Source organism: Streptomyces sp. NPDC057963 (genome assembly GCF_042887155.1).
In the GTDB taxonomy this organism is placed as follows: domain Bacteria; phylum Actinomycetota; class Actinomycetes; order Streptomycetales; family Streptomycetaceae; genus Streptomyces.
This window is the reverse complement of sequence record NZ_JBHVPX010000010.1, coordinates 173,782-287,125: the sequence shown is the minus strand read 5'-3', so window position 1 is coordinate 287,125 and position 113,344 is coordinate 173,782. Positions and strand designations below refer to the sequence as shown.

The window sequence follows — 113,344 nt, the reverse complement described above, 5'->3', positions numbered from 1 at the left end:
CCGGCTTCAGTTCCATCCGCAAGCGGGCCCTCGCCAAGGCGAAGCCGCCGTCGCAGGGCGGCAACGAGGTCACGTATCTCAACGCCTTCCTCGACGCCCGGGTCTGGGCGATGCAGCAGGAGGAGGCCCACTCCGACACCAGCCGCGTGGACACCGCCCAGCGGGTCTTCCTGAAGAAGGGCAATCTGAACCTGGATCCGCCGCTCGACTGGAAGGTGTACGGCGACAGCTACCACATCGGCTGACGCACCTCCGGCCCACGGCTGCGGCGCGTACGGCTCCCGCGAGGGGCGTCGTACGCGCCGCAGCGCCGTTTCCGGGCGAAGCCGGGACGCGTCTGCGTCAGTGTGCTGCCGCCGTGGACGCGGCCGCCGGGCTCTCCTGCTTCGCCCCCTGCCGCGACTCCTGCTCCGCCGGATCCGCACCCCGTTTCCCGCCGAGGTGGTTGAAGGCCAGGTTGAGCACGATCGCCACGACGCACCCGGTCGAGATCCCGGAGTCGAGCACGACAAGCGCGTCCTTCGGGAACGCGTGGTAGAAGTCCGGTGCGGCGATCGGGATCAGGCCGATGCCCACGGCCGCCGCCACGATCAGCGCGTTCTCCCCCTTCTCCAGCGCGGCGGTCGCCAGTGTCTGGATGCCGCTCGCGGCGACCGATCCGAAGAGCACGATGCCTGCGCCGCCGAGGACGGGCAGCGGGACGAGCGCGATGACGGACGCGGCGACGGGGACCAGCCCGAGCACGATCAGGATGCCGCCGCCGGCGGCGACCACGAAGCGGCTGCGGACCTTGGTCATCGCGACCAGTCCGATGTTCTGGGCGAAGGCGCTGCACATGAAGCCGTTGAAGAGCGGGCTGATGGCGCTGCCCAGGGTGTCGGCGCGCAGGCCGCCCTCGATGGTCCGCTCGTCCGCCGGACGGTCGACGATCCTGCCGAGAGCCAGCATGTCGGCGGTGGACTCGGTCATGCAGACCAGCATCACGATGCACATGGAGACGATCGCGGCGGCCTCGAACTGCGGTGGGCCGAAGTGGAAGGGCGCCGGGAAGCCGATCAGGCCGGCGTCCTTGATGGCACCGAAGTCGGTGATGCCGACCGGGATCGCGATCAGTGTGCCGAGGACCAGTCCGAGCAGGATGGCGATCTGCTGGAGGAAGCCGCGCAGCAGTTTGCGCAGTGCCAGGACGATCACCAGCGTGGCCGCAGCCATGGTGATGTCGGTCGTCGAGCCGTAGTCGCCGGCCGTGGCGTCGCCGCCCTGGGACCAGTTGAAGGCGACCGGCAGCAGCGACAGCCCGATCAATGTGATCACGGTGCCGGTGACGACCGGCGGGAAGAAGCGGACCAGCTTGCAGAAGTACGGAGCGAGCAGGAAGCCGAGCAGGCCGGCCACGGTGATCGCGCCGAGGATGACAGCGATGCCGTCGTGTCCGCGGTCCTTTCCGATCGCCACCATCGGGGTGACCCCGGCGAACGAGACACCGTTGACGAACGGCAGCCGGGCACCGATGCGCCAGAAGCCGAGGGTCTGGAGCAGGGTCGCGAGGCCCGCGGTGAAGAGGCTCGCCCCCATCAGGAAGGCGGTCTCCTTGGGGGTGAGGCCCACGGCCGGGCCCACGATCATCGGCGGGGCCACCACACCCGCGTACATCGCGGCCACGTGCTGGAGGCCGCTGGTGAACATCTTCAGCGGAGGGAGCGTTTCGTCGACCGGGTGTTTCCGGTCTGCCGATGCCGACTCGGCGACGGGGTGGGGGTCGGTGTCGGATGCTGCGTCTGCGTCGTTGCGAAACCTGGGCGTAGCTGCCACGGCGGTTCCTCCGGTCGGGTACACGTCTGCGGCGACGTGGGTGTCAGGGAGGTGGTGCAAGTGGGGCGTGGGTGCAGGTGGAGCAGATCGTGCAGCTGGTGCGGGCAGCTTGGATCACCGGGGCGGGGACGCGTACGTGCGTGTACGCGCCCCGCCCCGGTTGCCGTGGACCCCGTTCGGTTCCACGGCGGCCGGCCGAGGGCCGTCCCCCTCGGCCGGCCGGTATCGGGGGTGTCCCGGAGCGTCAGGCTCCGGCGGCGATCCGCACGAGGCGGCGGGCCTCGTCGCGGGTGGCGCGGGCGATGGCGTCCTCGTCCGCGGTGATGAGGTGGTTGTCCTCGACGACCGGCTTGCCGTTGACGAGGGAGAGGGTGACGGGGGCCGCGGCGCCGAAGACGAGTGCGGTCACCGGGTCGGCGATGGAGGCGTGGGCGAGGGTGTCCAGCTTCCAGAGCACCAGGTCGGCGAGCTTGCCCGGCTCCAGGGAGCCGATCTGGCCGGCCCGGCCGAGTACCTGCGCGCCGCCGTAGGTGCCCAGACGCAGGGCCTGACGGGCGTTCAGGGCCTTTTCGCGGTGGGCGCCGAGGCGGTTGATGAGGAGGGCGTTACGGAGTTCGGTGTGGAGTTCGCCGGACTCGTTGGAGGCGGTGCCGTCGACGCCGAGGCCGACCGGGACGCCGGCGGCGAGCATGTCGGGCACCCGGGCGATGCCCGCGGCGAGCCGGGCGTTGGACGAAGGGCAGTGCGCGACGCCCGTTCCGGTACGGGCGAAGGCCGCGATATCGGAGTCGTTCATATGGACGCAGTGCGCCATCCACACGTCGTCGCCGAGCCAGCCGGTCGACTCGAAGTAGTCGGTCGGGCCCATCCCGAACAGTTCGTGGCAGAACTTCTCCTCCTCCACGGTCTCCGAGCCGTGGGTGTGCATGCGCACCCCCTTGCGCCGGGCCAACTCAGCGCCCTGTCGCAGGAGTTCGGTGGAGATGGAGAACGGGGAGCAGGGCGCGGCGGCGACCTGGGTCATCGCGTCGAAGGAGGCGTCGTGGTGTGCGTCGATGGTCGCCTCGGTGCCGGCGAGTGCGCCGTCGAGGGTCTCCACGGCGAAGTCCGGCGGCAGCCCGCCGTCCTTCGCGCTGCGGTCCATGGAACCGCGGGCGAGGGTGAACCGTACGCCCATGTCGCGGGCGGCCCCGATGATGGCGCCGGACAGGTCGCCGGATCCTTGCGGGTAGACGTAGTGGTGGTCCATGGCGGTGGTGACGCCGCCGCGGGCCATCATGGCGAGGGAGCCCTGCGCGGCGGCACGGACCATCGGCTCGTCGATGCGCGCCCAGGTCGGGTACAGCGCGACCAGCCAGTCGAACAGGTTGTGGTCCGTGGCGAGGCCCCGGGTGATCCACTGGTAGAAGTGGTGGTGCGTGTTGATCAGACCGGGGGTGACCAGATGCCCGGTGCCGTCGATGCGGCGTACGACGTCCTCCAGGCCCCCGGGCGCCCGGCCGGCGCCGACGGATTCGATGCGACGGCCCGCGACGACGACATGACCCGAGGCGTACTCGGTGTCGTCGGCGTCGACGGTCGCGATCGAGCAGTTCTCGATGACGATGCGTTCCACGTGCTGCTCAGGGGCTGCCGATGCTGCCATGGCGCGTCCTTTTCTTTCCGGCGATGCGGGCACGGCAGGACCCTAGGAGGATTTGAGTGCCGCAGCCGGGCGGCTGCGGGTGCCGAGATGGTGGAAGAACAGGTTGAGCAGGACGGCGACGAGCGCTCCGGCGCTGATGCCGGAGCCCAGCACGGTCTGTGCCCAGGACGGGAATCCCGCGTAGAAGCCGGGCGCGGCGAGTGGGACGATGCCCGCGCCGAGCGCGACGGCGACCAGGACGATGTTGGAGCTGTCGTCGAGTCCGGCCTCGGAGAGCGTACGGATGCCGCTCACCGCGATCGAGCCGAACAGCACGATGCCGGCGCCGCCGAGGACGGGCATCGGCACCAGGGAGACGACCGCGCCGAGTGCCGGGAAGGCGCCCAGGACCAGCAGCGCACCGCCCGCTGCCGCAACGACGTAGCGGCTGCGTACCTTCGTCAGTGACACCACGCCGACGTTCTGGGCGAAGGCGCTCGTCGGGAAGCCGCCGAAGACCGGGCCGAGCAGGGTCGCGATGCCGTCGGTGCGCAGTCCGCGGGTGAGGGTCCGGCCGTCGGTGCGCCGGTCGCAGATCTCGCCGAGTGCCAGCATTCCGGCGGCGGACTCCGTCATCAGGACGAGCATGACGATGCAGAGCGAGAGGATCGCGGCGGGCCTGAACTCGGGTGCGCCGAAGGCGAAGGGGTTGGGCAGGGCGGCGACCGGTGCGGACTTCAGCGCGGAGGGGTCCGCGAGTCCGAACGGGATCGCGGCCAAGGTTCCGGTCAACAACCCCATCAGCAGGGCGACTTGCTTGAGGAAGCCGCGACCGAACCGCTGGATCAGCAGAATGACGACGAGCGTGAAGGCGGCCAGCGCAAGGTACTTCGCCGCTCCGAAGTCGGCGGCTCCCTTGTCGCCGCCCTGCGCCCAGGAGACCGGGACGGGCATCAGGGTGACGCCGATGAGGGTGATGACGACGCCGGTGACGAGCGGCGGGAAGAAGCGGAGCAGCCGGCCGAAGAACGGTCCGACGGCCAGGCAGAAGACTCCGGCGACGAGCACCGCCCCGTAGATCGCGGGGAGTTGGTGACCCGGTGCGGTGGTCTCGGCGATGGCGAGCATCGGGGCGATTCCGGCGGAGGACGCGGCGTTGACGAACGGCAGCCGGTTTCCGGCGAAGCCGCCGACGCCGAGGGTCTGCAGGAGGGTGGCGCATCCGGCGATCAGGAGGCTTGCCGCGATCAGCCGGGTCATGCCCGCCTGGTCGAGGCCGACGGCCTGGCCGATGACGAGCGGAGGGGTGACGACGCCCGCGTACATGGCGGCGATGTGCTGGAGCGCGGCGGGGACGAGCCGCGAGGGGCGGAGCTTTTCGTCCACCGGGTGGACCGAGGTCTCCGGTGGGGTGGGACACGGGCCTTCTGCTTCTGCTTCTGCCGGCCCGAGTGCAGGCTGTGCCATGGAAGTTCCCTCCGGTCCGGCCGGTCCCCGCCCGGCTGTGCGCGGGCGGGAACCGGCTCAGCGCCGCGTCAGAGGTTGGTCATGTCGACCGGGATCTGCGGCTCGGCACCGTCCCGTATCACGGTGGCCTCGATCAGGCCGTACGGGCGGTCCGCCGCGAAGTAGACCTCGTGGTCGTTCTTGAGCCCGAACGGCTCCAGGTCCACCAGGAAGTGATGTTTGTTCGGCAGCGAGAAGCGGATCTCGTCGATCTCGCTGCGGCTGTTGATGATGCGCGAACCCATCTGGTACAGGGTCTGCTGAAGGGAGAGGGAGTACGTCTCGGCGAAGGCCTGGAGCAGGTGCTTGCGCGCCTGCCCGTAGGACTTCTCCCAGTTCGGCATCCGCGCGTCGTCGCTGGTCCAGTTGTACCGCCACTTGGCGGAGACCTCGGTCGCGAGGATGCGGTCGTACGCCTCCTTGAGCGTCGTGTACTCGTCCTTGACGTAGCCCCAGAACTCGGAGTTGGTGGAGTTCATCACGACGAGGTCCTTGAGCCCCGAGATGATCTGCCACTTCTCGCCGTCGAAGGTGATCTGGGTGGTGCGCGTCTCCTGGCCCCTGCGCACGAAGGAGTGCTTGACCTCGTCGGCGCCGATGAACTGCGAGTTGGCGTCCGAGGTGGCGATGCGCTCCCAGGCGTACTCCTCGATCCGGATCCGGGCCGTCCTGATCGGCTCCTGCGACGTCACGAAGTGGCGGGCGAGGTGGATGCCGAACTGTTCGGCCGACTCGATGCCGTGTTGCTTGGCGAACGCGTACACCGTGTTCTTCGTCGTGTCGGTCGGCAGCACATGGGCGTTGGAGCCGGAGTAGTGGACGTCTTCCATGTCGCCGGAGAGGGCGACCGAGACGTTCAGATCCTTGATGTGGTGGGTGTCGCCGTCCCGCGTGATCCTGACGACGCGGTTCTCTGCTTTGCCGTACTGGTTCTGGCCGAGGATCACAGGGCGGGCCTGGTGGGAATGGACGGTCATTGTCTGCTAGCTCCCTCGGTAAACGGAGTAGCCGAACGGGTTGAGCAGCAGCGGTACGTGGTAGTGCTCGCCCGGGGTGACGGCGAACGCGACCGCCACCTCCGGGAAGAACGCACCGCTGTCCCTTGCGCGGGGGGCGTCCTGCTGCACCTCGGCTTGCTTCTGGCTGCTGAAGTAGGACTCGGTGTCGAATACGAGCCGTACGTGGGTGGTGCCTTCCGGCAGGGCCGGCAGATCTTTGCAGCGCCCGTCCGCGTCCGTCGCGGATCCGCCGAGCGCCACGTACTGCGCATCGCCGTCGCCGCGGGCGGCCAGCGCGACGGTGACGGATGCGGCGGGGCGACCGGTACTGGTGTCCAGGATGTGGGTGGACACCGATGCGGTGGTGTCGGTGCTCAAGGCCGTCACGCTCCTTGTTCTCAGATGTCCTCTACGAGGCGGGTGAGCCGGATGCGATTGATCTTGCCCAGTTCGGTGCGCACGATCCCGCGCTCCTGCTCGGGCGGGTTCCCGATCCGGGACTTCACCGCGTCGCGCATCTGTTCACCGGTGGCCCCGGTGGCGCAGATCAGGAAGACGTGCCCGAACCGCTCCTGGTAGGCCAGGTTCAGTTCGAGCATCTCGGCCTTGAGTTCCTCGGAGGCGTCGGCCATCCCCCGCTGTTCGCGGGAGGAGGCCGGGTCTTCGGGCTTCGGACGGCCGATCGGCGGGTGACCGGCCATCGCGTCGGCCAGGTCCTCCGGGGTCAGCGCGGCCGTGGCGGCGTCACCGGTGGAGAGAAGGGCCTCCGCGGTGGCGTACGGGCGTCGGGAGAGGATCGCTCTTCCCCATGCCGCACTGGCACACACCTCGTGCAACGCTGTGGTGGCCTCGTCGTCCGCCAGGGTGTTGAACCGGGCCAGGCCCGGCGTGGAGCTCGAAGTCACGGGAGCCTCCGTGGCTGTTTTCGCTGGGCGTCGCTGCGCTTCGCGTCGGTCGGGCTGCGGATAGCTAACGCCCTCGACAACACCACGTCAACACTTTGTTGAAATTACGCGCACGCAAAAGGCCGTCGCCCCATGCCTGGGACGACGGCCCTGCGCGGCCCTCGACGGCCTTCGCCCACCTGCGGCCTCAACTACTCGCCCTTGGCGGCGATTTCCCTGTTGAGGTAGTTGTAGACGGTGAAGCGGCTGACCCCCAGCGCGCCCGCCACCGTCTCCACACCGTGCCGTACGGAGAAGGCACCGCGTGCCTCCAGGGCCCGTACGACCGACTGCTTGGTCCTGCGGTCCAGCTCGGCGAGCGGCATGCCGTGCCGGCGCTCCATAGCGGCCAGGATGTGGTCGAGCGACTCCGAGAGCTGGGGCAGCCGGACAGCTATGACGTCCTCACCCTCCCAGGCCAGCACGACGTCGTCGGGCTGAGCGCGCTCGGGTCCGAGCAGCTCGGCGCCCATGGCGTCGACGAGCGGCTTGACCGCGGCAACGAGGGGGTGGTCCGCCGGTTCGGTCACTTCGGGCCCTCCCCGATCACGTTGACCTGGAGCGACACCCGGGTGGCACCCGATGTCAGGACGCGGCGCAGCAGGGAGTCCACCGCGGTGAGCACCTCGTCCGCGCCGCCCTCCGCGGTGTTGCCGAAGGGGCCGACGTCCACGGCGTCCAGCTCGGCGTTCTGGATGACCTCGCGGGCGACGACCGCGTGGGCGGGCGCCTCGTCGAGATCGAAGGGCTCGGTGGTGAACTCCACTCTCAAGCGCACTGTGCCTCCCTGGTGCGTTCGCCGCGTCCTTGTGGACCCGCGGCCCGGGGCCCGACCCTAACGGACGGGCGCCGGGGGCGTCCGGTGACGGCCGCCCCCGTCCGCGCGGAGGGTCCCGTTCACTCGCGGGACGGTCCCGGCGCCTGGTACGGGAGCACGCAGACGGCCACCGGGGCGGGGAAGGCGTCGCCGGTGCGGGTCAGGCCGCCGCTCCTCGCGTCGACCCGGAAGGCCGTCACCGTGCTCGACTTCTGGTTGGCGGCGAAGAGCAGCCGCCCGTCCGGCGAGAAGGCGATCTGGCGGGGGAAGTCGCCGCCGGCCGGCACGGTGCCGAGCAGCCGCAGCGTTGCCCCGTCGTCCTCGACCGCGTACCGCGTCAGGCTGTTGTGCCCCCGGTTGGCGAGGTAGGCGAAGCGGCCGTCGCCGGTGACCAGGAACTGCGCGGGGTAGCTGGTGCCGGCGCCGGTCCCGGTGGGCTGCGGGGCGCCCGGGGAGAGGATGCCGGTGGCCGGGTCGTAGCCGCAGACGACGGCGGTGTTGTCGACCTCGCAGGCCAGGTAGGCGAAGCGGCCGCCCGGGTGGAAGGTGAGGTGGCGCGGTCCGGCACCGGGGCGCAGGGCCGCGCAGGAGACCTGGGCGAGCGTGCCGTGCTCCTCGTCGAGCCGGTAGGTGTACACGGAGTCGTTGCCGAGGTCCACGGCGAGGATGTGGTCGCCGTCCGGGGTGGTGATGATCTGGTGGGCGTGCGGCCCGTCCTGGCCGGGGCCGGGCGGCGGCGCGGTGTGGGCGACCAGGTCCGTGCGCTCCCCCAGCGAGCCGTCGTCCCGGACGGGGTGCACCGCGACACTGCCTGCGGTGTAGTTCGCGGTGAGCAGCCACCTTCCCGTGGGGTGGACGGAGAGATGGGTGGGTCCCGCCCCGCCCGTGCTGCGGGTTCCGAGCACCCGGTGACTGCCGTCGGGCGAGAGCGCGACGGCCGTCACCCCGCCGCGCTCCTGCTCGTCGACCGCGTACACGGTGGTGCCCGAGGGATGCATGGCCAGGTACGAGGGGTTCTCGACGCCGGTGATCACGGGGCCGCCGGAGACCGCCCCGGTGGCGGCGTCGTACCCCGCCGTGCCGATGCCCGTGCCGCCGCCTTCGGCCGAGGTGTACGTGCCGAGCAGCAACGGCCCGGTGCCGCGCGGGCGCGAACCGACCGCGGGCCCGGAGTCCGGCGCGGCCCCCGGTTGCCGGGCCGGGCGCGGCGGTGCGGGGGCCACGGACAGGGCGGCGCCGGCGAGGAGGGCTCCGAGGACGGTGCGCCGGCTGGTGGCGTGGTTCATGCGAGGCACCTCGTGTGGGGTCGAGTGCGGGCGTCGGGCGTGGGCATCGGGCGTGGGCGCCGAGTACGGCGGCCGAGCCGGCCGCGCCGGCTGCACCAGCCACCCTGTCCCGCCCCGCACCCCCTCGGCAACCGTGCAATTCCGGCTCCACCTCGCGCAACCCGCGCGAAGGCACCCGGCCCGGATTCCGGGCACCCCCTTGACAGCCCTCCCCCCTCCGGGCAATCTTCCGTTACGCAGAAATCAACTTCCGCAATACGGAAGGAGCCCCGAGATCCTCATGGGCTACCCGGACCAGCGCTTCGATGTGAACCTGTCGATCCTCTTCACGGAACTCCCGCTCCTGGAGCGTCCCGCGGCCGCCGCCGCGGCCGGCTTCACGGCGGTCGAGCTGTGGTGGCCCTGGGTCGAGACCCCCACTCCGCCGCAGGCCGAGCTCGACGCCCTCAAGAAGGCGCTCGACGACGCGGGTACGCGGTTGGTGGGACTGAACTTCTACGCCGGGAAGCTGCCCGGTCCCGACCGCGGCGCGCTCTCCGTGCCCGGCGAGGAGTCGGACCGCTTCCGCGCCAATGTCGAAGTGGCGGCCGGATTCGCCGCCTCGGTCGGCTGCAAGGCCCTCAACGCGCTCTACGGCAACCGCGTCGACGGCGTGGACCCTGCCGCGCAGGACGAACTCGCCCTGCAGAACCTGACCGCCGCCGCCCGCGCGGCCCACCGGATCGGAGCGGTCCTCCTGATCGAGACGCTCAACGAGCCGGAATCACCGCTCTACCCCCTGGTGAGCGCTCCGGCCGGGATCGACGTCGTGGACAGGGTCAATGCGGCGACCGGGCTCGGGAACGCGAAGTTCCTGCTGGACCTGTACCACCTGTCGATGAACGGCGAGGACCTCGGCCGGACCATCGCGGCGTACGCCGGGAAGACCGGTCACGTCCAGATCGCCGACAACCCCGGACGCGGCGCACCCGGCACCGGCTCGCTCCCGCTGGAGCGTCTCCTCGACGAGCTGACCGAGGCCGGCTACGACGGCTGGGTCGGCCTGGAGTACAAGCCGGGCGACCGGCCGAGCGCCGAGGCCTTCGAGTGGCTCCCGGCCACCGCGCGGGCCGCCCCCTGAGGGCGGGCGGCTCCCCCTCGTACACACGCTTACCGGAAGGCACCCTCATGAGCAACAACCTCCCCAAGGTCGCGTGGATCGGCCTCGGCATCATGGGCTCCCCCATGTCCGAGAACCTGATCAAGGCCGGGTACGACGTCACCGGTCACACCCTGGAGCAGGACAAGATCGACCGGCTGGTCGCGGCCGGTGGCACGGGCGCGCGCTCGATCGCCGAGGCGGTCCGGGACGCCGATGTCGTCATCACGATGGTGCCCGCCTCCCCGCAGGTCGAGGCCGTCGCGTACGGGCCCGACGGCATCCTGGCGAACGCGAGGCGCGGCGCGCTGCTGATCGACATGTCGTCGATCACTCCGCAGACCTCGGTGGACCTCGCGAGGAACGCGAAGGAGAAGGGCATCCGGGTGCTGGACGCCCCGGTGTCCGGCGGCGAGGCCGGTGCGACCGAGGCCGTGCTGTCGATCATGGTCGGCGGTGAGCAGACCGACTTCGACACCGCGCAGCCGATCCTCCGGGCGCTCGGCAGGACCATCGTGCGGTGCGGTCCGCACGGCTCCGGCCAGACGGTGAAGGCCGCCAACCAGCTGATCGTCGCGGTCAACATCCAGGCGTGCGCCGAGGCGGTCGTCTTCCTGGAGAAGTCCGGTGTCGACCTCGCCGCCGCGCTGGATGTCCTCAACGGCGGGCTGGCCGGTTCGACGGTCCTGACGCGCAAGAAGGAGAACTTCCTGAAGCGGGACTTCGCGCCGGGCTTCCGGATCGACCTGCACCACAAGGACATGGGCATCGTCACGGACGCCGCCCGCCGCGTCGGTGCCGCGCTGCCCGTCGGCGCCGTGGTCGCCCAGCTCGTCGCCTCGCTCCGCGCCCAGGGCGACGGCGGACTCGACCACTCGGCACTGCTGCGCTCGGTCGAGCGCCTGTCGGGCCGGCCGGTCCAGGTCTGACCGTCCGGGCCCCGCCGGGCCCGGCACCCGGAGACTTCCGGATGGCGTCGACGCCGACACCTGTCCTGTCGCGCCCAGGCGTCGACGCCGTCCGGAACACCTGATTCCTGATTTCAACAAACTGTTGACGCCGGGTTCGGGGCGTATCTACGCTCCTGGAGCCCCAGGCCGTCGCAGTTCAGCAGCTCAGCAGCTCTCGTACGGAAGGTCGCCCCGACACCATGACGCAGCGTGTGCTTACGACCGAGTCAGGCGCCCCGGTCGCCGACAACCAGAACTCCGCCACCGCCGGCGTCGGTGGCCCGATCCTCCTCCAGGACCAGCACCTGCTGGAGAAGCTGGCCCGCTTCAACCGGGAACGCATACCGGAGCGCGTGGTCCATGCCCGGGGCTCCGGCGCGTACGGCTACTTCGAAGTGACCGATGACATCACGGCGTTCACCCGCGCGGACTTCCTCTCCGAGGTCGGCAGGCGCACCGAGACGTTCATCCGCTTCTCGACCGTCGCCGATTCGCTGGGCGGCGCGGACGCGGTACGCGACCCGCGCGGCTTCGCCCTCAAGTTCTATACGGACGAGGGCAATTACGACCTGGTCGGCAACAACACCCCGGTGTTCTTCATCAAGGACCCGGTCAAGTTCCCCGACTTCATCCACTCGCAGAAGCGCGATCCGTTCACGGGCCGTCAGGAACCCGACAACGTATGGGACTTCTGGGCCCACGCGTCCGAGGCGACGCACCAGGTCACCTGGCTGATGGGGGACCGCGGCATCCCCGCCTCGTACCGCCACATGAACGGCTACGGCTCGCACACGTACCAGTGGACGAACGCCGAGGGCGAAGCCTTCTTCGTCAAGTACCACTTCAAGACGAACCAGGGGGTGCGCTGCCTCTCCAGTGAGCAGGCCGCCGAACTGGCGGGCAAGGACGGCAGTTCGCACCAGACGGACCTGCTCCAGGCCATCGAGCGCGGGGTGAACCCGTCCTGGACGCTGTACGTGCAGGTCATGCCGGCCGCGGAGGCCGCGGGCTACCGCTTCGACCCGTTCGACCTGACCAAGGTGTGGCCGCACGCGGCCCACCCGCTGCGGCGGGTGGGCCGGCTGGTCCTCGACCGCAACCCGGACAACGTCTTCGCCGAGGTCGAGCAGGCGGCGTTCTCCCCGAACAACTTCGTACCCGGCATCGGCCCGTCCCCGGACAAGATGCTCCAGGGCCGCCTGTTCGCCTACGCGGACGCGCACCGCTACCGGTTGGGCGTCAACCACACCCAGCTCCCGGTGAACGCGCCGCGCACCGCGGTCGTCGACAACTACGGCCGCGACGGGCTGCACGCCACCCGCAACGGCGCGCGTCACGACAAGAACTACGAGCCCAACTCGTACGCGGGCCCGGCCCAGACCGGCGCGGCGCTCTCCGCCCCGCTCGCGGTCCACGGCTGGACCGGCACCCACGCGGCGCCCGCCCATGCCAAGGACGACGACTTCTCCCAGGCGGGCGAGCTGTACCGGCTGATGTCCGAGGACGAGAAGGGACGCCTGGTCGCCAACATCGCCGGGGGTCTCTCCCGGGTGAGCCGCGACGACGTCGTCGAGAAGAACCTCGCCCACTTCCACGCGGCCGACGCCGACTACGGCAGGCGCGTGGAGGAGGCCGTCCGCGCCCTGCGCGAGGACTGAGCCTCCCACCGAGCCCTGCTCGCGCCGCACACCCGGATGAGGGGTGTCGTGCGGCGGGGGCAGGACGAGGTCGCGGCGGCCGTGCGATGCCAGTGCGGTGGTGGGGGCAGGTGTCCGCTCCCCTCCTGACCTGAAGGAGAGGAGGGCCGCCCGCCCGGTCGCCGCCGCCGCGACCCCTGTTGTGTTCTCCCGTGCCAGGGCGCGGAGTACGGATACGGTCCCGTGCTCCGCGCCCTTCTCCGTTTTCCCGGCTCCGCCCCGGGTTCCGGCCGGGGCGGAGGACGGCGCACCGGCCCGGCGAGGACGCGGCCCCCGCCCCGGCTGTCGGGGGCGGGGGCCGCGGACGGGCCGACGGGTCGTCAGGACACCGCGAGCGGGCGGATCGCGGTCGGCGCGTGGGACGGGTCCGTCGCGACGTCCTCGAACTCGTCGACGGACGCGATGTCCGTGCCGCTCATCGCGATGTTCGTCACGCGCTCCAGAATCGCTTCGACGACCACCGGCACCCGCAACTCCGCGGCCAGCTTCTTGGCCTCCTCGAAGGCCGGCAGCAGCCGGTCCGGCTCGGTGACCCGGATCGCCCGGCAGCCCAGGCCCTCGACGACCTTGACGTGGTCGACCCCGTAGCCGCCGACCTCCGGCGAGTTGAGGTTCTCGAACTCCAGGTTGACCTGGAAGTCGATGCCGAAGGTGCGCTGCGCCTGACGGATCAGGCCCAGGTAGGAGTTGTTCACCAGGACGTGGACGTACGGGATGCGGTGCTGCGCGCCGACCGCCAGCTCCTCCAGCATGAACTGGAAGTCGTAGTCGCCGGAGAGCGCCACGACGGAACCGTCCGGGTCGGCCGTGGCGACGCCCAGCGCGGCCGGGATGGTCCAGCCGAGCGGGCCCGCCTGGCCGCAGTTGATCCAGTGGCGCGGCCGGTGGACGTGCAGCAGCTGCGCACCGGCGATCTGGGAGAGGCCGATCGTGGTGACGTACCGGGTCTCGGGTCCGAAGGCCCGGTTCATCTCCTCGTACACCCGCTGCGGCTTCAGCGGCACGTTGTCGAAGTGCGTACGGCGCTGCAGCGCGGCCCGGCGCTCCTGGGTGGACGCGGCCCACTCCGAGCGGTCCTTGAGCTTCCCCGCGGTCTTCAGCTCGCGTGCCACCTCGACGAACAGTTCCAGCGCGGCCCCGGCGTCGGAGACGATCCCGAGGTCGGGGGCGAAGATCCTGCCGAGCTGGGTGGGCTCGATGTCCACGTGGACGAAGGTGCGGCCCCGGGTGTAGACGTCCAGCTTGCCGGTGTGGCGGTTGGCCCAGCGGTTGCCGATGCCGAGGACGAAGTCGGACTCCAGGAAGTTCGCGTTGCCGTAGCGGTGCGAGGTCTGGAGGCCGACCATGCCCGCGTTCAGCGCGTGGTCGTCGGCGAGGGCGCCCCAGCCCATCAGGGTCGGGACGACCGGAACCCCCGTCACCTCGGCGAATTCCACCAGGAGTGCGGACGCGTCGGCGTTGATGACGCCGCCGCCCGCGACGATCAGGGGGCGCTCGGAGGCGTTCAGCATCTCCAGGGCGCGCTCGATCTGCTTGCGGGTCGCGGCGGGCTTGTGCACCGGCAGCGGCTCGTACAGACCGGGGTCGAACTCGATCTCGGTGAGCTGGACATCGACGGGCAGGTCGATGAGGACCGGGCCGGGCCGGCCGGTGCGCATCAGCTGGAAGGCCTGCTGGAAGACGCCCGGGACCTGGGCGGCTTCGAGAACGGTCGTGGCGGCCTTGGTGACGGGCGCCGCGATCGAGGCGATGTCGACCGCCTGGAAGTCCTCCTTGTGGAGCACGGCGGTCGGGGCCTGTCCGGTGATGCAGAGGATCGGGACCGAGTCGGCGATCGCGGAGTACAGGCCGGTGATCATGTCGGTGCCGGCCGGTCCCGAGGTGCCGATGCAGACACCGATGTTGCCCGGCCGGGCGCGGGTGTAGCCCTCCGCCATGTGGGAGGCGCCCTCGACATGGCGGGCGAGCGTGTGATGAACCCCGCCGGCGGCCTTGAGGGCCGCGTAGAAGGGGTTGATCGCCGCGCCCGGCACACCGAACGCGTTGCTGACTCCTTCGCGCTTGAGGATCTCAACTGCCGCTCGGGCAGCGGTCATTCGAGGCATTGAGTGCTCCTGCTCGGGCCTGGTGGAGTCGGGCTCTGTCGCGCCACCTGAGAGCACCAATTCCGTATAGCGGAAAATTGATTCTGTTATACGGAAATCAATCTAAAGTGCGGCCGGACGGCCGTCAAGGGAGTCCGCGCACGGCGGACCGACCCGCGCGCCGGTCCGCGAAGTACGCCGAATCGCTCCCCAGCACCTCGCTCCTGGTGGACGATGGGGTGCGGAGCGCAGCGGGCCCGGACGGGTCGGCGCCGGCGCGTCGTGGTGCGCCGGGGCGGCCCGTCGCCGGGGCGCACGCCCGGAGCCGGAGGGAGATCATGGTGGAGTCGGTGCCGGTACGCTGTCCGGCCTGCCGCCGCGCCCACACGTACAGCGCGCCGGTCTACCCCTGCCCGTGCGGTGCGCCGACCGCCCCGCCCGTGCTGCGCGGCGCCCCGGTCGTACCGATCACGCACCGCACCTGGAACGACGACTGGGTGGGGGTGCGCTGCCGCTCCTGCGGGCGCCTCGACCAGTGGCCGCAGCCGGAGTTGTACTGCCCGTGCGGGGCGGTGCTGCGGATACCGGTCCGTCCGCCGGCAGCCTCCCACGACACCGACGCCACCGCCTCCCCCGCCGACGGGGGCCGGTCCGCCCGGCCGTCCCACATCCCGCTGCCGCGCACGGCGCCGCCGCCCCGGCCCGCGTTCCGGCCGCGGCCGATCCGTACGGCACCCGACGCGGTCGCCTGCGCCGCCCTGTATCTGAACTGGCTGGGCTACCACGATGTCGTACAGCCGGCGGAGCGCTCCCCCGAGCGGATCGACCTGCGCGCCACCGGACTGATCGCCCGCGTCGACGCCACCACCCGCCCGACCGCCCTGCGTGACGTCGAGTGCCTCTGGCTGCACGCGCTCAGCGCGTCCGTCACGAGCGTGTTCTTCTCACTCGCGGGCTACGCCGAGGATGCCGAAGCCCGCGCGGACGGGCTCGGCCTCCCGCTCTTCCTGATGGACGTCACGGGAACGCCGCTGCCGGCCAACAGTCCTGCGAACGAGCTGATCAGCGCCGGGGCCTGAGATCTTCCGGGGCGCCATACTGACCGTATGCGTATCCGTACCGCCCGCCGCTCCGATCTGCCGCTGCTCCAGGACATCGAGCGCGCCGCCGGCGAACCGTTCCGCGCGCTCGGCATGACCGCCATCGCGGACGACGACCCTCCGCCCCTCGATCTGCTGGACGGCTACCGCCTGGCCGGCCGCGCCTGGGTGGCCGCGGACGCCGACGACCGCCCGGTCGGCTATCTGATCGCCGACCCGGTCGACGGCGCGGCCCACATCGAGCAGGTCTCCGTCCATCCGTCCGCCGCACGGCGCGGACTGGGCAGCACCCTCATCGACCATCTCGCCGCATGGGCGGCCGACCGGCGGCTGAGCGCGCTCACGCTGACGACCTTCTCCCACGTCCCGTGGAACGCCCCGTACTACACCCGCCTCGGCTTCCGTACGCTCACGGAATCCGAACTCACCGAGGGGCTGCGGAAGATCAGGGCGGAGGAGGCGGAACACGGCCTGGACCGCTGGCCGAGAGTCTGCATGCGCCGCGAGATCCCGCGCACCGAGCCCGGCCCGCACCTCAGCGGAACCGGCCGGCAACAGTGAGTGCAATCGGTCACGTTCGAGCCAGGGGCCACAAATGTTCGGGCCGCTGTCAGTGGCGGGCCTTAAGGTAGGGGACATGGCTTTAACTCCACGGCACACCCCACCCACCGACCCGTCGCGCACGGCCCGACCGACGCCCCCGTCCGCCGCCGAGGCGAACGAGGCGATACGGGCGCTGGTCGACGCGCGAGCCGGCCAGGACTGGTCCTCCGTGGAGTCCGCCGCCTACGAGGTGCTGCTGATCGAATGGGCGGCCGCGACCCGGGGCGTTGCCGGGGACATCATCGAGGCCGCCTGACGACGCCCGGGGCGGTCCGCTCCTGGCGGCCGTAGCCCTCCCGCAGTTCGATCTTCCGGACCTTCCCGCTGACCGTCATCGGGAAGGTCGCCAGGATCTGCAGCCGCCGCGGGATCTTGTAGTGCGCCAGCTGTTCGCGGCAGTAGCCCGTCACCTCGTCCAGGGTCGGCGGGTCCGCCGGATCCCTCGGGATGACGCAGGCCAGGATCTCCTCCCCGTACTTGTCGTCCGGTACGCCCACCACCTGCACATCCGCGATCTTCGGGTGGCCGTAGAGGAACTCCTCGATCTCCCGCGGGTACACGTTCTCGCCACCACGGATGATCATGTCCTTGATCCGGCCGACGATCTCGACGTAGCCGTCCTCCCGCATCACGGCGAGGTCCCCGGTGTGCATCCAGCGGCCGGCGTCTATCACCTCCGCGGTGCGCTCGGCCTGCTCCCAGTAACCGAGCATCACGCTGTAGCCCCGGGTGCAGAGTTCGCCCGCCGCGCCGCGCTCCAGGGTCACCCCGGTCACCGGGTCGACGACCTTGACCTCGATGTGCGGCATGACGCGGCCGACCGTGCCGGTGCGGCGCTCCAGGTCGTCGTCGCGGCGGGTCTGGGTGGAGACCGGCGAGGTCTCCGTCATGCCGTAGCAGATGGACACCTCGTCCATGTGCATCTCGGCGACGACCCGCTTCATCACCTCGACCGGGCAGGGCGATCCGGCCATGATGCCGGTGCGCAGCGAGGAGAGGTCGTACGAGGCGAAGTCGGGGAGACCCAGCTCCGCGATGAACATGGTGGGGACGCCGTAGAGCGAGGTGCACCGCTCCTGTTGAACGGCGGCCAGCACGGCGGCGGGCTCGAAGGAGGGCGCCGGGATCACGATGCAGGCGCCGTGCGAGGTGGCGCCGAGGTTGCCCATGACCATGCCGAAGCAGTGGTAGAAGGGGACGGGCAGGCAGATCCGGTCCTGTTCCGTGTAGGCGACCAGCTCCCCCACGAAGTAGCCGTTGTTGAGGATGTTGTGGTGGGAGAGGGTGGCTCCCTTGGGGAAGCCGGTGGTACCGGAGGTGTACTGGATGTTGATCGGGTCGTCGCAGGACAACTCTGCTATGCGGGACGCGAGTTGATCCTCCGTCACCGACCCGGACCCGGCCAGCAGGGCGTCCCAGGACGGGTCGCCGATGTAGTGCACGGCACGCAGGGCCGGACAGGCGCCGCGGACCTGGTCGACCAGTGCGCGGTAGTCGCTGGTGCGGTGCGAGAGCGAGGAGACCAGGAGCGAGATCCCGGCCTGCTTCAGCACGTACTCCAGCTCGTGCGCGCGGTAGGCCGGGTTGATGTTGACCATGACGGCGCCGATGCGGGCGGTGGCGTACTGCACGAGGACCCACTCGGGGCAGTTGATCGCCCAGATCCCGACCCGGTCCCCCTTGGCCACCCCCGACGTCATCAGCGCACGGGCCAACTCGTCGACTGCGGCACCGAATTCGGTGTATGTCCAGCGTCGCCCCGAGGGGACGTCGACGAGCGCCTCGCGTTCCCCGAACGCCTCGACCGCGCGGTCGAGATTGCCCGCGACGGTGTCGCCGAGCAGCGCCGTGGTGCCGGTGCCGTGCGCGTAGGACAGTTCACTCATCGCAGGTCCCCCTCGTCGTACTCGGTGCCGGTGCCCCGGGCCGTGCGCTCACGCAGCTCGATGCGGCGGATCTTGCCGGAGACGGTCTTGGGCAGCTCGGCGAACTCCAGTCGGCGGACCCGCTTGTACGGGGCGAGGACCGCCCTGGAGTGCGCGAACAGCACCTTCGCCGTGTCCGGTCCCGGCTCCCAGCCCTCCGCGAGCACGATGTACGCCTTCGGCACCGCGAGCCGTACCGGGTCGGGGGCGGGGACGACGGCGGCCTCGGCGACCGCCTCGTGCTCCAGCAGCGCGCTCTCCAGCTCGAACGGCGAGATCTTGTAGTCGGACGCCTTGAAGACGTCGTCGGCGCGGCCCACGTAGGTGATGTAGCCGTCCTCGTCGCGGGAACCGATGTCACCGGTGCGGTAGTAACCGCCGGCCATGGCCTCCGCGGTCCGGTCCGGGTCGCCGTGGTAGCCGGTCATCAGGCCCACCGGACGGTCCGAGAGATCGAGGGAGATCTCCCCCTCGGCGGCGCCGGGCTCGCCGGTGACCGGGTCGAGGAGCTCGACCGTGAAGCCGGGGCTGGGCCGTCCCATCGAACCGGCCTTCAGCAGCTGCCCCGGGGTGTTGGCGACCTGGACGGCGGTCTCCGTCTGGCCGAAGCCGTCCCGGATGGTGACGCCCCAGGTGCGCCGCACCGTCTCGATGACCTCCGGATTCAGCGGCTCACCGGCCGCGACGACCTCCCGCGGCGGGGTCTTCAACTGGGAGAGGTCGGCCTGGATCAGCATCCGCCAGACGGTGGGCGGGGCGCAGAAGCTGGTCACGCCCGAGCGGTCCATCTCGGCCATCAGCCGGCCCGCGTCGAAGCGGGTGTAGTTGAAGATGAAGACGGTCGCCTCGGCGCTCCAGGGCGCGAAGAGGTTCGACCAGGCGTGCTTGGCCCAGCCCGGCGAGGAGATGTTGAGGTGGACGTCCCCGGGCTTGAGGCCGATCCAGTACATCGTCGACAAGTGGCCCACGGGGTAGGAGACATGGGTGTGCTCGACCAGTTTGGGGCTGGCGGTCGTGCCGGAGGTGAAGTAGAGCATCAGCGGTTCGTCGGCGTCGGTCTCCCGCTCCGCCTCGAAGGTCTCCGGCCGGTCGTCGGCGCCGGTGTACGACAGCCAGCCGGGCACGTCCGCGCCGACGGCGATCCGGGTGTAGTCGCCGGGCACCTCGTCGAACTTGGCGGTGTCGGTGTCCCGCACCAGGACGTGCCGGACCCGGCCGCGCTCCACCCGGTCGCGCAGATCGACCGGGCCGAGGAGCGGGGTGGCGGGGATGACGACGGCGCGCATCTTCATCGCGGCGAGGGCCGTCTCCCACAGCTCGACCTGGTTGCCGAGCATGACGAGGATCCGGTCCCCGGCCCGTACCCCCTGGGCGCGCAGCCAGTTCGCGGCCTGGTTGGAGCGGGCGGACATCCGGGCGAAGGAGACCTCGGTGCGGCCGCCGTCCTCCTCCACGATGTGCAGGGCGGTGCGGTCGTTGTTCTCGGCGATGGCGTCGAACCAGTCGAGCGCCCAGTTGAAATGGTCGGTCCGGGGCCAGCGGAAGCCCTGGTAGGCCGCGTGGTAGTCCTCGCGGTGCTGGAGCAGAAAGTCCCTGGCGGCCCGGAATGTCTCCGTCGCGCTGGTTGCCGACATGTGCCCTCCTCATTGCGGACCGGACCGGTCGCTTAACATCATGTAAACAGTGACCCAGGTCTCACCACCCCCGAACGGGGGTGCGGCGAGCGAGGCTGCCGTGCCTCCGGAGCCGGGCAGGGACCGGGCAGAGAGGCGACAGCGTGCCGGAATCCGTCGATGCGGTCGAGATGCAGGCGGCGCTGCTGCGGCTGCGCCGGATCAGTGGTCTGCCCGTGGCCTTCGGCGGGCTGCTCTCGGATGCCCGCCACGCCCGGATAGCCGAGCTGAACGGGGCGCGGTCGGCCGCCCTGCGCGGGCTCGTCATCTCGGCGGGCAGCGGGCTCGGCGGCAAGTCGATCGCCCTGTCCCGTCCCTGTGCGGTGACCGACTACCGCTCCTCGCGCCACATCAGCCACGAGTACGACGTGGCGGTCGCGGCGGAGGGCCTGCGCGCGGTGGTCGCGGTGCCCGTCGTTGTACGGCGCAAGGTGCGCGGCCTGCTGTACGGGGCGCTGCGTGAGCCGGTCGCGCTCGGCGATCGCACGTTCGACGCGGCGGTCGCCGCCGCCCGCGATGTGGAGCAGGCCCTGGTCGTGCGGGACGAGGTGCAGCAGCTCCTGGCCGTGACCCGGGAACAGGTCACGGATCCGGCGGCCCCGCCGGAGGCGTGGGAGGACGTCCGCGAGGCGCATCGCGAGCTGCGCGCCCTGGTGCCGAAGGTCGCCGATCCGGCGCTGCGCGACGAGTTGCTCTCGGTGTGCGGGCGGCTCGCCTCGGCGGCCGGGGCCCGGGTGCCGAAGCCCTGCGGTGTGCATCTGGCGCCGCGCGAGGTGGACGTGCTGGCCTGTGTGGCGGCGGGGACCACGAACGCGGTGGCGGCGGAGCGGCTGGGGCTGAGGCCGGAGACGGTGAAGGGCTATCTGCGTTCGGCGATGCGCAAGCTGGGCGCGCACACACGGCTGGAGGCCGTGGTGGCGGCCCGGCGCGCGGGGCTGCTGCCGTAGCGTGTGGGCGGGTGCTCATCGTTCGAAGTCGACGAACGTCGCGAACCGGATGTCGTATCCGTGCGCGTCGGTGGCAGCCGTCGTCAGGGTGGCGAGCATCCGTACCGCCTCTTCCGTGACGGCGTCGCGATCGGCCCGGCTCAGCCTGCCGAGCGGCTGCACGGTGAGGGTCGTCGCTCCGGGACCGGCCCCGGGCCCCGCGCCCGCCCCGGCGCCGCCGCCCAGCCGCCAGATCGCCGCGAGGAATCCGTCGACCAGCACCGTCCCGTACGACTGGTTGCCGTTCCCGTTGCGCCCCCGGTACCGCGGCGGAATGACACGCGTACGGTCCGCGTGGCCGAGCAGCACGTTGTCGAACTCGGGCAGGAAGCGCGGCGGGGCAGGGGTGTCCTCGTCGGGGCGCGGGGCGTCCGGCAGGTCGAAGAGCTCGATGCCGTTCTCGTCCCGGAAGGTCATGAGCCGCGGCCGCAGCCGTTCGAAGACCTCGCGCAGCCTGGTCAGCCCGGCCCACGTCTGCATGTCCCGCACGGAGGCGGGCCCGAAGGCACCGAGATAGCGCAGCACGGCGGCATCGGGTGCGGGGACCGGCTCCGACGGGCTGCCGAGCCAGTGCTCGGCGGTGGTCAGCGCGACCCGGCCGCTCCTCCCCCACACCCCGCGCGGGGTGACCTGGACCAGCGGCAGCAGACAGCGGGCGGCCACGCCCAGTGCCTGCGGATCGGCCTCGGGCCACTCGGCCAGCAGCGCCTCGCGGATCTCCTTGGGCGTACGGGGCCGCTCCTCGACGAGCTCCCTGGCGAGCGCCCCGAGCCGGTCCGGGTCCACCCCGGCGAGCCCCTTGCGGAAGGTCCTGAGCTCGCGGTCGCGCGCCGCCTGGACGAGCGGGCGCAGGGTGAGCGCGTCCGCCGCGGTGTGCAGGTGGATGGTGGAGCGAAGGGTGACGATCCGGACCACCTCGCGGGACTCCATCAGCTCCGCGAGCTCGGCGGGGGCGAAGCCGTCGAGGCGGGCGCAGAGCTGGTAGTACGGCGGCTTGGTGTTCTGCGCCTGGAGACCGACCAGATGCTCGACGGCGTCCTTCGCGGACATCGAGGTCCGGCGCAGCAGCAGCTGCCGCTCCAGCGTGGCGCGGCCCAGCGCGCGCGGTGAGAGCACGACGGGTGCGGCGGGGTTCGTCTTCGCGGCGGTGCTCCGCTTCGGGGCCATGGACGGCACGGTACGCGGGCTTGCGGACACCTTCTGTCCTCATGGGCGGCCGCGGTCCACTCCCGCCTCCCGCCTTCCCGCCATGCCGCCTTCCCGCCTCCCGCCTCCCGCCTTCCCGCCATGCCGCCTTCCCGCCTCCCGCCTCCCGCCTCCCGCCATGCCGCCGTACCGCAGGACCCCGGATCGCGGGCCCGCCGCCCGCATCATGGTTCGGTGATCAGCGTCCTGTTCGCCGTCCTGACCGCGCTCAGCAACGGCGCGGCCTCCGTGCTCCAGCGCCGCGCCGCCCGCACCGTCCCCGACGCCGAGGCGATGCGTCTGTCGCTGATCGGGCATCTGCTGCGCCAGCGCATGTGGCTGGGCGGGATCGGCCTGGTGATCGTCGCGGCGGTGTGCCAGGCCGTGGCGCTGGCCACCGGACCGATCGCCGTGGTCCAGCCGATCTTTGTGATCGAACTGCCCGCCACACTGCTGATGGCCGGGTTCGTGATGCGGGTACGGCTGCCCCGCCGGCTCTGGTTCGCGGTGGCGGCCATGACCCTGGGACTGGCCCTGGGCATGGCCTCCGCGGCACCGGACGGCGGCAGCGCATCCGTGCGGGGGGCTGCCTGGGTGCCGACACTGATCCTGACCGGCGTCTTCGAGGCCGTGCTGATCGGCGGGGCCCTGAGCACGCGGGGCAATCTCCGGGGCGCGCTGCTCGGCCTCGCCGCCGCATGCGGGTACGCACTCACGGCCGCGCTCATGAAAGACGCCATGGCACGGCTCGAAGACGGCGGCGGAGCGGTGGAGCTCCTGACGTCCTGGCAGTTGTACGCCACGGCCGCGGCCGGAGTGGGGGCGCTGTTCCTCCTCCAGAACGCCCTCCAGGCGGGCACGCTGGTCGCCGTCCAGCCGCCGCTCACCCTCGGTGACGCACTGATCAGCGTGCTGTACGGGGTGACCCTGTTCGGCGAGCACCTGCGCACCGGGTGGTGGGTGCTGCCCGAGCTGGTCGCCCTCACCCTGATCGCGGTGGGCTGCGTCGAGCTGGCCCGCTCCCCGCTGGCGTCCGGAACCGCGCCCCCGCCGGCGCGCGGGCCCAGGTGAAGCGATTCCGGCGATTCCCCGGATGGGGTCGCGCCGCCCGGTCGCGCGGGCTATTCTCCGGTCGAGCCATGTGTGGCAACGGGCAAGGGGCCCGATTCTTTCTTGGGGGTTGGTGTGGTTTCTGGTCGCGTGGTGCGGTTCGACGGCGCACGGGGATACGGTTTCATCTCGCCCGATCACGGCGGTGAGGACGTCTTTCTCCATGTGAACGACATGTTGATCCCGGAGTCCTACGTACACACGGGTACGGCGGTGGAGTTCGAGATCGAGGACGGTGACCGGGGGCTGAAGGCGTCGTCCGTCCGGCTCGCCGAGGGTCCCGACGGGAAGCCGCTGACTCCTCCGAGGCCCGTCGCGGTCCATGCTCCGGGGTCCGCGGACGACGACACCCTGTGCGATGTGCTCAGTGCGTCCGAGTACACCAAGGAGGTGACCGACCTCCTGCTGGAGTCGGCGCCGACACTGACGGGTGCTCAGATCCTGCAGATCCGGAGCGGGTTGCTGCAGTTCGCCAAGAACCACGGCTGGACCGAGGGCTGACGGCCCCGGTCCCGACGGAGCGGTGAACCGCCAGGGGCCCGTCCGCCGGTGATCCGGCGGACGGGCCCCTGGTGGTTCAGGCACTCGGTTCCCGCACCACCAGGGGGGTGCCGAGCACCTGGTGTCCGCCGCTGGCCAGCATGCGCACCTCTCCGCGTTCGCTGATCTCCGCCCGCACGATTCCGGTCTCGTCCTCGTAGATCGGGTACCCGCCCGCACCCGACTGCGCCGTGCGCCGCACGGTCACCGTGTCGTCCTCCACGGCGAACGCCTGAAACACCAGCTCATAGCTCTCCGGGTAGTCCATGGCGATTCTCCCGATACCGATGGCGGCAGGACATGGTCCACCTGCCACTTCCATCGTGCCTCGGACGGGCCCCCGGCGCCCGGCCTGCGGCCCACGGCTGCGGTCTCACGCCCCGGCCACTTATCCTGAACCCATACGGGCGGTTCGACGGCACCGGGGCGCATACCGCACACATACCGCATGTACGCCCCCTTTTTTCCCCGAGTCGCGTGCGCGGCATGCACGACCGGGATCCCTGAAACCGGGAAGGGACAGACCATGAAGGATGCCGACATGGGAGACGATGTCTACCAGCCCCAGCAGCCGGAGGCCTCCGACCCCGTCGAGCAGCTCGACATCGAGGACACCCTGGACAACCGGGGGCTGACCGACCTCCTCGACGAGGGCTACTCCCCGCCCGAGCGACCGTGGGCGGTGGAGGACCAGGGCACCACGGCCGCCGAACAGCACAGCGGCGAGCCGCTGGAGAGCCGTCTGGCACGGGAGCTGCCCGAGGTCGCCGACGTCGCCGGTGACGACGTGGGAGATCTGTCCGACGGTGACGGCGAACCCTGGGACACGGAGGTCGGTTCGGTGCGCGCCGGACGTCTCACCCGGCAGCTGGACATCGATGAGCCGGACACTCTGGCGGCCGAGGACGTCGGGATCGACGGGGCGGCGGCGTCGGCCGAGGAAGCGGCCATGCATGTCGTCCCGGACAGCCAGGTGTGAGGGTACGGGGCTTCTTCCGCGCCGCGCCGCCTCTTCTCCGCAGCGCCCTACGCCGCCCGTTCCACGCCGCGCCCTCCCCGTCGCCGCCCGACGGCTCTCGTGCCCGCTCCACGGCGCCGCGGTGCGACACCGCACCGGCCGCGCCCGAACCATGACCTCGGAGGTAATCGACGCCTTCCGCGTCATCGGACATCGTGTTCCTCACCAGCACACGGGAGCCCGGCCCCAGGGGCCGGGACGCAAGGAGAGGACAGCACGATGACCGCATACGAGGACGCCGTCCAGCGCTACTTCGTCGCCTGGAACGCGGCCACCCCCGAGGACCTGGAGAAGGCCGTGGCGGCCGCCTTCACCGAGACCGCCACCTACACCGACCCGGTGGCGGACGTGCGCGGCCACGACGAGCTCACGGCCACGATCAACGGGGCCCACCAGCAGTTCCCCGGCTTCGAGTTCCGGCTGACCGGCACCCCGGACGGGCACCACGACATCGTGCGCTTCAGCTGGGAGCTGGTCTCCGCCACCGACGGCTCGGCCCCCGTCGCCGGGTCGGACGTGCTCAAGCTCGACGACGACGGACGCATCGCCTCGGTCAGCGGCTTCCTCGACCGGGTGCCCGGGGCCTGATCCCTGATCCCTGTTCCGGGTTCCCCGCGTCCTCGATCCCGCCCTCGGCCGGATGCCTCCGGGCAGTTCCGCGTCGAGGGCGGGGTCGTCGGGCGCGGCGGCGCAACGTGCGCGTCGGCGCCCGGAGACCGGGGCCGGGGCCCGGACCGCCCCGCGTCGGGCGGGCCCGCCCTCAGGCCGGCTCGTCTAGGAACTTGCCGCCCTCCAGCAGGGTCTTGAGCGTCGAGAGGATCGCGATCCAGCCGCCGCTGACGCCCTCCAGCATCTTGCTGTCCGGGCTGTCGAAACCGTCGTGGGTGATCGTCAGCCTGATGCCCATCTCGGGCTCCTCGGCCGGCTCGATGTCGAAGGCGACCTTCGACCGCTCCCGGACGGCTTCCTCCCATTCCTGGTCCGAGGCGAAGTCGAACATCTGGCGGTGCATGGGCTGGAGGGTGTGCCAGGTGTACGACAGCCGCTTGCCCGGCTCCGCCTCCAGGACCCGCTGACCGACCTCCTCGAACTCGCCGTCCGGGTCCATCTTCCAACGGACCGGCGCGCCGGCCTCCCATGTCGAGTCCGGGCCGTAGCCGCCCATGTAGATCTTGATGGACTCCGGGTCGGTCAGCGCCTGATAGAGCTTCTCGGCGGTGGTCTGGATGTAGATGACGTAGACGAACTCGGGCTTGTCCATGGCCGTTCCTTCCAGGTTCTGCTCACGGTGGGACAGCGCGTCCGGGCGGTGGCGCTCGTACCGGCCGATCCAGCGTTCGGCGGCCTCCTGGACGGGCACCGGGTTGAGGTGGTGCAGCTCCGCCCGGCCGCTGCGCACGACGGTGACCAGCAGCGCCGATTCCAGCACCGCCAGATGCCTGCTCGCCGCCCGCCGGCTCATGCCCAGGCCCTCGCCCGGCTACCGCAGCGTCCGGCCGCCCCGGGCGTCGAGCCGGTCGAGGAGTTCCCGGCGGCTCGGATCGGCGAGCGCCTTGAATATCGCGTCCATCGCCGCCATCGCGTCGCCGTCGCCCGCCCTCGCCTCTGGCCCCTTTCACCGTAGGCAACCTCTTGGTTGCCTGTCGAGCGAGGCGCGCTCAGTACCTCCGGGCCGCCGGAGCGATTTCTGGAATTAACTTCTGATGTCTTGTCACGGCTGGTTCTACGCGCATAGCTTTTGCCCTCACCACACTTCGGGAGCAGCCCACCGTGCACATATCCAGACCCCGTTCCGTCCTGCTGGCCGGCGCCGTCGCCGTGACGCTCTCGGCCACCGCGCTGCCCGCCGCCCTCGCGGCTCCGTCCTCGACCGCCGTGATCTCCGAGGTGTACGGCGGCGGGGGCAACTCGGGTGCGACCCTCACCCGTGACTTCATCGAGCTGGCCAACGCCGGTTCCGCCGCGTACGACCTGTCCGGCTTCAGCGTGCAGTACCTGCCGGCCGCCCCGTCCGCCGGATCGCTGTGGCAGGTCTCCCCGCTGACCGGATCCGTCGCTCCGGGCGGCCGCTACCTCGTCGCCGAGGCCGCGGGCACCGGTGGCACCGTCGCTCTGCCGACGCCGGACGCCACCGGCACGGTCGCGATGGCGGCCGGCGGCGGAACCGTGGCGCTGGTCTCCGGCACGACCCCGCTGACCTGCAAGACGGCGGCCGACTGCGCGGCCGACACGCGGATCGTCGACCTCGTCGGCTACGGTTCCGCGGTCGTACGGGAGGGCAGCGGCCCGGCGGCCGGTGCCTCGAACACCTCCTCGGTGGCGCGTGGCACGTCCCTCGCCGACACCGACGACAACGCCGCCGACTTCACCGCGGGTTCCCCGGCGCCGGTCAACGCGGCCGGTGAGACTTCCGGCGGGTCCGGTCCGGTGGACCCCGGCGGCCCGACCGAGCCCGGCACCGTGCGGATCCACGACATCCAGGGCACCACCCGTGTGTCGCCGCTGGAGGGCCGGGAGGTGACCGGCGTCCCCGGCATCGTCACCGGTGTACGGACCGCCGGTTCGCGCGGCTTCTGGATCCAGGACCCCGCGCCGGACGCGGACGCCCGTACCGCCGAGGGCGTCTTCGTCTTCACCGGATCCGCCGCGCCGGCTGTCGCCGTGGGCGACTCGGTGCTGGTCAGCGGCAAGGTGGACGAGTACTACCCGTCGTCGGCCACCCAGTCGATCACCGAGATCACCGCCCCGAAGACGACGGTCCTGTCCTCGGGCAACGCGCTGCCCGCCCCGGTCGTGCTCGACGCCGCCTCGGTGCCGGACGCCTACGTCCCCTCGGCGGGCGGCGGCTCGATCGACTCGCTGCCCCTCGACCCGTCGGCGTACGCCCTCGACCTCTACGAGTCGCTCGAAGGCACCCGGGTGCGGATCTCCGACACCCGGGTGACGGGTGCGACGACCGCCTACGACGAGGTCTGGGTGACCGTCAAGCCGAACGAGAACCGCACCCGGCGGGGCGGCACGCTCTACACCTCGTACAGCGACCAGAACACCGGCCGCATCAAGGTGATGTCCCTGGATCCGGCCCGGCCGGTCCCCGTCGCCGATGTCGGGGACGTGCTCTCCGGCACCACCACCGGTGTCATGGACTACGCGTCGTTCGGCGGCTACAACCTCCAGGCCACCGAGCTCGGCACGCTCACCGACAACCACCTCCGGCGCGAGGTCACCCGCAGGCAGAAGGGCAACGAGCTCGCCGTCGCCACGTACAACGTGGAGAACCTGGACGCGCTGGACGAGCAGGCCAAGTTCGACACCCTCGCCGCAGGCATCGCGGCCAACCTCTCCTCCCCGGACATCGTGTCGCTGGAGGAGATCCAGGACGACAACGGTGCGGTCAACGACGGCACGGTCGGATCCGAGGCGACGCTGAAGCGGTTCACCGACGCGATCGTCGCCGCGGGCGGTCCGCGGTACGCCTGGCGGTACGTCGCCCCCGAGAACGGCAAGGACGGCGGCGAGCCCGGCGGCAACATCCGCAATGTCTTCCTCTTCAATCCCAAGAGGGTCGACTTCGTGGACCGTCCGGGCGGCACCGCGACCACGGCCGTGACCGCGGTGAAGACGAGGAAGGGAGTGACCCTCTCGGCGTCGCCCGGCCGGATCGCCCCGGCCGACGAGGCGTGGGCCGACAGCCGCAAGCCGCTCGTCGGCGAATTCCGCTTCCACGGAAAGCCGGTCTTCGTCATCGGCAACCACTTCACCTCCAAGGGAGGCGACCAGCCCCTGCACGGCCGGTACCAGGAGCCGGCGCGCAGCTCCGAGGCCAAGCGGGTGAAGCAGGCGGCGCAGGTGAACACCTTCGTCAAGTCGCTGCTGGCCGCGGACGACTCGGCGCGGGTCATCACGCTCGGCGACCTCAACGACTTCGCCTTCTCACCGACGATGGACGCGCTGACCAGGGGCAAGGTGCTCAAGCCGCTGATCACCACGCTGCCTGCGAGCGAGCAGTACAGCTACGTGTACGAGGGCAACTCGCAGACGCTGGACCACATCCTGACCAGTCCCGGCATCCGCCGCTTCGACTACGACGTGGTGCACATCAACGCGGAGTTCGCCGATCAGGCGAGCGATCACGACCCGCAGATCGTGCGGGTGGACGTCACCGCGCGGGGCCACGGCAGGCACTGACCTGCGGGCCCGCACGAAAGCGCGCGATGCGGGTGGGGCCGGCCGGGCCCACCCGCATCGCGCTCCGGTCCACGGTCCGAGCCGCCCCTCACGCCCTCGGCACCGGACGCGCGCCGGCCGACTGGTGCGGGAGGGCGGCCAGTCCCGGTGCCGGCTCCAGCGGGCGGTCGGTGAAGAAGCGGGCGACGAGGTCCGCGACGTCGTCCGGGCGTTCCAGGACCACCCAGTGGTCGGACTCCCCGATCGTGAGGAACCTGCTGCCCTCGATCGTGGCGGCGAACGCGCGCTGCCGTTCCGGCGAGGTGACCGTGTCGTGCTCGCCCGCGAATACGAGGGCGGGCACACCGGTCAGTCCACCGGAGAAGTCCGGCCGGTGCCCCAGCGCCCGGTGCAGCGACTGCGCGGCGTGCGGGGAATGAGTGAGGGCGTACAGGAACGAACGCTGGACGTAGCGTCGGGCCAACTCCCGTCGGTGGACGGTGCGTTCCGGGTCCAGACACATCAGTGCCGCGGCGGCCAGGGTGGCGAGCCCCGCCATGTCACCGGTCGCCAGCCGGTCGACGGCGCGGCCCCACTGGGTGCGCTGGCCGTCGCTGATGTGGGCCGGCACACCGCCGAGAACCAGCCGGGCGATGCGGCCGGGGTACTGCCGTGCGCAGCCGAAGGCGATCGATGTGCCGTAGGAGAACCCGAAGAGGTTGACCTTCGGCACGTTCAGGTCGTCGATGATTCCGGCTACGGCGGCGAGCAGGATGTCGTCCCCCGCGCCGGACGGGAGCGGGTCGGCGCCGCCCATGCCGGGCAGGTCGGCGGTGACGACCGAGGCGAGCGGCCCCAGGTGGTCGTCCATCTGCGGCCAGCCGTACATGCCCTGGAGCGCACCGCCGAGGACGACGACCGGCTCGGTGCGCGGCAGGGGCTGCCGGAGGAGCCGGTAGCCGTAGCGCAGCCCGTGCACCGACAGGGTCCGGATGATCTCCTCGGCCATGGTGGTCCTCGCTTCCGGGTCAGGCCCTGGTGAGAACGAGTGCGGCGTTGTGCCCGCCGAAACCGAGCGACGTCTTGACGGCCACGTCGAACGTTCCCGCGCGGGCCTCCTTGCGCACCACGTCGAGAGGGATCTCGGGGTCGGGAGCGTCGAGATTCACGGTGGGCGGCACCAGTCGGTGCTGGAGCGCCAGTGCGGTCAGTGCGGTTTCGATGCCGCCCGCGGCGCCGAGGGTGTGTCCGGTCATCGCCTTCGTCGAGGTGACCAGGGGGTGCTCGCCGAGGACCCGGCGCAGCATCGTCGCCTCGATGAGGTCGTTGGAAACGGTCGAGGTGCCATGGGCGTTGACATGGCCGATGTCCCGGGCGCCGACCCCGGCGTCCGCGAGCGCCGTACGCAGGGCCCGCTCGATACCCAGGCCCTCGGGGTCCGGGGCGACGGCGGAGTAGGCGTCGCTGGAGGCCCCGTACCCGGCGACGTAGGCGCGGATGGCGGCGCCGCGGGCGCGGGCGTGTTCCGGCCGCTCCAGTACGAGGAGTCCGGCGCCCTCGCCGACGACGAAGCCGTCGCGATGGGTGTCGAACGGACGGCAGGCCGCCTCGGGGTCGTCGCGCCGGGTGGAGACGGCCTTCAGCTGGCAGGCGCTGGCGATCAGCGGCCGGGAGCAGACCGATTCGGCGCCGCCCGCGATGACGAGGTCGCAGGCGCCGGTGCGGAGCATCTGGTGGGCGGTGCCGATGGCGACGGTTCCGGACGAGCAGGCGGTGGAGACGGCCTGGCTCGGACCGCGGGCGCCGAGGTCCGTGGCGACGCTGCTGGCCGCTCCGTTGACGACGGTCAGCGGGGCGAGTTTCGGGGAGACGCGGCGTGCGCCGCGCTCGGCGAGGACGGCGTGCTGTTCGTCGTAGAAGGGCAGTCCGCCGTGTGCGGAGCCGATGACGACGGCGACCCGTCCGCCGTCCCAGACCGCGGGGTCGAGTCCGGCGTCGGCGACGGCCTCACGGGCCGCGATCACGGCGAGCTGCGAGAAGCGGTCCATCAGCCGCGCGGTGGCCACCCCGAGCAGGGCCCTCGTGTCGAGGCCGGTGATGGTGTACATGAAGTCGCAGGGCAGGTCGTGGAGTTCGGGCCGACGCAGGACGGAGGGCGCGGTGACGGCCTCGGAGACCGTGCGCCAGGTGGCTTCGGCCCCCGTACCGGCCGCGGTGACCAGACCGATTCCGGTGACGGCGGCGGCGAACGGCGGGAGGCACTGCGGGCGGGCCGTCACGCCGCGGCCTTGCCGTGCACGGCGGCCACGAGTTGCGCGACGGTGTCCCGCGAGGTCAGCTGCACATCGTCCAGATCGACGCCCATCCGGTCCTCGATGAGGAGCCGGAGTTCCTCCAATGCCAGGGAGTCCAGCCGGAGTTGACGGAGCGATGCCTCGGGCCGGATGGCATGGGGGTCGGTTCCGAAGTTCGCCACCAGCAAGGTGTTGATCTCTTCTGCCGTGCTCATGCGGCACTCCTGCGCTCTCGTACGCGGTGACGCCTGCCGCGTGAGGTGTGAGTGCCATTCGGGGGACGCCGGCTGGTCCGGAGGAACCCTTTATACGCCTTCGTGAAGGGGACTCCGGTCCGCGTTCCCCCATGCGGAGGGGGGCCGTCCAGGTGTGCGAATCCGCTGTCCGCGCGGATCGGGGCGGCGGCGGGATCGGATCGCGCGGGCCGCTCCCACCCGGCCCGCCCAACAGGCCTCCCGGCGCCGGGGCTTCGCCCGTAGACTCCGCGATCATGACGACAGATATGCCGATAGATGCGCCCAGGTCCGACGGACCCGCTCTCTTCTCCACGATGTCCACCATGCGCGCCATGCGGCGCCTCAAGCCGGATCCCGTCCCGCACGAGACGCTGGAGCGGCTCGTACAGGCCGCGGTCTGGGGCCCCAGCGGGGGCAACATGCAGTGCTACGAGTACGTGGTGGTGACCGACCGCGAGGTGATGGCGCAGCTCGCGCCGCTGTGGAAGCGGTGTGTGGACGCCTATCTGGCGACGACCGGGAAGTACCCGCCGAAGGGCATGGACGACGCGGCGTACGGCCGCATGGTCGCCGCGATCGAGTACCAGCGCGACCACTTCGCCGATACGCCGGCGTTGATCGTGCCCTGCTACCGGTTCCCCGAGCCGCGGCTGGACGAGGAGGGGCTGCTGGCCTCCTCGCAGGCGCTCGGCCCGGCCGGGACCGAGCGCATGATGAACACCCAGACACGCTTCCAGGCGCTCGCCGAGGGTTCCTGCGTCTACCCGGGCGTGCAGAACCTGCTCCTCGCCGCCCGCGCGCTGGGGCTCGCGGCGAACATCACCATCTGGCACCTGATGCTGGAGCAGGAGTGGAAGGCCGCTCTCGGCATCCCCGAGGACATGCACACCTTCGCCGCCATTCCGGTCGGCCGGCCGCAGGGCAACTTCGGCCCGGTCCGGCGCCGCCCGGTGGCGGACGTCATCCACCGCGACCGCTGGTAGGACGGCACCCCGGTTCGGCTCCGGCCGTCCAGCGGGGCCGGGTCGGCGGGTACCGGCGGGCCGGTTCGCCGGCGCGCGGACAGGCCCGGGAGGACAGCACGTCGTCGACGAGGGCCGCGGCTGCGGCCCATCGGGCCGGGGCGGCACCCGGAAGGCCCCTCCCCGGCCTGCCCGCTCTCCCCCGGCAGCGTGATCCCGTACCCGCCGAACCGGCGGCCGGGCACGGCCCGGCCTGCGCTTCAACCGCATCGGAGTGACAGGGAGTTCGACACGCGGACCAATGATTGTCATGGCCTGAACACATCGATACGCTGTGCGGGCTTCGGCCCCTCGGCCCACCCCACTCGGGCCCGGGGGGCCGTTCTTCTCCCCCACAGAGCAGGAGCAGGTATGCCCAGACGAGCCGCCGCCCGCGCAAGGGCCCGCGCATCCGTCCTGGCGGCCCTCACCGCCACCGTCCTGGCCGCGACCGGCACTCCGGCCTTCGCCGCCCCGCCCGCCGACCGCCCCATGAACCGGGCATTCACACGTGCGGCCGCGGAATTCGACGTACCGCGCGATCTGCTCGCCGCCGTCGGATACGGCGAGACCCATCTCGACGGCCACTCCGGGCGCCCCAGCCAGGCGAACGGGTACGGCGTGATGCACCTGGTGAGCAACCCCGCGAACCGGACGCTGGAGCGGGCGGCCGCCCTCACCGGCGAAACCCTCGCCGACCTCCGCGCCGACACCGACGCCAACATCCTGGGCGGCGCGGCGGTGCTGCGCGGCTACGCGGACAAGCTCGGCCTCGACGACCGGGAGCGCGACGACATCAATGCCTGGTACCCGGCCGTCGCCCGGTACAGCGGCTCGACGGGGCGCACCGCCGCCCTCTACGCCGACACCGTGTACACCTTCCTGGCGCAGGGGCTCGACGCCGTCGTCACCGGCGGCGAGCGGATCTCGGTGACCGGCCGCCCGGTCTCGCCGCAGAAGGGTCCGCTCGCCACCGCCGCCACCGTACGCACCGAGAGCGCCGACTACCCGTCGGCCCTGTGGGTTCCGGCCCATGCGAACAACTTCGCCGCTGGCCGGTCGGCCAAGATCGACAAGGTGATCGTCCACGTCACCCAGGGCTCGTACGCGGGCTCGATCAGCTGGTTCCAGAACCCGACCGCGGAGGTGAGCGCCCACTATGTGGTGCGTTCCTCCGACGGCGAGATCACCCAGATGGTGCGCGACGGCGACACCGCGTACCACGCCCGCAGCCAGAACTCCTCGACGCTCGGCATCGAGCACGAGGGATTCATCGACGACCCGTCCTGGTTCACGGACACGATGTACCGCTCATCGGCGGCCCTGACCGGCTACCTGTGCGACCGGTACGGAATTCCGAAGGACCGGGCGCACATCATCGGCCACAGCGAGGCGCCCGGCAACGATCACACGGACCCGGGCCCGTACTGGGACTGGGCGCGCTACATGCAGTTGGTGGGCGGGGACACCGGCGGCGACAGCGGTGACGGGCTGAGCTTCACCGCGTACGCGATCCAGCGAAGCGGCTCGACGGGCGCCCAGGTCAGGGCGGTTCAGCAACTGCTGGGTGAGCAGGGGCATCCGGTGGGCGCGGTGGACGGCAGCTTCGGCGCGGCCACGCAGAGCGCGGTGACGGCGTACCAGTCGGTCCATGGGCTGGACGCGGACGGTGTCGTGGGAGCCAGGACCTGGACGGCGCTGCTGTCGGCCGGCCCTACGGCGTCCCTTGCGCAGGGCGACTCGGGCGACGGCGTGAAGCGGCTCCAGCGCTCGCTGACCGCGGCGCTCGGCTCGACGGTCGGCATCGACGGGAGCTTCGGCCCGGAGACGACGACGGCGGTGCGCTCCTACCAGACGGGCCGGGGCCTGACGGCCGACGGCATCGCGGGGCCGGCCACCTGGGCGGCCTTGCAGGCGGGGCGCTGACGAGCCCCGGAAGCGGGACGTTCCACCCGCCGACCGGGCCCCCGGTGGTGCACCGGGGGCCCGGTCGGTCATCGGATGTCAGGCCCGCTTGGACCGGCGGCGGGCCGCCACGACAAGACCGGTGCCTGCGGCGAGCACCACAACGGTGCCGATGACCAGCGGGACCGTGCCGCTGCTGCCCGTCGAGGCCAGGTCGCCACCACCGGTGCCGGGCGCCGTGCTGTCCGACGGGGGCGGGGCCGCCGTGGCGGGCCGGGAGGAGTCACCGGACGGCGCACCGCCCTCCGAGGGCGGTGTCGCGGAGGCGGACGGCGTGCTGTCCACCGGCGGTGCGGTCTCGGGGGTGCCGCTGGGCGTCGGCGTGGCGGACGGGGTCTTCCCGGTCTCCGGGAGGCAGCCGCTGAAGGGGAAGTGGTGCGTCTCCGCTCCGCCCGAGCCGTGCAGCGAGGCGACCCACACCGAGCCGTTGACCGGCGCGGCGGTGCCCAGCTCCAGGTGCGCCCGGGGTGCCAGCACGCTGCCGGGCCAGGCCGCCCGGCTGCTCTTGGTGAGGGTGCGGGCCTCGGGGAAGTTCCACAGCAGCCGGGCACGGACCTTGCCCTCGGAGGCGCTCTGAAGCTTGTCGTCCAGCACGTAGTCCTGGCCGCCGGACAGGAAGAAGCCGGTGGTGCCGGCCTTGGCCATGTCGTAGGTGTCGCCGCTGACGTTGACGATCGCGGTCGCGCCGGCCGGGACCTTGAGGTAGATGTCCTTGGCCTGCTCCAGCTGATCGGCCGTCACCCCGAAGACGTTGCGGGTGGCGTTGCCGCCCTCCAGGGTGAGCTTGGCGCCGTCCAGCCTCACGTCCGCGCCGCCGGTCACCGGTTCCGCGGCCAGCGCGGAGGAGTAGGCCCGGAGCTTGGCGAACTCCGCGTCGAAGTCGATCAGCCGGGCATCCTGCCGGAAGGTGCCGGAGTGCAGTTCGACGGCGCGGTCGCGGACCTTGCCTCCGACGACCGCGTCGCCCTTCATCACCGCGGTGACCGACCCGTCGTTGACCAGGTCGCCGCGGACGACGAGCGCCGCACGGCCGGGCAGCGCGTCGACCTCCGCCGCGGACAGTTCGTTGGCGGCGCTGAATCCGCCGCGGAAGTCGGCGTTTCCGCCGACGGCCACAGCGCCCTCCGCGTCGGGCGAGTGGACGTCGTCACCGAGGACGAACTCGCCGTACTTGCCGGCGATCCCGAAGGCGTCGGTGGCGCAGCCGCCCGCATCGGCGGGCGCGGCCTGTGCGGCCGGGGAGGCCGTGAGGCCGAGGACGAGAGCTCCGCCGAGCATGGCAGCTGCGGCGGTTGCGGTTATGCGCATGGGACTTGGTTCTCCCGCAGGGGTGGTTGTAGAGATTTCGTGGCGACCATGCCCATAATTTTCACAGAATGCGACATTGGTCAAGACCAATGCCTGAAGCGCTGACAAAGCGCTGACAAAGCGCCAGGAAACGGAGCTTTGTCCGGAATTGATGCCCGGGTGATCCGGTGCCGTCGACACCGATACCGACACAGGAGCCCCGGTTCTCGCGTGGGCCGGCCCGGGTACACCGCACCACAACGCACAAGGGCCGGAAGAGGCGCTGCCACCCGATCGATCGGGCGCTGCCTTCTTCCGGCCCGTGCCACCCGTGCCATCTCCCGCGCGGGAGCGTGCGCCCGGCCGGGCGGCCCGCGCGAGAGGCGCCGGCCGGTCTCACGGTGGGCGCTCCCGCGGAGTCGGCGAGCCTACAACGGCGCCTGCGAGGCGGTCACGACTCGGCGTTCGCGGGGCTCGCGGGGCTCTTGGTGCTCACGGGGCTCGCGGGGGTCTTCACGGGGTTTTCGCAGAATCCAGCTCACGGATGATGCGCGTCAGGTCGGCCGGGGCGGCCGCGAGGCGGACCGGCTCGCCCGCGTCGTCGAGTTCGGCGATGTGCCAGCTGCTGGGAACGGTGTCGCCGTCGCTGCCCCGGACGCGCCGCAGGTCCTTCACCGTGAGCCGCTCCACCGGTATCCGTCTCGCCGCGAACCGTCCCGGGCCGGGGTGGGGTGTCACCGCGGGCGGGCCGTCCCCGAGGACGACGTGGGTACCGAAGCCGTGCGGGTTGTAGTCGGTGTGCTCCAGGAACCGGGCGGCCAGGAACACCTCTTCCTTCCCACCGGAACCTTCGGTCCCTCCGGCCTCCCTGGCTTCTCGGGCCTCCCTGGCCTCGCCGGCCTCTCCGGCCGCTCCCGGCGTAGAGACGCGCGTGGCACGCCAGGCCCAGGCGGAGAGGCCCAGCGTGACCAGCGAGCCCGCGGCCGCCCACGTGATCGCCGTGGCAGAGGCGAGCGGGGCCGTGGGATGGAGATAGCAGAGCGGCAGCAGCCACAGAGCGGTACCGACGAGCACACCCACGAACGGAAGGGCCGACGGGAGGACCTCGTCGTCGGGCAGCCGGCGTCCGCGCAGGCGCACCAGCACCCGGGCACCGGGGTACCCCGCCGCAAGGGCGAGCACGGCCGCGACGACGGCCGGCTCCCCTCCCGCGGGAATGTGCTCGCGCCACACGTAGTGCTCTCCGGAGACCACCCGCACCGCATCGCGCCAGACGGTCAGTTCGACCCTGTCGCCGGGCCGGAACCCCTGGGCGTCCTCCCGCGAGACCGCGAGGCGATCCAGCGGCCGCCCGTGGGCGAAGTACAGCCAGCTGCTCCGCTTGGGCTGGTTGGCCTCGGTCCGCGCGATCACGGCCGGCACGGTGGTCAGGCAGTCGCCGCGCTCCGTGGCGGCCACCTCGGCGGTGCACGGCGTGGCCGACTTCCACGCCCGGAAATGCGAGGCGGTGTTCGGCACGGACCACGCGACCGCGCCCGCGCACGCGAGCAACAACGCGCACAGGCACAGCGACCCGGCCCAGCCGCGCCCGGCGGTGCGGTACGAGACGACCGAAAGGTGGTCCGACTCCGGGGCCCCGTAACGGCGGTGCAGGGTACGGAGCGCGTCCAGCTTCGCGTCGAAGTCCGGGTCGTCGGAGGACCCGCTCCGCGGAAGGGGCAGGATCCGCTTGCGTCCGTCGCGCAGCAGCAGGCTGACGTGACGGGTTTCCGGGGCCCGGGGGGTGTTCGCATATTTCAGACGGATCCGCAGGTCGACGACGTCCTGCCACGGCACGCTCCAGCGGTGCAGCAGCGTCCGGGAGTGCAGGCCGTACGCGTCGGCGCTCACCCGGGTGGTGACCCCGTGGAGCGCCGCGATGCCCGCCGACGCGAGCAGCAGGCCGACGCCCAGCCACAGGTCCGGGCCCCGGTACACCGTGTGCACCATGGCGACAATCGCCCCGGCCGCCCCGATCCCGACGAAGAACCACAAGGGGTTCCTGTGGAGGGGACGGCAGTTCACTTCCCGGACTTCGGTCATGCGCGGAATCCTGCCACCGGCCCCGCCACACCCGCTTGTGCAGTATGTGGCAACTTCCCGGCCCGCAACATTGCCGACCCGGTACGCGATACCGCTCCGCTTCCCCGAGTCGTGCGGTACCGGGGCCGGGGCTGCGGACAGAGAGCGGGCCGGCCGGCCCTCTCCCTCTCTCCACTGGTCGGTCAGGTGAGCTTGAAGAAGAGCGTGTCCTGGGTGTACCAGTCGATGTTCTTCGTGGCGTACTCCCACTCGCGGTGCTCGAAGTCGAGCATGCCGATGAGTTCCTGGACGTCGTACCGGAGGTCCGGGTCCATCCTGTTCAGGACGGCGCGGTAGGCGTCGGCGGCGGGCTTGGTCCTGGCCAGCGGCAGGTGGCCGATGGCCGGGTAGCCGTCCATCGAGTGCGGGATGTGAGGGAAGCCGTCGGGCGGCCCGCCGAAGAGGTAGCCGTGGGGCAGGAGGCCGGCGGGCACGTCGAGGCGGCGCATCTCGTCGTCCACCAGGCCGAAGAACGTCGAGGGCCTGGAGTAGGTACCCAACTGGGAGGGGTCGGAGGCGTTGTGGTCGATGATGTGTTGCAGAGCGGAGTGGTAGGCGTTGCCCGCGCACTCCGCGTCCGCGTCGGCGCGCCCGGCGATCAGGTGGTCCAGGGCGTCGGGGACGGACAGGCCCCAGTCGACACCCTGGTGGTCGAGATCGTCCTGATGGGCCTGGGCGTCCTTGCGCATGCCGTCGAGGCGGCGCAGCTGGTCCGCCGTCAGATTGCCGTTGCTGCCGAGGTAGGTCAGGACGTCGGCCCGGTCCGCTGTGGAGTACGCGATGTTGTGACTCATGATCACCATGGTGCCGACCGGCACTGACACCGGTCGCCGCCGCCCTCCCGAGGTGCTCACCACGCAACGGGACCCGCCCCGGCGCCAACCACGCGCGCCAACGCGGGCGGTGGGTCCGGGACAACGGACCGCGGATGTGTTCGGCCGGCTTCGTCGTCCCCCGGGCAGCGGAGGCATCCGGAGCGCGGTGACGCGATCACCCTGCACGAGGCCCGGCCGGCCGGCGGCACGGCCGGACGGCGCCGTGCCGGGCGGACGCGGCGCGCACCGCCGTGCTGCGCGCCGGGGCGTCCCGGGCCGGCAGGACCCGGATCACGCGCCGTAGCGCCTTCGGGGCACGCGTCACGTTTGTGTAACCTGCCGGAAACCCTTGACGTTCCTCCTGACTCGTTCTTAACCTCACTGCGTAGTTCGTACTTCCAGCAGTTCACGTGCTGCGGCGCTTTCCGCAGTGTTTTGACAGGCACAGACATAGACCACCTGTCGGTGGTTTCGTCATGCCTGTTTTTTGTGCTCCCCGTGCCGCCGATGGGTCTTCCTCGAAGGCGGATTCATGGCACAACGTCCGAGCGTCAAAGGCGTCGCCGACGTCGTTGCGCTCATCGATGGGCTGGGAAAGATCACCGGCCGGGCGCAAGTCATCTGGTTTCTCGTGTTCGGCGGGCTCTTTCTCGACGCCTATTCGAATGCGGCGCTGAGCGCCGGTCTGGGGCCGATGACGTCCCAGATGGAGCTGACCAGCACCCAGGTCTCGATCCTCACGGCCACCGCTCCGGCCCTGGCGATCATCTTCAACCCGGTCGGCGGCTGGCTCGCCACCCGGATCGGCCGCGTCCCCCCGCTGCTCATCGCCAAGGTCTTCGCGATCGCGGGCGCCCTGCTCGCCGCCTTCGCCGGTGACTTCACCGTCGTCTGGTTCGGCCGGGTCCTGGTGGGCGTGGCGTACGGCATCGACTTCGCGGTCGCCATGGCGCTGCTCGCCGAGTACACCCCCGCGAAGCTGGGTGGCCGGCTGAACCTGTGGCAGGCGGTCTGGTACGTCGCCACCACCAGCAACCTCGCGCTCGCCCTGGTCTTCTTCAATCTGGACGTCGGCGCGGACATCTGGCGCTGGTCGGTCGGCTCGGCCGCGGTCGTCGCCGCCGCGCTGCTGCTGGGCCAGTGGCTGATGCTCCGGGAGAGTCCCACCTGGCTGGCGAGCAAGGGCCGGCTGGACGAGGCGGTCGTCAACCTGGACCGGATCTACCGGATCAAGGCCGTCGCCGGCAAGCCCGACGAGGCGACCCGCGCCGCCACCGCCGCTCCCGCCATCGGCTTCCGCCAGGCCGGGCTGCTCTTCAAGGGCGAGTACCTGCCGCGCACGGTTCTCTCCTCGGTGATCTCGCTCGGGCAGTCGATGCAGTACTTCGCGGTCGGCTGGTACCTCCCGCTGATCAGCCTGACGATCTTCGGCGAGAGCTTCGAGAAGGCCACCATCGGCTCGATGGTCTTCAACGCCTTCGGTATCGCGGGCGGGCTCCTGTCCGCGTACTTCGGCCGCCGGCTCGGACTGCGGCTCAGCTCCGCCGCCGGTTTCGCCGGGGTCTTCGTCGCGCTGCTCGCGATGGGACTGACCTTCGAGAAGGTGCCCACGGCCGTGGCGTTCCTGCTGCCGGTGCTGTTCATCCTCTGCCACTCCGCGGGCCCCGGCGCCAACGGGAAGTCCATCGCCGCGCTCTCGTACAGCAGTGATGTCCGCGCGCTCGGCACCGGTGTCACCGGGATGGTGGGCAGCTTCGGCAGTGTCGTCGGGCTGTACGTCTTCCCGCAGATCAAGGACTCGCTGGGACTCGCCGACACCTTCCTGGTGCTCTCCGTCGTGCCCCTGCTCGGCCTGGTCACCTGCCTGGCGATCAAGTGGGACCCGACGAAGGCCGCGTCGCCCGACGAGGTCGCCGGACAGGACCGTGCCTCCGTCGGCGCCGGGGCCGGCCCGGCGGAATCCGCGGAGTCCGTGACCGCGCGCTGACCCGCCGCCGGACCTGTCGCGTCACACGATGGTCCCCTCCCCCGTACCGCCTCCGTATCCCCTCCGCACAGCTCGCGATGGTCTCGAAGAAAGGGCTGCAATGACGCAGACGTTCCCCGGCGCCGCCCCACGGCGCGGTGTGCTGTCCATCGACGAGGGCACCACGGGCACCAGGGCCGGAGTCGTCCTCGACTCTGGCGCCGCCCATGAGGTGTTCTACCGGTCGATCAAGGTCAGCCATCCGGACGACCTCTCGGTCGAGCAGGACCCGATGGAGATCTGGAGCGCCACCGTCGAGGTGGCGCGCCGGGCCGTCGGCCGGGCCCGCGAGGACGGCATCGGGATCACCGCGGTCGCGCTCTCCACCCAGCGGGCCACCGCGATGCTGTGGGACCGGGTCACCGGAGAGCCGCTGCTGCCCGCGGTGGTGTGGCAGGACCGGCGTCACGCGCAGGAGCTCACCGCGTACGAGGCGGAGTGGGACGCCGCCCTGCTCGCCCGGCAGGGCCGGCCGGTCGGCGCCCGCGCCCCGTTCCTCTGGGCCGCCCGCCAGATCGCCGCGCACCCGGACGTGGCCGCCGCGCACCGCGAGGGCCGGCTGCTCTTCGGTACCGTCGACACCTGGCTGATCTGGCGCCTCACCGGCGGCGCCGTGCACGCCACCACCCCGACCAACGCCGCGTCCACCGGTGGCTATCTGCTGGAGCGGCACGCCTGGGACGAGGAGTGGATCGGCCACCTCGGCTTCCCCCTCGACCTGCTTCCGGAGCTCCGCTCCGACGACGCCGGATTCGGCACGACCGACCCGGCCGCCCTCGGGATCGCCGTCCCGCTGGCCGCCTCCATGGGCGACCAGCACGCCGCACTCGTCGCGCTCGGCGGCCTCGCCGCCGGGCAGGGCATGTGCGTGTACGGGACCGGCGCCTTCGTCGACGCGGCGACCGGCACCACGCCCGCCCTGCCCCGGCGGGACATCTCCGGGGTGCTCGCCCAGCCCGGCCGGCGGCAGGGCGACATCAGCCACTACAGCCTGGAGGCGTACACCTCCACGGCGGGTTCGGCACTGCGCTGGCTCTGTGACGACCTGGGGCTGTTCGCATCGCCGAAGGAGCTCGGTGAGGAGGCGGGCCGGGTCCCCACCCGGCCGGGCCGCACCCCGCGTTTCGTCCCGGCGCTCGCCGGGGTCCGTACGCCGGTCTGGCACCCGGAGGCCACCGCATCCCTCACCGGGCTCACCCTCGCCACCACCCGCGCCGATCTCGCACGCGCCGTGCTGGACGGCATCGCGCACTCGGTGTGCGACCTGATCGACGGGGTCGCCGACACGATGGGCACACCGTTCACCCGGCTCCGGGTCGGCGGCGGGGTCTCCGGCAGCGACCCGCTCATGCGGATCCAGGCCGACCTGACCGGCCTGCCGCTGGAACGGGTCTCCGACTCCGCGACCGCCAGCCTGCGCGGCACCGCCTATCTGGCCGGCGTCGCCCAGGGCCTGTGGCCCTCGCTCGAAGAGGTCGTCGAGGCACAGCCGCACGGCCGGATCTTCGAGCCGTCGATCACGGCGGCCGAGCGTGCCGAGCAGCGGTCCGCCTGGCGCGACGTGCTGATCGCCCATCTCGGCGATCCCGCGCTGCTCCCCCTGAAGAACCCCGAACCCCGAACCCCCCACTGACGGCCCCGCCCGTCGCACCGGCGGCGCGCACCCGACCACGGCCGCCGCACCGAAACACCAGGAGTTGATGTTGTGATCACCATGCCCGCCCGGAAACCGCGGCGCAGCGCCGCGGCGACCCGCCGAACGCCCCTGCTGCTCGACCGGGCAGCCCTCAAGCGCCGGCTGGCCGACGACACGTACGACGTACTCGTCATCGGCGGCGGCATCACCGGGGCGTACGCCGTGCTCGACGCGGCCTCGCGCGGGCTGCGCGCGGCGCTGGTCGAGAAGGACGACTTCGCCTCCGGCACGTCGTCGAAGTCCTCGAAGATGGTCCACGGCGGTCTGCGCTACATCGAGCAGGGCAACGTCAACCTGGTCCGGCACTCGCTCCTGGAACGGCACCGCTTCCGCAAGAACGCCCCGCACCTGGTGCACCGGCTGCCGTTCCTCTTCCCGATCCTGGAGAAGGAGGGCATCTTCGACGCCCGCCTCGCCAAGGGCTTCGAGGGTCTGCTGTGGACGTACGACCTGGTCGGCGGGTGGCGGATCGGCAAGCTCCATCAGCGGCTCACCGTTCCGGAGGTCCTCGCGCAGGCGCCGACGCTGCGCGCGGAGAACCTCAAGGGCGGGCTGATGTACTTCGACGCCCGTACCGATGACGCCCGGCTCGTCCTCACCATCGTCCGCACCGCCGCCGCGCTCGGCGCGACGGTCCTCAACGGGGCGAAGGCCGAGGGCCTGCTGATGCAGACGGGCAAGGTGTCCGGCGCCCGGGTCTCGGCGGACGGCGACACCGTCGACATCCGTGCGCGAGCCGTCGTCAACGCCACCGGGGTGTGGACCGACGAGCTCGACGCAAAGGCGGACGACGGTCACAAGCCGCAGGTCAGGCCCGCCAAGGGCGTCCACATCGTGGTGCCGTGGGACAAGGTGCGGATCAACTGCACGGTCACCGTGCCGATCCCCGGCCGGGCCCGCCGCGCGACCTGCACCCGCTGGGGCAACAGCGTCGTGCTGGGCACCACGGACGAGGACTACCAGGGCTCGCCCGACGATGTGCACTGCACCCGTGAGGAGATGGACTTCCTGCTGGAGGGCGCCAACACCGCCTTCGAGGGGAAGCTCACCCCGGACGACGTGGTCGGCTCCATCGGCGGCCTGCGCCCACTGGTCGGCGGCAAGGAGGGCGCGACGCTCGACATGCGGCGCGACCATCACATCACCGTCGGCCGCACCGGCATGGTGACGGTGACCGGCGGCAAGCTCACCACCAGCCGGCACATGGGCGAACTCGTCATCGACAAGGTGATGGCGGTCCTCGGCCGCAAGGGGAAGAGCCGCACCACCGACCTCCCGCTGCTCGGCGGCGCCGGTTACGACGCCGAGGCCGTCGCGGCGTCCGGCGGCATCGCCGCGCACCTCGGCGAGCGCTTCGGCACCGAGGCCCGCTTCGTCGGCGACCTGATCCAGGACGACCCGGCGCTGGCCGAGCCGATCGTCGCGGGACTCCCGTACACCGGGGCGGAGGTCGTGTACGCGGCCCGCGCCGAGCTGGCCCGCTCGGTCGACGACGTCCTCTCCCGGCGGCTGCGCGCCCGGCTGTTCGCCCGGGACGCGTCCGTGGACGCCGCCGAGGCCGTCGGCGCGATCCTCGGCCGGGAACTGAACCTCACGGAGGCCGAGGTGGAGCGTTCGGTCTCCGAATACCTCGCAGCCGTCCGTCACGAAAAGTCCGTACTCCTCGAAGGGGCAGCAGCATGATCAGCCGTCAGACCATCACCCACCCGTTCAACCGGGGCAACTACACGATCGGCGCCCCCAGCTTCGCCAAGTGGGCCCGGAACACCCCGATCGGCGACGGCGAGGCCGCCCTCCAGGTGGACCCGGTCGAGGTCCCCGACACCGTGATCGAGGCACTGCGCGGGGCCGCGCACGCGGTGCACACCTCCCGCGACGAGGTCGTCACCCGGACCCGCGACTGGTGGGCCGGCTCGATGATCGGCGAGACCGAGGGCCGTCCCGCGACGCCGAACGCCGTGATCGTCGAGGCGGCCGACGCCGACCAGGTCGCGGCCGTGCTGCGGATCTGCCACGAGGCAGGCATCCCGGTCACCCCGTCCGCCGGCCGCTCCAACGTCACCGGCGCGGCGCTCCCCGTCTTCGGCGGCGTCGTCCTCGACGTCTGCGGGCTCAACGAGATCACCGGCTTCGACGCCGAGTCGAACATCGTGGACGTCCAGGCCGGCATGTTCGGCGACCTCTTCGAGAAGCAGCTCCAGGAGGAGTACGGCGTCACCACCGGCCACTGGCCGTCCGCCTTCGCCGTCTCCACGGTCGGCGGCTGGATCGCCTGCCGCGGCGCAGGTCAGCTCTCCACCCGTTACGGCAAGATCGAGGACATGGTCGTCGGCGTCGACGTCGTGCACGCGGACGGTACGCGTGCCACGTACGGCGACTACGCCCGCGCCGCGGTCGGCCCGGACCTGCGCCAGCTGTTCGTCGGCTCCGAAGGCACCCTCGGCGTCATCGTCTCGGCGCGTCTGCGGGTCCACCCGCTGCCGGAGTACGCCAACGCCGTGGCATACGGCTTCAAGACCTTCGCCGAGGGCCTCGACGCCTGCCGCAGGATCATGCAGCGCGGTGCGACCCCGGCCGTCCTGCGTCTCTACGACACCCTGGAGTCGGGCACCCACTTCGGCCCCCCGGAGACCAACCTCCTGCTGATCGCGGACGAGGGCGACCCGGCCATCGTCGACGCCTCGATCAAGGTGGCGGCCGAGGTCTGCGAGGCGTACGGCCCCGAGCTGGACAGCAAGGCGGTGTTCGAGCGCTGGCTGGACGAGCGGATGCTGGTCGGCAAGTCCGCCGACGGCTTCAAGCCCGGCCCCGGCTTCGTCGCCGACACCCTGGAGATGGCCGCGTCCTGGACCGATCTCCCGGTGATCTACGACGAGGTGGTCGCCGCGATCCAGTCGGTGCCCGGCACCCTGGCCGCCTCGGCCCACCAGTCCCACGCATACACCGACGGCGCCTGCGTCTACTTCTCGCTGCGCGGCGACGTGGCTCCCGAGTCGCGGCGCGACTGGTACCGCTCGGTGTGGGACGCGGCCAACGCCGTACTCATCAAGCACGCCGCGGCGCTCAGCCACCACCACGGCTGCGGTCTGCTGCGCGGTCCCTACCTGGAGGAATCCCTCGGGGCGGGCTTCGCCACCTTCGTCGCGGTGAAGAAGGCCCTGGACCCGGCCGGCATTCTCAACCCTGGCAAACTGGGCCTTCCCAGCCGATTCGGAACGTCTCCGCTGAACTGACCTCAGCAGCCGCGAACCCTCCTTCCCCAGGCAGGCCCTTGCCATGACCCCTTCTCCGTCCCGGTCCGGTGCCGCACTCGACCCCCGGCTCGCCTCGGCCTTCGCCGAGGTGCCGGTCGTCGCGTCGGTCGTCGGCACCCAGCCGCTGCGCCAGTTCCTGACCGCACCGGCCAAGGTGTGCATCGTCGCGTCGCTCGCGGTGGGGCAGCTGCCCCAGGTCGTGCCGGCGCTGGGCCGGGCGGGGAAGACCGTGTTCGTGAACGTGGACAGCAGCCCCGGTCTGGCTCAGGACCGGGGCGCGCTGGAGTTCATCAAGAACATGGGCGCGCACGGCGTGGTCAGCACCCGGCTCTCCCTCATAGAGAAGGGCCGTCCGCTCGGCCTGCTGACGATGATGAAGGTGTTCGTCACCGACCGGTCCAATCTGCGCCGCTCCACGGACGCGATCTCGCGCGGAGCGCCGGACCTGGTCGAGATCATGCCCGCCCCGATCATCGCCCGGATGACCGCGCAGGCGCAGCGCGCCATGTCCCCGTCGGTCGCCGCGGGCTTCGTGGAAACCGCCGCGGACGTGGCGCTCGCGCTGGCCCTCGGGTCGGCCGCCGCCGCCACGTCCGACCCCCGCCTCTGGCACCTGCGCCGGGACCAGCTGCCGCCGGTCCCGCCCACCGCCCTGAAGAGGCCCGCCACACCCCAGGAGTAAAAGCCCCATGACCTACGTAGTCGTCGCCCGTTACCGCACCAGGGCCGGCGAGGAGAACACCGTCCTGCCCCTGCTCGACACGATGGCCGCCGCCTCCCGCAAGGAGCCGGGCAACCTCGCCTACCGGGTCCACCAGGGCACCGAGGACCCCCGGGCGATCGTGCTGTACGAGGAGTACTCCTCCGAGGCCGACTTCACCGCGCACTGCGCCACCCCGCACTTCCAGGAGATCGTGCTCGGCAAGGTCGTCCCGCTGCTGGAGAGCCGCGACGTGCTGCGCTGCGCCCCGCGTCCGGAGGTGCGGGCATGAAGACCCGTGCGGTGGTGCTGCGCGGGGTATCGACGGCCCGCCCCTACTCCGCGACCCGGCCGGTGGAGGTGGAGGAGCTGGAGCTGGGCGCCCCGCGCGAGGGCGAGGTGCTGGTCCGCATCGCGGCTGCCTCGCTCTGCCACTCGGACCTCTCGGTGGTCAACGGCGACCGGGTCCGCCCGCTGCCGATGGCACTGGGCCACGAGGCAGTGGGCGTCGTCCAGGAGACCGGACCGGGCGTCCGCCGGGTCTCCGCCGGCGACCATGTGGCCCTGGTCTTCGTACCCAGCTGCGGTTTCTGCGGCGACTGCGCGGCGGGCCGCCCGGCCCTGTGCGCACAGGCAGCGGCGGCGAACGGCTCGGGCGCGCTGCTGCACGGCCCGTCGCTGCTGACCGACGCCTCCGGTGAACCGGTCCACCACCAGCTGGGCGTCTCCGCGTTCTCCGAACACGCGGTGCTGGCCCAGGAGTCGGTGGTGCCGATCCCCGAGGACATCCCGTTCACGGTGGCCTCGATGTTCGGCTGCGCGGTCCTGACCGGTGCCGGAGCCGTCATCAACACGGCGGCCCTGCGGCCCGGCCAGTCGACGGTGGTCTACGGCCTGGGAGGGGTGGGCCTGTCCGCGGTGCTGGGTGCCCGCGCGGCCGGGGCGTATCCGGTCATCGCGGTCGACCCGGTCCGGGAGAAGCGCGAACTGGCCCTCCGGCTGGGGGCGACGCACGTGTACGCCCCGGACGAGGCCCTCCAGGCCATTCGCGAACTCACCTCCGGCGGAGCCGAGTTGGCGGTGGAAGCGGTGGGCAGCCCCAAGGTCATGGCGGAGTGCCTGACCGCCGTGGCCCGGGGCGGCAAGGTCGTCTCGGTGGGCCTCCCCGCCCCCGACCGGTTGCTGGAGGTCCCGGCGCTGGCGTTCGCGGGCGAGGGCAAGTCCCTGCTCGGCTCGTACATGGGCGACGCGGTCCCGCGCCGCGACATTCCCAGGTTTCTGGACCTGTGGCGGGCGGGCCTGCTGCCGGTGGAGCGGATGCACACCGGCACACTGCCGCTGGCCGACATCAACGCGGCGATGGAGGAGCTGGCTTCGGGCCGGGCGATCCGGCAGGTCATCGACACGTCGGGCATGCTGGACACCTGACGCGACCTGCCGTGCCGCCCGGACCCGGCCCGGCCGACGGCGCCCCTTCCAGTGGCGGAACGGGCGCTGTCAGCGTCGGCCTGTGGCGCCTGAGCACATGTGACATGTCATGTGGGGCGCTTGTGCGTACCGGAAGGGGCGTCATATGTGACATGTCATGTGCGGCTTGTCCGTGCGGAAGGAGCGACACATGTGACATGTCATGTGGGCCGCTTGTCCGTGCCGGACGGAGCGCGTCGCGCGGAGATCGTGCGGCGGCTGATGCGCCACCCCTTCTCGCCGCGCACGATCAGGTCCTCGTACGTCACGCTTCCGCACATGCCGTCCGCCCTGATGCCGATCCCTTTGGACCGGGCGCGCACCTGGTCGTCGCTCACCTCGGTGAGGACGATGTTGGTGACGTGGTGGCCCACGGGGCCGTGCTCCCCCATCGCCCGTGCCGCGTCCCGGACGGCCCCGGGCCCGTGCATCGATCCATGCCCCAGGGCCGACGCGTCGTAGACGACGTCGTCGGTGAACAGCTCGTCCAGCCGGTCGAGTTCACCGTCATCGATCAGATGCCCGTGCAGGCCGATCAGTTCCGTGATCGCCATGCGGTCCTCTACGCCGAGTGTCATCGCCTGCCCTCTCGCCAGTCCATCGGTTCGCCAGTTCGTCAGAGCTCGTGAGTTCTCGCGAGTTCTCGTCCGTGTTCACGAGTGAGTTGCCGTCAGCTCCTGTCAGGGTTCGTGAGTGAGTTCTCGCCAGTTCTCGTGACAGTGCGGCAGTTATACGGGAGAGCCCCTCGCGTGGCCCGGTGGAACAGCCGGGACGCCTCCGCGACGCGTGGAGTTCATTCCGGTGGAGCAGCCGTGGGCCGCTCGTAACGCAGGAGCACGACCCCATTGCCGAAGGTCCGGGTCTCGGTCAGGCGGAGGGCGGTCGCGGTGTCCGATGCCGGGAAGAGGGGCTTGCCCCGTCCGATGAGAACCGGGTGGACATAGACGCGGTACTCGTCGATCAGGCCGTGCCGCATGAAGGACGCGGCGAGATCGGCACCACCGAGGGCCAGGTCTCCGCCGGGCTGTGCCTTGAGAGCCGTGATCTCGCCGATGTCCACCTCCCGCTTGATGGTCGTGTTCCATTGGGCCCGCTCCAGCGTCCGGGAGAACACGATCTTGGGCATGTCCCGCCAGATTCCGGCGAACTCCGCCACGGGTGCGGTACTTGAGGGGTCGGAGTCGGCGGTCGGCCAGAACCCCGCCATGAGCTCATATGTCACACGGCCGTCCAGGAAGCCGCCCATGGTCCTGAGCTGCTGGTTGAAGTGCCGGTGCAGTTCGTCGTCGACCAGGTGCCAGTCGATCTCACGGCCCGGCCCCTCGATGAAGCCGTCGAGCGACGTCGACATCATCAGGATGATCTTCCTCATCGCAATCGGTTCCGTTCTCTCTCCTCGTCGCGGTCCGACCCGGCTCTCGCCTGTCGTCAGGGGCCGGTCCGGCTCTCGCCTCTCGTCGGGTACCGGCCCGGTTCTCGCCTCTCGTCGGGTACCGGCCCGGTTCTCGCCTCTTGTCGCGGTCAGCGCCCGCCGGGGCCGTCGCGCCATACGAGTGTGTAGCGCCAGAACAGCCTGCGACGCAGTCTCACACCGGGCAACACCTGACGCGCCTGATGAACGATGTCTGCGTAGGTCATCTCGGCCGGCCGGGTCCTTGCGGTCATGGAGCCGGGGAGGGAAACCCTGCGCCCCTTGTTCTTGATCAAGGCCATGGCGACATTCAGCGGAACCGAGGCGAGACCCAGCAGGTGGTCCCCGCAGGTCGCCTCCCGGGCGACGCCCACCACCGCCAGGGTTCCGCCGGGCGCCAGATGCCCCCGGAAGCGGGTGAGAGCGTTGGTGAACGGCAGGTGGTGGACAGTGGCGACGCAGGTGATGACATCGTAGGGGCCGGGCGGAATCCCGCTCGGCGCGTCCGCGACGGCGAAGGTCACCGGAGCGGCCGGGGCGGTCAGTTGACGAGCCCGTGCCACGATGTCCGGGTCGGAGTCGATTCCGTGCACTGCCTTCGCCCGTGCCGCCAGGAGCCGGGCCAGTTCTCCGGCGCCGGAGCCGACGTCCAGGGCTCTGTCGCAACTGCTGGGGAGCTGACGCAGAATCCACCGGTGGTAGTGGGCGTTGTGGTCCCACGGCCGGGCGGCGTGGAAGCGATCGAGCCCCTGGACGATTCGGTGCAGCAGCTTTGTCATGCCGTGATTCCATCAGACCGGCGTCCCGAGCAGTGGGTGGCAGAAGAGCAGTGAAAGGACTCGGTATGAGAGTCGGTACGGCCCGAGCGGCCGCGGCGCGTTGGGTCGAAGAGCACGCCCGACCCGATTCCGGATTCCGCGGCGCCTACTTCAGCGGATCGACGGTCGGCCTGCCGGACGAGGCCGAACTCTCCCCCTTCTCCGACGTCGACATCGTCGTCGTCACGGCCGAGCACGACCCGCCGGACAAGCCGGGCAAGCTCCGCTTCCGCGGTGCGCTGCTCGAAGTCAGCCATGTGTCGTGGGACGACCTCGCCTCGGCGGACGACGTACTCTCCTCCTACCACCTGGCGGGGAGCTTCCGCCGCGACACGGTCATCGCCGACCCGACCGGCCACCTGCGCGGACTGCGGGCGCACGTGTCGCAACGGTTCGCCGAGCGGTCCTGGGTGCGCCGCAGATGCCTGGACGCGGAGCGCCGGATCGAGACCCGCCTCGCCGCGTTCGACACCTCGGCGCCCTTCCACGAACAGGTGACGGCCTGGCTGTTCCCCACCGGGGTGACCACCCATGTCCTGCTCGTCGCCGCCCTGCGCAACCCCACCGTCCGGTTGCGCTACCCGGCGGCTCGCGCGGTCCTCACCGACTACGGGCAGGCGCACCGGTATCCGGAGCTGCTGGAGCTCCTGGGATGCGCGCGGCTGTCCGCCCGCAGGACGGGGCAACATCTGGACGAGCTGGCCCGTACGTTCGACGCGGCCGCGCGGGTCGCCCGTACCCCGTTCTTCTTCAGCAGCGACATCACCGCCGAGGCACGGCCGATCGCCATCGAGGGAAGCCGGCAGCTCATCGAGCGGGGCGACCACCGCGAAGCCGTCTTCTGGATCATCGCGACGTTCGCACGCTGTCACGCCGTCCTGGCCGCTGACGCACCGGACCTGCACGTCGCGCGCCTGCCGGCCTTCCGTGAGGCCGTCGCCGATCTCGGCGTCACGTCCACCGAAGACCTCCTCCACCGCGCCGACGAAGTCATCGGATACCTCCCACGACTCCGGCAGACCGCTGCGGACATCCTGGCAGCCAACACCGGCATCACCGACTGACTCTGCCGAGATGGATGCAGCCGCCAGGGTGTGGGCGGCCGACGAGGCGAGTGCGGGCGACGAGGCGGGGTCGACCGATGATGCGGTGCGGCGGGGGTGGGCGGCCGACGAGGTGTGTGCGGCCCGGGGGCCGGGTCAGTAGTAGCCCGTCTCGCCGTCCAGGATCTCCCTGATGGCGTCCAGGTGGCCCGCGTGCCGGGCGGTCTCCTCGATCATGTGGAACATGATCCAGCGCAGGCTCGCGGCCGAGGCGTCGAAGTCCGGGTGGCGGCCCACGTCGTCGAGCGACTGCGCCGCGATGATCTCGTTCGACACCGCGATCTGCCGGTCGTAGGCGTCGATGAGCTCCGCGAGCGGGACGTCCTCGACCATCATGTCGGCGTCCTCGGGCCCGTCCAACATGGGCCCCACGGCCGGACGGCCCAGCAGGACGACCTCGTACCAGAGGTGCTCGGCCCAGCGGAGGTGTGACATGACACCGGCCACCGTCATGTGCGGCGAGGACGGGAGGACGGACCGATGGGCGTCCGTCTCCGACAGCCCGTCGCACTTCCAGCGGGCGACCGCACGCTGCATGTCGAGCCAGCCGACGAGCTGGGTCCGCTCGTCCGCGTCGTAGGGAGGACGGTTACGGGAGGGGGAGGGCGACATGTACGCCGACGCTACCCGACGTGCTGTCACACCTCACAGCGCTTTTCCGGCCCCTGCCCGCCCCCGCCCTCCTTCCTGGCGCACCCTCCACAACCCACCTCTCCCCCTGGTACGTTGGCCGGCATGTTCCTCTCCTGTGCGTAGGACCCCGTACTAACCGCACCCACCCCCTCCCACCGGGTGCGGCCCTTCGGAGTCCCCGCATGCCCGCAGCGCCGTGCACCGCGCTGCCCTCACGAGGAATGTCCCCATGCTCTCGCCCTCACCCGCGCCTTCGCGCAACCCGTCGTACGCCACGGTCCTGCGTACCCGCCACGCCTCCCGCACCTTCGGTGCCGCACTGCTGGGACGGCTCTCGTACGGGCTGGTCTCCCTCTCCCTGATGCTGGCGGTGAAGGACGCCACCGGTTCGTACTCGGCCGCGGGCGCCGTCATGGCCCTGTTCGGCGCCACCAGCGTCTTCCTCTCCCCCGTCCGTGCCGCGCTGATCGACCGGCACGGGCCCCACCGGGCCCTGCCGCCGATGGCCGGTGTCTACTCCGCACTGCTCGCCGCCCTGGCGTACGCCACCTGGCGGCCGGGGGCCTCCGCGCTCCTGCTGGGGACACTCGCCGTGACGGCGGGCGCCTGCACACCGCCGCTGGGTCCGGTGATGCGGACCGTGTGGAGCAGCCTCGTTCCGGAACGGGAGCTGTTGCAGCGCGCGTACAGCCTGGACGGCGTCGCCGAGGAACTGCTGTTCGTCACCGGGCCGTTGCTGGTGGGCGTGCTCATCGGGTTCACCGTCCCCGCGGCGGGCGTCGCGACCAGTGCCGCACTCGTGCTGGTGGGCACCCTGGCGCTGGTGTCCTCGCCCGCGGTGCGCGGCATAGGCGCCGCACCGCCGGCGGAGAAGGCCGCCGGGTCGCGGGACGCGCCCCGTGAGCAGCGGCTGCTCGGCATGGCGGGGCTGCGGCACGCCGCGCTCGTGGCAGCGTCCGTGGGGCTGTGTCTGGGGGCCCTGGATCTCCTGGTGGTGGCGTTCACCGAGCAGCACCACCGGGGAGCGGCCGTGGCCTGGGTGCTGGCCGCTCTCTCGGCGGGAAGCGCGGTCGGCGGGCTCGCCTACGGTGCCGTCTCCTGGCGTGCGTCGCACCGGGTGCGACTGCCCGTCCCGGCCGCCGGCCTGGCGGTGGCGATGGTGGCGGCCGGGCTGTCGCCCGACGTGTACGTGCTGGTCGCGGTGGTCGCCGCCGCAGGGGTGTTCGTCGCCCCCGCCCTGACGACCGCGTATCTCGTCGCGGACGAGTCCGTGGGCACGGGCAGCCGCACACAGGCGGGTGCGTGGGTCAACACCGCCGTCAACGCCGGGTCCTCGGCGGGTACTGCGGCGGTGGGTCTGCTGGTGGGCCGCCTGCCGACGGCGGTCTGCTTCGCGGTCGCGGCGGCCCCCGCGCTACTGTGTGCGGCCGTCGTGGCGCGCGGCGCGGTCGGCCGCCGCCGGATCAGCCGTTCCTGACCGTGATCGAGCTGTTGGCCGTGGTCGGCCGGATCAGTCGTTCTTGACCGTGATCGAGCCGTTGGTGGTGGTCAGATCGATCTCGTGCTTGCCCGCCGGGTCGTTGTCGATGCCGATGTTCTTGTGACCGTGGTGCGTGCTGGCGGTGACCCTGTACCGGCCGGTCGGCACGGTGACGACGATGGACCCGTTGGAGGTTTCGGCCCGGACGTCCTGCGGGTTCAGCGGAGTCAGTTCGATCCGCCCGTTGGAGGTCCTGGCCCGGACGGGACCGGCCAGACCGCGCGCCTCGATCCGGCCGTTGGAGGTGTGCACATCGGCCGGGCCGGTCACTCCGTCCAGCTCGATCCGTCCGGAGTGCGTGGTCACGTCCACCGCCCCGACTCGGGCCAGTACGACGGAGCCCGAGGAGGTTCCGCCCGAGACCGGGAGTCCCGCGGGCACGTCGACGGTGTAGGACACCGAGCACTCGTTGCCGCAGCCGCTCAGCACCAGGACACCGTTCTCGACCCGGTGCGACGCGCCATGGGGCTTGTCTCCCCGGTAGCGCACCGAGCGGTGCAAAGATGCCTCGGTGCCCTTCGGCACGCCCCGCAGATTCACCCGGCCGGCGCCGAGATCCAGCCTGACGGAGGTGATCCTCTGCGGCACCCGGGCGTCGTCCTCGAAACTGTTCCAGTCGATGAGGCCGCACGCGCCGAGCCCGATCAGACCGCTTCCCACCATCGTTGTGGCCATGAACACCCTGGGCCAACGCATGACTCTCCCCCTGGATCCGCCTCATCGATCTCCGGCCCACTCGGGGCCGTTGCTCGACGCAGGCTATCCACGGGCGTTCCGTGGCGACCATGGGGAAATCCCCCGGACCGGGCGGGGGAATACCCGTCGGCGCATCCAGTCCTGACGGGGCATCATGCAGAAATCGCCGACGGGGCGCCGTCGAGTTCCACGGTACGGAGATGCCTCAGGCGGAGAGCCAGTCCGCCCAGACCGCGGACAGCTCCGCCTCGACCGCCGGCGCCACCGTGTCCAGGAGCCGCACCTGCGTCCCCGGGCCGGCCAGTTCCATGCGGTACGGGTGGGGCGCTCCGCCGGGTTTCGCACCGAGGGAGGTGACCGAGCCGACGACACGGTTCGGGCCCAGGATGCCAGGGAGTTCGCGCAGCTCCGGGTCCGTGAGATCCAGGTCCTCGACCAGCAGCTCATGGCCGTCGTACGTGGCACGGGTGGTCGCCCGCAGGCTGCCGCCCCGCTCACCGGAACGTCCCAGGACCAGGGTGTCGCGCCACAGCATCCGAGCACCGGACGCCAGCGCGATGTCCATCGAGCGCTCGACCCGGGCGCCCGTCGCAATCACGAACGGCCGGGCGTCCCAGCGCAGTTCTCCGCCCCCGGCGACGTCGACCCGGGCCCGCCACCTCGCCGTGCCACCGCGATGGTCGTACGCGACCAGGCCCGACGGTTCGACCAGCTCCAGGAGGGCCCCGGGGCCGACCGCGATGTGCAGCAGCAGATCGTCGCCCGCGAGCAAACCGGCCCGGGTACCGACCAGGGCGATCCGCACGCGGTCGGGGGACGGCAGCAGGGGGCGGGGGGCGAGGAACGCGCCGGGGCGCAGCTCGCGGGCGACGTGGCGGCCCGCTGCGTCGCGTTCCACGGAGACGACGGTGGGGTCGCCCGGCTCGGCGGGGGCGGCCGTCCGCCGGGTCACGAGTCGCCGTGGCTGTGGCTGTGGGGTGCCATGGGGCCCGGGTCGGTGGGAATGTGGGTGCCGTTGCGGTGCCGGACGAGCACCGCCCGTACCCAGTCGGCGAGTTGGGTGATCGACGCCGGGTCGTTCTTCGAGAGGGCGAGGACCGGCAGGTCGTCGCGGGCCTTCCGGGCGTCGGCGACCATGGTGTCCACGTCGACCTCGACGTAGGGCGCCAGGTCGGTCTTGTTGATGATCAGGAGGTCGGCGCCGGTGATGCCGGGGCCGCCCTTGCGGGCGACGTCCCCGCCGCCGGCGACGTCGATGCAGAAGAGCTGGGCATCTGCGAGGGCCGGGCTGAAGGTGGCGGTGAGGTTGTCGCCGCCGCTTTCGACGAGCACCAGGTCGAGCGGTCCGTACGCCTCCTCCAGATCCTCGACGGCGTCGAGGTTGGCGCTGACGTCGTCGCGGATCGCGGTGTGCGGGCAGGCACCGGTCTCGACGGCGCGGATGCGCTCGGTGGGCAGGACGCCGGCCGAGCGGAGGAAACGGGCGTCCTCGTCGGTGTAGATGTCGTTGGTGACGACGGCCATGGCGAGTTCACCGGCCAGCTCGCGGCACAGGGTGGCGAGGATCGAGCTCTTGCCGGTGCCGACCGGGCCCGCGACGCCGAGGCGCAGGGCGCGCGGCCGGTGGTCGTGCGGAGGGTGCCGGGGATGCTCGTGCCGGTGGGGGCCCTGGGCGGTTCGTACGTCTCGCTGCCGGTCGGACTGCTGGTCAGGCAAGGAAGAGTCTCCGTTCTCGTGGTGCGTGTTCGAGCGCCCACTGTTCGGTGAGCGGGGGCGTACGGGCGGGCAGTTCGGCCGGGTTCCGTACGGCGAGGGCCTCGGCCGCCGCGGCCGTGGCGTGCGGCTCCGCGGCGAGGATCCAGGCGACGGTGTCGAGGGGGTCACCGGGCAGCAGCTTGAGTGCCGCGGAGGCGACGGTCTGCAGTTCGTCGTAGACGACGGCGTGGGCGAGTTCCTCCTCCGACACCTTCATGACGGCCCCGAGGGCGCCGAGCGCGACCGGCCTCAGCGGGCGGGGACGGATCGCGGACAGGGCGGTGACCGCGGGGTGGTGCGGGGCGAGCCGTCGCGCCAGGCGGTGCACGCCGCGGCCGAGCGTCGCCGATGCCTCGCGCAGGGGTGCGGCGGGGGTCCGGGCCGCGAGGGCCTGTTGTACGGGGCCGTAGTCCACCGGGTCCTGTCCTGCGGCCCGCAGGGCGAGTACGGCGGCGGCCGCCTCGGTGACCGCCGCGGTGCTCAGCCGGGCTCGCAGGAGTGCGGGGATGCGGTCACGGGTGAGGCCGGCCGCGACGGCCGGTTCGAGGCCCGCGCTGTAGGTGTACGCGCCGACCGGGAGCCGTCCGTCGGCGAGCAGGAGAGGTGCCAGGCCCGTCATCAGAACATGGAGTACCGCTGGGCGAGCGGCAGTTCGGTGGCGGGCGCGGGCTCGACGGGCTCTCCGTCGATACGGATCGCGAAGGTCTCCGGATCGACGTCGATGTCCGGGAGCGCCGTGTTGTTCGGCAGGTCCGCCTTGGTGAGGTGGCGGGTGGGCCGCACGGCGACCAATTCCCGTACGAGACCGAGGCGTTCGGCGAGTCCGTCCGCCAGGGCCGCCGGGGCGACGAAGCTGACCGAGAGATGCGGGGCGGCGTCGGCCGCGGCGGTGGGGCGCAGCAGGACGGGTTGGGTGGTCGGGATCGCTGCGTTGGCGTCGCCGAGGGGCGCGTACACCACCATGCCGCCCTTGATCACGGCGGCGGGACGGATGCCGAAGAAGGCGGGGTCCCACAGCACCAGGTCGGCGAGCTTGCCGGGTTCGACGGAGCCGACGACATGGTCGATGCCATGGGCGACGGCGGGGCAGATCGTGTACTTGGCGATGTAGCGGCGGGCCCGTTCGTTGTCGGCGGGCAGTTCGCTGCCGCGGTCTCCGAAGCGCTGCTTCATGGTGTGGGCGACCTGCCAGGTGCGGCAGACGACCTCGCCGATCCGGCCCATGGCCTGGGCGTCGGAGGAGGTGATGGAGAGGGCTCCGATGTCGTGCAGGACGTCTTCGGCGGCGATGGTGGTGGCGCGGATGCGGGACTCGGCGAAGGCGAGGTCTTCGGGGACGCGCGGGTTGAGGTGGTGGCAGACCATCAGCATGTCGAGGTGCTCCGCGACGGTGTTGACGGTGTGCGGGAGCGTCGGATTGGTGGACGCGGGAAGGACGTTGGGGTGGGAGGCGACGGTGATGATGTCGGGGGCGTGGCCGCCGCCCGCGCCTTCGGCGTGGAAGACGTGGATGCCGCGTCCGGCGATGGCGCCCAGGGTTCCTTCGACGTAGCCGGTCTCGTTGAGGCTGTCGGCGTGCAGGGCGACCTGGAGGCCGTAGGCGTCGGCCGCCTTCAGTGCGGCGTCGATGGCGGCGGGGGTGGCGCCCCAGTCCTCATGGACCTTGTAGCCGCCGGCACCGCCGAGCGCCGCCTCGCGCAGTGCCTCCTCACCGACGGTCGAACCCTTGCCGAACAGCATGATGTTGAGCGGGACGCGGTCCAGGGACCGGTGCATCATCGCGAGGCTCCAGGCGCCGGGGGTGACGGTGGTGGCCTTGGATCCTTCGGTGGCTCCGGTGCCGCCGCCGATGACGGTGGTGGTGCCGGTGGCGAGGGCCTCGTGCAGGGTCTCCGGCATCAGGAAGTGGACGTGGGTGTCGACGGCTCCGGCGGTGAGGATGCGGCCCTCGCCGGAGACCACGTCGGTGCCGGGGCCGATCACCAGATCGGGGTGGACGCCGTCGCTGATGTCGGGGTTGCCGGAGCGGCCGAGGGCGACGATCCGGCCGGCCCGGACGCCGACGTCGGTCTTGACGATGCCCCAGTGGTCGAGGACGACGGCATTGGTGATGACGAGGTCCAGGGCGCCGTCGGCACGTGAGGTGGTGGCCTGGCCCATGGATTCGCGGATGGACTTGCCACCGCCGAACACCGCCTCGTCGCCACCGAAGCAGCGGTCCTCCTCGACCTCGATCCAGAGGTCGGTGTCGGCGAGGCGGACACGGTCCCCGGCGGTGGGGCCGTAGAGCGACGCGTAGGCGGCGCGAGTCAGCTGTGCCATGTCACATGTTGTCCGTTCGTGCGGTACGGGTGCCGGGCACGACGATGCCGGGAACCTTCCGGTGGCCTCCCAGTTCGACGAGGGTGACTTCGGCACCGACTCCGGGTTCGAAGCGCAGGGACGTACCGGAGGGAATATCGAGCCGGAATCCCTCGGTCAGGGGCCGGTCGAAGGAAAGGGCGGGATTCGCGTCGGAGAAATGCAGATGCGATCCGATTTGAATGGGCCGATCACCGTCGTTCACTACGGTCACATTCAATTGAGTACGGGTGTCATTGATTTTCACTACGCCGGATCCGGTCCGGATCTCACCGGGGATCACGGGATCGGCGAGGTGATCGTGACGAGCTTGCGCCCGTCCGGGAAGGTTGCCTCGACCTGGACGTCGTGCAGCATCTCGGGGACGCCTTCGAGCACGTCAGCGCGGGTGAGGACGGACCGCCCTGCGGTCATCAGGTCGCTGACGCGGGCGCCTTCACGGGCACGTTCCATGGCCCAGCAGGCGAGCAGGGCGACGGCCTCGGGGTAATTGAGGCGCACACCGCGCTCCCGCCGGTCCCGGGCAACCATTCCGGCAACACTCAGCAGCAATTTCTCCGTGTCGGACGGAGTCAGAAACATGGGAAACCTCCGTGGCGGCAGTCCCCGGAATTCCCGGAATCGCTTCGGCCACGTTCCTCTTATAAACCTGCCGACGCCACCGTGGCAACTTGCACCGCACCGCGATAAGTCCCTTTCTCTCCTTATCGCCCGCCATATACGGGCAAAGCTGACAAATTTTGGTCACCAAGGGAACCAAAAAGAGGCGGCCGCACACCCCGGTCAGGGAGGTGCGGCCGCCTCAGGAACGGAGCTCAGCAGGTCACTTCAGGCCGAATGCCCGAATGATCTCCTGATCGACTCCGAGCCCGTCGGCCGCCTCGGCGTGAGCCTTGAGCGAGACGAACGAGCCGCCCTTCTTCGGCGTCTTGAACCGGGCGGTCCAGGAACCGGCCGAGTCCTTGCGCAACTGCGCCGCGCTCCAGGTCTTCCCGTCGTCGTAGCTGACCGACAGCGAGGCCTTGGCGGCCTTCACCGCGCCGTCCAGCCACTCCTGCGTGCCGGAGGAGAGACCGATCTCGGTCCACTTGCCGGCGGTGACATCGCCGGCGAGGTCGGTGTCGACCTTGTAGTCCAGCTGGAGCATCGGGATGTCGGCCTGGTACGGGCCGTTCTCGTCCATGGCGCCCGAGACGAAGTTCCACTCGGTGTGCGTACGGGTGGACGTCTTCCACACGTCGCCGTCCCGGGCGGAGTCGAGCACGAAGCGGTACGGCAGCTTCTGCGACGAGACGTCCCACGCGTACCCTGCCCGGCCCGCGACCTTCTTGATCAGGGTGTCGCCCTGGTAGAAGGCAGTGGTGGTGGTGTCGTACTCGTCCTCCGGCATCGAGCCCGAGTGGCCCGTGCCCGAGTCCGTCCACGGGGTGAAGTTGAACTGGATGTCGTTGTTGACGGACCGGAACGGACCCCAGTAGCCGGTGCCCAGACGCGGGCGGGTGATCGGCGCGAACCACTCGGCCGGGTAGGTGCGGCCGGCCTTGTAGTCCAGTTCGCCGCTGCGCATCTCCTGGGCGGTGCCCGATCCGTCGGCGTCGAGGACCGAGTGGTTCTCGTACCAGAAGGAGGCGCCCGGAAGCGGGGTGACCCACTCGTCGCGGGTGCCGGGGAACTTCTCGTACTCCTCGAAACCGATACCCGGGCCGTAGTCCGGGATGTCGTAGCGGTAGCCGCCGCCGAGGACGCCCTTGTGGCTGTAGAAGGTGTTCTCCACCTTCGCCAGCTGACGGGCGGGCGGGGCGAACTCCAGCGAACGGTCCGGGATGACGCCGTCGTGGCGGTCGACCAGGTCGTACACGTAGCGCGCGAACAGGCGCTGATCGATCGTCAGCTTCGCCCCGTGCCGTGCGGAGGCGATCAGGTCCTCGCCCGCCAGGCGCTGGACCGAGGCGACCGGGATGGCGCCCTTGGTCCCGTAGGGGGTGTAGCTCTCCATCAGGACGCCGTCGCCGTCGTTGACGACGAACAGCGCCGCGGCGCCCGCGGCCACCGCGTTGGCGAGCCGGTCGGCGGGAGCGACCGCGTCGCTGCGGCGGATCACGACGGCCTTGCCCTTGACGTCGAGGCCCTTGTAGTCGGCCACGGCCCCGGTGCCCGCGAAGACTCCGGCCAGCTTCTTCCTGCTGTCCTCGGCGATGGCCGCGCCGCCCTGCGGGGCGACCGGCACATCGCGGCCGCCGGCCGTCAGGCCGATCTGCTTCTCGCCCTGCCGCCAGCGGGTCAGGAAGGAGAAGCTGCCCTGTGTGACCTTCTTGGTCGGGCTCGCCCACAGCTCGTCGTAGATCAACGGGATCTGGTACGCGTCGCGCTGGACGACACCGTCCGGTGCGGTACGTGCCATGTCATATCGCAGCTGCCGGGTCTCGGTCTCCTTGGGCGTCCGCACGCTCACCTTGCGGGCCTTGGAGGCGTCGAGGGTGACCGTGGTCGCCTTGTCGAGGATGGTCTCGGGGGCCGCGAGGAAGGCCAGGGCCTTCGAGTCGGCGCGGTCACCGGTGATGTCGGCGGCCGTCCATGCGGTGTAGTTGCCCGGCGGCAGCCTCAGCGTGGTCTCTCCCGACACCTGGACGACGTCCAGGTTCGGGTCGCCGAGCTCGGCGAGGACGACCTGGCCGTCCATCGGCTTGCCGTCGCGGTCACGGAGCCTGAGCGTCAGGTCGTAGAGCTCCTGCTCCTTGTTCAGGGCGAAGCCGGTGTGCGCGACGGTGGCGCCCGACGCGTCCTTGGCGATGACCTGACCGGAGAACCGGGTGTCGCTCGCGACCTTCGACGGGTCCAGCGAGAGCACGGCCTCGGCGGTGGAACCGGCCGGGACGGTCAGCTGCTTCGCCGACAGGGTGTAGGCCTCGGCGTCCGTGTCCGTGGCCAGGTCGAGCGTGACGTCCTTCGTACCGGTGTTGCGGTAGGTGATGGTCCGCTGGGCGACCGGGTCGGACGCGGAGTGCGGCCAGTCGTAGGAGGCGACCGCGACGGAGCCGGTCGCCTCGATCGTGGTGTCGACCGCCGCCTTCACATCGAGCCGGCCGGTGCCCTGCTCGTAGGGGGTGTACGCGTCGAGCTTCTTCGACGAGCTCATCAGCGCGTCCTTGATTCGCTGACCGGACCAGTCGGGGTGACGCTGTTTCAGAATCGCTGCGGCGCCCGCGACATGCGGCGTCGCCATCGACGTACCGGACATCGACTGGTACATCCCGCTGATGCCCGGAACGGCCTGCGAGGCAGCCGCGTTGATGTCCACACCCGGTGCGGACAGGTCGGGCTTCAGACCGTAGGACCTGACGAGCGGACCCATCGAGGAGAAGTCCGCGCGGTTGTCCTTCTTGTCCACGGCGGCGACGGTGAGCGCCTTGTCCGCCGAGCCGGGTGAGCCGATGGTGCCCGCGCCGTAGGCGTTGCCCGCGGCGATCACGAACAACGGCCCGCCGTCGGCGGAAAGGGCGTCGACGGCCTGGGACATCGGGTCGGAGCCGTCGTCCGGGATGCTGGAGCCGAGGCTCATGGAGACGACGTCGGCGCCTTCGGCCTTCGCCCACTCCATGGCTTCGATGATGCCGGAGTCCGCGCCGGAGCCCTCGTCGCTGAGCACCTTGCCGACGATCAGGCCGGCGCCCGGGGCCACGCCCTTGTTGACGCCTTCCGACGCGGCGCCGGAGCCCGCGATCGTGGAGGCGACGTGCGTGCCGTGGCCGTTCTTGTCGACGACCTCCTCGCCCGGGACGAAGCTCTTGGTTTCGAGGATGCGGTCCTTGACGTCCGGGTGGGTGGCGTCGATGCCGGTGTCCAGGACGGCGACCTTGGAGCCCTTGCCGTCGTAGCCCTCGGCCCATGCCTGCGGGGCGTTGACCTGCGGGACGGATTCCTTCAGCGCGGCCTCTACCCGGCCGTCGAGCCAGAGCTTGGCGATGCCGTCGCCCAGCGAACGGGCCGTGGGCGTACGGGAGATGTCGTTCCAGAAGGCCCGGGCGGTGTCCTTGTCCGCCCTCAACGCGGCACCGTGGATACTGCCCAGGGTGCGGGTCTTCTCGGCGCCGCGCGGGGCGGCGGGGAGCGAACGGCCCCGGCTCGCCGGGTAGGTGGCGATGAGCGGGATGCCGTCCGACCTCTTGTCGTCGTACCCCATCGCGGCGAGGGCCGAGACGTTGAACAGCCGGCGGTCCAACGTGCCCGCCGCGAGCAGGGATTCGGCCTCGTCGGGCAGGACGTAGAGGTCGTCGCCGGCCTGCTGGACATGCACGCCGCCGACCGCGCCGTCGGGCCGGTCCACGGTGACGGTGTCCTGCTTGCCGACGCCGTCCGTGTAGTGCACGACATCGCCCGTGAGCAGGGTGATGTCGTACTCCTTGACAGGGGCGGCGGCCTGGCGGCCGGCGGCCCCGGGCCGGTCTGCGGCCGCGGAAGCGGAGCCCGCTGCGGGAAGCATCGCGCCGCTCACCAGGGCGACCGAAGTCGCTATGAGCAGAGCCCGGCGACCCGCGCGGGCGGATCTCGCCCGGCCGGAAGCGGAGGAGGATGTGAATGTCATGCAGCAGATCTAAAAGCCAAAAGCACGGCTACTGTCAGGTTCACACCTGGCGTGAATCCGCCGTGGCGGCAACCCGCCCCGGAACGATCACGGTACGGAGGCCGCTTCAGGCCACCGATGTGATCACTCCCGTCGGCGTCCCATCACCCTCGTGGTGGATCGGCGTGTGCGCGCCCTTGAGCGGTGCGCCGCTGCCGCCGCGCCGGTCGGCGACGATTTCGGCGGCGATCGACAGCGCGGTCTCCTCGGGGGTACGGGCGCCGAGGTCGAGGCCGATCGGCGAGTGCAGCCTGGCCAGTTCCAGCTCCGTGACGCCGACCCCGCGCAGCCGGTCGTTGCGCTCCAGATGGGTGCGGCGCGAGCCCATCGCTCCGACGTACGCCACCGGCAGCCTCAACGCCAGCTCCAGCAGCGGGACATCGAACTTGGCGTCGTGGGTGAGGACGCACAGGACGGTGCGCGCGTCGACGTCGGTCGCCGCGAGATAGCGGTGCGGCCAGTCGACGACCAGTTCGTCGGCCTCCGGGAAGCGGGCCCTCGTGGCGAAGACGGGGCGGGCGTCGCACAAGGTGACGTGGTACCCGAGGAACTTTCCCGCCCGGACCAGTGCCGAGGCGAAGTCGATGGCACCGAAGACGATCATCCGGGGCGGTGGGACGCTCGATTCGACGAGCAGAGTCAGTGGTTGTCCACAGCGTGAGCCCTCGGCTCCGACGGTGACGGAGCCGGTGCGGCCCGCGTCCAGCATCGCGCGGACCTCGGCCGCCGCGGTGCGGTCCAGTTCCGGATGTCCGCCGAGCCCGCCCACGTACGAGCCGTCGGGGCGGACGAGCAGTGGGCGGCCGAGGAGGTCCGCGGGCCCGTCGGTGATCCTGGCGACCGCCGCCGCCGCCCCGCGTGCGGCGGCGGCGAGCGCGGCGGCGAACACCGCCCGTGCGGGGTCGTCCGCACGGACCGGTGCCACCAGGATGTCGATGACGCCGCCGCAGGTCAGACCGACCGCGAAGGCGTCCTCGTCGCTGTAGCCGAACCGCTCCCGTACGGTCCGTCCGTCGTCGAGGGCCTGCCCGCACAGCTCGTAGACCGCGCCTTCCACACACCCGCCGGAGACCGATCCGATCGCCGTGCCGTCACGGTCGACGGCGAGGGCGGCTCCCGGCTGCCGGGGCGCGCTCCCGCCGACCGCCACGACGGTGGCCACGGCGAAGTCGCGTCCCTGCTCGACCCACCGGTTGAGCTGCTCGGCGATGTCCAGCATGGCGTTTCTCCTTCTACGGGTGTGCGGAGGGGCCGGCCGGTCCCGGTACGGACCGGCCTACTTGGCGCCGATCCAACTCTCGATCGGGCTGAGGGCGAAGTACACGACGAACACTCCGGTCAGCACCCACATGAACGCGCCGACCTCACGGAACCTGGCCTGCGCCGCCTTGAGCGCGACGAAGGAGATCACCCCGGCGCCGACACCGGCGGTGATGGAGTACGTGAACGGCATCAGGGCCACGGTCAGGAAGACCGGCACCGCGACGGAGCGGTCGCTCCAGTCGACATGGCGGGCGTTCTGCATCATCATCGCGCCGATGACGACCAGCGCGGCGGCGGCTATCGGCCCCGGCACGATCTGCGCGAGGGGCGTGAAGAACAGCCCCGCGGCGAAGAGCACACCGGTGACGACGGAGGACAGACCCGTGCGGGCCCCTTCGCCGACGCCGGTCGCCGACTCGATGAAGACGGTCTGGCCGGAGGCTCCGGAGACGCCCCCGATCGCCCCGCCCGCGCCGTCGATGAACAGCGCCTTGGACAGGCCGGGCATCCGGCCCTTGCTGTCGGCGAGCCCGGCTTCCGTGCCGACGCCGATGATGGTCGCCATCGCGTCGAAGAAGCCGGCCAGGACCAGAGTGAAGACGATCATGCCCACGGTCATGACGCCGATGTCGCCCCAGCCGCCGAACTCGACCTGGCCGAAGAGCCCGAAGTCGGGCATCGAGACGGCGCTGCCCCGCAGTTCGGGTGCGCTGCCGCCCCACGCCTCGGGGCTGATGTCACCGACGGCGTTGACGACGACGGCGAGGACGGTACCGACGACGATGCCGATCAGGATCGCGCCGGGCACCTTGCGGGCCTGCAGCATGAAGATGAGCAGCAGGGTGACGCAGAAGAGCAGTACGGGCCAGCCGGAGAGCTGCCCGTCCACGCCGAGCGTGACCGGGGCACCCTTGCCGACGAAGCCGGCGTTGACCAGGCCGATCAGCGCGATGAACAGGCCGATGCCGATGGTGATGCCGTGCTTCAGGGCCAGCGGTATCGCGTTCATGATGATCTCGCGCAGCCCGGAGACGACCAGCAGCACGATCACCGCGCCGTACATCACGCACATGCCCATGGCCTGCGGCCACGTCATGTGGGGCGCCACCTGGGTGGCGAGCACACCGGAGACGGAGAGTCCCGCGGCGAGGGCGAGGGGCACCTTGCCGATGAAGCCCATCAGCAGGGTGGAGACGGCGGCGGCGAGCGCGGTCGCCGTGATCAGCCCGGCGTGGCCGAGGCGGTGATTCGCCGCGTCCGGCCCGGACAGCAGGAGCGGGTTGAGCAGAAGGATGTAGCACATCGCCATGAAGGTCGTGATGCCACCGCGCACTTCGCGTGCGACGGTGGAGCCACGGTCGGAGATGTGGAAGTACCGGTCGAGCCAGGATCTTCCGGCGGGAACGCGCGAGCCGGAGCCCGCGTCCTCCGCGATGGTCCCGGGCTCCACTGACTGCTGGGTCATGATGCCTGACTCCCAAGGTTCACAGGGGCACCCGCGATGATGAATCGAAATGCGGGATTTGGGATGACTGCGCTGGCGGCACGACCCGGGGGACGGCCCGAGGCGAACTGTTCATGCAGAGTGGAATGTGCAGGTAGCGCGGTACTGCTGCGTACGCCAAGGGCCGTGGACTGCACGGCACTTGGGGCTCCGGGCGGTGCGGGCGGCGGAACTGCGACGTTCCGGGGAGGCGCGCACCGCCCGGAGAGTCCGGGAGGAGCCGGGACTCAGGTGCCCGTGAGGTGCTCGGGGCGTACCGGTGTCCTGTTGAGCTCCAGGCCCGTCGCGTCGCGGATCGCCGCGAGGACGGCCGGGGTCGACGACAGGGTGGGGGCCTCGCCGATGCCGCGGAGCCCGTACGGGGCGTGGTCGTCGGCGAGTTCGAGCACATCGACCGGGATGGTCGGGGTGTCGAGGATGGTGGGGATCAGGTAGTCCGTGAAGGACGGGTTGCGCACCTTCGCGGTCTTCGGGTCGACGATGATCTCCTCCATGACGGCGACGCCCAGGCCCTGGGTGGTGCCGCCCTGGATCTGCCCCACGACGGAGAGCGGGTTGAGCGCCTTGCCGACGTCCTGGGCGCAGGCCAGTTCGACGACCTTGACGAGGCCGAGTTCGGTGTCGACCTCGACGACCGCGCGGTGCGCGGCGAAGGAGTACTGGACGTGGCCGTTGCCCTGTCCGGTACGGAGGTCGAACGCCTCGGTGGGCCGGTGGCGCCACTCCAGCTCGATGTCGACGGCCTCGTCCCCCAGCACGTCGACCAGATCGGCCAGCACTTCGCCGCCGTCGGTGACGACCTTGCCGCCCTCCAGGAGCAGTTCGGCGGTGGCCCAGGCGGGGTGGTACGTACCGAACTTGCGGCGTCCCATCTCCAGGACCTTCTCGCGGACGGCCTCGCAGGAGTGCTTCACGGCGCCACCGGTGACATAGGTCTGCCGGGAGGCGGAGGTGGAGCCGGCGGACCCGACCCGGGTGTCGGCCGGGTGGATGGTGACCTGGGCGACGCCGAGTTCGGTACGGGCGATCTGGGCGTGGACGGTGACGCCGCCCTGCCCGACCTCGGCCATGGCGGTGTGCACGGTCGCGACGGGTTCGCCGGCGATGGCCTCCATGCGCACCCGGGCGGTGGAGTAGTCGTCGAAGCCCTCGGAGAAGCCGACGTTCTTGAGGCCGACCGCGTAGCCGACGCCGCGCACGACGCCTTCGCCATGCGTGGTGTTGGACAGCCCGCCGGGCAGGGCCCGTACGTCCGCTTGTTCGCCCGCCACCTCCCACTGGCGCTCGGGCGGCAGCGGCCTGGCCTTGACCCGGCGCAGCAGCTCGGCGACCGGGGCGGGCGAGTCGACGACCTGCCCGGTCGGCAGGACGGTGCCCTGTTCCATGGCGTTGAGCTGCCTGAACTCGACCGGGTCCATGCCGAGTTCGGCGGCGAGCCGGTCCATCTGCGCCTCGTAGGCGAAGCACGCCTGGACCGCGCCGAAGCCGCGCATGGCACCGCACGGCGGGTTGTTGGTGTACAGCGCGACGGCCTCGATGTCGACGTCGTCGACGACATACGGGCCGACGCTGAGCGAGGAGGCGTTGCCGACGACGGCCGGAGAAGCGGAGGCATAGGCTCCGCCGTCCAGTACGATGCGACATCTCATATGGGTCAGCTTGCCGTCGCGGGTGGCGCCGTGCTCGTACCAGAGCTTGGCGGGATGACGGTGCACATGCCCGAAGAAGGACTCGAACCGGTTGTAGACGATCTTGACCGGCTTGCCGGTGCGCAGGGCGAGCAGGCAGGCGTGGATCTGCATCGACAGGTCCTCGCGGCCGCCGAAGGCGCCGCCGACCCCGGAGAGCGTCATGCGGACCTTGTCCTCGGGCAGGCCGAGGACGGGGGCGATCTGGCGCAGGTCGGAGTGGAGCCACTGGGTGGCGACGTACAGGTCGACGCCGCCGTCCTCGGCGGGCACGGCGAGTCCGGACTCGGGGCCGAGAAATGCCTGGTCCTGCATGCCGAAGACGTACTCGCCGCTGACCACGACATCGGCGCGGGCCGCCGCCGCGTCCGCGTCGCCGCGGACGATGGGCTGGCGGTGGACGATGTTGGGGTGCGGTACGTGCCCCGCGTGGTGGTCGTCGCGGCCCTCGTGGACGAGGGGCGCGCCGGGGGCGGTGGCGGAGGCCTCGTCGGTGACGAGGGGCAGTTCGCGGTAGTCGATCCTGATCTTCGCCGCGGCGCGACGGGCCGTCTCCGGGTGGTCGGCGGCGACGAGCGCCACCGGTTCGCCGTGGTGGCGGACCTTGCCGTGGGCGAGGACCGGGGTGTCCTGGATCTCCAGCCCGTAGTTCTTCACCGAGGTCGGCAGGTCGTCGTAGGTGAGCACCGCGTAGACGCCGGGGGTGGCGAGCGCTTCCGAGGTGTCGACGGAGACGATCTCGGCGTGCGCGACCGTGGAGCGCAGCGTGTGGCCCCAGAGCATGTCCTCGTGCCACATGTCGGAGGAGTACGCGAACTCTCCGGTGACCTTCAGGATGCCGTCGGGGCGCAGCGTGGACTCGCCGATGCCGCCCTTGGTGCGGGTGCCCTGATTGATGCTGGTGGGGTTGCCGGTAACGCCCATCGTCAGACCGTTTCTTCCGCGCGGGCGGCCGCCAGGCGGACCGCGTCGAGGATCTTCTCGTAGCCGGTGCAACGGCAGAGGTTGCCGGAGAGCGCCTCGCGGATGTCCGCGTCGGACGGTTCCGGGTTGCGTTCGAGCAGCTCGTCGGCGGCGACCAGCAGGCCGGGGGTGCAGAAGCCGCACTGCACGGCGCCGGCGTCGATGAACGCCTGCTGGATCGGGGAGAGTTCACCGGTGTCCCGGGTCTGTGCACCGGCCGGTTTCGCCTCCCACTGCCGGGCCTTGTCCAGCGCGGTGCCGCAGGCACCGGATGCGCAGCCGCTGCCGGGGTGTGCCCGGGATCGGTGGGCGGCGAAGTCCGCGAGGCCCTCTACGGTGACGACCTCGCGGCCTTCCACCTGGCCGGCGGCGACCAGGCAGGAGCAGACCGGGACACCGTCCAGACGGACCGTGCAGGAGCCGCACTCACCCTGCTCGCAGGCGTTCTTCGAGCCGGGCAGACCCATCCGCTCACGCAGCACGTACAGGAGGGACTCGCCCTCCCAGACGTCGTCCGCCTCGTGCCTGCGGCCGTTGACCGTGAAATTGACGCGCATGATCAGGCAGCTCCTTCGGTGCTGCGGCCGTTGCCGCGGTACGACTCCCAGGTCCAGCCGAGGGTGCGGCGGGCCATGATCCCGACCGCGTGCCTGCGGTAGCTCGCGGTACCGCGCACGTCGTCGATCGGGTTGCAGGCACCGGCGGCGAGCGTGGCGAACTGCGAGGCGATGGACGGGGTGATGATCGTGCGGCTGTCCCAGAATCCGCCCTCCTCGAGCGCGGCGTTCAGGAATTCCTCCGCCTCCTTCGCCCGTACGGGCGTGGGGGCCGCCGAGCCGATGCCGGTGCGGACCGTGCGGGTCTCGGGATGCAGCGCCAAGCCGAAGGCGCAGACCGCGATGACCATCGCGTTGCGGGTGCCGACCTTGGAGTACTGCTGCGGCCCGTCGGCCTTCTTGATGTGCACGGCCCGGATCAGCTCGTCCGGGGCCAGCGCGTTGCGTTTGACACCGGTGTAGAAGGCGTCGATCGGGATCATCCTGGTGCCGCGTACGGATGCGGCCTCGACCTCGGCGCCCGCGGCGAGCAGCGCCGGGTGGGCGTCTCCGGCGGGCGACGCGGTGCCCAGGTTGCCGCCGACGCCGCCGCGGTTGCGGATCTGCGGCGAGGCGACGGTGTGCGAGGCGAGCGCCAGTCCGGGCAGCTCGGCGCGCAGGTGCTCCATGATGTGGCTGTACGGGACACAGGCTCCGAGCCGTACGGTCTCCTGGCCCACCTCCCATTCGGCCAGCTCTCCGATGCGGTTCAGGTCCAGGAGGTACTCGGGCCGCCGGTGGTCGAAGTTGATCTCGACCATCACATCGGTGCCACCCGCGATGGGCACAGCCGTCGGGTGCTCGGCCTTGGCGGCGAGCGCCTCCTCCCAGCTGGCGGGGCGAAGGAAGTCCATGAGTGGCTCTCTTCTTCTCAATCGGGTTCGTTCGCCGGGGCTGGGGACGGCCGGCCCTCGACTGGTCGTTCCTATGGTGTCGACGCGGTGTGGGGCCCAGTACACAAGCCGTGCTCCACCTGGTGCAGTCACCGAAACCATGAAGGAGTTGGCTGGTCGATCTCCTCGTCTTGTAGATTCGAACGAATGGCGGGGGTCAGTAACCTCACCGCAATAACCAGTTTTCACCCGCACCAACGAAAGAGATCGGCGGCGACGAGATGCGGCTGCGCGCACTGCTGGAAACCGACGCGCTGGGCCTGCGGCTGCTCGGCGGCGAGGACGAGCTGGACAGGGCCGTCCGCGGCGTGATGACCACCGACCTGCGGGATCCCAGCCGCTATCTGTCGGGCGGCGAGCTGGTCCTGACGGGCCTGGCCTGGCGCCGTGACACGACGGACTCGGAGCCGTTCGTACGGATCCTGGCCGGTGCCGGGGTCGCCGGTCTGGCGGCGGGCGAGGCGGAGCTCGGTGACATCCCCGGCGATCTGGTGGAGGCGTGCGCTCGGCACCGGCTGCCGCTCTTCGCCGTCCACGAGACCGTCGCGTTCGCAACGATCACCGAGCATGTGGTGCGCCAGGTGTCCGGCGAGCGCGCGGGCGATCTGGCCGCGGTCGTGGACCGGCACCGCAGGCTCATGACCTCGGGTCCGGCGGGCGGCGGCCCCGAGGTGGTGCTCGACCTGCTCGGTTCCGACCTCGACCTGCGTGCCTGGGTGCTCTCCCCCACCGGCCGGCAGATCGCGGGCGCCGGTGACGTGCCGCTGGCCGGACCGGTCGGCGCGGAGCTCGCCGGCCACCACCTGGCCGCCACCCGCACCGGTCGCCGGGCCCCGCACCGGACCACGGTGGCCGGCACCACGTATTCGCTCTTCCCGATCCGCAACACCGGCCGGGCCGCCCTGCCGGCCTCCCGGGATGTGCGCGAGTCGGTGCTCTCCGACTGGCTGCTCGCGGTCGAGGCGGATGCGAGCGACTGGCCGCCCGCCCGGCTGGATCTGCTCCAGGGCGTCACCCAGCTGATCGCGGTCGAACGGGACCGGCGCGACGCCGCCCGTACGGTACGCCGCAGGCTCGCCCAGGAAGTCCTGGAACTGGTCCAGACGGGTGCCCCGCCGGCCGAGATCGCCGCCCGGCTGCGGGTGGCCGCCCCGGTGCTGCTGCCGGGTCTCGGCGCCGCGCCGCACTGGCAGGTCGTGGTGGCCCGGGTCGAGTGGGGCGGCGCGGAGGGCTCCGCCACCGCGGGCGGACCGGCCGGCTCCGTCGCGGGCACCCCGGCCGGCGGCTCCGGCCCCGCCGTCGCAGGCGGTCCGGTGGCCCAGGCGCTGCTGGAGGAGATCCTCGTCGATCCCGCCGTCACCGGCCCCGACTCCGCCGACCGGATCGCGGTCGCCCACACGGGCGACGAGGCCGTGGCCCTCCTGCCGCTGCCCGCCACCACGTCCGCGGGGGCCCACGGCTCCGCCCCCGACGCGGCCCCCGCCGAGGCGGAGGGCGCGCTGCACGCCGATGTGCTGCTCGCCGCCGTCCGCGAGCCGCTCTCCGCGGGCCTCGCCGACGACGGCCGGCTGACACTGGGTGTCAGCGCGGCCGTGCATTCGCCCGAGGGGCTACGCGGTGCGCTGGAGGAGGCCCGGCACGCCCGCCGGGTGGCGGCGGCCCGCCCCGGCCGGGTCTGCGCGGCCGGCCATCACGAGCTGGCCTCGCACGTCCTGCTGCTGCCGTTCGTCCCGGACGACGTGCGCCGTGCGTTCACCGCACGGCTGCTCGACCCGCTGCGCGACTACGACCGGCGCCACCGCGCGGAGCTGATCCCGACACTGGAGGCGTTCCTGGACTGCGACGGTTCCTGGACCCGCTGCGCGTCCCGGCTCCATCTGCACGTCAACACACTGCGCTACCGGGTCGGGCGAATCGAGCAGTTGACGGGGCGTGACCTTTCGCGTCTGGAGGACAAGCTCGATTTCTTCCTCGCCCTGCGTATGAGCTGACTTCCGGGCCCTGCCACGGCTCTCGGCGGGTCCGGTCGTTTGTGAAATCTTTCACCTGACATTGACCCGACCCCTTGGCCCGGCGTGCCATTCCGTGCTGAGATGCGGCCAGACCCAACAGCTCGATGGCGCGCTCGGGGAGGGCAATGTGGCGTATACCGCCATGTCTGGTTCCGGAACGACAGCAGATGACGATCCGCCGCTCCAGACAGCGGTATGGCGGCTGCGGTCACGCGCCTGCTGGACGGACGCCGCCGCGCTGCTCGAACACGACGCCGCCATCGATCCGGCGGCGGCACTCCAGCGGACGGCCCTGCTGATCGAGCGGTGCCTGTACACCGGGCAGGGCTGGACCGATGCCGAGGACGCCCTGCGCACCGCCGAGGCACTGGCCCACGACGACGCCGAACGCGGCGCGGCCGCCTGCGAGCGCGGCCATCTGGCGTACGCCTCGACGCTGCTGGGGGTACGGGACCGGGCCGACGAGGCCAGTGTCGCCCTGAGCCGGGCCGCCGCGCTGCTCGCCCCGTCCGCGCCGGGCCGCCCGCTGCTGGACTTCCGCCGGGGGCTGATCGCGCAGAACATCGCCGACTCGCCGGAGGCCGCGCGTGCCGCGTACCGCAGGGCCCACGCCGGTGCCACCGCGCAGGGCGACGCCCTGCTGCTCTCCTCGACCTGGCGTCATCTCGCCCTGCTCGCCCTGCGCGAGGGCGAACGCGCGGAGGCCCGGCACGGCTTCGCCGAGTCCCTGCGGATAAGGGAGGAACTGGGCTATCTGATCGGTACCGCTCCGGCCCTCATCGCCCTCGCGGACTCCGAGCCGGAGCCCGAGGCGGCGACCCGGCTGCGCGCCGAGGCGGGGCGGCTCTTCCGGCTGCTCGGGGGCGTACCGACCTGGTTGGCCCCGCACCTGGACCCACCGCCCCCGGAGACGGCCGAAGCGAACTGAGCCCCCGCACCGGCACCGGCCGCCGCAGGCGGCAGGCGACGGTCGCAGGCGGCGGTCGCGAGCCGACCGGTGAGCTCCGGACGCGTTCCGCGACCGGAGCGGTGAAGGCGAGGCGTGGACCCCGATCGGGCCCGCGCACAGGGGACGCCGTCCCCGACCGGACGGTGGACGTCAGGTGCGGTCCTCGACCGGGTCACCCGGCTTCCAGCCGGCGGCGCTCCACTCCGGAGCCGGCGTCGGACGGGGCGGTGCGGGCGGCGGGTGGGGGCCCCGGTTGGGGTTCTGCGGCACGGCGGGGGGCTTGTCACGCGATCCGCCGCTGTCCCGTCGCGGAGGTGCGATCGGGGACTTCGGCGGGGCGGCCTTCCGTATCGGCGGCACCGGTACGGAGGCGGTGTGCGAAGCGGTCGGGGTCGGGGTCCGGGGCGGCCTCGCCGGTGCGGAAGGCGTCACGGCAGGCACACCCGCCGAGGTCCGCGACGGCGTCGCGGACGGCTGTGCGGACGTGGACACCGGGCCCCCGTCCGGGACCGCCGCATCCCGGCCGGTCTCCTGCGTACAACCGGCCGCTCCCAGCGCCAGCGCCGCCATCAGCAACCCGGCAACCGGCAGTGACGCCCGGCCTCCCGCCATTCCCGCCCCCAAGAACGATCATGTGATCAGAGGCGTAGCGTAACCCGCTCGGGATGTGGGGCGGACGGGCCGTTCCGGTTCAGTTCTCGGCGCCGGCGAAGTGCTCCCGTACGAGCGACCGCACGACGGCCAGGTCCTGGGCGATGAGCGCGTCGAGCAGGGCGGTGTGCTCGGCGGCGTCGGCGAGCAGGTCGGCACGGCGGGTGACGGGGTTGTTGCCCGGGGGCCACTGGGAGCGGCGGTGCAGTTCGTCGGCGACCATCACCAACTGCTCGTTGCCGCAGAGCGCGAGGATGCCGCTGTGGAAGGCCCGGTCGGACTCGGCGTAGCTCGCCCGGTCGCCCATCGCGGCGGCCGCCACCGTCGCGTCGGCCAGCGGACGCAGGGCGCACCAGCGGGCCGGCGGGACGGTGCGGGCCAGCCGCAGTATGACGGGGACCTCGATCAGGGCCCGTACCTCGGCCAGCTCGGCCAGCTCGCGCGGGCCCCGTTGGGACACCCGGAATCCGCGGTTCGGTACGACTTCGACGGCGCCTTCGACGGCCAGCTGCTGCATCGCCTCGCGCACCGGCGTAGCGGAGACACCGAAGCGGGCGCCGAGGGCGGGGGCGGAGTAGACCTGGCCCGGGACCAGTTGACCGTCGACCAGGGCGGCGCGCAGGGCATCGAGGATCTGGCCGCGTACGGAGTACCGCTGCACCCCCGCGCGCGGGGACGGCTGCTCGCCGTGGGTGTGTTCGCCACGCGCCTGTTCCCTGCGTGTCCCCTCGCCACGCGCCTGCTCGCCACGCGCCTGTTCGGGCACCCGTACGGACGTCGAGGGGGGCGCGGACGCGGCGGGCGCGCACGACGGTCTCACCTGCTCCGGCGCTCTGCCCTGCTCCACTCGGACCTCCTCGGCCTGCCGTGGGCTCGGCTCGCGTGCGCCATGCCCCCTCTGCACGATAGGCGGAGCAGGCCCCAGTTCAAACATCGATCTATTCGGGTAAGGTAAGGCTTACCTGCAAACGATCGCGATTTGGTGGTCCCTGCATGACACTCCCCACCCTGCTTCCCGGCACCACCGCGTCCGCGACGACGGGCGCGTACGCGCGTCTGGCCGAGGTCTTCCCCGGGCTGCGCGTCGAGGTGCTGACGGACGATGACGCCGCTCCGCGCGGCGCCGGCTGGGTGGGCGCGGACGAGCTCGCGGCCGGAGGCGCCGCTCTCGACGCCTTCCTCGCCTGGGACCACGCGCAGGTGCTGCGGGACTACGGGCAGCAGCCCCGGCCCGACGTGGTCGCCAGCTTCGGGCTGCACCGGTACGCCTGGCCGGCCTGCCTGCTGGTGACGGTGCCGTGGTTCCTGCACCGGCGCGTTCCCCGGATCCCCGTCGAGGACGTGGCGTTCCAGCGGGCGCTGGGCCATCTGACCGTCCGCGTAAGGGAATTCGCCTGCCTCCCGGACGATCCGGCGGCGGGACTGCCCGGCGCCCGGGTGGTCCCCGACGAGGCCGCGCTGCGCGCCGAGGTGCTCGCCGCGGTCGCCGACCACATCGGCCCGGTGCTGGACGGCTTCGGACCGCGGATGCGGCGCGGCAGGCGGGCCCTGTGGGGCATGGCGACGGACGAAATCGTCGAGGGGCTCTGGTACATCGCCCATCTGCTGGGCGAGGAGCGGCGGGCGATGACCGAGCTGGAGGCGCTCCTGCCCGGGACCACGAAGCCGTACGTCGGCTCGGCCGGCTTCCGTGAACTGACCGGGCCGGACGGCGAGCCGCTGCCCACCCGCGACCGGGCGAGCTGCTGCCTCTTCTACACGCTCCGTCCCGACGACACCTGCGTCACCTGCCCCCGCACCTGCGACGCGGACCGGGTACGGAAACTGACGCTCGCTCACTGAATCCACACCACCCGCACGGGTAGTACTATTCGAACGCAGATCATTGGCCGCGTACGAATATTCGATCAGATCCCGGCTATCCGTATGCGCTGCCAACCCAATGGCGTTCTCTTGCCCCGAAACCCCCTGTGCATGATGGGGTTTCGGCAATCATGGCGCCCGAAATGCCCTACGCGACGCAAGGGACCGCGCATGAGACTGACCGACATATCGCTGAATTGGCTGCTTCCGGGCGCCGTGCTGCTCGTGGGGGTCCTGGCGGCGGTGGCGGTGGTCGCACGCGGCAAGCGCGCCGCCGACGATTCCGCTGCCGACGACAGCTGGGAACGCAGCGAGGAGCGTCGCAGACGCAAGGAGGCGCTGTACGCCACCGCCTCGTACATCCTGCTGTTCTGCTGTGCGGCGGTCGCCGCCGCTCTCTCCTTCCACGGGCTCGTCGGCTTCGGCGAGCAGAACCTCGGCCTCTCCGGGGGCTGGGAATACCTCGTTCCGTTCGGCCTCGACGGGGCCGCGATGTTCTGTTCCGTACTCGCGGTGCGCGAGGCCAGCCACGGTGACGCGGCGCTGGGCTCACGGCTGCTCGTATGGACGTTCGCCGGCGCCGCGGCCTGGTTCAACTGGGTGCACGCGCCGCGTGGAGTGGACCACGCGGGCGCCCCGCAGTTCTTCGCGGGGATGTCGCTCTCGGCGGCCGTGCTCTTCGACCGGGCGCTGAAGCAGACCCGCCGGGCCGCGCTGCGCGAACAGGGCCTGGTGCCCCGTCCGCTGCCGCAGATCCGGATCGTACGGTGGCTGCGCGCCCCCCGGGAGACCTTCGGCGCCTGGTCGCTGATGCTGCTGGAGGGCGTGCGCACCCTGGACGAAGCCGTCGAGGAGGTACGTGAGGACCGGCGGGAGAAGGAGCAGAACCGTCTCCGCAGGAAGGACCAGGAGAAGCTGGACCGGGCCCACATCAAGGCGCTGAACCGGCAGAACCGGGCCTGGCGCCGGGTCGGCCGGGGCGGCACCCAGGTGGACATCCAGGCGATCGCCCCGACGTCGGCGTCCGCCGTGGAGCCCGCCATATCCGAGCCGGGGCAACTGCCCTTGCGCCCCCGGCCATCCCTGCAAGCCGTGACGGGGCCGAACCCCGGCGCCCCGGAGCGGAACGCGAATGATCCGATCACCGTCGACCTGACCGCCGAGGACGACACCCAGGCACTGCCCCGGCTCGACTCGCTGGAGCGGAAACTGAAGGACCTGGAGCAGCAGTTCGGCTGATCCACGGATCCGCTGGTCCACACAGATCCGCGGGCGTTCCGCCGGTCTGCCGCAAGAGGCCCTGATGGCCCGGTCCACTCCGGGTTCTCAGGGCCTTTCGCCGTCCAGTTCGAACCAGACGACCTTGCCCAGGGGGTGGGTGCCGATCCCCCAGGCGTCCGCGAGACTCCGCACCAGGAACAGCCCCCGGCCGTGCGTACCGTCGTCGGCGTCCGGTACGCACGACGGGGGCATCCCGGACGCGAAGTCCCGTACCTCCACCCGCAATTGGGCGGGCGCCACACTCACCGTGACGACCGCGCCGTGCCTCGTGTGGATCAGTGCGTTGGTCACCAGCTCGCTGAGCAGGAGCTCCGCCACCTCGGCCGGCTCGGTCCGCCACCGGTAGCGCAGGAACTCCCGTAACGCGCCCCGCACTTCACTCACGGCCGCGAGGTCGGTACGGGCCAGTCTGCGATGCAGCCGGACCGGCCGCTGCCCCTGCGCGCCTGGCTCGCGGGCCGCCCCCTCCGCCTTGGAATCGGCATCTCCCTGACGCTCCATCATTTCCCCCGCCCGCACAGTGAATCGCCCCCTTCTCGCCGTCTCGTCGAACGCCTTCGAGGAACATCTCCACGGGGATGCATGCCCCGCAGACCGGCTGTCACGCTTGTCGACACATCAATAAGTGAACAGGCGGGCGGAACGGCCCACGGGTCCTCGGACACATCGACGACACATTTCCGTCCCCCCGGTTAACTTCCAAAAAATTCACATCGGTTGGCGTTGACGGCACCGTGTCTACGCGCGTCATCATGGTGGTCATGCGAATCCCCCCACGGATCACCACGCTCGGCGGCGCTGCCGCCCTCCTGTCCGTTCTCCTCGTCGGCGGCCCGGTCACCACGACCGCCACCGCCGCGACCGACCCGGTCGCCACCACGGGTGCCGGCATCACGTCGGTCGGCAGCATCTGCTACTCGGCACTGCCCGCCCAGGCGCACGACACCCTCGATCTGATCGAGGCGGGCGGCCCGTTCCCGTACTCGCAGGACGGCTCCGTCTTCCAGAACCGTGAAGGCGTCCTGCCCAGCCAGAGCACCGGCTACTACCACGAGTACACGGTCGTCACCCCCGGCTCCCCGACCCGCGGCGCGCGTCGCGTCATCACAGGCGAAGAGGCGCGGGAGGACTACTACACCAGCGACCACTACGCCACCTTCGACCTGATCGACCAGGGCTGCTGAAGCCCGGCCCCTCCGAGCCGATCCGCGCCGTAGACCCCCACCTGCGGCGCGGATCACGGACCGGCGAACCCGACGGCCCGCACGGTCCCCGACGTGTACGTTCCGCGGCTTGTACGCTCCCTGCCATGACCGTGACCTATGTGATCGACGGCTCCCGGGTCACCGGCCTGGAGCAGTTCTGGAAAGTGATCGGCGAGGCCGTGAACGGCCCGGGCGGATATTTCGGCCGCAATTTCGACGCCCTCGCGGACTGTCTGCACGGCGGGATGGGCACTCCGGACGACGGCGATTTCGTCTTCGAGTGGCGGGAGCACGCACTCTCCGCACAGGCCCTGGGCCACGAGGAGACGGCCCGGCAGCTGCGGCGGAGCCTGGGCCGGGCCCACCCCAGCAACCGGGCGGCGTTCCACCACCGGCTCGACGAGGCCCTCGCGGGGCGCGGACCGACGCTCTTCGAACAGCTCGTGGAGATTCTGCGGAACGACGGGCCGGGCACCCTGCGGCTGTTGTGAGCTGCGGGCCGTGTCCGGCGGACGCGGCCCGCAGGAGAGGAACGGCACCGGTCGGCCGAGCGGGATCACCACTCGGCCGACCGATACCGTGGGGGTCGTAGGGATCAGAACTCGGTGGTGACCTTGGCTCCGTCGAACGCCTCGGTGCCGTAGAGGCTGATGAAGTGGTAGCCCGGCGCCGGGTTGTTGACGGTCAGGGTGTGTTCGTTGCCCGCGCCGACGGACTTGTCGGTGTAGACCTTGGTGGTCGCCCACTCCTGCGAGCTGTAGTAGAGATCGGCGTCACCCGTGCCGCCGGAAGCGGTGATCTTCAGCTGGGTGGTGCCGGCCGGGACGAGGACGGCCAGATAGGCGTAGTCGCCCTTGACGGCCTTCAGCCCGCTGCGCATGCAGTTCTGGCCCAGCATCCGGGTGTCGGCGTCCTTGCACTCGGTGATCTCACCGGGCGGGTTGGTGGACCCGCCGCCGCAGGCACCGGCCGCGCAGGCGGCCAGCCAGGTGTTCCAGTCGGCGTCGTAACGGCTGCCGATGGTCGACGTGAGCAGGGTGCGGGCGCCGTCCCAGTCGCCCTTGCGGTAGAGGCCGAGCAGGGTGTCGACGTCGGAGCGGTGGGATTCGAGCATGTAACGGACGGCCAGATAGCCCCAGTTGTAGACGCGGGTCTGGTCGGCGTTGTCGTAGGTGGTGTCGAACAGGGTCCGCAGGGTGTAGGTGCGGTTGGCGGCCTGGGCGACGGCGTCGTCGTAGGTGACCTTGCGGTACGAGTACGAGACGAACTCCGCGAAGCCCTCCACCCACCAGACGGTCGGGGTGGTCATTCCGGCGGCGAAGTCGCCGTACATGTCGAAGCGGCCGTCGAGGTAGTGCGTGTACTCGTGGTTGAGGTTCCAGATCTGGAAGTCGGGGCGGGCCCACTCGGCCTCGTAGGCGATGAACCGGGGCTGGTTGCCCACGGCCTTGGGGTCGCCCTCCAGGTACATGCCGCCGTTGTTGGTGTCGATACCGAAGATCACTCCGGCGTAGGTCTGGTAGTCGGTGCTGGAGTCGAAGGCCACGACCTCGATGGTCTTGTTGTTGTCGTCGGCGACCGCCCCGTTGTCCCGGACCACCTCGTGGAAGTAGGCGTCCTGGTTGCGCAGGCTGGTACAGCTGGCTTCGAGTTCCTCCGCGGTCATGTCCTGCGCCCGGATGGTGATGCTGTCGCTACAGGTGTGCCTCACCGGCAGGACGGCCTTCTCGAGACGCTCCGCGAGATCACAGGCGCCGTAGGCCGCGCAGTTGTCCTTGTCGTAGGCGTCGACCATCTTGGCCAGATTGACCCAGAGCGGGGCGGTGGGGCCGTCGATGGAGCTCTTGCCCATCAGGTCGATCGCGAGCGGGCTCGCCTTGGCGCGCAGCGAGTCCTCCTTGAGGAAGCGGCCGAGCTCGAGTCCCGCGTTGGAGACCAGGAACGACTGCTGGGTGCCCAGCAGGTCGAGGTGGTTCGCGGCGAAGTCGCGCAGGGAGTTCAGCACGCTGGAATCGGCCTCGATGGCGCTGATGAACTCCGGCACCTGGTGACCGCGGAACATGACCGTGTACACGCTGTTCACGGCGTTGACCATGTACCAGGAGCTGTTGTACGAGGAGTCGTAGTCGGCCAGCATCCGCTTGACGATGTTCAGGTAGCGGGCGTTCTCCTCGGCGCTGTCGATCAGGATGATCGCCTCGGACAGGCTCTCGCCGTTGGCGTCGGTGACGTCGAAGGCGTGCGAGGAGCCGAAGAAGCCGTCGAGCGCGCCCTGGATGGCCGTGCGCAGGCGCGGCCCGTACTGTCCGACGGTGTCGGGGTCGTAGTACTGCACGTAGTAGCCGGCCCGGAGGAAGAGGACCAGCTGGGGCATGCCGGTGCTGCTGTCACCGGGGTAGGAGGCCGATGCGTCGCGCATGGCATCGGCGATGGTGACCATCTGGTCCTCGCGGAAGGCGTTGTAGCCGTCCTGGCCCTTGAGACGGAACAGCGTGTTGACGCAGTCGGTGGTCGCCGCCTTGACCTTCTCGACCAGGGCGCTTCCGGTGTTGTTGGTGAAATCGGTGGTGTTGCACTCGGCCGCGGCCGTGCCGAGCTTCTTGGCGCGGCGCTTCTCTGCCTTCATCGAAGGTGCCGGGTGGCTCGGAAGCGCGGTGGCCTGGTCGTCGTAGTCCCGCTTGAGCGCGTCCTTGGACGCGGACAGTGGCGGCCGGTCGGCGGCCTTGAGCGACGTGCGTTCGACGTGAGCGGCATCGTCGGCGGGTGCCGTCAGCGCCTCGGCGGTGGGGCCGCCGATGTCCTGGGACCGGGTTTCCGTCCGTTCCTGGGCGGCGCCCGAGGAGTGGGCGGCCGACGCGGCGGGGCGCTGCTCGACGGCCTGGCTCGGTGCCGTGAACAGGCCCACACCCAGGCATGCTGCCAGGACCACAGTGGACAATCCGGATATTCTCTGTCGAACCATCAGGTTCTTCACGTGCCGCCTCCCAGCGGAGTGGTGACCGCGCGACAGGGCGCGGCTGTGGGGGAATGCAAGAGGCCGGTGGCTGACCGGGCCTGAACTGCACTCACGTCGTGACATGAGCACGGCTCCGTTCCTCTTGCGCGCTGTACAATGGCACATGTCACATGTTCTTTGGAACCCCTCTCGCGCACATTCATCCGCGCGACAACTTCTCGTCGCAGTACGGGATATGACACGCGGCCCCGAACCCGCCGGCCGCCACCACCGGTTCCCCGACCGCCGCGCCACCGCGTCCCCGGAGAGCCGGAGCTGCGGCCCCGGCCCCGGTCCCACAGAGCCCCCGAGGAGCAATGCCCGTGTCCCGTTCCTTCTCCGCGCCCCGCACCGGCAGCCACGATCTGCCGGTGTCACCCGCCCTGGACGCCTTCATGGGCACCAGGTGGGCCGAGTCCCTGCTGCCGACGGACCTTCGTGTCCCCTCCATCGACGCCACCCCCGCCCGCCGGGCCCGGCTGGCCGCCCGCTTCCCCGGCGAGCGCCTGATCATCCCGGCGGGCGCGCTCGCGATCCGCTCCAACGACACCGACCACCGCTTCCGGCCGCACACCGGCTACGCCTGGCTCACCGGCCTCACCGGCGAGGACCAGGCCGGCCACGTCCTCGTCCTGGAACCGGACGGCGACGAGCGCCACGAGGCGGTGCTCTATCTGCGGCCCCGGTCACCGCGCACCGGCCAGGAGTTCTACCGCGACCGCAGATACGGGGAGTTCTGGGTCGGCCGCAGGCCCGACCTGGCGGAGGCCGCCCTGCTGACCGGCATCCGCTGCGCACATCTGGACGCCTGGGAGAAGCTGCTCACCGGGCCGCAGCCACCGGTGCGGGTGCTGGACGGCGTGGACCCGTCCGTCGACGAACTCCTGTACTCCTGCCGTCCGTTCCCGCTCGGGCGGTCGGCCCCGGCCGGGCTCGAAGCGGTGCTCAGCGAACTCCGGCTCGTCAAGGACCCCTGGGAGACAGGGCAGTTGCAGCAGGCCGTCGATGCCACGACGGCGGGGTTCGAGGACGTGGTGCGCAGCCTGCCGCAGGCACTGCGGCACCCGCGCGGCGAACGCTGGATCGAGGGCGTCTTCGACCTGCGGGCCCGGCTGGAGGGAAACGGTCCGGGCTACTCCACGATCGCCGCGGCCGGGGCGCACGCCTGCGTCCTGCACTGGATCCGCAATGACGGACCGCTGGCACCCGACCAGTTGCTGCTCCTGGATGCCGGGGTGGAGACCGACTCGCTCCACACGGCCGACATCACCCGCACCCTGCCCCTCTCCGGCCGCTTCTCACCCGTACAGCGAGCGGTCTACGAGCTGGTGCTGGCGGCACAGGACGCGGGTATCGCGGCCCTGCGCCCGGGGGCCCGATTCCGTGACTTCCACATGGCGGCCATGCGGGTCATCGCCGAGGGGCTGCACGAGTGGGGCGTGCTGCGGATGCCGGCGGACGAGGCGCTCGACGCGGACAACGGCTTCTACCGCCGGTACACGCTCTGCAGCAGCGGCCACATGCTCGGCATGGACGTGCACGACTGCGCTCAGGCGCGTGCCGAAACCTATCTGGACGGGCGGCTGGAGGCCGGTCAGGTGCTGACCGTGGAGCCCGGGCTCTACCTCCAGCCCGATGACGAGACGCTGCCCCGGTCGCTGCGCGGGATCGGGGTGCGGATCGAGGACGACCTCGTGATCACGGCCGACGGCGCTCGCCTCATGTCGTCCGCGCTGCCGCGCACCGCCGACGGCATCGAGGAGTGGATGGCCTCGCTGCTGGAGACCGGGGCCTGAGAACGGCGTCAACAGCCGCCTGACCGGCGGCCGTTGACGGAAGGGTGCCGGACGACGATTGCAGGCGGGGGCGGCTGCGGAAGGGCGGCGAGCGGTGGGTCAGGCCTCTGCGGCCGGCATCCTCACCCTGCTGATCCGCTTGCCTCCCGCGCCCGCGTCATCGGGTTCGTCCTCAGCCCAGAGATTCCTGACATGTGACATATGACCCAGCATGCACCGCTCCGCGTCCTCCGCGTTCCCCGCGATCAAGAGATCGAGCAACTGGCCGTGTTCCTCCGCCGACTGGACCAACAACCCCGTTTCGTCGAGCCGGTTCAGCCCGAACAGGCGGGAACGCTTGCGCAGATTGCCGACCTCCTCCACCAGGCGGCGGTTTCCCGCCAGACCGAGCAGTTCGAGATGGAAACGGCGGTCGGCCTCAAGGTAGCCGAGTATGTCGTGCTCGGCGGCGGCCGCGACGATCGCCCGGGCGAGTGGCCGCAGGGCCTCCAGCTCCTTGGTCCGGCCCATCCGGGCGATGCGGCCGACCGTGGGAACCTCGATCATGACCCGCAGCTCGGTGAAGTCGTCCAGATCCTGCGCGGTCAGCTCCGTTATCCGGAAGCCCTTGTTGCGTACCGCTTCGACCAGGCCCTCACGAGCCAGGTCGAGCATGGCCTCACGGACCGGGGTGGCGGACACCCCGAAGTCGGCGGCGAGAGCGGGAGCGGAGTAGATCATGCCCGGACGGAGCTCCCCTGCGATCAGGGCCGCCCTGAGGGCGTTTGCCACCCGGTCACGCAAGTGCTCCTGCGCGGAGATGACGTTGAGCGTCGTCAGGCGGGCCATATCTGTTCCTCCAGCGCCGTGCGGGGCCTCAGAATACAATGTCACGTTTCTGCCAGGGCCCGTCGTTCCGAGGCTGTGGACAACTCGTTCAAGGCGCCGAATTCCGGTGCACCGCCGCGGCCACGGCGAGGTCTTCCCAGCCCATTCCTACGCTCTTGAAGAACCGGGGGCCCTCGAAGCCGGACAGCTTTCCGCGGAGGTCGCGACCGGTCACCAGCTCGGCGAGGTTGCCGTCGATGTCCTCGGCCCCGAAGGCCCCCTCCGCCAGCGGGATCAGCAGATCGCCCGCCTCCGCCAGCGCCGCCGCCCGTGATTCGACGACGACGGCGGAGCGCGCCACCAACGCGGTGTCGACCTCGCGGGCGCCCGGAGTGTGCGAGCCGACCGCGACGACCGTCGCCCCGTCCGGTACGAGGGAACCGTCGAACAGCGGGGTGGCGGAGGTGGTGCAGCAGAGCACCAGATCGGCCGTGGCGACCTCACCGGCACCGTGCCCCTGTCCCTGCCCCGCGCGGGCGTCCACCCCGGTCCGGCGCGCGTGCCCGGCGAGTGCCTCGGCCCGGTGCGGATTGCGGCCGACCACGGTGATCCGTTCGACCTGACGTTCCGCGAGCACCGCCGCCAGGTGTCCGTACGCCTGGGGGCCCGTCCCGAAGAGCACCAGGTGGCGCAGGACGGGCCCGGTGAGGTGGCGGATCGCCAGTGCGGACACGGCCGGTGTGCGCAAGGTGGTGAGCGCGGCCCCGTCCAGCAGGGCGAGCGGCAGCAGCGTGGCGGCGTCGAGCAGCAGATAGCTTCCGGTGATCCGGGGCAGGCCGCGCGCCGGGTTGTCCGGGGCGACCCCGGCGATCTTCACCCCGGTCACCTGCCGGGTGGTGGCGGGCATGATGAGCAGCTCCCCGCCCGGCACGGTGACATGGTGCCGGGCGGGGGCCGTCTCCGGGTCCAGTCCCCCGCGCAGCGCCGACTCCAGTGCGTCCACGGCTCCGGTCGGTCCCAGGGCCTCGATGTCGTCGGCGCCGAGCAGGGGCAGGTTCACAGCAGGAATCCTTCGGGGAAGGGATCGGACGGGTTCAGGAAGAATTGTGCGGTACCGGTGATCCAGGCGCGGCCGGTGACGGTGGGGACCACGGCCGGCAGCCCGCCCACGGTGGTCTCCTGGACAAGCCGTCCGGTGAAGGAGGTGCCGATGAAGGACTCGTTCACGAAGTCGGTGTCCAGGGGGAGTTCACCGCGTGCGTGCAGCTGCGCCATGCGGGCCGAGGTGCCGGTCCCGCAGGGCGAGCGGTCGAACCAGCCGGGATGGATGGCCATCGCGTGCCGGGAGTGGCGGGCGTCGGACCCGGGCGCGATGCACTGCACATGCTTGAGGCCGTGGATGCCGGGGTCCTCGGGGTGGACGGGCCGGTCGGTGGCGTTGACCGCGTCCATCAGGGCGAGCCCGGCGGCCAGGATGTCGTCCTTGCGCGCCCGGTCGAAGGGCAGCCCGAGGTCGGACAGGTGAAGCATCGCGTAGAAGTTCCCGCCGTAGGCGAGGTCGTAGCGCAGCTTCCCGTAGCCGGGGACGTCCGCCGTCCGGTCGAGCGCGACGCTGAACGCCGGGACGTTGGTGAGGGTCACGGCGGTGGCGGCGCCGTCCGTCACCTGTACATCGACGCTGACGAGCCCGGCCGGGGTGTCCAGCCGCACGGTGGTGACGGGTTCGGTGACCTCCACCATGCCGGTCTCCACCAGGACGGTCGCCACCCCGATGGTGCCGTGCCCGCACATCGGCAGAAAGCCGGAGACCTCTATGAACAGAACGCCGTAGTCCGCGTCCGGCCGGGTGGGCGGCTGGAGGATCGCGCCGCTCATGGCGGCGTGGCCGCGCGGTTCGTACATGAGCAGGGTGCGAACGGCGTCGCGGTGCTCCTGGAAGTGGTTGCGCCGTTCGGCCATCGTGGCACCGGGGACGGTACCGACGCCGCCGGTGATGACGCGGGTAGGCATGCCTTCGGTGTGCGAGTCGACGGCATGGAAGATGTGACGTGTCTGCAAGGCTCCTCCTGATGGGTCACGGCGTGCACGAGGAACGCGGGAACGGGACGGAACCGGCCGGTCCGGGCGGGGCCAGGTGCGGCTCCGCCCGGACGTACGGGCCGGGTGCCGTTCTCAGTGGAGACCCCCGGCGAGCGCCTTCTCCGTCGCGGCACGTACGGCCGCTTCGTCCTCGGCGGGAAGCGGGAGCCGCGGCGGTCGAGTACGGCCGCCGTGGCGTCCGGCGACGTCCATGGATGCCTTGATGGCCTGGACGAACTCCGGCTTCGAGTCCCACCGCAGCAGCGGGTGCAGCTCCCGGTACAACGGCAGCGCGGTTGCCATGTCACCCGTCACAGCCGCCCGGTAGAGCTCGACGCAGCACGAGGGCAGCATGTTCGGGCAGCCGGCGATCCAGCCGACGGCCCCGGCCAGCGCCAGTTCCAGCAGTACGTCGTCGGCACCCACCAGCAGGTCGAGGCCGGGGGCCTGTTCAGCGATCTCGTAGGCCCTTCGGACATCACCGCTGAACTCCTTGACCGCCACGATGCTGCCCTCCTGATGGAGTGCGGCGAGCAGGGCCGGTGTCAGGTCCACCTTGGTGTCGTACGGGTTGTTGTACGCGACCACCGGGACCCCGACTCGGGCCACATCGGCGTAGTGGGCGCGGACCGCCTCGTCCTCGCAGCGGTAGCCGTTCGGCGGGAGGAGCAGTACGGAGCCGGCGCCCGCCTCCGCGGCCCGTTCCGCCCAGCGTCGTGACTCCGCGCTGCCGTAGGCGGAGACCCCGGGCATGACGCGGCTGCCGTCGCCCGCCGCGTCGACGGCGACCTTGACCACCTGCTCGCGTTCGCTGTCGGTCAGGGTCTGGTACTCCCCCAGCGATCCGTTGGGCACTACCCCGTCGCAACCGGCCGCGATGAGTTCTTGGACGTGCGCGCCATAGGCGTCGTAGTCGATCGTGCAGTCGTCGCGCAGGGTGATCGGCGTGGCGACCATGACACCGTGCCAGGGGCGGGTGCGCGGGCGGGTGTTCGTCTGCATCGTGGCTCCTTGAGAGGTGTGACATGTCACAGTGAGGCGAGAGGGAAGCGCGGACAGCGGTGAGCGGCACGCGATACCGAAGCGTGTCGGGGCATGGCTGCGGTGGTACCCAGGCGGGTTCTACCCAGGTGATCGTGTCCGGGCGGTTGTGTCTGGGACGTTGTGTCTGGGGGCTTCTTTCCGAGCGGTTCTGTCCTGGTGGCTCTGTCCGGGCGGGCGGTCTATCCGGGATCGGCCAGGTCGGCGAGCGTGGACAGCGTCACGGGGCAGGCCAGCGGGCGCCGGTCGGGGCCCTCCGGCGCCCCGCCGACTCCGGTGCCGTGTCCAGTGCCATGTCCGGTGTCACGTCCGACGCTGTGTCCGGTGCCGTGTGCGCCGGCCAGTTCGCGGACGGCGAATCCGCACGTCCGGCCCTGGCACCAGCCCATTCCCGCCCGGGTGAGAAGTTTGACGGTCCTGGTGTCGGCGGCACCGAGCTCCTCGCACGCGGAACGGATCCGGCCTGCGGTGACCTCTTCGCAACGGCAGACCTCCGTGTCGCCAGTCAGCCAGGCGTTCCACCCCTCCCCCGGCCGGTGCACGGCACCCATCAGCGCGGCGAAGGCCCGCATACGTCGACGAGACCGACGCAGAGCGACCGTCCTGCGCGCCTCTCCCCTCCGCTCCCCGCCCCGCAACTCCCGGATGACCGACAGCGCGGCCAGCTCGCCTTCGCAGAGGGCGAGCTCAACGCCTCCGACGCCGCCGGTCTCCCCGGCCGCCCACACGCCCTGCGTGGTGGTCCTCAGCTGCTCGTCCAGGACGACCGCGTGCGTACCGTCGGCGGACACGCACGTACCGCAGCCCGCGGCCACGGCGAGTTCCAGCTGAGGAACGAGCCCGTGCCCCACGGCGAGCGCGTCGCAGGCGATTTCGCGGCCGGATCCGGGCACGGGACGCCAATGGCGGTCCAACCGACTGACGGTCACCCCTTCCACCCGGTTGTCCCCGTGTACGTCGGTGACCGCCCGGTGGGTCAGCACGCGGACTCCGGAGCGGGCCAGCGCCGCCGCGTACCGGGCCCCTTCCACCACTTTGCCGGGGTTGGCGGCCAGCACCCGTGGGGCGCGCGCGTAGCCCCCGTATCCGGACGCTTCGACCAGTGCCGGGACGCTCGCACCGGCACGCGCCAGCGACAGCGCGACGGCCTGCAGGAGCGGCCCGCTCCCCGCGACGACCATGCGCCGGCCGGGCAGCACCAGGCCGGACTTGAGCATGGCCTGGGCGCCGGCGGCGCTCACCACGCCCGGAAGTGTCCAGCCGGGAAAGGGCAGTTGGCGTTCGTGGGCGCCTGACGCCAGCAGCAGTCGGCCGGCCCGCACCGCGGAGCGGCGTTCCCCCTCGGCTCCGGTGACGGCATGCAGGATCCAGTCGCCACCGACGCCTCGTTCGACCGTCCACACGTGGTGGTCGGGGAGATGACGGATCGCGCCGGAGTCACGGTGCGCCGCGAGCCGGGAGGAGAGTTCGGCGAAGACGGGCCAGCGGTGGTGGAGGGCGGCGGGCCGGGTGGCGCCGAGCCCGTCGGCCGGGCTGCGGTAGTACTGACCGCCGGGCGCGACGGCCGCGTCCAGCAGGACCACGCCGAGCCCGTGGTCGGCCGCTGTCACGGCCGCCGCCAGACCGGCGGGGCCCGCACCCACCACGGCGAGTTCGGCGCGATCCGGGTCCTGTGGCCGGTGATCAGCCGTCGAGTGGGGCATGGCCGTCGCCCTCCTGCGTGGTGATGGCGTCGCCGGGACGCGCGGGCAGCAGACAGGCCCGCTGGTTGGGGCGTCCGTTGACGGTGGCCAGGCAGTCGTAGCAGGCGCCGATGCCGCAGAAGGCTCCCCGTGGCCGGCCGTGGACCCGTGTGGTGCGCCAGGTCAGGATGCCCGCCGACCAGAGTGCGGCGGCGATGGTCTGGCCCGGCAGCCCGCGGATCGGGTGCCCGTCGAAGGTCAGCCGGAACTCCGGTTCGGGCCGGGCCCGGACAAGTTCGGCGGGGGTACGTGCACGGATGCGTCTCACAGGTTCCTCTCCTGGGGCACGGGGGCCGCGTCGAACCGGTCGGGCGCGAAGGGGCCGAGATCGAGTACCGGCTGCCGACCGCCGATCGCGTCGGCGATCAACCGACCGGTCGCGGGGGCCAGTCCGATCCCGGCTCCTTCATGGCCGCAGGCGTGGAAGAGGCCCGGTACCCGGGGGTCCGGGCCGATCGCGGGCAGATGATCGGGCAGATAGGGGCGGAACCCGTGGTAAGCGCGCAGCACCCGTACATCCGCCAGTACCGGGAACAGTGCGGCGGCCTGGGCGGCCAGCCGGGCGATCACCGGGACGGACAACGTCCGGTCGAAACCGACCCGTTCGCGGCTGGCCCCGATCAGGACCGGCCCCGCGGGGGTTCCCTCCACCACGGGCGAGGTCTGCAGCGCCGCGGATCCGCTCGACACATCGGCCACGTACTCCGCCGCATAGACCTTGTGCCTGATCAGTCGCGGCAGGGGCTCGGTGACGAGTACGAACCCCCTGCGCGGCAGGACCGGCAGGTCGACCCCGGCCAGCGCGGCCAGCGCGCCGCCCCAGGTGCCGGCCGCGTTGACGACCACGGGTGCACGCAGTTCGCCCCGTGCGGTGCGCACCCCGCGTACCGCGCCCTTCGGATCCCTGAGTATCGCGACGACCTCCTCCCCGGAGTGCAGTAACGCTCCTGCGCGCCCGGCTGCCCGCAACAACCCGGCTGCTGCCAGTGCCGGTTGGACCTGCGCATCCTGCGGGTAGTGGCAGCCTCCGGCAAGGCTCGGTGCCAAGTGGGGCTCGACGTCGCGGAGTCGGTCCGATGCGACGTGGTACGCCTCGACCCCGGCCTCCCGCTGGCCGGCAGCCGTCGTGGACAGGGTGGCCAAGGACTCCCCGGACGCCGCCACGACCAGGCCGCCCTTGAGCTCGTACTCGATGTCAGCGGGCAGTTCTTCCGACAGTTGGCGCCACAAGTCGGCGGAATACAGGGCCAGTTCCAATTCTGGTCCCGGCACTTTGTCGGAGACCAGGAGGTTGCCCTCCCCGGCTCCAGTGGTGCCTCCGGCGACCGGTCCGCGGTCGACGACGGCGACGGACAGTCCGGACCGGGAGGCGTAGTAGGCGCAGGCGGCGCCGACCACTCCGGCCCCGACGATGACGACATCCAGGGGCTGTCTCGTGAGCACGGCAGTAATATGTCACATTGCTTCGGAGGCGCCAAGGGTGTGTGCAGGGCCAGTTGATCAGCCGTCACCGCCTCACCGCCTCGCCCCGTCACCGCCTCGCCCCGTCACCACGTCACCGCCTCGCGACGTCACCCCGCCGATCCGTCACCCCCTCGCGCCGTTCGCAGGGGTGCAGGTGGCGTCGCCGGGGAAGTGGAGCTACGGACACCGCCCAGGCGCCGACCCCGAGGAACTGTGATGCACGACGACCGCACCCTGGTGGAGGACCGCCTCGAACGCGCCCTTCACCAGTTCATCCGCCCGGCCCAGTACTCGGCCCGGACCCCGCTCACCCTCTCGGCCCAGCACCTCTCCGGCGAACCCGTGCCGGTGGATCGGGCGCTGGAGGGAACGTACGAGCCGTTCAGCGCGGGTACGGAGTGGGGGAGGCCGTGGTCCACCAGCTGGTTCCGGCTGGAGGGAACCGTGCCGGAGGAATGGGCGGGGTTCCGGGTCGAGGTGGTCGTCGACCCCGGGTTCTCCGGTCAGGGCCCCGGTTTCCAGGCCGAGGGAATGCTGTACGACGCGGCGGGCATCCCGCTCAAGGGCATCCATCCGCGCAATCGGCATCTGACGGTCGCCTCCCCGGCTACGGGCGGCGAACCGGTCTCGCTGCTGCTGGAGGCGGCAGCCAATCCGGCGGTGCTGGAGCACGGCTTCGCCCCGACATCGCTCGGGGACGTGCTGACGGCCGGCGACCGGCCCCTCTACCGGTTCGCCTCCGCCGACCTCGCTGTACTGGACGAGGAGGTCTGGCACCTCGTCCTGGACATCGAGGTGCTCTCCGAACTGATGCGGGAGCTGCCCGTCGACCGTTCCCGGCGCCACGAGATCCTGCGGGCGCTCGAGCGCATGCTCGACGCGCTGGACCTGCACGATGTGGCACGTACGGCGCGAGCCGGCCGGGACGAGCTGGCCGAGGCACTGTCCCGCCCGGCGTCGGCGAGCGCGCACCGGATCTCGGCCACCGGGCACGCGCACATCGACTCGGCCTGGCTGTGGCCGCTGCGCGAGACGGTGCGCAAGGCGTCACGCACCTTCGCCAGTGTCACCGCGCTGTCCCGGGACTATCCGGAGCTGGTGTTCGCCGCGTCGCAGGCCCAGCAGTACGCCTGGGTGCAGGAGCATCAACCGCACGTCTGGGAGCGGATCAAGCAGGCCGTGGCGGACGGACAGTGGGTCCCCGTGGGATCGATGTGGGTGGAGTCCGACGCCAACATGCCGGGCGGCGAGGCGCTGGCCCGGCAGCTCGTGCACGGCAAGCGGTTCTTCGAGCGGGAGCTGGGAGTGGAGACCGAGGAGATCTGGCTGCCGGACTCCTTCGGCTACACCGCTGCTTTCCCCCAGCTGGCGCGGCTGGCGGGGGTGAAGTGGTTCCTGACCCAGAAGCTCTCCTGGAACCAGAGCAATAAAATGCCACATCACACCTTCTGGTGGGAGGGTATCGACGGGACCAGGGTCTTCACCCACTTCCCGCCCGTGGACACCTACAACGCACAGTTCCACGGACTCGAACTCGCCCATGCGGAGAGGAACTTCGCCGAGAAGGGGGTGGCGACACGCTCTCTCGTCCCGTTCGGCTGGGGTGACGGCGGGGGTGGCCCGACCCGCGAGATGATGGAGAAGGCACGCAGGCTCCAGGATCTGGAGGGGTCACCACGGGTCGGGATCGAGAGCCCGTCGGCGTTCTTCGCGGCGGCCGAGGAGGAGTACGGCGCGCTGGCGCCGGTCTGGTCCGGCGAGCTCTACCTGGAGCTGCACCGGGCCACGTACACCACCCAGGCCAAGACCAAGCAGGGCAACCGGCGCAGCGAACACCTCCTCCGCGAAGCCGAGTTGTGGGCGACCGCGGCGGCCCTGCGAACCTCCGGTCACCCCTACCCGTACGAGCGGCTGGACCGGCTGTGGAAGACGGTCCTGCTGCATCAGTTCCATGACATCCTGCCGGGCTCGTCGATCGCCTGGGTGCACCGGGAGGCACGCGAGACCTACGACCGGGTGCGGGAGGAGCTGGCCGACGTGGTCGCGGAATCGGTGTCCGCGCTGGGCGGACCGGAGGGTCTGGTGGCGCTCAACTCCTCGCCGTATCACCGCAGTCAGGTCGTCGAGCTGGACGCGGAGGCGAGTGCGGTGCTGCCTTCCGGCGCGCGGGTGCAGTCGCTGGGCGAGGGGCGTACAGCCGTGCTGGCCGAGGCACCCGGGCTGGGCGCGGGCCTGCTGGACGGCTCGGCGGCACCGGAGCACACGGTCACGGCGTCCGGGTACGCGGGTGAGCCGCCGACCGGATCCGCGAATGAATCGGTGGGTGAGTCGGTCGGTGAACCGGTGGGTGAACCGACAGGTGACTCTGTAGGTGAATCGGCGAGTGCCTCGGCGGAGGGGCCGGCAGCCGGTTCGGCGCACCAGGGCTTCGTCCTCGACAACGGGCTGTTGCGGGTCGTCATCGACAGCGACGGACTGATCGCCGCCGTCCGTGATCTCGGCGCCGGACGGGACGTCCTCGCCCCCGGCCACCGGGCCAACCTGCTCCAACTGCATCCGGATCACCCCAATCGCTGGGATGCCTGGGACATCGACCGGCACTACCGTCGCACCCGTACCGATCTCACCGACGCCGACTCCGTCGAACTGGTCGAGGAGGGGCCGTTGCGGGCCGCCGTCCGTGTCATGCGGTCGTTCGGGGCCTCGCGCGTCGTGCAGGAGATCCGGCTGGCCGCGAACAGCCGGCGGATCGACATCGAGACGGAGGTGGACTGGCAGGAGTCGGAGAAGGTCCTCAAGGCATCGTTTCCACTCGACGTGCACGCCGAACGGTCCACGGCCGAGATCCAGTTCGGGCACATCCACCGTCCCACGCACGACAACACCGGCTGGGACGCCGCCCGTTTCGAGATCTGCGCTCATCGCTGGCTGCGGGTCGCCGAACCGGGCTACGGCGTCGCCCTGCTCAACGACTCGACGTACGGGCACGAGGTGACCCGTACCCCGCACGGCGCGGGCCTCGGCACGACCGTACGGCTGACGCTGCTGCGCGCCCCGCGCAGCCCGGACCCGGAGACCGACCTCGGTACGCACCGGTTCAGGTACGCGCTGGCACCGGGCGGCGAGATCACGGACGCGGTACGGGAAGGGCTGGCGCTCAATCTGCCGCTGCGAGCAGCCGTGGCCCCGGCCCTGCCGTCACTGCTCAGCACCGGCCATCCGGCGGTCACTGTGGAGTCGGTGAAGCTCGCCGAGGACCGCAGCGGCGATGTGATCGTGCGGCTGTACGAGTCCGCGGGCGGGCGGGCCGACACAACACTGCGTGTCGGGTTCCCCGTCGTACAGGCCCGGATCACCGACCTCCTGGAACGGCCGCTGCACGAAGCGGACACCGATGAGCACGGTCTCGTACTGTCGCTGCGGCCCTTCCAGATCGTGACGGTTCGGCTGACCCCGGCGTGAGACGACCCCGGCACGAGGTGGTCCCGGCATGAGATGACCCTGGCACGAGGTGGCCCTCGCACGAGGTGGCCCCGGCACGACACCCCGCCCGTGCCCCGTCCGCGCCCCGTTCCCCGCGTCCCGTTCAGGGGCGGGGAACGTTCCGCAGATTGGAGCGGGCCATCTGGACCATCCGGCCGACTCCCCCGTCCAGCACGATCTTGCTGGCGGAGAGGGCGAAGCCGGTCACCATCTCCGCGCTGATCTTCGGCGGGATGGAGAGCGCGTTGGGGTCGGTGACGACATCGACGAGCGCCGGGCCCTTGTGCTTGAAGGCGTCCTTGAGGGCGCTTTCGAGCTGCTTGGGCTTCTCGACCCGTACGCCGTACGCCCCGGCGGCCCGCGCGATCGCCGCGAAGTCCGGGTTCTTGTTGGCCGTACCGAACGACGGCAGACCGGCGACCAGCATCTCCAACTCCACCATGCCGAGCGAGGAGTTGTTGAACACTACGACCTTCACCGGCAGGTCGTACTGCACCAGGGTGAGGAAGTCGCCCATCAGCATGGTGAATCCGCCGTCGCCGGACATCGACACCACCTGCCGGTTCCGGTCGATGAACTGGGCGCCGATGGCCTGCGGCAACGCGTTCGCCATCGAGCCGTGGCTGAACGAACCGATGACGCGGCGCTTGCCGTTGGGTGAGAGGTAGCGGGCCGCCCAGACGTTGCACATGCCGGTGTCGACGGTGAACACGGCGTCGTCGTCGGCCAGTTCGTCCAGCACCGAGGCGACATACTCGGGGTGGATCGGAATGTGCTTCTCGACCTTGCGGGTGTACGCCTTGACCACGCCCTCCAGCGCGTCGGCGTGCTTCTTCAGCATTCGATCGAGGAACTTGCGGTCGGTCTTGGGCTTCACCCGCGGCGTCAGGCAGCGAAGCGTCTCGCGGACATCACCCCAGACCGCGAGATCCAGCTTGGAGCGGCGGCCGAGGTGCTCGGGCCGCACATCGACCTGGACGATCTTCACGTCGTCGGGGAGGAAGGCGTTGTACGGGAAGTCGGTGCCGAGCAGGACGAGGAGATCGCACTCGTTGGTCGCCTCGTAGGCGGCGCCGTAGCCGAGCAGCCCGCTCATGCCGACGTCGTACGGATTGTCGTACTGGATCCATTCCTTGCCGCGCAGCGCGTGCCCGACCGGTGACTTCACCCGCTCGGCGAACTCCATCACCTCGGCATGGGCGCCGGCCGTGCCGCTGCCGCAGAACAATGTCACACGTTTCGCCGCGTCCACCATCCGGCAGAGCTTCTCGATCTCCTCGTCACCGGGCCGTACCGTCGGCCGCGAGGTGACCAGGGCGTGCTCGATCGACTTCTCCGGAGCGGGCTGCGAGGCGATGTCACCCGGCATCGAGACGACGCTGACCCCGCCTCGGCCGATCGCGTGCTGAATGGCCGACTGGAGCAGCCGCGGCATCTGCTGCGGGTTGGAGATCATCTCGTTGTAGTGGCTGCACTCCTGGAAGAGCAGCTCCGGATGGGTCTCCTGGAAATAGCCGAGACCGATCTCGCTCGACGGGATGTGCGAGGCGAGGGCGAGAACGGGGGCCATCGAGCGGTGGGCGTCGTAGAGGCCGTTGATGAGGTGCAGATTGCCGGGTCCGCAGGATCCGGCGCAGGCCGCCAGAGACCCGGTGATCTGGGCCTCGGCTCCGGCGGCGAACGCGGCGGTCTCCTCGTGCCTGACCTGGATCCAGTCGATGCCCGAATTCCGGCGGATGGCGTCGACGACCGGGTTGAGGCTGTCGCCGACGACCCCGTACATACGCTTGACCCCCGCCCGGACGAGGATGTCGACGAACTGCTCCGACACGTTCTGCTTCGCCATGGGTGCGTACCCTTTCCGCGCTTCGGCCTCCGGACTCCGCATCCATCAACCCATGCCGCGCGCGGTTACGCCTCCCAGACAGCGGCACTCGTACGGTCGTCGGAGTACCCCTTCACCCTGAGCTGGGAGTCCGTGAGGAAGGCCGCGAGTCCGGGTGCCCGGTCGGGTGTCCAGCGTTCGGCGAGCTCCCGGGCCAGGGCGGGCTCGCCGCGCAGCGGTTCGGCCAGGCCGGTGCTGCACAGCAGCAGCGTGTCCCCCGGTCGGGCCACCGAGGCCCGGAACCGGAACGGCTGAGCCGGCCGGGCGGGCGGGCCCGACAGGCTCCCGACGGTTGGCGACGGAGACGGCGACAGAGACGGCGACGAGGACGAAGCCGGGAACGGGGAGCCGAATCCGACCACAGCTGCTCCGTCGACGTCGGCGTCCGTGTCCGCGTCGGCGTCGGCGGCACCTGCTTCCGGAGCCTCTGGTTCGAGGTCCTGCCAGACGCCGTCGCGCAGCCGGAAGAGTCCTCCGGGGCCGACGCCGAAGAAGATCCTGGTGCGGCAGTCGGGATCCGCGGGCAGCAGGAGGCAGCGCAGCCCCGCCGTGTACTGCTCCGGTTCGAGACCCAGTTCGGCGGCGCGGGCACGCAGCTTGCCGTAGCTGCGGTCGGTGAGACGGTGCAGTCCGGACTTGAGGTCGCCCCGGCGGCCGGCCCTTATGTCCTCGGAGAGCCTGACATGGCTGCGGCCCACGGCAGCGCCGATCGAGCGGCATGCCTCGGCCGCGGCCAGATGCGCCCGCTCCGTGGCGCGGGCCCCGGTGGCGACGGCGACCAGGACGAGCGCGCTCCTGTCGGTCCCGAACCGTACGGTGAGCAGCGCATCGCGGCGTGGCTCGCCACGGAACCGCGCGGAGTCCCCGCGCACGGAAGCGGCGCGCAGGGTGTACGTGCCGTACCGGGCGCCGTCGAGCACGGTGTCGGCGACGAGGCCGTCGAGTTCCTGGGGGACGGTGACGGGCAGTGCGGTGGGCTCGGCGTCGTAGGTGGGCGGCCGGTCACCCACATGGCCGATCACGGGGCGCGGGGCCGGGACGGATGCGGGCTCCGGCCCGGGCGCTCGTGCGGCGGCCTCGGCGACGGGGACTTGCGGGGCGACGGTTCTCCCGGCCACCGGCCGCCTGGGCAGAGGCGGCACCGGCGCGGACGCTCCGGCGGCGACGGACGGCTGCGGCGGCTGCGATGGCTGCGGCGGCAGGGGCGGCAAGGGCGGTTGATCCGGTGCCGACGGCAGGTCAGGGGCGGCCGGGGGCTCGGCCGGAACCGGTGGCGTGGCGAAGGTGCGCGGCTGCGGCGGTCCGGCCGGGGCCGCCCCCGGGGCGCGTACGCTCGCGGCGGGCGGCTCCCACGGGGCCCGCTCCCGCAGCGGCCGGGGCACCACAGGCGCGGGCACGGGCGCCGGAGGCGGAGGCCCGGCCACTTCGGACGGCGCGACCTCAGAGGGCTGGGGCGGAGGCTCGACCCGCGCACCCGGTGCATCCGACGAAGGCGAATCCGGAGACGGAACCGAAGGCGGAACCGGGAACGTGACCGAAGCCGGAACCGCGACCGCTTCCCCAGCCCCCTCCCCCGCCCGGTCGATCCCCCCGCCCCCGTCCGGGCTCACCGCGTCCGATGCCGAGTCGAAGCGGTCGTCGAGGCTGTCGGCCGCGTCGGTCGCCCCGGTGTCCCTGGCGGTCTCGTCGTACAGCCTGCGCCACCAGTCGTCCTCGTGGGCGGCGGGCCTCTCCCCCTGCTGACTCATGCCCTTATTTTCGACCGCACGGGCCGTACGAAAACGGGTCGTACGAAAACGGGCCGTCCGGAGAACGGGTCGTCCGAAAACAGCGGCCATGGAAACAGATCGTCCGAGAACAGCGGCTGCGGAAAAAGATCGCCTGGAAGCAGCGGCCGTGGAAAGAGCCGCCCGGAGGCAGCGGCCATGGAAAAAGATCCGCCGGGCGGCCCCACCCCCCACGGGAAGGACGCCCGGCGGACCGGTCAGGACGTGATCAGCGCACGGCGTACGCGTCGTTCACGGTCTGGATGACGGAGTTGCCGTTGGCGTCCGTCAGTTCGGTCTTCAGGGTGACCGGCTTGCCGGCCGCGCCCGCGTGGTTCACGGTCGCGGTCCAGTGGCCGCCCTGCTGCGCGGTGGTGGCCCGGGTCCAGGTCTCGCCGCCGTCGTACGAGTACGAGACCTTCGCGGCGGTCAGCTTTCCGGGCGTGTAGCCGGCGTGGCCGGTGACGCTCAGGCCGATCGTCTGACCGTCCTTCGCCGGAAGGGTCTTGAGCCCGTCGGTCATCAGGTCGTAGCCGGGGAAGAGGAGCGGGATCCCCTGCGAGTAGACGTTCTCGTCCCTCTTCGACCGGAACTTCCAGGTGGTCTCCGTGTGGGTGGACCGCTTCCACACGGCGGCGGGCTGGCCGGTCTTGACGGTTTCCATGGTCAGCTCGTACGCGGCGTCCCCGGCCGGGACGGTGAACACCCCGGACGGCCAGCCGGACTCGCCGAGCACTTCGCCGCCGCTGGTCAGCCGCATGTTGCCCACGTCTCCGAAGGAGCCCTGGAGGCCGGCGTGCTCGGTGTCGCTCCAGAAGCCCGGGGCGACGCCGATCAGGTTGTCCTGTCGCTCCGCGGCGAGCAGGGCCTTGCCCTGGGCGTCACGCGGGGCGGCCGGCACCGGGATGCCCCGGTACCAGTTCTCCGTACGCTTCGCGCCCGCCTTGTACGTACGGGGCTGGTCGACCATGTACTCGCCCCAGGGGAAGCTGGAGGAGAGGTAGCGCTCCCAGCCGGTGTCGCCCGCCGAGTAGTACTCGGCGCGCGTGCCGGGGACGGCGACGGTGTCGAAGGAGGCAGAGAAGGCCCCTCCGTACGGACGGTTGATGATCATCGTGTCGACGTAGTCGGCCGGGACGCCCATCGCCTCGTAATGGGCGGTGACCTTGCCGAGTTTGCCGTCGCGGACCTTGTAGGTGCGGTCCGAGGTGACCGGGCCGGTCTCGGGGAAGGCGAGGTTGTAGACGAACGGGCTGGCGGCGGTGGCCTTCCAGCGCAGCTTGACCGGGCCGTCGGCCAGGGCGGCCTTCAGGGCGTCGGCCTCACCCGACTCGATGCCGAGTGCGGGCAGCGGTGCCGCGCCGTATCCGACCGACGGCTGCCACGGGCCCGCGGACGGCCGGTGGGCGATGACCGCCTTCGCGCCGGCGGCCTTGGCGTTCCGGGCCTGGGTCACCAGGGAACCGTCGTCGTCGACCGCGACCAGGGCGATCTTGCCCGAGACGCCGGCGGCCTTCAGCTCGTCGGGGGTGCCGGTGCCCGCGTCCACGAGGGCGGCTTCGCCCGTGCCGTCGAGGTTGACGGATCCGGTGCTCGCGGCGGTGGCGTGCAGGTCGGCGCCCCCGACGACCGAGAGCTTCTCGATCTGCGGGGCGTACGCGCGCCAGAAGCTGGCGAACTCGAAGTCGCCGTCGTGCGCTGTGCCCTGCACGTCGGCCAGGTAGTTCTTGACGGCACCGGTACCGGTGATGGAGCCCGAGTGCAGCCAGGTGCCGTCCCAGCTGCGACCGAAGGACAGCGTCGTGGAGCGGTTCTCGGACGCCCGGTCCTCCGTCTTCACCTGCACCCGATGGGCCTTGCGGGCGTCCAGCACCAGGGTGGTGTCCTTGGTGACGTTCAGCTGCGGCCTGGCGAGGTAGCCGACGGAGTCGACCATCCGGCCGGTGGCGTCCTTCGGGTCCGGCGAGGTGATGAAGCTGGAGACGAAGTACGCGCCGGGGCGCACCTGGTACACCTGGTCGGTCGCGCCTTCGTTGAAGCGCCGCTCACCGCTCGCGGTGTCCGTGCCGATGACGTCCAGCGAGGAGGAGCCCGCGGCGGGCTCGCCGGCGCGGTCGACGAGCTTGACGCGCAGGGTGACGGTCTCCGGTCCGACGTACATCGAGAACGGAGTCGAGACCTTCGCGCCGCCGGGTCCGGTGGCCAGGACGCGTCCGGTGACGTCGCCGTACTGGGCGGCCTTCAGCTTCGCGGTCGGGTCGATCGTCACCGGGACCTCGACGGTGGCTCCGGCGGGAACGGTGACGGTGCTCGCGCCGAGCTTCGCAACCGGGGAACGGACGTCCGAGCCGTCGTTCCCGGTGACGCCCTGGACCTTGAGGGACAGCTTCACCGGCTTGGAGCCGGAGTTGGTGTACGGGACGTCCACCGTGGTGCGGTCGGACTTGTCCTGCGGCCAGTTGAAGGTGCCGGCCTGGACGGCGGGGGCGCCGACGACGGTGGTGTCGATGGCGGCCTTCACATCGAGGCGGCCGCCACCGGTCTCGCGTACGTCACCGGGGATGTCGCTCTTCGCGGACGACACCAGGGCCGCCTTGATCTGCTGGGCGGTCCAGTCCGGGTGACGCTGCTTCACGATGGCTGCGGCGCCCGCGACGTGCGGGGTGGCCATCGACGTACCGGACATCGTCTGGTACGCGTACACACCGCGGCCGCCCGCCGCGGCCGCCGAGATGGCGACGCCGGGCGCGGCGATCTCGGGCTTGAGGGTGTGCGAGCCGATCGCGGGTCCGCGACTGGAGAAGGAGGCCGTGGAGTCGTCGCGGTCGACGGCGCCGACCGTCAGCACGCTGGGGGCGCAGCCGGGCGAGGAGACGGTGTTGAGCGCGGGGCCGGAGTTTCCGGCCGCGATCACGAACAACGTGTTCTTGCTCTGGGCCAGTTCCTCGGCTGCGACGCTCATCGGGTCGGTGCAGTCGGTCGGCGTCGGGCTGCCGAGGCTCATGGAGACGACATCGGCCTTCTGATCGACGGCCCACTGCATACCGGCGATGATCCAGGACTCGGCGCCGGAGCCGCTGTCGTTGAGGACCTTCCCCGCGAGCAGGTCGGCGCCGGGGGCGACGCCCTTCTTCTTGCCGTCGCTGGCCGCGCCGGAGCCGCCCACGGTGGAGATGGTGTGGGTGCCGTGGCCCTGCCGGTCGTCGGTGGTGTCGGAGTCGGTGAAGTTCTTGGAGGCCGCGATCCGGCCCTTGAGGTCGGGGTGCTCGGCGTCGACTCCGGTGTCGAGGACGGCGACCTTGGTGCCCTTGCCGTCGTATCCGGCGGCCCAGGCGAGATCGGCGCCGATCTGCTTGGTGGACCGGTCGAGGGTGGCCTGGACCTTGCGGTCGAGCCAGAGCTTCTTCAGCCCGGAGGCCGAGCGGGAACGGGTGTTGGTGACGTCCGACCAGAAGTCGGCGGCCTTCGCCTTGTCCGCCTTGAGCGCGACGCCGTCGATGGCGTCGAGTGCGAGTCCGCGCTCGGCGCCGCGCGGGGTGGCGGGTGCGGAGCGGGCCACGTCCTTGCCGTAGACGGCGATCAGCGGCAGCGACTTGGTGCTCGCGTCGTCGTAGCCCTGGCGGACGAGTCCGGTGACGTTGAAGAGCTCCTCGTCGACCGTGCCGGCGGCCAGCGCGTCGGTGGCGGTGTCGGGGTAGACGTAGAGGTCCTTGCCGGACTGCCTGGTCTGCACGAGTGGGACGGTTCCGTCCTCGCGCGGCAGTGCGGTGACCGACGAGGCCCCCGAACTGTCCGTGCTCACCAGGACCTTGTCGCCGGTGACCAGGGTGACGGTGACCGGTTTGCCCGCCGTGGCGCCGGCGGCCGCACTTCCGGTGAGTGGTCTCTTCGCGGTCGTGTCGTCCTGCGGCGCTGCCGCGGACGGTGCGATCGCGGTGACGGCCAGGACGGCGGCGGTGGCCGCTCCCAGCGCCGTACGCGATATCGGACGCATCGCTCTCCCCAAGTAAAACCGGAACACCTTTGAACAAAGCGCTGTATTCCGGAGGTTGTCGGTACTGCGGTGGCGCCACATTGGCAGAGCGACGGGCGATAAAGGGATGATGTACACGGCGGGTTTACGCCGTGGCCGCTTTCCGCCACGACCGGGCGCCCGAAGACAGCGGCATCGTGCGGAATCAGTGCGTCCGGGAGGGGTCCGGGGATGTTGGGAGCCATAGGTCTCGATGAGATACAGGAGTCGGCGTACCGCGCGCTGGTGGCGGTGGGAGCCGCGGAGGTCTCCGATCTCGCGCACCGGCTGGCACTTCCCGAGTCGGACACGGAGCGCGCGTTGCGCCGGCTGGAGCAGCACGGACTGGCCGCGCAGTCGTCGTCCCGCACGGGCCGTTGGGTTGCGGCGCCGCCCGGGGTGGCGCTGGGTGCGCTGCTGACCCAGCAGCGCCATGAGCTGGAGCAGGCGGAGCTGGCGGCGGCGCTGCTCGCCGAGGAGTACCGGGCGGAGGCCGCCGAGCCGGCCGTGCACGATCTGGTCGAGGTGGTGACGGGCGCGAGCGCGGTGGCGCACCGTTTCCATCAGTTGCAGTTGGGTGCGACGAGCGAGGTGTGCGCCCTGGTCACCGGGAAGCCGATCGCGGTGAGCGGAATGGAGAACGAGTCCGAGGAGCAGGCCGCCACGCGCGGGGTGGTGTTCCGGGTGGTGGTCGAGCGCGAGGTGCTCTCGCTGCCGTCCGGGATTCTGGAGCTGTCGGCCGCGCTGAGCCGCGAGGAGCAGTGCCGGGTCGTCGACCGGGTGCCCACCAAGCTGGTCGTCGCCGACGGCGCCCTGGCGATGGTGCCGCTGACCGGTCGGGGCGCCGAGCCCGCGGCCCTGGTGGTTCACGCCTCCGGGCTGCTGGAGTCGCTGATGGGCCTCTTCGAGGCGGTGTGGCGCGACGCGATGCCGCTCAGGCTCGGCGAGAGCGGCCGCATGGAGGAGGAGTCCACCGGGCCCGATCCGACGGACCTGGAGATCCTGTCCCTGCTGCTGGCCGGGCTGACGGACGCGAGCGTGGCGAAGCAGCTGGAGCTGGGGCTGCGGACCGTGCAGCGGCGGGTGAAGGGCCTGATGGAGCTGACCGGGGTGTCGACCCGGCTGCAGTTGGGCTGGCACGCGTACGAGCGGGGCTGGGTGTCCCGGACCACGCGGAGCTGAGCGGGCCGGACGGTGCGGGGCCGGGTGTCCCGGACGACGCGGGGCCGAGCGGGGCCAGGCGCATACCCCGGCACGGTGTCCCAGTCGTGCCGCTACGGCCCTGAGCTGCGTCGACGGCCCCTGCCCGGTGCCGCGCTGACGGGCGGGACCGGCCGGACTCCGGCAGGCTGGTCAGATGGGTGTGTGGCAACTCGTCGCCGTCGGCCTGGTCATGCTCCTCGGCCTGGTCGGCGTGCTGGTGCCGGGGGTTCCGGGGCAGGCGATCGTCTGGGCCGCCGTGCTGTGGTGGGCGCTGGCCGACGTGACTCCGGCCGCCTGGGGCGTACTCATCGGGGCCACCGCCCTTCTCCTGTTGAACCAGGCGCTGAAGCCGCTGCTGCCACCTCGCCGCCCCCACGAATCGGGGGCGCCGCGCAAGACGCTGATGCTCGGTGGGATCGGCGGGATCGTGGGCTTCTTTCTCGTACCGGTGGTGGGCGGGATCGCCGGATACGTGGGGGCGATCTACGGGGCGGAGCGGCTGCGGCTCGGCAGCCGCGGGGCGGGCTGGGCGTCGGTCCGCTCGGTGATGCGGGCGACCGGCTACGCGGTGCTCGTCGAGCTCTTCGCATGTCTGCTGGTGACGGGGGCCTGGCTGGGCGCGGTGATCTGGACCTGACCCGCACCTCCTGGACAACAGGATGGATGCCATCCAGATAGACGGAAACACATCCGATCTCTCTTGCTCCATTGACGCAAGGATGACCCGCGCCTACCTTCCCTGAAGGAATAGCTCGGATGAATCGATGTGCTTGCGTACGAGTCGCCAGGAGACGCCTTGCCCTCAGCATCGGACCCCTCCCGCCGGTCCCGGAACGAAGCCCCGGCCCCTTCCCGAAGAAGCGTTCTCGCCACCGGCACCGCGATGGGCGGCGCACTCGTGGTGGGCGGCGCGGCGACCCCACCCGCGCGGGCGGCCACCCCCGCCGCCCCCGGCGCCCCGGCACCGGTCAGCGTGCACTCCCCCGACGACGCCTGGCGCACGGTCCTGGACGACGCCGACCTGCTCTGGCAGAAGCTGCCGACGACCTGGTACGAGGGGCCGTATCTGGGCAACGGCCGCCTCGGCTCCGGCATCTACGCCGAGCCCGGCGCCACCACCACGGCCATCCGCTTCAACGTCCAGCACTCCGAGGTCCAGGACCACCGCCCCGAGTTCGGCTCCCTCTTCGGCCTCGCCCGCCTCCCGATCGGCCACTTCACCCTGGAACCGGTCGGCACCATCACGGACATCGAGTGGTGGATGCGGCTGCGCACCGCCGAACTCGAAGGCACGGTCACCACCACCGCGGGCACCCTGAAGCTCCGGGCCTTCGTCCACTCCACCAGCGATCTGCTGGCCGTGGAGGTCACCCCGGGCGCGGGCGAGCGGGACTTTCGCTGGGTCTTCCACCCGGCCGACGCGATCAGCCCGAGGGCCGCTTTCAAGCCCCTCCCGGACGGCTACGCCGGCAACCCGCCCGCGGTGACCGAACAGCACGGCGGGACCACCGCCGCCGTCCAGCCGCTGCTCGCGGGCGGCCACCACGTCACCGCCTGGCGGGAGCGCACCAGGGGCGCGGCCCGCACCCTGTACGCCACGGTCGCGCACTCCCATCCGGCGCCGACGGCCCGCGCCCGTGCGCTGCGTACCGTCGAGACCGCTTCCGCGCTTCCCTACGGTCTGCTGGCCGCGCCCCATCGCGCCTGGTGGGACCGGTTCTACCGGAAGAGCTTCCTGTCCCTGCCCGATGCCCGGCTGCAGCGCTTCTACTGGATCCAGCTGTACAAGACGGCGTCGGCGGCGCGCAAGGACGCGCCCGTGATGGCCACCTCCGGCCCCTGGCTGGAGCCCACCCCCTGGCCGAACACCTGGTGGAACCTCAACGTCCAGCTGGAGTACTGGCTGATCCACGGCTCCAACCACCTTGAGCTGGACGCCGTCACCCGGGCCCTGAGCGAATTCCGGGACCAGCTCTCCCGCGAGGTCGCCGCCCCCTACCGGGCCGACTCGGCCGGCATCCCCCGCACCACCGACCCCCAGCTGGTCAACGGCGCGGCGGTCACCGACGGCGGCTACGGCGTCGGCATCCCGGGCCAGGACCCGCCCACCCCCGAAGTCGGTAATCTGACCTGGGCGCTGCACAACGTATGGCTCTCCTACCGCCACACCATGGACGAGTCGATCCTGCGCGACACGCTCTTCCCGCTGCTGCGCAAGGCCGTCAACTACTACCTGCACTTCCTGGCGCCGGGATCGGACGGCAGGCTGCACCTCCCGGCCACGTTCTCCCCCGAGTACGGGGTCGACGCGCCCGACTGCAACTACGACCTGATGCTGCTGCGCTGGGGCTGCCGCACCCTCGTCGACTCGGCGGAACGGCTCGGCATCCGGGACCCGCTGACCGCCCGCTGGCAGGAGGTCCTGGCCAGGCTCGCGCCGTACCCGGTCGACGCGAACGGCTTCATGATCGGCGCCGGGGTGCCCTTCGCGAAATCGCACCGCCACTACTCGCACATGCTCGCGGTGTACCCGCTGTACGAGCTGACCGGCGCGACGCCCGGCGAACGCGCGCTGATCGAGAGGTCCCTCGCCCACTGGGTGGGCTTCGAAGGCGCCCTGCAGGGCTACACCTTCACCGGCGCCGCGTCGATGTCCGCGCTGCTCGGCAAGGGCGAGGACGCGCTGGAGTACCTCGGGCAGCTGATGAGCCGCTTCATCCAGGCGAACACCATGTACAAGGAGTCGGGCCCCGTCATCGAGACCCCGCTCTCGGCGGCCCAGTCGCTGCACGACATGGTGTGCCAGTCGTGGGGCGGCACCATCAGGGTCTTCCCGGCGCTGCCCGCCGCCTGGCGGGAGATGACCGTCCATGACTTCCGTACGCAGGGCGCTTTCCTGCTCAGCGCGGTACGCGAGGAGGGCCGGACCCGCTGGGTACGGGTGACCAGTGAGGCGGGCGCTCCCTGCGTCGTACGCCACGGCATCGAAGGGCCCGTCGAGATCCGCGACCGGCACGGACGACCGCTCGGGCACGAGGAGCAGGCCGACGGTACGGTGCGCATCCACCTCCGCAAGGGCGACTCGGCGCTGATCACGGCCGCGGGCGACCGCCCGGACCTGACCATCCGTCCGGTCGCGGCGAACGGGCCCGCACCACGCTGGGGCCTGCCCGCCTGAACACCGGCCCGAAGTCCTGGGTCCGTGGTCCGAACCGTCGGACGATACGGGTGACGGGTGACGGGTGAGGGGTGCGCCGGTGAGGCCGAATCCATGACCGGATCGCCCGCTCCGGCGAGGAACCCATCCGCGTCCACCCGGAGAAGATCCGCAGCTGCGACCTCGACGAAGGTTCCTAGAGGCTCAGGTGGCGTACGGCATACGAACGCCAGGGCCGCCACCGCTCCGCCTCGGGCCTCTTCTCCGGATCCACATCGGGGTCGCCCAGCGCCCGCGTCCGGATGAGCGCCGCGGCTGCCGGGCCGATCCCCGGCAGCCGCAGCAGCGCCTGCTCGGCCTCGTCGCGGTCGGCCCCGGCGTCGAGCCGTACGCCTCCGTCGGCAAGCGCGGCCGCCAGCGCGCGCAGCGCCGGGTCCTCCTCCACCGCACCGGCCAGCAGCCCCGGCTCGGGGAACACGTGCGTGAGCCCCCCGCAGGGCACGTCGAGGACCTTCCCGTACATCTCGACGAGCCGCTCGGCCCCGGCCCCGCCCACCAGCGTCCGTACGGCGAACTCCTCCGGGTCCGCGGCACCCGGCGAGCGCAGCCCGGGGCGGGCGGCGACGCCCGGTGCCAGGCGCGGGTCGGCCCCGAGCCGCTCGTCGACGGCGTACGGATCGGCGTCCAGGTCGAAGAGGCGCCGCAGCCGCTGTACGGCCGTCGTCAGATCCCGCAGGTCGGTGAGGTGGATCCGGGCGTCCAGCCAGGACCCGGCGGACCGCTCGTCGACCGCCACGATGCCCGTGCCGTATGGCAGCCTCAGGGTGCGCCGGTAGGTGCGGCCACCGGGCTCGCCGGCGACCTCCTCGATCCGGGCGACCGTCTCGCCGGCCAGGAGATCGAAGGTCTCGCGGGCCGCGTACGGCCCCCGGTGGGCGAGCCGCAGCGGGATCCCGGTGGTGCGCGCCTCCCGTGCCGCCGCCCCCGACCCCGTCCCGGCCTCGGCCCGCAGAGCGCTGGGCGTACGGGCGTAGATCTGCCGGATCGTGTCGTTGAACTGGCGCACGCTGGCGAAGCCGGACGCGAAGGCGATCTCGGTCACAGGCAGCGCGGTCGTCTGGAGCAGCACGCGTGCGGTATGGGCCCGCTGGGCGCGGGCGAGCGCGACGGGCCCGGCGCCCAGCTCCGCATTGAGCTGCCGCTGCACCTGGCGTGAGCTGTAGCCGAGCCGGTCGGCGAGACCTGGCACGCCCTCCCGGTCGACCACGCCGTCGCCGATCATCCGCATGGCGCGGCCGACGACGTCGGCCCGTACGTTCCAGTCGGCCGAGCCGGGCACAGCGTCCGGGCGGCAGCGCCGACACGCCCGGAAACCGTTGCCCTGAGCGGCCGCCGCGGTCGGGAAGAAGCGCACGTTCTTCCGCTTGGGGGTGACGGCCGGGCAGCTCGGCCGACAGTAGATGCCGGTCGTTTCGACGGCGAAGAAGAACTCCCCGTCGAAACGGGCGTCGCGGCTGCTCACCGCCTCGTACCTGGTCTGTTCGTCCATCACACCGCCCAGTGTGCGGCACCTCCCGGTACCGCACTCGCGGTTTTCGGACGTCAACCCGGTCGACAAGGCGGCCGACGGGCTGCGGGCTGCGGCTACCGCACCCGGCCCCGCTTCGCGTCCATGGCCGCCCGGCCCTCGGCCCCCTTGCGCTTCCATTCGCGCAGCATTTCGGACCGCACCCTGGCATCGGTCTTGGCGACGATGCGCTGGTTCTCGCGGAGCAGCTTGCGGAAGCTGTCGAGGCGCCGCTCGGACAGCGAGCCGTCCTCGACCGCGGCGAGTACCGCGCAGCCGGGCTCCGACCGGTGGGCGCAGTCGTGGAACCGGCACCGCCCGGCCAGTTCCTCGATCTCGGAGAAGACCTGGCCGACGCCGGTCTCCGCGTCCCAGAGACCGACCCCGCGCAGTCCGGGAGTGTCGATCAGTACGCCTCCGGAGGGCAGCACCAGGAGATTGCGGGTCGTGGTGGTGTGCCGGCCCTTGCCGTCGACGTCACGGGCGGCCTGCACCTCCATCACGTCGCGGCCGAGCAGCGTGTTGGCGAGGGTCGACTTTCCCGCGCCGGACGCCCCGAGCAGCACACTCGTACCGCCCGAGACGATGGCGGCGAACACATCGAGCCCCTCCCCCGTGGCGGAGCTGACGGGCAGCACCTGCACACCCGGCGCGATGGCCTCGATGTCCTGGACGAGGTGGGCCAGGGTGGCGGTGTCCGGCACCAGGTCGGCCTTGGTCAGCACCACGATCGGCTCGGCGACGCCGTCGCCGGCGGCTGCCCCGTCACGCAGCAGCGCGTCACCGCTGGAGCTCGACATGGCGAGCGCGAGGAAGCGCTCCACCCGCCCCAGGTCGAGCTCCACGGCGAGGGAGACGCAGATGGCGATGTGGTCGATGTTGGTGGCGAGCACCTGTCCTTCGGAACGCTGCGACGACGTCGAGCGGACGAAGGCCGTGCGCCGCGGCAGCAGCGTCCGTACGAATTGCGGATCCCCGTCGGGGTCGACGGCGACCCAGTCGCCCGTGCAGACGATCCGCATCGGATCGCGCGGAACGACGAAGGCGGTGTCGGCCCGGAGCGTGCCGGACGGGGTGACGACGTCGCACTGCCCGCGGTCCACCCGCACCACGCGTCCGGGCAGCAGACCCCGCTCGGCGTACGGTGCGAACTCGGCGGCCCAGTCGTCGTCCCAGCCGTACGAGGACAGCGGATGCGACGCGGTGGAGCCCTGAAGAGAAGAGGAAAGAGACGGAGAAGTCGGGAAAGACAAGGGAAACCCTTCAAAGGGTGGTCCCGGCAACGCGCGTACAGGCGCGGAGAGTTGAAGAGAGGTCAGCCGGCGACCACGGGGGTGGGAACGATGCTCTTCTGGTTGTGGGCAACGCCCATCGCAGCGACAGTCATCAATGTCCTCACCTCCTGGTTCAAGCACGGGGCCGACACCGGCGCTTCTTCTCCGCCGTCCGGAACGCTGCACACGATAGCCCGCTGCCATCAGGCGCCGTCAACACATTTGTTTTACGACGTCCGCCGCCCCGCTCCCGGAAGAGCACCTGGACCACATCCGCCGGAGATCTACGCAAATATCCCTCGATCAGGTGATACACATGCACAACGTCCGGTCTCAGGCCGTTATGGTGCCGAGCATGACCTCACCCCAGACCGCCACCAGCACCTTCACACAGGCCCAGTTGGGCACGATCACACTGATCGGATGGAGCGGCGAGCATCCCGATGGCGGCCCAGACGTCGCCTTCCTCCTCGTCTACTCGCTCGGTGACGGGACGGACGGCCCGGCCGCCGGTGAGGCCGCGATGCGCGTGGCCCTGGACCGCAGCGGGCTGCCGGCCGGCGGCGGTCCGGTGTACGCCGCCGAGACTCCGGGCCTCCCGGTGAAGCTGCTGGTCCAGGCCGGCCAGGCCGTACTGACGCTGCCTCACTTCATGGCGCAGTACCCCGCACCGCCCGAGTGGCTGGCCGCCGCCGAGCAGCGGGGTGAGGTGCACACGATGTTCGCCACCCGTCCATGGCCCGAGGGCACGCCGGGCCGACCGGTCGGCGAGGAACTGCTGCGGTCGTTCGCCGCCGATCCGGAGGTCATCATGACCTCCGCGCACTGCGTCCTGCCGGTACGCAGCCTGGGCTGAGCCGCCCCGGTACGCCCGATGCCCACCGCCCCCGTGGAACGGTGGGCATCACCATGCGCGGAGCCCCGGAGTCGCCGACACACCGGAATGCGGGCGATCACAGGGTTCTCCCCTGCGATCGCCCGCATTCACGTGGGCGTCAGTGGTTGGCGACACCGTTGCCCGAGAGCACCGGGATGTCGCTCACGAGGTGCGACAGCGCCTCGTCGCCCTTGGCCTGGGTGGAGTTGTCGGCGCACTGCTGGTTCTGCGGCGAGTGCAGGACATTGATGTCCTGGACCGCGACCGGCACGAACAGGCCGACGAGCGAACCGGCGTTGGCCTTGAGCGGCAGACCGACGCAGGCCTTGTTCAGCGTGCCCTGGACGAGCTGGACCTGCGGGCTGCCATCGCCCCGGGTCACGCTGTTGCCGAACGAGTCCACGGCGCCGTTGCCGTTGACCGACGTCGTACCACCGTCGTTGCCGATCGCCATGGCCGAGGGGGCCGCGGCGGCGGACAGGCCGACCAGGGACACGGCCACTGCTGCGCCGGCCATCATCTTCTTCATCACGCTTCACCTTTCGGAGCGTCCCGTTGTGGAACGTACTGATCAACCCGCTACAGAAGCGTCGGTTCTGCACTACCACTCAAATGAGTTCGATCCGGTGTGAGTTCGACGCTCTCCTCTCACCCGTCGAAGGCTTCGCCCGACGTACGGGCGGCGGGAACCCGGCTTCCCGCACAGGGCCTGCCGGGCTGCGCGGGCGGTGCCGGTTCAGGCCCGCCCCGGGCCGCCTGCCATTCGGCGAGCAGCCGGTCGTAGATGGGTGTGACGTCCTGTGCGCGCCGCTGCCGACCGCAGGGATGCTGGCTGTCGTACTGGTCCATGGTTGGCCCCTACCCGGTGCGACGGGTGACGCCCGCCGCCACTACGGCAACCGGCCCAGTCCGCCCGCCCCTTCGAGGGGACGACGGAGCCTTCGGGCACACGACGTGGGGCCGGCACATCCGAGCCGCCGAAGAACGGCTGCCGCGTGGATGCGCCGACCCCACGGTGTTTCACGTACTGCGGGCAGGCGGGCTCGAAGCCGCACGTGGTGAAGGTCTCGACGGGGCCGAGGAATCAGCGACGCGCGAGCCGGAGCCTTGCGGTTCTAGTTGTTGCCGACGCCGTTGCCGGACAGGATCGGAATGCCACTCAGGATGTGCGACAGGGCCTCGTCGCCCTTGGCCTGGGTGGAGTTCTCCGTGCACTGCTGGTTCTGCGGCGAGGACAGGACATTGAGGTCCTGGACCGAGATCGGAATGCCACCGAGGACCGAACCGACATTGGCCTTGGCCGGCAGGGCGATGCAGGGCTTGTTGAGCGAGCCCTGGATGAGCGCGAACTGCGGGCTCCAGTCACCGTGGGTGGCGGAGTTGCCGTACGACTGCATGGCGCCGTTGCCGTTGACCGACGTCGTACCACCGTCGTTGCCGACGGCCATGGCCTGGGGGGCGATCGCGGCGGAGACACCGACGATCGAAGCAGCGACGGCTGCCGAGGCCATAATCTTCTTGATCATTTGAATAGCCCTTCTGGGTTTTCTGTTGCTCGCCTGTCCGGAGCGCAGTGACCAACTCACGGCGACGGGGATGGTTGTGCCGATTCACTCGAACGGTTTTTCTGCCGTCCGGTTGTTCGTCGCATGCAGAACACCGGAGGGAGGCGCGGCGCCACGCATGGACGGGGAACCGCCGTGGTGTGAGGATCAGCCGCCGAGCGGCAGGCCGCCCATCAGCGGGGCCGCCCCCTTGGCCGCACCGGTGGCCTGGTCGGCCAGCTTGGTGACGGTGCCGTTCTTCTGCATCGATTCGGCGGCTCCGCCGACCGTGTCGACGATCGGGTCGACAGCCTGCGGTGCGCTCTCCACCACCTGGTTGACGCCGCCGTTGAGGCTGAAGTTGGGGGCCGTGGTGGTGGTAACGGCGAAGGCAGGAGCAGCCGTTCCCAGAGCAGCCACGGAACCGGCAACGAACGCAGCGGTCTTCGCGTACTTCACTTTCGGGTTCCCTTCTGCAGCGGCATCCGTTTCGGCCGCGTATCCGCGCCGCACCAGCCTTCTTTAGCTGTGACTTCTGCCGCTTTCATCCTGGGTAACGATCCGGCCGCGTACCGGCAACTGCACGGACCCGCATTTTCTCGGCGCCGCTCGATCGGACAGCGGAGAAGAGGGAAGGCCCCGAAACGCATCGGATGCGTTCCGGGGCCGTCCCGTCATGAGCGTTCGGCTGGGCCGACCGGAGGTCAGACGTCGAAGCAGGTGTTGCCGAAGGTGGGGGTGAGCAGACCGATCACGTCGACAGTGTTGCCGCAGACGTTGGCCGGAATGTGGATCGGGACCTGGATGGCATCGCCGGACACGATGCCCGGGGAGCCGGCTGCGAAGCCCTCGGCACCGGAGTCGGCGAAGGCGGGCGCGGCGGCACCCATCGCCATCAGGGTTCCGGCGGCGACGGCGGCGACCTTGGTGTACTTCACGTTTGTCCCTTTCTTTGACGGAGTCCGGAGCGGTCACGTCTTTCGTGCCGCACGAGCGCGGTCCTGATCACTCGTAACTCCGCCGGTGTAATTCGTAACGATTTAAGACCGCAGACGAAACTCTTCAGGGAGAAGATTCTCGAAAACCGCCCGAATGACGCAGTTTGATCGCCCGATGTCCTGTGCCGGATCGTCGGACCATCCGATGTGCCGATACCCGGAAGGGCAACAACAGGCCCGGTCCGCGCGGAGGAGGAACGCCGGCGGCCCGGGCCTGTCACTGCGGCTGGATCAGCTGTTGCCGGCACCGTTGCCGGAGAGCACCGGGATGCCGCTCAGGATGTGCGACAGCGGCTCGTCACCCTTGGCCTGGGTGGAGTTCTCGGTGCACTGCTGGTTCTGTGGCGAGGACAGCACGTTGACGTCCTGGACCGCGATCGGGATCAGACCGATGAGCGAGCCGGCGTTGACCTTGGCCGGCAGGCCGATGCAGGGCTTGTTCAGGCTGCCCTGAACCAGGCCGTACTGCGGGCTGCCGTCACCACGGGTCTCGGCGTTGCCGAAGACCTGCGAGGCTCCGTTGCCGTTGACCGAAGTCGTACCGCCGGCGTCGCCGATCGCCATGGCCTGCGTCGCGCCCAGACCGATGATGGAGGCGGCCACAGCGCCCGTAGCCAGAACCTTCTTGATCACGATTAACCCTTCTCGTACCGGATGCCCCGTACCGGAGCCTCCTGCCCAACTCGCGACCGCACGTTTGGTTCTTTCCGTTCACCCGAACGCCGAGAGTGTCCGGACGGGAGTACGAAAGGACACCTGAGATGCTGCAGAAGCGTTTACCCGGTCCGACTGTTCGTTGAGGTGTCAACCACCTTTCCCTCCGGTCCGGTTGACCGGCCGAGGCCGCCGGGCGACGTCAGAGCGGACCCATACATGTAATCCGTTCGGGTGGCCACGAAATTTCCACGAAATACGAGTTTCCTCGACAAGTTCTCCTCGTTATGGGTGTCACCAGGCGTGTGGCTTGGGCGTTCACCCGGCAGAAGGTGGATTCCTCTATTACAGAAGAATGTTCCGACATGGTTCCTCCGCTCCGCCGCGACCACCACTTGCCGGATCACGCCGGAAAGCGCCGGGGTTTCGTCCTCGGCCGAAACTGCACCGCCTGATGAATGAACCGCGAGCCTCGCGCTCGCGCGACGTGTCCTAGGAAAGGGCAATCAATGCGAAAAGCCTTGAGTAAGAGCGTGCTGGTGATGGCGGCGGCGTCAGGCATTCTGACCGCCTCCGGCGGGTACGCGTTCGCGGACGCCTCCACCGAGGGTGCCTCAGTCGCTTCGCCGGGCGTCGGCTCGGGCAATGCCGTCCAGGTGCCGGTGCACGTTCCCGTCAACGTGTGCGGCAACACGGTCGATGTGATCGGCCTGCTGAACCCCGCGTTCGGCAACAAGTGCGAGAACGAGAACGAGGGCGGCGGGCGCGGCAGCGGCGTCCAGGGGGCGAGCGCCGAGGGCGCCGCGACCCACTCCCCCGGTGTCCTGTCCGGAAATCTCGTCCAGGTTCCCGTGGACGTTCCGGTCAACGCGTGCGGCAACACCATTGGCGTCGTCGGCCTGCTGGACCCCGCGTTCGGCAACGAGTGCGAGACCGAGTCCCCAGGCACCGACACTCCGACGCCGGTCCACCCGCCGCACAAGCCGCCGACCTCCCACAAGCCGCCGCACCACCACCACCCGGACTGCCCGCCGGATCACCACAAGCCGCCGGTCCACCCGCCGCACAAGCCCCCGACCTCCCACAAGCCGCCGCACCACCACCACCCGGACTGCCCGCCGGATCACCACAAGCCGCATGGGCACCACCACCATCACCACGAGCCGCAG

The 113,344-nt window shown here is 71.1% G+C and carries 97 protein-coding genes (1 of these 97 cut by a window edge); 38 read left to right on the top strand and 59 right to left on the bottom strand.

The window, feature by feature from the left end; all coding sequences use genetic code 11:
• Positions 1-245, top strand: the 3' end of a protein-coding gene (locus tag ACFVT1_RS24380; RefSeq protein WP_389798980.1) for a chitosanase. The gene continues 649 nt to the left of window position 1, outside the view; only the last 245 of its 894 coding nucleotides appear in the window; its start codon lies off the left edge, out of view; the stop codon is at positions 243-245.
• A gap of 97 nt (positions 246-342) precedes the next feature.
• Here ACFVT1_RS24380 and ACFVT1_RS24375 read toward each other — a convergent pair whose 3' ends face one another.
• From ACFVT1_RS24375 to ACFVT1_RS24335, 9 genes are all read right to left on the bottom strand, one after another.
• Positions 343-1,812 carry a nucleobase:cation symporter-2 family protein gene (locus ACFVT1_RS24375; protein ID WP_389798977.1) on the bottom strand — a complete coding sequence of 490 codons (1,470 nt, stop codon included), beginning with the start codon at positions 1,810-1,812 and terminating at the stop codon, positions 343-345.
• 244 nt (positions 1,813-2,056) lie between these two features.
• Positions 2,057-3,457 (bottom strand): 8-oxoguanine deaminase, encoded by a 1,401-nt coding sequence (locus ACFVT1_RS24370; RefSeq protein ID WP_389798975.1) that lies wholly within the window; start codon positions 3,455-3,457, stop codon positions 2,057-2,059.
• A gap of 42 nt (positions 3,458-3,499) precedes the next feature.
• Complete coding sequence (locus tag ACFVT1_RS24365; RefSeq protein ID WP_389798972.1) at positions 3,500-4,903, bottom strand: nucleobase:cation symporter-2 family protein; 1,404 nt, start codon at positions 4,901-4,903, stop codon at positions 3,500-3,502.
• 68 nt (positions 4,904-4,971) lie between these two features.
• Positions 4,972-5,919, bottom strand: a complete 948-nt coding sequence (pucL, locus tag ACFVT1_RS24360) for a factor-independent urate hydroxylase (protein ID WP_389798970.1) — start codon at positions 5,917-5,919, stop codon at positions 4,972-4,974.
• Between the two features lie 6 nt (positions 5,920-5,925).
• A complete protein-coding gene (gene uraH, locus ACFVT1_RS24355) occupies positions 5,926-6,318 on the bottom strand; it encodes a hydroxyisourate hydrolase (RefSeq protein ID WP_389798968.1) in 393 nt (130 codons plus the stop codon).
• 20 nt (positions 6,319-6,338) lie between these two features.
• Positions 6,339-6,845, bottom strand: coding sequence for a 2-oxo-4-hydroxy-4-carboxy-5-ureidoimidazoline decarboxylase (uraD, locus tag ACFVT1_RS24350; protein WP_389798966.1), 507 nt, complete (start codon positions 6,843-6,845; stop codon positions 6,339-6,341).
• Between the two features lie 191 nt (positions 6,846-7,036).
• On the bottom strand, positions 7,037-7,414 hold the full coding sequence (locus ACFVT1_RS24345) for a helix-turn-helix domain-containing protein (RefSeq protein ID WP_389798963.1): 378 nt from the start codon (positions 7,412-7,414) through the stop codon (positions 7,037-7,039).
• On the bottom strand, positions 7,411-7,662 hold the full coding sequence (locus ACFVT1_RS24340) for a thiamine-binding protein (protein WP_389798961.1): 252 nt from the start codon (positions 7,660-7,662) through the stop codon (positions 7,411-7,413). Before ACFVT1_RS24340 ends, ACFVT1_RS24345 begins: the two co-directional genes overlap by 4 nt.
• Positions 7,663-7,781: 119 nt before the next feature.
• Positions 7,782-8,987, bottom strand: a complete 1,206-nt coding sequence (locus tag ACFVT1_RS24335) for a lactonase family protein (protein WP_389798958.1) — start codon at positions 8,985-8,987, stop codon at positions 7,782-7,784.
• Between the two features lie 280 nt (positions 8,988-9,267).
• Between ACFVT1_RS24335 and ACFVT1_RS24330 the strand changes: the two genes are divergently transcribed.
• The 3 genes from ACFVT1_RS24330 (at position 9,268) to ACFVT1_RS24320 (ending at position 12,733) form a co-directional block, all read left to right on the top strand.
• Entirely contained in the window at positions 9,268-10,107 is an 840-nt protein-coding gene (locus ACFVT1_RS24330; RefSeq protein WP_389798955.1) for a TIM barrel protein, read from the top strand.
• 47 nt (positions 10,108-10,154) lie between these two features.
• The gene (locus ACFVT1_RS24325) at positions 10,155-11,054 is read left to right on the top strand and encodes a 2-hydroxy-3-oxopropionate reductase (protein ID WP_389798952.1); all 900 of its coding nucleotides are present in this window, start codon (positions 10,155-10,157) and stop codon (positions 11,052-11,054) included.
• Between the two features lie 221 nt (positions 11,055-11,275).
• Entirely contained in the window at positions 11,276-12,733 is a 1,458-nt protein-coding gene (locus ACFVT1_RS24320; protein ID WP_389798949.1) for a catalase, read from the top strand.
• A gap of 359 nt (positions 12,734-13,092) precedes the next feature.
• On the opposite strand, the gene gcl is transcribed toward ACFVT1_RS24320, so the two are convergent.
• A complete protein-coding gene (gene gcl, locus ACFVT1_RS24315) occupies positions 13,093-14,868 on the bottom strand; it encodes a glyoxylate carboligase (protein WP_389798947.1) in 1,776 nt (591 codons plus the stop codon).
• Between the two features lie 329 nt (positions 14,869-15,197).
• On the opposite strand from gcl, the gene ACFVT1_RS24310 reads away from it, so the two are divergent.
• The 3 genes from ACFVT1_RS24310 (at position 15,198) to ACFVT1_RS24300 (ending at position 16,815) form a co-directional block, all read left to right on the top strand.
• Positions 15,198-15,935, top strand: coding sequence for a hypothetical protein (locus tag ACFVT1_RS24310; RefSeq protein ID WP_389799123.1), 738 nt, complete (start codon positions 15,198-15,200; stop codon positions 15,933-15,935).
• A 27-nt stretch (positions 15,936-15,962) separates the two neighbouring features.
• Positions 15,963-16,517: a GNAT family N-acetyltransferase gene (locus ACFVT1_RS24305; RefSeq protein ID WP_389798945.1), complete on the top strand. Its 555-nt coding sequence runs from the start codon at positions 15,963-15,965 to the stop codon at positions 16,515-16,517.
• Between the two features lie 76 nt (positions 16,518-16,593).
• Positions 16,594-16,815, top strand: coding sequence for a hypothetical protein (locus ACFVT1_RS24300; protein ID WP_389798942.1), 222 nt, complete (start codon positions 16,594-16,596; stop codon positions 16,813-16,815).
• Here the strand turns inward: ACFVT1_RS24300 and ACFVT1_RS24295 are convergent.
• The gene (locus ACFVT1_RS24295; protein ID WP_389798940.1) at positions 16,799-18,445 is read right to left on the bottom strand and encodes an AMP-binding protein; all 1,647 of its coding nucleotides are present in this window, start codon (positions 18,443-18,445) and stop codon (positions 16,799-16,801) included. The genes ACFVT1_RS24300 and ACFVT1_RS24295 overlap by 17 nt on opposite strands.
• On the bottom strand, positions 18,442-20,118 hold the full coding sequence (locus ACFVT1_RS24290; protein WP_389798938.1) for an AMP-binding protein: 1,677 nt from the start codon (positions 20,116-20,118) through the stop codon (positions 18,442-18,444). The genes ACFVT1_RS24295 and ACFVT1_RS24290 overlap by 4 nt, the downstream gene beginning before the upstream one ends.
• A gap of 143 nt (positions 20,119-20,261) precedes the next feature.
• On the opposite strand from ACFVT1_RS24290, the gene ACFVT1_RS24285 reads away from it, so the two are divergent.
• Positions 20,262-21,104, top strand: a complete 843-nt coding sequence (locus ACFVT1_RS24285) for a response regulator transcription factor (protein WP_389798936.1) — start codon at positions 20,262-20,264, stop codon at positions 21,102-21,104.
• 15 nt (positions 21,105-21,119) lie between these two features.
• Here the strand turns inward: ACFVT1_RS24285 and ACFVT1_RS24280 are convergent, their stop codons facing one another.
• On the bottom strand, positions 21,120-22,310 hold the full coding sequence (locus ACFVT1_RS24280) for a winged helix DNA-binding domain-containing protein (protein WP_389798934.1): 1,191 nt from the start codon (positions 22,308-22,310) through the stop codon (positions 21,120-21,122).
• A 213-nt stretch (positions 22,311-22,523) separates the two neighbouring features.
• Between ACFVT1_RS24280 and ACFVT1_RS24275 the strand changes: the two genes are divergently transcribed.
• Together ACFVT1_RS24275 and ACFVT1_RS24270 are read left to right on the top strand one after the other, a co-directional pair.
• Complete coding sequence (locus tag ACFVT1_RS24275; protein ID WP_389798931.1) at positions 22,524-23,399, top strand: DMT family transporter; 876 nt, start codon at positions 22,524-22,526, stop codon at positions 23,397-23,399.
• A gap of 114 nt (positions 23,400-23,513) precedes the next feature.
• Positions 23,514-23,939, top strand: a complete 426-nt coding sequence (locus ACFVT1_RS24270; RefSeq protein ID WP_389798928.1) for a cold-shock protein — start codon at positions 23,514-23,516, stop codon at positions 23,937-23,939.
• Positions 23,940-24,015: 76 nt separating this feature from the next.
• Here the strand turns inward: ACFVT1_RS24270 and ACFVT1_RS24265 are convergent, their stop codons facing one another.
• Positions 24,016-24,246, bottom strand: coding sequence for a DUF6296 family protein (locus ACFVT1_RS24265; RefSeq protein WP_362197519.1), 231 nt, complete (start codon positions 24,244-24,246; stop codon positions 24,016-24,018).
• Between the two features lie 258 nt (positions 24,247-24,504).
• Here ACFVT1_RS24265 and ACFVT1_RS24260 point away from each other — a divergent pair, with 258 nt between their 5' ends.
• Together ACFVT1_RS24260 and ACFVT1_RS24255 are read left to right on the top strand one after the other, a co-directional pair.
• The gene (locus ACFVT1_RS24260) at positions 24,505-24,957 is read left to right on the top strand and encodes a DUF5709 domain-containing protein (protein ID WP_389798925.1); all 453 of its coding nucleotides are present in this window, start codon (positions 24,505-24,507) and stop codon (positions 24,955-24,957) included.
• A gap of 258 nt (positions 24,958-25,215) precedes the next feature.
• Positions 25,216-25,584: a nuclear transport factor 2 family protein gene (locus ACFVT1_RS24255; protein WP_389798923.1), complete on the top strand. Its 369-nt coding sequence runs from the start codon at positions 25,216-25,218 to the stop codon at positions 25,582-25,584.
• A gap of 172 nt (positions 25,585-25,756) precedes the next feature.
• On the opposite strand, the gene ACFVT1_RS24250 is transcribed toward ACFVT1_RS24255, so the two are convergent.
• Positions 25,757-26,458, bottom strand: coding sequence for an SRPBCC domain-containing protein (locus tag ACFVT1_RS24250; protein WP_389798920.1), 702 nt, complete (start codon positions 26,456-26,458; stop codon positions 25,757-25,759).
• A gap of 308 nt (positions 26,459-26,766) precedes the next feature.
• Between ACFVT1_RS24250 and ACFVT1_RS24245 the strand changes: the two genes are divergently transcribed.
• Positions 26,767-29,184, top strand: coding sequence for an endonuclease/exonuclease/phosphatase family protein (locus ACFVT1_RS24245; protein ID WP_389798918.1), 2,418 nt, complete (start codon positions 26,767-26,769; stop codon positions 29,182-29,184).
• Positions 29,185-29,272: 88 nt separating this feature from the next.
• Here the strand turns inward: ACFVT1_RS24245 and ACFVT1_RS24240 are convergent, their stop codons facing one another.
• The 3 genes from ACFVT1_RS24240 to ACFVT1_RS24230 are packed head-to-tail and all read right to left on the bottom strand — an operon-like array spanning position 29,273 to position 31,672.
• Positions 29,273-30,172 (bottom strand): alpha/beta fold hydrolase, encoded by a 900-nt coding sequence (locus ACFVT1_RS24240; protein WP_389798915.1) that lies wholly within the window; start codon positions 30,170-30,172, stop codon positions 29,273-29,275.
• Between the two features lie 19 nt (positions 30,173-30,191).
• Entirely contained in the window at positions 30,192-31,442 is a 1,251-nt protein-coding gene (locus ACFVT1_RS24235) for a beta-ketoacyl-[acyl-carrier-protein] synthase family protein (RefSeq protein ID WP_389798913.1), read from the bottom strand.
• Complete coding sequence (locus tag ACFVT1_RS24230; RefSeq protein ID WP_362197540.1) at positions 31,439-31,672, bottom strand: acyl carrier protein; 234 nt, start codon at positions 31,670-31,672, stop codon at positions 31,439-31,441. Before ACFVT1_RS24230 ends, ACFVT1_RS24235 begins: the two co-directional genes overlap by 4 nt.
• Before the next feature lie 275 nt (positions 31,673-31,947).
• On the opposite strand from ACFVT1_RS24230, the gene ACFVT1_RS24225 reads away from it, so the two are divergent.
• Both ACFVT1_RS24225 and ACFVT1_RS24220 read left to right on the top strand, forming a co-directional pair.
• Entirely contained in the window at positions 31,948-32,676 is a 729-nt protein-coding gene (locus tag ACFVT1_RS24225) for a nitroreductase family protein (RefSeq protein WP_389798910.1), read from the top strand.
• Positions 32,677-33,066: 390 nt separating this feature from the next.
• On the top strand, positions 33,067-34,620 hold the full coding sequence (locus tag ACFVT1_RS24220) for a peptidoglycan-binding protein (RefSeq protein ID WP_389798908.1): 1,554 nt from the start codon (positions 33,067-33,069) through the stop codon (positions 34,618-34,620).
• A gap of 78 nt (positions 34,621-34,698) precedes the next feature.
• Here the strand turns inward: ACFVT1_RS24220 and ACFVT1_RS24215 are convergent, their stop codons facing one another.
• The 3 genes from ACFVT1_RS24215 to ACFVT1_RS24205 form a co-directional block, all read right to left on the bottom strand.
• Entirely contained in the window at positions 34,699-35,967 is a 1,269-nt protein-coding gene (locus ACFVT1_RS24215; RefSeq protein ID WP_389798905.1) for a choice-of-anchor A family protein, read from the bottom strand.
• A 492-nt stretch (positions 35,968-36,459) separates the two neighbouring features.
• Positions 36,460-38,028 (bottom strand): PH domain-containing protein, encoded by a 1,569-nt coding sequence (locus ACFVT1_RS24210; protein WP_389798903.1) that lies wholly within the window; start codon positions 38,026-38,028, stop codon positions 36,460-36,462.
• 182 nt (positions 38,029-38,210) lie between these two features.
• Positions 38,211-38,861: a hypothetical protein gene (locus tag ACFVT1_RS24205; protein WP_389798900.1), complete on the bottom strand. Its 651-nt coding sequence runs from the start codon at positions 38,859-38,861 to the stop codon at positions 38,211-38,213.
• Between the two features lie 553 nt (positions 38,862-39,414).
• Here ACFVT1_RS24205 and ACFVT1_RS24200 point away from each other — a divergent pair.
• The 7 genes from ACFVT1_RS24200 to ACFVT1_RS24170 all read left to right on the top strand — a co-directional run bounded on the left by ACFVT1_RS24200 (position 39,415) and on the right by ACFVT1_RS24170 (position 47,986).
• A complete protein-coding gene (locus ACFVT1_RS24200; protein ID WP_389798898.1) occupies positions 39,415-40,869 on the top strand; it encodes an MFS transporter in 1,455 nt (484 codons plus the stop codon).
• A gap of 100 nt (positions 40,870-40,969) precedes the next feature.
• On the top strand, positions 40,970-42,541 hold the full coding sequence (locus ACFVT1_RS24195; protein WP_389798895.1) for an FGGY family carbohydrate kinase: 1,572 nt from the start codon (positions 40,970-40,972) through the stop codon (positions 42,539-42,541).
• A gap of 72 nt (positions 42,542-42,613) precedes the next feature.
• Positions 42,614-44,287, top strand: coding sequence for an FAD-dependent oxidoreductase (locus ACFVT1_RS24190; protein WP_389798893.1), 1,674 nt, complete (start codon positions 42,614-42,616; stop codon positions 44,285-44,287).
• Positions 44,284-45,837 carry an FAD-binding oxidoreductase gene (locus tag ACFVT1_RS24185; RefSeq protein ID WP_389798891.1) on the top strand — a complete coding sequence of 518 codons (1,554 nt, stop codon included), beginning with the start codon at positions 44,284-44,286 and terminating at the stop codon, positions 45,835-45,837. Before ACFVT1_RS24190 ends, ACFVT1_RS24185 begins: the two co-directional genes overlap by 4 nt.
• A gap of 43 nt (positions 45,838-45,880) precedes the next feature.
• A complete protein-coding gene (locus ACFVT1_RS24180) occupies positions 45,881-46,540 on the top strand; it encodes a glycerol-3-phosphate responsive antiterminator (RefSeq protein WP_389798888.1) in 660 nt (219 codons plus the stop codon).
• 7 nt (positions 46,541-46,547) lie between these two features.
• The gene (locus ACFVT1_RS24175) at positions 46,548-46,850 is read left to right on the top strand and encodes a putative quinol monooxygenase (protein WP_389798885.1); all 303 of its coding nucleotides are present in this window, start codon (positions 46,548-46,550) and stop codon (positions 46,848-46,850) included.
• Complete coding sequence (locus tag ACFVT1_RS24170; RefSeq protein WP_389798883.1) at positions 46,847-47,986, top strand: zinc-binding dehydrogenase; 1,140 nt, start codon at positions 46,847-46,849, stop codon at positions 47,984-47,986. Before ACFVT1_RS24175 ends, ACFVT1_RS24170 begins: the two co-directional genes overlap by 4 nt.
• Before the next feature lie 200 nt (positions 47,987-48,186).
• On the opposite strand, the gene ACFVT1_RS24165 is transcribed toward ACFVT1_RS24170, so the two are convergent.
• The 3 genes from ACFVT1_RS24165 to ACFVT1_RS24155 form a co-directional block, all read right to left on the bottom strand.
• A complete protein-coding gene (locus ACFVT1_RS24165; protein WP_389798880.1) occupies positions 48,187-48,603 on the bottom strand; it encodes a nuclear transport factor 2 family protein in 417 nt (138 codons plus the stop codon).
• Positions 48,604-48,818: 215 nt separating this feature from the next.
• Positions 48,819-49,397: a dihydrofolate reductase family protein gene (locus ACFVT1_RS24160; protein WP_389798877.1), complete on the bottom strand. Its 579-nt coding sequence runs from the start codon at positions 49,395-49,397 to the stop codon at positions 48,819-48,821.
• 149 nt (positions 49,398-49,546) lie between these two features.
• Positions 49,547-50,215 (bottom strand): class I SAM-dependent methyltransferase, encoded by a 669-nt coding sequence (locus tag ACFVT1_RS24155; RefSeq protein WP_389798876.1) that lies wholly within the window; start codon positions 50,213-50,215, stop codon positions 49,547-49,549.
• A gap of 65 nt (positions 50,216-50,280) precedes the next feature.
• Here ACFVT1_RS24155 and ACFVT1_RS24150 point away from each other — a divergent pair, with 65 nt between their 5' ends.
• Entirely contained in the window at positions 50,281-51,318 is a 1,038-nt protein-coding gene (locus tag ACFVT1_RS24150; protein ID WP_389798873.1) for a hypothetical protein, read from the top strand.
• 135 nt (positions 51,319-51,453) lie between these two features.
• Here ACFVT1_RS24150 and ACFVT1_RS24145 read toward each other — a convergent pair whose 3' ends face one another.
• The gene (locus tag ACFVT1_RS24145; RefSeq protein ID WP_389798870.1) at positions 51,454-51,969 is read right to left on the bottom strand and encodes a DinB family protein; all 516 of its coding nucleotides are present in this window, start codon (positions 51,967-51,969) and stop codon (positions 51,454-51,456) included.
• 250 nt (positions 51,970-52,219) lie between these two features.
• On the opposite strand from ACFVT1_RS24145, the gene ACFVT1_RS24140 reads away from it, so the two are divergent.
• A complete protein-coding gene (locus ACFVT1_RS24140) occupies positions 52,220-53,467 on the top strand; it encodes an MFS transporter (protein WP_389798868.1) in 1,248 nt (415 codons plus the stop codon).
• Positions 53,468-53,500: 33 nt separating this feature from the next.
• Here ACFVT1_RS24140 and ACFVT1_RS24135 read toward each other — a convergent pair whose 3' ends face one another.
• From ACFVT1_RS24135 to ACFVT1_RS24075, 13 genes are all read right to left on the bottom strand, one after another.
• Complete coding sequence (locus tag ACFVT1_RS24135; protein WP_389798866.1) at positions 53,501-54,205, bottom strand: DUF4097 family beta strand repeat-containing protein; 705 nt, start codon at positions 54,203-54,205, stop codon at positions 53,501-53,503.
• Positions 54,206-54,431: 226 nt separating this feature from the next.
• Positions 54,432-55,124: an urease accessory protein UreD gene (locus tag ACFVT1_RS24130; protein ID WP_389798863.1), complete on the bottom strand. Its 693-nt coding sequence runs from the start codon at positions 55,122-55,124 to the stop codon at positions 54,432-54,434.
• Positions 55,125-55,174: 50 nt separating this feature from the next.
• Positions 55,175-55,837, bottom strand: coding sequence for an urease accessory protein UreG (gene ureG, locus ACFVT1_RS24125; protein ID WP_389799122.1), 663 nt, complete (start codon positions 55,835-55,837; stop codon positions 55,175-55,177).
• 97 nt (positions 55,838-55,934) lie between these two features.
• Positions 55,935-56,600, bottom strand: coding sequence for an urease accessory protein UreF (locus ACFVT1_RS24120; RefSeq protein WP_389798860.1), 666 nt, complete (start codon positions 56,598-56,600; stop codon positions 55,935-55,937).
• On the bottom strand, positions 56,600-58,303 hold the full coding sequence (locus tag ACFVT1_RS24115) for an urease subunit alpha (RefSeq protein WP_389798858.1): 1,704 nt from the start codon (positions 58,301-58,303) through the stop codon (positions 56,600-56,602). The genes ACFVT1_RS24120 and ACFVT1_RS24115 overlap by 1 nt, the downstream gene beginning before the upstream one ends.
• Before the next feature lies 1 nt (position 58,304).
• Positions 58,305-58,625, bottom strand: coding sequence for an urease subunit beta (ureB, locus tag ACFVT1_RS24110; protein WP_389798856.1), 321 nt, complete (start codon positions 58,623-58,625; stop codon positions 58,305-58,307).
• Positions 58,622-58,924, bottom strand: coding sequence for an urease subunit gamma (locus ACFVT1_RS24105; RefSeq protein WP_389798853.1), 303 nt, complete (start codon positions 58,922-58,924; stop codon positions 58,622-58,624). Before ACFVT1_RS24105 ends, ureB begins: the two co-directional genes overlap by 4 nt.
• Before the next feature lie 241 nt (positions 58,925-59,165).
• Positions 59,166-62,822, bottom strand: a complete 3,657-nt coding sequence (locus ACFVT1_RS24100) for a S8 family serine peptidase (protein WP_389799119.1) — start codon at positions 62,820-62,822, stop codon at positions 59,166-59,168.
• Positions 62,823-63,030: 208 nt separating this feature from the next.
• A complete protein-coding gene (locus ACFVT1_RS24095; RefSeq protein WP_389798851.1) occupies positions 63,031-64,182 on the bottom strand; it encodes an XdhC family protein in 1,152 nt (383 codons plus the stop codon).
• Positions 64,183-64,239: 57 nt separating this feature from the next.
• Positions 64,240-65,691, bottom strand: a complete 1,452-nt coding sequence (locus tag ACFVT1_RS24090; RefSeq protein WP_389798848.1) for an NCS2 family permease — start codon at positions 65,689-65,691, stop codon at positions 64,240-64,242.
• 266 nt (positions 65,692-65,957) lie between these two features.
• Positions 65,958-68,342, bottom strand: coding sequence for a xanthine dehydrogenase subunit D (gene pucD / locus ACFVT1_RS24085; protein ID WP_389798846.1), 2,385 nt, complete (start codon positions 68,340-68,342; stop codon positions 65,958-65,960).
• Between the two features lie 2 nt (positions 68,343-68,344).
• Positions 68,345-68,938, bottom strand: a complete 594-nt coding sequence (locus ACFVT1_RS24080) for a (2Fe-2S)-binding protein (protein ID WP_389798844.1) — start codon at positions 68,936-68,938, stop codon at positions 68,345-68,347.
• 2 nt (positions 68,939-68,940) lie between these two features.
• Positions 68,941-69,831 carry an FAD binding domain-containing protein gene (locus ACFVT1_RS24075; RefSeq protein WP_389798842.1) on the bottom strand — a complete coding sequence of 297 codons (891 nt, stop codon included), beginning with the start codon at positions 69,829-69,831 and terminating at the stop codon, positions 68,941-68,943.
• A 260-nt stretch (positions 69,832-70,091) separates the two neighbouring features.
• Here ACFVT1_RS24075 and ACFVT1_RS24070 point away from each other — a divergent pair, with 260 nt between their 5' ends.
• From ACFVT1_RS24070 to ACFVT1_RS24060, 3 genes are all read left to right on the top strand, one after another.
• Positions 70,092-71,861 (top strand): PucR family transcriptional regulator, encoded by a 1,770-nt coding sequence (locus ACFVT1_RS24070; protein ID WP_389798839.1) that lies wholly within the window; start codon positions 70,092-70,094, stop codon positions 71,859-71,861.
• A 163-nt stretch (positions 71,862-72,024) separates the two neighbouring features.
• Positions 72,025-72,810: a hypothetical protein gene (locus ACFVT1_RS24065; protein WP_389798837.1), complete on the top strand. Its 786-nt coding sequence runs from the start codon at positions 72,025-72,027 to the stop codon at positions 72,808-72,810.
• A gap of 301 nt (positions 72,811-73,111) precedes the next feature.
• On the top strand, positions 73,112-73,486 hold the full coding sequence (locus ACFVT1_RS24060) for a hypothetical protein (protein ID WP_389798834.1): 375 nt from the start codon (positions 73,112-73,114) through the stop codon (positions 73,484-73,486).
• Between the two features lie 36 nt (positions 73,487-73,522).
• On the opposite strand, the gene ACFVT1_RS24055 is transcribed toward ACFVT1_RS24060, so the two are convergent.
• On the bottom strand, positions 73,523-74,329 hold the full coding sequence (locus ACFVT1_RS24055; protein ID WP_389798832.1) for a GntR family transcriptional regulator: 807 nt from the start codon (positions 74,327-74,329) through the stop codon (positions 73,523-73,525).
• Positions 74,330-74,475: 146 nt separating this feature from the next.
• Here ACFVT1_RS24055 and ACFVT1_RS24050 point away from each other — a divergent pair, with 146 nt between their 5' ends.
• Together ACFVT1_RS24050 and ACFVT1_RS24045 are read left to right on the top strand one after the other, a co-directional pair.
• Positions 74,476-75,324 carry a (2Fe-2S)-binding protein gene (locus ACFVT1_RS24050; RefSeq protein ID WP_389798829.1) on the top strand — a complete coding sequence of 283 codons (849 nt, stop codon included), beginning with the start codon at positions 74,476-74,478 and terminating at the stop codon, positions 75,322-75,324.
• 192 nt (positions 75,325-75,516) lie between these two features.
• On the top strand, positions 75,517-76,584 hold the full coding sequence (locus ACFVT1_RS24045) for a DUF2637 domain-containing protein (RefSeq protein WP_362197638.1): 1,068 nt from the start codon (positions 75,517-75,519) through the stop codon (positions 76,582-76,584).
• An 87-nt stretch (positions 76,585-76,671) separates the two neighbouring features.
• Here ACFVT1_RS24045 and ACFVT1_RS24040 read toward each other — a convergent pair whose 3' ends face one another.
• Positions 76,672-77,034 carry an ATP-binding protein gene (locus ACFVT1_RS24040; RefSeq protein WP_389799117.1) on the bottom strand — a complete coding sequence of 121 codons (363 nt, stop codon included), beginning with the start codon at positions 77,032-77,034 and terminating at the stop codon, positions 76,672-76,674.
• 353 nt (positions 77,035-77,387) lie between these two features.
• Here ACFVT1_RS24040 and ACFVT1_RS24035 point away from each other — a divergent pair, with 353 nt between their 5' ends.
• Both ACFVT1_RS24035 and ACFVT1_RS24030 read left to right on the top strand, forming a co-directional pair.
• Positions 77,388-77,810, top strand: coding sequence for a ribonuclease domain-containing protein (locus ACFVT1_RS24035; protein WP_389798826.1), 423 nt, complete (start codon positions 77,388-77,390; stop codon positions 77,808-77,810).
• 125 nt (positions 77,811-77,935) lie between these two features.
• Positions 77,936-78,322, top strand: a complete 387-nt coding sequence (locus tag ACFVT1_RS24030) for a barstar family protein (protein WP_389798824.1) — start codon at positions 77,936-77,938, stop codon at positions 78,320-78,322.
• 104 nt (positions 78,323-78,426) lie between these two features.
• Here the strand turns inward: ACFVT1_RS24030 and ACFVT1_RS24025 are convergent, their stop codons facing one another.
• Positions 78,427-80,805, bottom strand: a complete 2,379-nt coding sequence (locus ACFVT1_RS24025) for a M9 family metallopeptidase (RefSeq protein ID WP_389798822.1) — start codon at positions 80,803-80,805, stop codon at positions 78,427-78,429.
• A 338-nt stretch (positions 80,806-81,143) separates the two neighbouring features.
• Between ACFVT1_RS24025 and ACFVT1_RS24020 the strand changes: the two genes are divergently transcribed.
• The gene (locus ACFVT1_RS24020) at positions 81,144-82,622 is read left to right on the top strand and encodes an aminopeptidase P family protein (RefSeq protein ID WP_389798819.1); all 1,479 of its coding nucleotides are present in this window, start codon (positions 81,144-81,146) and stop codon (positions 82,620-82,622) included.
• A 99-nt stretch (positions 82,623-82,721) separates the two neighbouring features.
• On the opposite strand, the gene ACFVT1_RS24015 is transcribed toward ACFVT1_RS24020, so the two are convergent.
• The 7 genes from ACFVT1_RS24015 to ACFVT1_RS23985 form a co-directional block, all read right to left on the bottom strand.
• On the bottom strand, positions 82,722-83,450 hold the full coding sequence (locus ACFVT1_RS24015) for a GntR family transcriptional regulator (protein ID WP_389798817.1): 729 nt from the start codon (positions 83,448-83,450) through the stop codon (positions 82,722-82,724).
• A gap of 88 nt (positions 83,451-83,538) precedes the next feature.
• Positions 83,539-84,489 (bottom strand): ornithine cyclodeaminase family protein, encoded by a 951-nt coding sequence (locus ACFVT1_RS24010; protein WP_389798814.1) that lies wholly within the window; start codon positions 84,487-84,489, stop codon positions 83,539-83,541.
• On the bottom strand, positions 84,486-85,487 hold the full coding sequence (locus ACFVT1_RS24005) for a proline racemase family protein (protein WP_389798812.1): 1,002 nt from the start codon (positions 85,485-85,487) through the stop codon (positions 84,486-84,488). Before ACFVT1_RS24005 ends, ACFVT1_RS24010 begins: the two co-directional genes overlap by 4 nt.
• Positions 85,488-85,601: 114 nt before the next feature.
• Positions 85,602-86,510 carry a dihydrodipicolinate synthase family protein gene (locus ACFVT1_RS24000; RefSeq protein ID WP_389798811.1) on the bottom strand — a complete coding sequence of 303 codons (909 nt, stop codon included), beginning with the start codon at positions 86,508-86,510 and terminating at the stop codon, positions 85,602-85,604.
• A 221-nt stretch (positions 86,511-86,731) separates the two neighbouring features.
• Entirely contained in the window at positions 86,732-88,252 is a 1,521-nt protein-coding gene (locus ACFVT1_RS23995) for an NAD(P)/FAD-dependent oxidoreductase (protein WP_389798808.1), read from the bottom strand.
• A complete protein-coding gene (locus ACFVT1_RS23990; RefSeq protein ID WP_389798805.1) occupies positions 88,233-88,559 on the bottom strand; it encodes a (2Fe-2S)-binding protein in 327 nt (108 codons plus the stop codon). Before ACFVT1_RS23990 ends, ACFVT1_RS23995 begins: the two co-directional genes overlap by 20 nt.
• The gene (locus tag ACFVT1_RS23985; protein ID WP_389798803.1) at positions 88,556-89,734 is read right to left on the bottom strand and encodes an NAD(P)/FAD-dependent oxidoreductase; all 1,179 of its coding nucleotides are present in this window, start codon (positions 89,732-89,734) and stop codon (positions 88,556-88,558) included. Before ACFVT1_RS23985 ends, ACFVT1_RS23990 begins: the two co-directional genes overlap by 4 nt.
• Before the next feature lie 237 nt (positions 89,735-89,971).
• On the opposite strand from ACFVT1_RS23985, the gene ACFVT1_RS23980 reads away from it, so the two are divergent.
• A complete protein-coding gene (locus ACFVT1_RS23980) occupies positions 89,972-93,217 on the top strand; it encodes an alpha-mannosidase (protein ID WP_389798800.1) in 3,246 nt (1,081 codons plus the stop codon).
• A 124-nt stretch (positions 93,218-93,341) separates the two neighbouring features.
• On the opposite strand, the gene ACFVT1_RS23975 is transcribed toward ACFVT1_RS23980, so the two are convergent.
• The 3 genes from ACFVT1_RS23975 to ACFVT1_RS23965 all read right to left on the bottom strand — a co-directional run bounded on the left by ACFVT1_RS23975 (position 93,342) and on the right by ACFVT1_RS23965 (position 100,883).
• On the bottom strand, positions 93,342-95,084 hold the full coding sequence (locus ACFVT1_RS23975; protein ID WP_389798798.1) for a pyruvate dehydrogenase: 1,743 nt from the start codon (positions 95,082-95,084) through the stop codon (positions 93,342-93,344).
• A gap of 65 nt (positions 95,085-95,149) precedes the next feature.
• The gene (locus tag ACFVT1_RS23970) at positions 95,150-96,871 is read right to left on the bottom strand and encodes a protein phosphatase 2C domain-containing protein (RefSeq protein WP_389798796.1); all 1,722 of its coding nucleotides are present in this window, start codon (positions 96,869-96,871) and stop codon (positions 95,150-95,152) included.
• A 247-nt stretch (positions 96,872-97,118) separates the two neighbouring features.
• On the bottom strand, positions 97,119-100,883 hold the full coding sequence (locus ACFVT1_RS23965; RefSeq protein WP_389798794.1) for a S8 family serine peptidase: 3,765 nt from the start codon (positions 100,881-100,883) through the stop codon (positions 97,119-97,121).
• 210 nt (positions 100,884-101,093) lie between these two features.
• Between ACFVT1_RS23965 and ACFVT1_RS23960 the strand changes: the two genes are divergently transcribed.
• The 3 genes from ACFVT1_RS23960 (at position 101,094) to ACFVT1_RS23950 (ending at position 105,282) form a co-directional block, all read left to right on the top strand.
• Positions 101,094-102,083: a helix-turn-helix domain-containing protein gene (locus tag ACFVT1_RS23960; protein WP_389798792.1), complete on the top strand. Its 990-nt coding sequence runs from the start codon at positions 101,094-101,096 to the stop codon at positions 102,081-102,083.
• A 175-nt stretch (positions 102,084-102,258) separates the two neighbouring features.
• Positions 102,259-102,741 (top strand): DUF456 domain-containing protein, encoded by a 483-nt coding sequence (locus tag ACFVT1_RS23955; RefSeq protein WP_389798790.1) that lies wholly within the window; start codon positions 102,259-102,261, stop codon positions 102,739-102,741.
• Positions 102,742-102,987: 246 nt separating this feature from the next.
• Positions 102,988-105,282, top strand: a complete 2,295-nt coding sequence (locus ACFVT1_RS23950; protein ID WP_389798787.1) for a glycoside hydrolase family 95-like protein — start codon at positions 102,988-102,990, stop codon at positions 105,280-105,282.
• 175 nt (positions 105,283-105,457) lie between these two features.
• On the opposite strand, the gene ACFVT1_RS23945 is transcribed toward ACFVT1_RS23950, so the two are convergent.
• Both ACFVT1_RS23945 and rsgA read right to left on the bottom strand, forming a co-directional pair.
• Positions 105,458-106,810, bottom strand: a complete 1,353-nt coding sequence (locus ACFVT1_RS23945) for a DNA-3-methyladenine glycosylase 2 family protein (protein WP_389799115.1) — start codon at positions 106,808-106,810, stop codon at positions 105,458-105,460.
• 95 nt (positions 106,811-106,905) lie between these two features.
• A complete protein-coding gene (rsgA, locus tag ACFVT1_RS23940; RefSeq protein ID WP_389798784.1) occupies positions 106,906-108,081 on the bottom strand; it encodes a ribosome small subunit-dependent GTPase A in 1,176 nt (391 codons plus the stop codon).
• 376 nt (positions 108,082-108,457) lie between these two features.
• On the opposite strand from rsgA, the gene ACFVT1_RS23935 reads away from it, so the two are divergent.
• Complete coding sequence (locus ACFVT1_RS23935; RefSeq protein ID WP_389798782.1) at positions 108,458-108,958, top strand: DUF5949 family protein; 501 nt, start codon at positions 108,458-108,460, stop codon at positions 108,956-108,958.
• A 139-nt stretch (positions 108,959-109,097) separates the two neighbouring features.
• On the opposite strand, the gene ACFVT1_RS23930 is transcribed toward ACFVT1_RS23935, so the two are convergent.
• The 6 genes from ACFVT1_RS23930 to ACFVT1_RS23905 form a co-directional block, all read right to left on the bottom strand.
• The gene (locus tag ACFVT1_RS23930; protein WP_389798779.1) at positions 109,098-109,508 is read right to left on the bottom strand and encodes a rodlin; all 411 of its coding nucleotides are present in this window, start codon (positions 109,506-109,508) and stop codon (positions 109,098-109,100) included.
• Positions 109,509-109,627: 119 nt separating this feature from the next.
• Entirely contained in the window at positions 109,628-109,828 is a 201-nt protein-coding gene (locus ACFVT1_RS23925; protein ID WP_389798776.1) for a hypothetical protein, read from the bottom strand.
• Positions 109,829-110,094: 266 nt separating this feature from the next.
• Positions 110,095-110,505 carry a rodlin gene (locus ACFVT1_RS23920; protein WP_389798773.1) on the bottom strand — a complete coding sequence of 137 codons (411 nt, stop codon included), beginning with the start codon at positions 110,503-110,505 and terminating at the stop codon, positions 110,095-110,097.
• A 186-nt stretch (positions 110,506-110,691) separates the two neighbouring features.
• Complete coding sequence (locus ACFVT1_RS23915; protein ID WP_362197707.1) at positions 110,692-110,982, bottom strand: hypothetical protein; 291 nt, start codon at positions 110,980-110,982, stop codon at positions 110,692-110,694.
• 245 nt (positions 110,983-111,227) lie between these two features.
• Positions 111,228-111,461 (bottom strand): chaplin, encoded by a 234-nt coding sequence (locus tag ACFVT1_RS23910; RefSeq protein WP_389798770.1) that lies wholly within the window; start codon positions 111,459-111,461, stop codon positions 111,228-111,230.
• A 291-nt stretch (positions 111,462-111,752) separates the two neighbouring features.
• Positions 111,753-112,154 (bottom strand): rodlin, encoded by a 402-nt coding sequence (locus ACFVT1_RS23905; protein WP_389798767.1) that lies wholly within the window; start codon positions 112,152-112,154, stop codon positions 111,753-111,755.
• 542 nt (positions 112,155-112,696) lie between these two features.
• Here ACFVT1_RS23905 and ACFVT1_RS23900 point away from each other — a divergent pair.
• The coding region (locus ACFVT1_RS23900) for a chaplin (RefSeq protein WP_389798764.1) at positions 112,697-113,344 on the top strand (648 nt) is incomplete at its 3' end.

What these genes read in the sequence shown, in the direction of transcription:
- ACFVT1_RS24370 (WP_389798975.1), bottom strand. Translation starts at nt 3,457, where the DNA reads ATGGCAGCATCGGCAGCCCCTGAGCAGCACGTGGAACGCATCGTCATC.
- ACFVT1_RS24365 (WP_389798972.1), bottom strand. Translation starts at nt 4,903, where the DNA reads ATGGCACAGCCTGCACTCGGGCCGGCAGAAGCAGAAGCAGAAGGCCCG.
- pucL (WP_389798970.1), bottom strand. Translation starts at nt 5,919, where the DNA reads ATGACCGTCCATTCCCACCAGGCCCGCCCTGTGATCCTCGGCCAGAAC.
- ACFVT1_RS24335 (WP_389798958.1), bottom strand. Translation starts at nt 8,987, where the DNA reads ATGAACCACGCCACCAGCCGGCGCACCGTCCTCGGAGCCCTCCTCGCC.
- ACFVT1_RS24330 (WP_389798955.1), top strand. Translation starts at nt 9,268, where the DNA reads ATGGGCTACCCGGACCAGCGCTTCGATGTGAACCTGTCGATCCTCTTC.
- ACFVT1_RS24325 (WP_389798952.1), top strand. Translation starts at nt 10,155, where the DNA reads ATGAGCAACAACCTCCCCAAGGTCGCGTGGATCGGCCTCGGCATCATG.
- ACFVT1_RS24320 (WP_389798949.1), top strand. Translation starts at nt 11,276, where the DNA reads ATGACGCAGCGTGTGCTTACGACCGAGTCAGGCGCCCCGGTCGCCGAC.
- gcl (WP_389798947.1), bottom strand. Translation starts at nt 14,868, where the DNA reads ATGACCGCTGCCCGAGCGGCAGTTGAGATCCTCAAGCGCGAAGGAGTC.
- ACFVT1_RS24305 (WP_389798945.1), top strand. Translation starts at nt 15,963, where the DNA reads ATGCGTATCCGTACCGCCCGCCGCTCCGATCTGCCGCTGCTCCAGGAC.
- ACFVT1_RS24300 (WP_389798942.1), top strand. Translation starts at nt 16,594, where the DNA reads ATGGCTTTAACTCCACGGCACACCCCACCCACCGACCCGTCGCGCACG.
- ACFVT1_RS24295 (WP_389798940.1), bottom strand. Translation starts at nt 18,445, where the DNA reads ATGAGTGAACTGTCCTACGCGCACGGCACCGGCACCACGGCGCTGCTC.
- ACFVT1_RS24290 (WP_389798938.1), bottom strand. Translation starts at nt 20,118, where the DNA reads ATGTCGGCAACCAGCGCGACGGAGACATTCCGGGCCGCCAGGGACTTT.
- ACFVT1_RS24280 (WP_389798934.1), bottom strand. Translation starts at nt 22,310, where the DNA reads ATGGCCCCGAAGCGGAGCACCGCCGCGAAGACGAACCCCGCCGCACCC.
- ACFVT1_RS24265 (WP_362197519.1), bottom strand. Translation starts at nt 24,246, where the DNA reads ATGGACTACCCGGAGAGCTATGAGCTGGTGTTTCAGGCGTTCGCCGTG.
- ACFVT1_RS24260 (WP_389798925.1), top strand. Translation starts at nt 24,505, where the DNA reads ATGAAGGATGCCGACATGGGAGACGATGTCTACCAGCCCCAGCAGCCG.
- ACFVT1_RS24255 (WP_389798923.1), top strand. Translation starts at nt 25,216, where the DNA reads ATGACCGCATACGAGGACGCCGTCCAGCGCTACTTCGTCGCCTGGAAC.
- ACFVT1_RS24250 (WP_389798920.1), bottom strand. Translation starts at nt 26,458, where the DNA reads ATGAGCCGGCGGGCGGCGAGCAGGCATCTGGCGGTGCTGGAATCGGCG.
- ACFVT1_RS24240 (WP_389798915.1), bottom strand. Translation starts at nt 30,172, where the DNA reads ATGGCCGAGGAGATCATCCGGACCCTGTCGGTGCACGGGCTGCGCTAC.
- ACFVT1_RS24230 (WP_362197540.1), bottom strand. Translation starts at nt 31,672, where the DNA reads ATGAGCACGGCAGAAGAGATCAACACCTTGCTGGTGGCGAACTTCGGA.
- ACFVT1_RS24225 (WP_389798910.1), top strand. Translation starts at nt 31,948, where the DNA reads ATGACGACAGATATGCCGATAGATGCGCCCAGGTCCGACGGACCCGCT.
- ACFVT1_RS24220 (WP_389798908.1), top strand. Translation starts at nt 33,067, where the DNA reads ATGCCCAGACGAGCCGCCGCCCGCGCAAGGGCCCGCGCATCCGTCCTG.
- ACFVT1_RS24215 (WP_389798905.1), bottom strand. Translation starts at nt 35,967, where the DNA reads ATGCGCATAACCGCAACCGCCGCAGCTGCCATGCTCGGCGGAGCTCTC.
- ACFVT1_RS24210 (WP_389798903.1), bottom strand. Translation starts at nt 38,028, where the DNA reads ATGACCGAAGTCCGGGAAGTGAACTGCCGTCCCCTCCACAGGAACCCC.
- ACFVT1_RS24205 (WP_389798900.1), bottom strand. Translation starts at nt 38,861, where the DNA reads ATGAGTCACAACATCGCGTACTCCACAGCGGACCGGGCCGACGTCCTG.
- ACFVT1_RS24200 (WP_389798898.1), top strand. Translation starts at nt 39,415, where the DNA reads ATGGCACAACGTCCGAGCGTCAAAGGCGTCGCCGACGTCGTTGCGCTC.
- ACFVT1_RS24195 (WP_389798895.1), top strand. Translation starts at nt 40,970, where the DNA reads ATGACGCAGACGTTCCCCGGCGCCGCCCCACGGCGCGGTGTGCTGTCC.
- ACFVT1_RS24185 (WP_389798891.1), top strand. Translation starts at nt 44,284, where the DNA reads ATGATCAGCCGTCAGACCATCACCCACCCGTTCAACCGGGGCAACTAC.
- ACFVT1_RS24180 (WP_389798888.1), top strand. Translation starts at nt 45,881, where the DNA reads ATGACCCCTTCTCCGTCCCGGTCCGGTGCCGCACTCGACCCCCGGCTC.
- ACFVT1_RS24175 (WP_389798885.1), top strand. Translation starts at nt 46,548, where the DNA reads ATGACCTACGTAGTCGTCGCCCGTTACCGCACCAGGGCCGGCGAGGAG.
- ACFVT1_RS24170 (WP_389798883.1), top strand. Translation starts at nt 46,847, where the DNA reads ATGAAGACCCGTGCGGTGGTGCTGCGCGGGGTATCGACGGCCCGCCCC.
- ACFVT1_RS24165 (WP_389798880.1), bottom strand. Translation starts at nt 48,603, where the DNA reads ATGACACTCGGCGTAGAGGACCGCATGGCGATCACGGAACTGATCGGC.
- ACFVT1_RS24160 (WP_389798877.1), bottom strand. Translation starts at nt 49,397, where the DNA reads ATGAGGAAGATCATCCTGATGATGTCGACGTCGCTCGACGGCTTCATC.
- ACFVT1_RS24155 (WP_389798876.1), bottom strand. Translation starts at nt 50,215, where the DNA reads ATGACAAAGCTGCTGCACCGAATCGTCCAGGGGCTCGATCGCTTCCAC.
- ACFVT1_RS24150 (WP_389798873.1), top strand. Translation starts at nt 50,281, where the DNA reads ATGAGAGTCGGTACGGCCCGAGCGGCCGCGGCGCGTTGGGTCGAAGAG.
- ACFVT1_RS24145 (WP_389798870.1), bottom strand. Translation starts at nt 51,969, where the DNA reads ATGTCGCCCTCCCCCTCCCGTAACCGTCCTCCCTACGACGCGGACGAG.
- ACFVT1_RS24140 (WP_389798868.1), top strand. Translation starts at nt 52,220, where the DNA reads ATGCTCTCGCCCTCACCCGCGCCTTCGCGCAACCCGTCGTACGCCACG.
- ACFVT1_RS24135 (WP_389798866.1), bottom strand. Translation starts at nt 54,205, where the DNA reads ATGGCCACAACGATGGTGGGAAGCGGTCTGATCGGGCTCGGCGCGTGC.
- ACFVT1_RS24120 (WP_389798860.1), bottom strand. Translation starts at nt 56,600, where the DNA reads ATGACGGGCCTGGCACCTCTCCTGCTCGCCGACGGACGGCTCCCGGTC.
- ACFVT1_RS24115 (WP_389798858.1), bottom strand. Translation starts at nt 58,303, where the DNA reads ATGGCACAGCTGACTCGCGCCGCCTACGCGTCGCTCTACGGCCCCACC.
- ACFVT1_RS24105 (WP_389798853.1), bottom strand. Translation starts at nt 58,924, where the DNA reads ATGTTTCTGACTCCGTCCGACACGGAGAAATTGCTGCTGAGTGTTGCC.
- ACFVT1_RS24100 (WP_389799119.1), bottom strand. Translation starts at nt 62,822, where the DNA reads ATGCTTCCCGCAGCGGGCTCCGCTTCCGCGGCCGCAGACCGGCCCGGG.
- ACFVT1_RS24095 (WP_389798851.1), bottom strand. Translation starts at nt 64,182, where the DNA reads ATGCTGGACATCGCCGAGCAGCTCAACCGGTGGGTCGAGCAGGGACGC.
- ACFVT1_RS24090 (WP_389798848.1), bottom strand. Translation starts at nt 65,691, where the DNA reads ATGACCCAGCAGTCAGTGGAGCCCGGGACCATCGCGGAGGACGCGGGC.
- pucD (WP_389798846.1), bottom strand. Translation starts at nt 68,342, where the DNA reads ATGGGCGTTACCGGCAACCCCACCAGCATCAATCAGGGCACCCGCACC.
- ACFVT1_RS24080 (WP_389798844.1), bottom strand. Translation starts at nt 68,938, where the DNA reads ATGCGCGTCAATTTCACGGTCAACGGCCGCAGGCACGAGGCGGACGAC.
- ACFVT1_RS24075 (WP_389798842.1), bottom strand. Translation starts at nt 69,831, where the DNA reads ATGGACTTCCTTCGCCCCGCCAGCTGGGAGGAGGCGCTCGCCGCCAAG.
- ACFVT1_RS24070 (WP_389798839.1), top strand. Translation starts at nt 70,092, where the DNA reads ATGCGGCTGCGCGCACTGCTGGAAACCGACGCGCTGGGCCTGCGGCTG.
- ACFVT1_RS24065 (WP_389798837.1), top strand. Translation starts at nt 72,025, where the DNA reads ATGTCTGGTTCCGGAACGACAGCAGATGACGATCCGCCGCTCCAGACA.
- ACFVT1_RS24050 (WP_389798829.1), top strand. Translation starts at nt 74,476, where the DNA reads ATGACACTCCCCACCCTGCTTCCCGGCACCACCGCGTCCGCGACGACG.
- ACFVT1_RS24045 (WP_362197638.1), top strand. Translation starts at nt 75,517, where the DNA reads ATGAGACTGACCGACATATCGCTGAATTGGCTGCTTCCGGGCGCCGTG.
- ACFVT1_RS24035 (WP_389798826.1), top strand. Translation starts at nt 77,388, where the DNA reads ATGCGAATCCCCCCACGGATCACCACGCTCGGCGGCGCTGCCGCCCTC.
- ACFVT1_RS24030 (WP_389798824.1), top strand. Translation starts at nt 77,936, where the DNA reads ATGACCGTGACCTATGTGATCGACGGCTCCCGGGTCACCGGCCTGGAG.
- ACFVT1_RS24020 (WP_389798819.1), top strand. Translation starts at nt 81,144, where the DNA reads ATGCCCGTGTCCCGTTCCTTCTCCGCGCCCCGCACCGGCAGCCACGAT.
- ACFVT1_RS24015 (WP_389798817.1), bottom strand. Translation starts at nt 83,450, where the DNA reads ATGGCCCGCCTGACGACGCTCAACGTCATCTCCGCGCAGGAGCACTTG.
- ACFVT1_RS24000 (WP_389798811.1), bottom strand. Translation starts at nt 86,510, where the DNA reads ATGCAGACGAACACCCGCCCGCGCACCCGCCCCTGGCACGGTGTCATG.
- ACFVT1_RS23995 (WP_389798808.1), bottom strand. Translation starts at nt 88,252, where the DNA reads ATGCCCCACTCGACGGCTGATCACCGGCCACAGGACCCGGATCGCGCC.
- ACFVT1_RS23980 (WP_389798800.1), top strand. Translation starts at nt 89,972, where the DNA reads ATGCACGACGACCGCACCCTGGTGGAGGACCGCCTCGAACGCGCCCTT.
- ACFVT1_RS23975 (WP_389798798.1), bottom strand. Translation starts at nt 95,084, where the DNA reads ATGGCGAAGCAGAACGTGTCGGAGCAGTTCGTCGACATCCTCGTCCGG.
- ACFVT1_RS23970 (WP_389798796.1), bottom strand. Translation starts at nt 96,871, where the DNA reads ATGAGTCAGCAGGGGGAGAGGCCCGCCGCCCACGAGGACGACTGGTGG.
- ACFVT1_RS23965 (WP_389798794.1), bottom strand. Translation starts at nt 100,883, where the DNA reads ATGCGTCCGATATCGCGTACGGCGCTGGGAGCGGCCACCGCCGCCGTC.
- ACFVT1_RS23960 (WP_389798792.1), top strand. Translation starts at nt 101,094, where the DNA reads ATGTTGGGAGCCATAGGTCTCGATGAGATACAGGAGTCGGCGTACCGC.
- ACFVT1_RS23955 (WP_389798790.1), top strand. Translation starts at nt 102,259, where the DNA reads ATGGGTGTGTGGCAACTCGTCGCCGTCGGCCTGGTCATGCTCCTCGGC.
- ACFVT1_RS23950 (WP_389798787.1), top strand. Translation starts at nt 102,988, where the DNA reads ATGGGCGGCGCACTCGTGGTGGGCGGCGCGGCGACCCCACCCGCGCGG.
- ACFVT1_RS23945 (WP_389799115.1), bottom strand. Translation starts at nt 106,810, where the DNA reads ATGGACGAACAGACCAGGTACGAGGCGGTGAGCAGCCGCGACGCCCGT.
- ACFVT1_RS23935 (WP_389798782.1), top strand. Translation starts at nt 108,458, where the DNA reads ATGACCTCACCCCAGACCGCCACCAGCACCTTCACACAGGCCCAGTTG.
- ACFVT1_RS23930 (WP_389798779.1), bottom strand. Translation starts at nt 109,508, where the DNA reads ATGAAGAAGATGATGGCCGGCGCAGCAGTGGCCGTGTCCCTGGTCGGC.
- ACFVT1_RS23925 (WP_389798776.1), bottom strand. Translation starts at nt 109,828, where the DNA reads ATGGACCAGTACGACAGCCAGCATCCCTGCGGTCGGCAGCGGCGCGCA.
- ACFVT1_RS23920 (WP_389798773.1), bottom strand. Translation starts at nt 110,505, where the DNA reads ATGATCAAGAAGATTATGGCCTCGGCAGCCGTCGCTGCTTCGATCGTC.